The organism is Microbacterium sp. K27 (assembly GCF_004794435.1).
Lineage (GTDB): Bacteria > Actinomycetota > Actinomycetes > Actinomycetales > Microbacteriaceae > Microbacterium > Microbacterium maritypicum_A.
On record NZ_SSDK01000047.1, the window covers coordinates 113,403 to 226,225 of the forward strand.

Annotated in this window: 110 protein-coding genes (2 of these 110 cut by a window edge); 69 read left to right on the forward strand and 41 right to left on the reverse strand. The window is 68.6% G+C overall.

Going from position 1 to position 112,823, the window contains the following annotated elements; translation table 11 throughout:
* On the forward strand, positions 1-166 hold the final stretch of the coding sequence (locus DW307_RS17315) for a response regulator transcription factor (RefSeq protein WP_136025318.1). Its footprint begins 437 nt before the window's first position; the window shows 166 of its 603 coding nt (coding positions 438-603); its start codon lies off the left edge, out of view; its stop codon occupies positions 164-166.
* A 224-nt stretch (positions 167-390) separates the two neighbouring features.
* Positions 391-1,155, forward strand: a complete 765-nt coding sequence (gene erm / locus DW307_RS17320) for a 23S ribosomal RNA methyltransferase Erm (protein ID WP_136025319.1) — start codon at positions 391-393, stop codon at positions 1,153-1,155.
* A gap of 57 nt (positions 1,156-1,212) precedes the next feature.
* Here the strand turns inward: erm and DW307_RS17325 are convergent, their stop codons facing one another.
* Positions 1,213-2,025: an alpha/beta fold hydrolase gene (locus DW307_RS17325; protein WP_136025320.1), complete on the reverse strand. Its 813-nt coding sequence runs from the start codon at positions 2,023-2,025 to the stop codon at positions 1,213-1,215.
* Positions 2,026-2,176: 151 nt separating this feature from the next.
* On the opposite strand from DW307_RS17325, the gene DW307_RS17330 reads away from it, so the two are divergent.
* From DW307_RS17330 to DW307_RS17365, 8 genes are all read left to right on the forward strand, one after another.
* On the forward strand, positions 2,177-2,683 hold the full coding sequence (locus DW307_RS17330) for a methylated-DNA--[protein]-cysteine S-methyltransferase (RefSeq protein WP_021198106.1): 507 nt from the start codon (positions 2,177-2,179) through the stop codon (positions 2,681-2,683).
* A gap of 104 nt (positions 2,684-2,787) precedes the next feature.
* Positions 2,788-4,191 carry a threonine synthase gene (thrC, locus tag DW307_RS17335; RefSeq protein WP_136025321.1) on the forward strand — a complete coding sequence of 468 codons (1,404 nt, stop codon included), beginning with the start codon at positions 2,788-2,790 and terminating at the stop codon, positions 4,189-4,191.
* A 238-nt stretch (positions 4,192-4,429) separates the two neighbouring features.
* Positions 4,430-5,767: a purine-cytosine permease family protein gene (locus DW307_RS17340; protein WP_136025322.1), complete on the forward strand. Its 1,338-nt coding sequence runs from the start codon at positions 4,430-4,432 to the stop codon at positions 5,765-5,767.
* A 40-nt stretch (positions 5,768-5,807) separates the two neighbouring features.
* Entirely contained in the window at positions 5,808-7,355 is a 1,548-nt protein-coding gene (locus DW307_RS17345) for a hydantoinase/oxoprolinase N-terminal domain-containing protein (RefSeq protein ID WP_136025323.1), read from the forward strand.
* A 1-nt stretch (position 7,356) separates the two neighbouring features.
* Entirely contained in the window at positions 7,357-8,457 is a 1,101-nt protein-coding gene (locus DW307_RS17350) for a DUF917 domain-containing protein (protein ID WP_136025324.1), read from the forward strand.
* Positions 8,454-9,572: a DUF917 domain-containing protein gene (locus DW307_RS17355; RefSeq protein WP_029266004.1), complete on the forward strand. Its 1,119-nt coding sequence runs from the start codon at positions 8,454-8,456 to the stop codon at positions 9,570-9,572. Before DW307_RS17350 ends, DW307_RS17355 begins: the two co-directional genes overlap by 4 nt.
* Before the next feature lie 10 nt (positions 9,573-9,582).
* Positions 9,583-10,611, forward strand: coding sequence for an S-methyl thiohydantoin desulfurase domain-containing protein (locus DW307_RS17360; RefSeq protein WP_029259729.1), 1,029 nt, complete (start codon positions 9,583-9,585; stop codon positions 10,609-10,611).
* Positions 10,608-12,122, forward strand: coding sequence for a PucR family transcriptional regulator (locus DW307_RS17365; RefSeq protein WP_136025325.1), 1,515 nt, complete (start codon positions 10,608-10,610; stop codon positions 12,120-12,122). Before DW307_RS17360 ends, DW307_RS17365 begins: the two co-directional genes overlap by 4 nt.
* A 12-nt stretch (positions 12,123-12,134) precedes the next feature.
* Here DW307_RS17365 and DW307_RS17370 read toward each other — a convergent pair whose 3' ends face one another.
* From DW307_RS17370 to DW307_RS17385, 4 genes are all read right to left on the reverse strand, one after another.
* On the reverse strand, positions 12,135-12,548 hold the full coding sequence (locus DW307_RS17370) for a VOC family protein (protein ID WP_021198098.1): 414 nt from the start codon (positions 12,546-12,548) through the stop codon (positions 12,135-12,137).
* Between the two features lie 105 nt (positions 12,549-12,653).
* Positions 12,654-12,920 carry a glutaredoxin family protein gene (locus tag DW307_RS17375; protein ID WP_029259731.1) on the reverse strand — a complete coding sequence of 89 codons (267 nt, stop codon included), beginning with the start codon at positions 12,918-12,920 and terminating at the stop codon, positions 12,654-12,656.
* Positions 12,921-13,049: 129 nt separating this feature from the next.
* Positions 13,050-13,337, reverse strand: coding sequence for a hypothetical protein (locus DW307_RS17380; RefSeq protein ID WP_029259732.1), 288 nt, complete (start codon positions 13,335-13,337; stop codon positions 13,050-13,052).
* A 124-nt stretch (positions 13,338-13,461) separates the two neighbouring features.
* Positions 13,462-14,202, reverse strand: coding sequence for an SDR family oxidoreductase (locus DW307_RS17385; RefSeq protein WP_136025326.1), 741 nt, complete (start codon positions 14,200-14,202; stop codon positions 13,462-13,464).
* A gap of 106 nt (positions 14,203-14,308) precedes the next feature.
* Between DW307_RS17385 and DW307_RS17390 the strand changes: the two genes are divergently transcribed.
* Both DW307_RS17390 and DW307_RS17395 read left to right on the forward strand, forming a co-directional pair.
* Positions 14,309-15,658 carry a M20/M25/M40 family metallo-hydrolase gene (locus tag DW307_RS17390; RefSeq protein WP_168441061.1) on the forward strand — a complete coding sequence of 450 codons (1,350 nt, stop codon included), beginning with the start codon at positions 14,309-14,311 and terminating at the stop codon, positions 15,656-15,658.
* Positions 15,659-15,713: 55 nt separating this feature from the next.
* Positions 15,714-17,174 (forward strand): MFS transporter, encoded by a 1,461-nt coding sequence (locus tag DW307_RS17395; protein WP_136025328.1) that lies wholly within the window; start codon positions 15,714-15,716, stop codon positions 17,172-17,174.
* 3 nt (positions 17,175-17,177) lie between these two features.
* On the opposite strand, the gene DW307_RS17400 is transcribed toward DW307_RS17395, so the two are convergent.
* The 5 genes from DW307_RS17400 to DW307_RS17420 all read right to left on the reverse strand — a co-directional run bounded on the left by DW307_RS17400 (position 17,178) and on the right by DW307_RS17420 (position 21,108).
* The gene (locus DW307_RS17400) at positions 17,178-18,005 is read right to left on the reverse strand and encodes an acyl-CoA thioester hydrolase/BAAT C-terminal domain-containing protein (RefSeq protein WP_205810535.1); all 828 of its coding nucleotides are present in this window, start codon (positions 18,003-18,005) and stop codon (positions 17,178-17,180) included.
* A complete protein-coding gene (locus tag DW307_RS17405) occupies positions 18,002-18,262 on the reverse strand; it encodes a hypothetical protein (RefSeq protein ID WP_231479857.1) in 261 nt (86 codons plus the stop codon). Before DW307_RS17405 ends, DW307_RS17400 begins: the two co-directional genes overlap by 4 nt.
* A 195-nt stretch (positions 18,263-18,457) precedes the next feature.
* Positions 18,458-19,627, reverse strand: a complete 1,170-nt coding sequence (locus DW307_RS17410; RefSeq protein WP_136025329.1) for an RtcB family protein — start codon at positions 19,625-19,627, stop codon at positions 18,458-18,460.
* Positions 19,628-19,902: 275 nt separating this feature from the next.
* The gene (locus DW307_RS17415; RefSeq protein ID WP_136025330.1) at positions 19,903-20,307 is read right to left on the reverse strand and encodes a VOC family protein; all 405 of its coding nucleotides are present in this window, start codon (positions 20,305-20,307) and stop codon (positions 19,903-19,905) included.
* 33 nt (positions 20,308-20,340) lie between these two features.
* Positions 20,341-21,108 (reverse strand): siderophore-interacting protein, encoded by a 768-nt coding sequence (locus DW307_RS17420; RefSeq protein ID WP_021198087.1) that lies wholly within the window; start codon positions 21,106-21,108, stop codon positions 20,341-20,343.
* 100 nt (positions 21,109-21,208) lie between these two features.
* On the opposite strand from DW307_RS17420, the gene DW307_RS17425 reads away from it, so the two are divergent.
* Genes DW307_RS17425 through DW307_RS17440 form a run of 4 tightly spaced genes read left to right on the forward strand, consistent with a single transcriptional unit; the run spans position 21,209 to position 25,027 of the window.
* A complete protein-coding gene (locus DW307_RS17425; protein ID WP_029259750.1) occupies positions 21,209-22,204 on the forward strand; it encodes a siderophore ABC transporter substrate-binding protein in 996 nt (331 codons plus the stop codon).
* A gap of 48 nt (positions 22,205-22,252) precedes the next feature.
* The gene (locus DW307_RS17430; RefSeq protein WP_029265990.1) at positions 22,253-23,239 is read left to right on the forward strand and encodes an ABC transporter permease; all 987 of its coding nucleotides are present in this window, start codon (positions 22,253-22,255) and stop codon (positions 23,237-23,239) included.
* The gene (locus DW307_RS17435; protein ID WP_197024852.1) at positions 23,232-24,275 is read left to right on the forward strand and encodes an iron chelate uptake ABC transporter family permease subunit; all 1,044 of its coding nucleotides are present in this window, start codon (positions 23,232-23,234) and stop codon (positions 24,273-24,275) included. Before DW307_RS17430 ends, DW307_RS17435 begins: the two co-directional genes overlap by 8 nt.
* Positions 24,272-25,027, forward strand: a complete 756-nt coding sequence (locus tag DW307_RS17440; RefSeq protein ID WP_021198083.1) for an iron ABC transporter ATP-binding protein — start codon at positions 24,272-24,274, stop codon at positions 25,025-25,027. Before DW307_RS17435 ends, DW307_RS17440 begins: the two co-directional genes overlap by 4 nt.
* Before the next feature lie 14 nt (positions 25,028-25,041).
* Here DW307_RS17440 and DW307_RS17445 read toward each other — a convergent pair whose 3' ends face one another.
* Genes DW307_RS17445 through DW307_RS17455 form a run of 3 tightly spaced genes read right to left on the reverse strand, consistent with a single transcriptional unit; the run spans position 25,042 to position 26,972 of the window.
* Positions 25,042-25,239, reverse strand: coding sequence for a hypothetical protein (locus tag DW307_RS17445; RefSeq protein WP_021198082.1), 198 nt, complete (start codon positions 25,237-25,239; stop codon positions 25,042-25,044).
* Between the two features lie 22 nt (positions 25,240-25,261).
* Positions 25,262-26,221, reverse strand: coding sequence for a DNA-3-methyladenine glycosylase family protein (locus tag DW307_RS17450; protein ID WP_029265986.1), 960 nt, complete (start codon positions 26,219-26,221; stop codon positions 25,262-25,264).
* 43 nt (positions 26,222-26,264) lie between these two features.
* Entirely contained in the window at positions 26,265-26,972 is a 708-nt protein-coding gene (locus tag DW307_RS17455) for a winged helix-turn-helix domain-containing protein (RefSeq protein WP_021198080.1), read from the reverse strand.
* Between the two features lie 332 nt (positions 26,973-27,304).
* Here DW307_RS17455 and DW307_RS17460 point away from each other — a divergent pair, with 332 nt between their 5' ends.
* The 4 genes from DW307_RS17460 to DW307_RS17475 all read left to right on the forward strand — a co-directional run bounded on the left by DW307_RS17460 (position 27,305) and on the right by DW307_RS17475 (position 32,559).
* Entirely contained in the window at positions 27,305-27,613 is a 309-nt protein-coding gene (locus tag DW307_RS17460) for a GNAT family N-acetyltransferase (protein ID WP_021198079.1), read from the forward strand.
* Positions 27,614-27,665: 52 nt separating this feature from the next.
* Complete coding sequence (locus DW307_RS17465) at positions 27,666-28,148, forward strand: DIP1984 family protein (protein WP_021198078.1); 483 nt, start codon at positions 27,666-27,668, stop codon at positions 28,146-28,148.
* 256 nt (positions 28,149-28,404) lie between these two features.
* Positions 28,405-29,574 carry an exonuclease SbcCD subunit D gene (locus tag DW307_RS17470; RefSeq protein ID WP_029259753.1) on the forward strand — a complete coding sequence of 390 codons (1,170 nt, stop codon included), beginning with the start codon at positions 28,405-28,407 and terminating at the stop codon, positions 29,572-29,574.
* A complete protein-coding gene (locus tag DW307_RS17475) occupies positions 29,575-32,559 on the forward strand; it encodes an AAA family ATPase (RefSeq protein WP_136025331.1) in 2,985 nt (994 codons plus the stop codon).
* A gap of 44 nt (positions 32,560-32,603) precedes the next feature.
* On the opposite strand, the gene DW307_RS17480 is transcribed toward DW307_RS17475, so the two are convergent.
* Positions 32,604-33,161 carry a phosphorylase family protein gene (locus DW307_RS17480; protein WP_021198075.1) on the reverse strand — a complete coding sequence of 186 codons (558 nt, stop codon included), beginning with the start codon at positions 33,159-33,161 and terminating at the stop codon, positions 32,604-32,606.
* A gap of 108 nt (positions 33,162-33,269) precedes the next feature.
* On the opposite strand from DW307_RS17480, the gene nadE reads away from it, so the two are divergent.
* The 3 genes from nadE to DW307_RS17495 all read left to right on the forward strand — a co-directional run bounded on the left by nadE (position 33,270) and on the right by DW307_RS17495 (position 38,432).
* Positions 33,270-34,088: an ammonia-dependent NAD(+) synthetase gene (gene nadE, locus DW307_RS17485; RefSeq protein ID WP_029259755.1), complete on the forward strand. Its 819-nt coding sequence runs from the start codon at positions 33,270-33,272 to the stop codon at positions 34,086-34,088.
* Between the two features lie 82 nt (positions 34,089-34,170).
* Positions 34,171-37,641 carry a TM0106 family RecB-like putative nuclease gene (locus tag DW307_RS17490; RefSeq protein ID WP_136025332.1) on the forward strand — a complete coding sequence of 1,157 codons (3,471 nt, stop codon included), beginning with the start codon at positions 34,171-34,173 and terminating at the stop codon, positions 37,639-37,641.
* Positions 37,638-38,432, forward strand: coding sequence for a GNAT family N-acetyltransferase (locus tag DW307_RS17495; RefSeq protein ID WP_029265978.1), 795 nt, complete (start codon positions 37,638-37,640; stop codon positions 38,430-38,432). Before DW307_RS17490 ends, DW307_RS17495 begins: the two co-directional genes overlap by 4 nt.
* Before the next feature lie 21 nt (positions 38,433-38,453).
* Here DW307_RS17495 and upp read toward each other — a convergent pair whose 3' ends face one another.
* On the reverse strand, positions 38,454-39,086 hold the full coding sequence (upp, locus tag DW307_RS17500) for a uracil phosphoribosyltransferase (RefSeq protein ID WP_021198071.1): 633 nt from the start codon (positions 39,084-39,086) through the stop codon (positions 38,454-38,456).
* An 80-nt stretch (positions 39,087-39,166) separates the two neighbouring features.
* Here upp and tadA point away from each other — a divergent pair, with 80 nt between their 5' ends.
* Positions 39,167-39,622 carry a tRNA adenosine(34) deaminase TadA gene (gene tadA, locus DW307_RS17505; protein ID WP_021198070.1) on the forward strand — a complete coding sequence of 152 codons (456 nt, stop codon included), beginning with the start codon at positions 39,167-39,169 and terminating at the stop codon, positions 39,620-39,622.
* Positions 39,623-39,634: 12 nt separating this feature from the next.
* Here tadA and DW307_RS17510 read toward each other — a convergent pair whose 3' ends face one another.
* Positions 39,635-40,606 carry a cation diffusion facilitator family transporter gene (locus DW307_RS17510; RefSeq protein WP_021198069.1) on the reverse strand — a complete coding sequence of 324 codons (972 nt, stop codon included), beginning with the start codon at positions 40,604-40,606 and terminating at the stop codon, positions 39,635-39,637.
* A 59-nt stretch (positions 40,607-40,665) separates the two neighbouring features.
* Between DW307_RS17510 and proC the strand changes: the two genes are divergently transcribed.
* A complete protein-coding gene (gene proC, locus DW307_RS17515; protein ID WP_021198068.1) occupies positions 40,666-41,505 on the forward strand; it encodes a pyrroline-5-carboxylate reductase in 840 nt (279 codons plus the stop codon).
* Between the two features lie 3 nt (positions 41,506-41,508).
* A complete protein-coding gene (locus DW307_RS17520; protein ID WP_029259759.1) occupies positions 41,509-41,796 on the forward strand; it encodes a DUF1905 domain-containing protein in 288 nt (95 codons plus the stop codon).
* Between the two features lie 16 nt (positions 41,797-41,812).
* On the opposite strand, the gene DW307_RS17525 is transcribed toward DW307_RS17520, so the two are convergent.
* From DW307_RS17525 to DW307_RS17540, 4 genes are all read right to left on the reverse strand, one after another.
* A complete protein-coding gene (locus DW307_RS17525) occupies positions 41,813-43,339 on the reverse strand; it encodes a hypothetical protein (protein ID WP_240750750.1) in 1,527 nt (508 codons plus the stop codon).
* A 47-nt stretch (positions 43,340-43,386) separates the two neighbouring features.
* Complete coding sequence (locus tag DW307_RS17530) at positions 43,387-44,163, reverse strand: ABC transporter ATP-binding protein (RefSeq protein WP_029259761.1); 777 nt, start codon at positions 44,161-44,163, stop codon at positions 43,387-43,389.
* A 76-nt stretch (positions 44,164-44,239) separates the two neighbouring features.
* Positions 44,240-44,911, reverse strand: coding sequence for a potassium channel family protein (locus DW307_RS17535; protein ID WP_021198064.1), 672 nt, complete (start codon positions 44,909-44,911; stop codon positions 44,240-44,242).
* On the reverse strand, positions 44,904-46,334 hold the full coding sequence (locus tag DW307_RS17540) for a TrkH family potassium uptake protein (RefSeq protein ID WP_021198063.1): 1,431 nt from the start codon (positions 46,332-46,334) through the stop codon (positions 44,904-44,906). Before DW307_RS17540 ends, DW307_RS17535 begins: the two co-directional genes overlap by 8 nt.
* 106 nt (positions 46,335-46,440) lie before the next feature.
* Here DW307_RS17540 and DW307_RS17545 point away from each other — a divergent pair, with 106 nt between their 5' ends.
* Positions 46,441-46,851, forward strand: a complete 411-nt coding sequence (locus DW307_RS17545; protein WP_029259762.1) for an ArsR/SmtB family transcription factor — start codon at positions 46,441-46,443, stop codon at positions 46,849-46,851.
* 70 nt (positions 46,852-46,921) lie between these two features.
* Entirely contained in the window at positions 46,922-47,632 is a 711-nt protein-coding gene (locus tag DW307_RS17550; protein WP_136025334.1) for a DUF2071 domain-containing protein, read from the forward strand.
* Positions 47,633-47,826: 194 nt separating this feature from the next.
* On the opposite strand, the gene DW307_RS17555 is transcribed toward DW307_RS17550, so the two are convergent.
* Both DW307_RS17555 and DW307_RS17560 read right to left on the reverse strand, forming a co-directional pair.
* Positions 47,827-48,654 (reverse strand): ABC transporter permease, encoded by an 828-nt coding sequence (locus DW307_RS17555; protein ID WP_136025335.1) that lies wholly within the window; start codon positions 48,652-48,654, stop codon positions 47,827-47,829.
* The gene (locus DW307_RS17560) at positions 48,651-49,544 is read right to left on the reverse strand and encodes an ATP-binding cassette domain-containing protein (protein ID WP_205810537.1); all 894 of its coding nucleotides are present in this window, start codon (positions 49,542-49,544) and stop codon (positions 48,651-48,653) included. Before DW307_RS17560 ends, DW307_RS17555 begins: the two co-directional genes overlap by 4 nt.
* Before the next feature lie 102 nt (positions 49,545-49,646).
* Between DW307_RS17560 and DW307_RS17565 the strand changes: the two genes are divergently transcribed.
* The 9 genes from DW307_RS17565 to DW307_RS17605 all read left to right on the forward strand — a co-directional run bounded on the left by DW307_RS17565 (position 49,647) and on the right by DW307_RS17605 (position 54,683).
* Entirely contained in the window at positions 49,647-50,579 is a 933-nt protein-coding gene (locus DW307_RS17565; RefSeq protein WP_029259766.1) for a TetR/AcrR family transcriptional regulator, read from the forward strand.
* Positions 50,580-50,688: 109 nt separating this feature from the next.
* Positions 50,689-50,880, forward strand: a complete 192-nt coding sequence (locus DW307_RS17570) for a helix-turn-helix domain-containing protein (RefSeq protein ID WP_017204627.1) — start codon at positions 50,689-50,691, stop codon at positions 50,878-50,880.
* 156 nt (positions 50,881-51,036) lie between these two features.
* Positions 51,037-51,135, forward strand: coding sequence for a 30S ribosomal protein bS22 (locus tag DW307_RS17575; RefSeq protein ID WP_003792170.1), 99 nt, complete (start codon positions 51,037-51,039; stop codon positions 51,133-51,135).
* Positions 51,136-51,213: 78 nt separating this feature from the next.
* Complete coding sequence (locus DW307_RS17580) at positions 51,214-51,516, forward strand: rhodanese-like domain-containing protein (protein ID WP_021198057.1); 303 nt, start codon at positions 51,214-51,216, stop codon at positions 51,514-51,516.
* The gene (locus DW307_RS17585; RefSeq protein ID WP_021198056.1) at positions 51,513-51,809 is read left to right on the forward strand and encodes a glutaredoxin family protein; all 297 of its coding nucleotides are present in this window, start codon (positions 51,513-51,515) and stop codon (positions 51,807-51,809) included. The genes DW307_RS17580 and DW307_RS17585 overlap by 4 nt, the downstream gene beginning before the upstream one ends.
* The gene (locus DW307_RS17590; protein WP_021198055.1) at positions 51,806-52,108 is read left to right on the forward strand and encodes a Dabb family protein; all 303 of its coding nucleotides are present in this window, start codon (positions 51,806-51,808) and stop codon (positions 52,106-52,108) included. Before DW307_RS17585 ends, DW307_RS17590 begins: the two co-directional genes overlap by 4 nt.
* A 172-nt stretch (positions 52,109-52,280) precedes the next feature.
* A complete protein-coding gene (locus DW307_RS17595) occupies positions 52,281-53,099 on the forward strand; it encodes a basic amino acid ABC transporter substrate-binding protein (protein ID WP_021198054.1) in 819 nt (272 codons plus the stop codon).
* Between the two features lie 34 nt (positions 53,100-53,133).
* Positions 53,134-53,931: an amino acid ABC transporter permease gene (locus DW307_RS17600; protein WP_136025337.1), complete on the forward strand. Its 798-nt coding sequence runs from the start codon at positions 53,134-53,136 to the stop codon at positions 53,929-53,931.
* Complete coding sequence (locus DW307_RS17605) at positions 53,928-54,683, forward strand: amino acid ABC transporter ATP-binding protein (protein WP_029259770.1); 756 nt, start codon at positions 53,928-53,930, stop codon at positions 54,681-54,683. Before DW307_RS17600 ends, DW307_RS17605 begins: the two co-directional genes overlap by 4 nt.
* A gap of 99 nt (positions 54,684-54,782) precedes the next feature.
* Here the strand turns inward: DW307_RS17605 and DW307_RS17610 are convergent, their stop codons facing one another.
* The 6 genes from DW307_RS17610 to DW307_RS17635 form a co-directional block, all read right to left on the reverse strand.
* Positions 54,783-54,962: a YegP family protein gene (locus DW307_RS17610; RefSeq protein WP_017828129.1), complete on the reverse strand. Its 180-nt coding sequence runs from the start codon at positions 54,960-54,962 to the stop codon at positions 54,783-54,785.
* Between the two features lie 88 nt (positions 54,963-55,050).
* Positions 55,051-56,142: an ABC transporter ATP-binding protein gene (locus tag DW307_RS17615; RefSeq protein ID WP_136025338.1), complete on the reverse strand. Its 1,092-nt coding sequence runs from the start codon at positions 56,140-56,142 to the stop codon at positions 55,051-55,053.
* Positions 56,139-56,933, reverse strand: coding sequence for an ABC transporter permease (locus DW307_RS17620; RefSeq protein ID WP_136025370.1), 795 nt, complete (start codon positions 56,931-56,933; stop codon positions 56,139-56,141). Before DW307_RS17620 ends, DW307_RS17615 begins: the two co-directional genes overlap by 4 nt.
* Positions 56,930-57,868, reverse strand: coding sequence for an ABC transporter permease (locus DW307_RS17625; RefSeq protein WP_235045202.1), 939 nt, complete (start codon positions 57,866-57,868; stop codon positions 56,930-56,932). The genes DW307_RS17620 and DW307_RS17625 overlap by 4 nt, the downstream gene beginning before the upstream one ends.
* On the reverse strand, positions 57,865-59,004 hold the full coding sequence (locus DW307_RS17630) for an ABC transporter substrate-binding protein (RefSeq protein WP_136025339.1): 1,140 nt from the start codon (positions 59,002-59,004) through the stop codon (positions 57,865-57,867). Before DW307_RS17630 ends, DW307_RS17625 begins: the two co-directional genes overlap by 4 nt.
* A gap of 134 nt (positions 59,005-59,138) precedes the next feature.
* On the reverse strand, positions 59,139-59,654 hold the full coding sequence (locus DW307_RS17635; protein ID WP_136025340.1) for a GNAT family N-acetyltransferase: 516 nt from the start codon (positions 59,652-59,654) through the stop codon (positions 59,139-59,141).
* Positions 59,655-59,732: 78 nt separating this feature from the next.
* On the opposite strand from DW307_RS17635, the gene DW307_RS17640 reads away from it, so the two are divergent.
* Positions 59,733-60,563 (forward strand): sulfite exporter TauE/SafE family protein, encoded by an 831-nt coding sequence (locus tag DW307_RS17640; protein ID WP_136025341.1) that lies wholly within the window; start codon positions 59,733-59,735, stop codon positions 60,561-60,563.
* Between the two features lie 120 nt (positions 60,564-60,683).
* Here DW307_RS17640 and aspS read toward each other — a convergent pair whose 3' ends face one another.
* Positions 60,684-62,465 (reverse strand): aspartate--tRNA ligase, encoded by a 1,782-nt coding sequence (gene aspS / locus DW307_RS17645; protein WP_136025342.1) that lies wholly within the window; start codon positions 62,463-62,465, stop codon positions 60,684-60,686.
* A 136-nt stretch (positions 62,466-62,601) separates the two neighbouring features.
* Here aspS and DW307_RS17650 point away from each other — a divergent pair, with 136 nt between their 5' ends.
* Both DW307_RS17650 and DW307_RS17655 read left to right on the forward strand, forming a co-directional pair.
* The gene (locus DW307_RS17650; RefSeq protein WP_021198042.1) at positions 62,602-62,982 is read left to right on the forward strand and encodes a DUF5684 domain-containing protein; all 381 of its coding nucleotides are present in this window, start codon (positions 62,602-62,604) and stop codon (positions 62,980-62,982) included.
* Position 62,983: 1 nt separating this feature from the next.
* Entirely contained in the window at positions 62,984-63,613 is a 630-nt protein-coding gene (locus DW307_RS17655) for a histidine phosphatase family protein (RefSeq protein WP_136025343.1), read from the forward strand.
* Positions 63,614-63,685: 72 nt separating this feature from the next.
* Here DW307_RS17655 and DW307_RS17660 read toward each other — a convergent pair whose 3' ends face one another.
* Entirely contained in the window at positions 63,686-64,591 is a 906-nt protein-coding gene (locus DW307_RS17660; protein WP_136025344.1) for an NAD(P)/FAD-dependent oxidoreductase, read from the reverse strand.
* 57 nt (positions 64,592-64,648) lie between these two features.
* Here DW307_RS17660 and DW307_RS17665 point away from each other — a divergent pair, with 57 nt between their 5' ends.
* From DW307_RS17665 to ccsB, 5 genes are all read left to right on the forward strand, one after another.
* Positions 64,649-65,053, forward strand: a complete 405-nt coding sequence (locus DW307_RS17665; RefSeq protein WP_031206901.1) for a MerR family transcriptional regulator — start codon at positions 64,649-64,651, stop codon at positions 65,051-65,053.
* A gap of 63 nt (positions 65,054-65,116) precedes the next feature.
* Complete coding sequence (locus DW307_RS17670) at positions 65,117-65,767, forward strand: TlpA family protein disulfide reductase (RefSeq protein ID WP_021198977.1); 651 nt, start codon at positions 65,117-65,119, stop codon at positions 65,765-65,767.
* 16 nt (positions 65,768-65,783) lie between these two features.
* Positions 65,784-66,569, forward strand: coding sequence for a cytochrome c biogenesis CcdA family protein (locus DW307_RS17675; RefSeq protein WP_029265955.1), 786 nt, complete (start codon positions 65,784-65,786; stop codon positions 66,567-66,569).
* A gap of 52 nt (positions 66,570-66,621) precedes the next feature.
* A complete protein-coding gene (resB, locus tag DW307_RS17680; RefSeq protein ID WP_081859705.1) occupies positions 66,622-68,406 on the forward strand; it encodes a cytochrome c biogenesis protein ResB in 1,785 nt (594 codons plus the stop codon).
* A gap of 4 nt (positions 68,407-68,410) precedes the next feature.
* Positions 68,411-69,385 carry a c-type cytochrome biogenesis protein CcsB gene (gene ccsB, locus DW307_RS17685; RefSeq protein WP_021198980.1) on the forward strand — a complete coding sequence of 325 codons (975 nt, stop codon included), beginning with the start codon at positions 68,411-68,413 and terminating at the stop codon, positions 69,383-69,385.
* Positions 69,386-69,505: 120 nt separating this feature from the next.
* On the opposite strand, the gene DW307_RS17690 is transcribed toward ccsB, so the two are convergent.
* The 3 genes from DW307_RS17690 to DW307_RS17700 form a co-directional block, all read right to left on the reverse strand.
* Complete coding sequence (locus DW307_RS17690) at positions 69,506-70,096, reverse strand: 2'-5' RNA ligase family protein (RefSeq protein ID WP_231479854.1); 591 nt, start codon at positions 70,094-70,096, stop codon at positions 69,506-69,508.
* A 131-nt stretch (positions 70,097-70,227) separates the two neighbouring features.
* Positions 70,228-72,201, reverse strand: coding sequence for a YhgE/Pip domain-containing protein (locus DW307_RS17695; protein ID WP_136025345.1), 1,974 nt, complete (start codon positions 72,199-72,201; stop codon positions 70,228-70,230).
* Positions 72,198-74,999, reverse strand: coding sequence for an MMPL family transporter (locus DW307_RS17700; protein ID WP_136025346.1), 2,802 nt, complete (start codon positions 74,997-74,999; stop codon positions 72,198-72,200). Before DW307_RS17700 ends, DW307_RS17695 begins: the two co-directional genes overlap by 4 nt.
* A gap of 131 nt (positions 75,000-75,130) precedes the next feature.
* Here DW307_RS17700 and DW307_RS17705 point away from each other — a divergent pair, with 131 nt between their 5' ends.
* Positions 75,131-75,754 carry a TetR/AcrR family transcriptional regulator gene (locus tag DW307_RS17705; protein WP_029259786.1) on the forward strand — a complete coding sequence of 208 codons (624 nt, stop codon included), beginning with the start codon at positions 75,131-75,133 and terminating at the stop codon, positions 75,752-75,754.
* A 42-nt stretch (positions 75,755-75,796) separates the two neighbouring features.
* On the opposite strand, the gene DW307_RS17710 is transcribed toward DW307_RS17705, so the two are convergent.
* On the reverse strand, positions 75,797-76,780 hold the full coding sequence (locus DW307_RS17710) for an o-succinylbenzoate synthase (RefSeq protein WP_136025347.1): 984 nt from the start codon (positions 76,778-76,780) through the stop codon (positions 75,797-75,799).
* A 40-nt stretch (positions 76,781-76,820) separates the two neighbouring features.
* The gene (locus DW307_RS17715) at positions 76,821-77,840 is read right to left on the reverse strand and encodes a GNAT family N-acetyltransferase (protein WP_136025348.1); all 1,020 of its coding nucleotides are present in this window, start codon (positions 77,838-77,840) and stop codon (positions 76,821-76,823) included.
* A 119-nt stretch (positions 77,841-77,959) separates the two neighbouring features.
* On the opposite strand from DW307_RS17715, the gene DW307_RS17720 reads away from it, so the two are divergent.
* The 11 genes from DW307_RS17720 (at position 77,960) to DW307_RS17770 (ending at position 87,725) form a co-directional block, all read left to right on the forward strand.
* A complete protein-coding gene (locus tag DW307_RS17720; protein WP_029259789.1) occupies positions 77,960-78,292 on the forward strand; it encodes a PadR family transcriptional regulator in 333 nt (110 codons plus the stop codon).
* Position 78,293: 1 nt separating this feature from the next.
* Positions 78,294-79,298 (forward strand): permease prefix domain 1-containing protein, encoded by a 1,005-nt coding sequence (locus DW307_RS17725; protein ID WP_136025349.1) that lies wholly within the window; start codon positions 78,294-78,296, stop codon positions 79,296-79,298.
* A gap of 9 nt (positions 79,299-79,307) precedes the next feature.
* The gene (locus tag DW307_RS17730; RefSeq protein ID WP_021198989.1) at positions 79,308-80,228 is read left to right on the forward strand and encodes a 1,4-dihydroxy-2-naphthoyl-CoA synthase; all 921 of its coding nucleotides are present in this window, start codon (positions 79,308-79,310) and stop codon (positions 80,226-80,228) included.
* A gap of 28 nt (positions 80,229-80,256) precedes the next feature.
* Entirely contained in the window at positions 80,257-81,411 is a 1,155-nt protein-coding gene (locus DW307_RS17735; RefSeq protein ID WP_029259791.1) for an AMP-binding protein, read from the forward strand.
* A gap of 26 nt (positions 81,412-81,437) precedes the next feature.
* Positions 81,438-82,229, forward strand: coding sequence for a class I SAM-dependent methyltransferase (locus DW307_RS17740; protein WP_029259792.1), 792 nt, complete (start codon positions 81,438-81,440; stop codon positions 82,227-82,229).
* A 61-nt stretch (positions 82,230-82,290) separates the two neighbouring features.
* The gene (locus tag DW307_RS17745; RefSeq protein WP_136025350.1) at positions 82,291-83,469 is read left to right on the forward strand and encodes a sensor histidine kinase; all 1,179 of its coding nucleotides are present in this window, start codon (positions 82,291-82,293) and stop codon (positions 83,467-83,469) included.
* Entirely contained in the window at positions 83,466-84,101 is a 636-nt protein-coding gene (locus DW307_RS17750) for a response regulator (RefSeq protein ID WP_021198993.1), read from the forward strand. The genes DW307_RS17745 and DW307_RS17750 overlap by 4 nt, the downstream gene beginning before the upstream one ends.
* A gap of 103 nt (positions 84,102-84,204) precedes the next feature.
* Complete coding sequence (locus tag DW307_RS17755) at positions 84,205-84,966, forward strand: ABC transporter ATP-binding protein (RefSeq protein ID WP_021198994.1); 762 nt, start codon at positions 84,205-84,207, stop codon at positions 84,964-84,966.
* Complete coding sequence (locus tag DW307_RS17760; RefSeq protein WP_136025351.1) at positions 84,963-86,423, forward strand: ABC transporter permease; 1,461 nt, start codon at positions 84,963-84,965, stop codon at positions 86,421-86,423. The genes DW307_RS17755 and DW307_RS17760 overlap by 4 nt, the downstream gene beginning before the upstream one ends.
* A gap of 18 nt (positions 86,424-86,441) precedes the next feature.
* Positions 86,442-87,101: a 2-phosphosulfolactate phosphatase gene (locus DW307_RS17765; RefSeq protein ID WP_136025352.1), complete on the forward strand. Its 660-nt coding sequence runs from the start codon at positions 86,442-86,444 to the stop codon at positions 87,099-87,101.
* A gap of 138 nt (positions 87,102-87,239) precedes the next feature.
* The gene (locus DW307_RS17770; RefSeq protein WP_136025353.1) at positions 87,240-87,725 is read left to right on the forward strand and encodes a DUF3054 domain-containing protein; all 486 of its coding nucleotides are present in this window, start codon (positions 87,240-87,242) and stop codon (positions 87,723-87,725) included.
* Between the two features lie 7 nt (positions 87,726-87,732).
* Here the strand turns inward: DW307_RS17770 and DW307_RS17775 are convergent, their stop codons facing one another.
* From DW307_RS17775 to DW307_RS17790, 4 genes are all read right to left on the reverse strand, one after another.
* Positions 87,733-88,221, reverse strand: coding sequence for a SprT-like domain-containing protein (locus DW307_RS17775; protein WP_021198998.1), 489 nt, complete (start codon positions 88,219-88,221; stop codon positions 87,733-87,735).
* A 46-nt stretch (positions 88,222-88,267) separates the two neighbouring features.
* Positions 88,268-88,795 carry a hypothetical protein gene (locus DW307_RS17780; RefSeq protein ID WP_029259796.1) on the reverse strand — a complete coding sequence of 176 codons (528 nt, stop codon included), beginning with the start codon at positions 88,793-88,795 and terminating at the stop codon, positions 88,268-88,270.
* Positions 88,796-88,952: 157 nt separating this feature from the next.
* A complete protein-coding gene (locus tag DW307_RS17785; RefSeq protein WP_029265929.1) occupies positions 88,953-89,813 on the reverse strand; it encodes a spermidine synthase in 861 nt (286 codons plus the stop codon).
* A 30-nt stretch (positions 89,814-89,843) separates the two neighbouring features.
* Positions 89,844-91,109, reverse strand: a complete 1,266-nt coding sequence (locus tag DW307_RS17790) for an LCP family protein (protein ID WP_029265927.1) — start codon at positions 91,107-91,109, stop codon at positions 89,844-89,846.
* 150 nt (positions 91,110-91,259) lie between these two features.
* Here DW307_RS17790 and DW307_RS17795 point away from each other — a divergent pair, with 150 nt between their 5' ends.
* The 5 genes from DW307_RS17795 to DW307_RS17815 are packed head-to-tail and all read left to right on the forward strand — an operon-like array spanning position 91,260 to position 96,759.
* Positions 91,260-92,549: a sugar ABC transporter substrate-binding protein gene (locus tag DW307_RS17795; protein WP_029265925.1), complete on the forward strand. Its 1,290-nt coding sequence runs from the start codon at positions 91,260-91,262 to the stop codon at positions 92,547-92,549.
* 15 nt (positions 92,550-92,564) lie between these two features.
* Positions 92,565-93,539 (forward strand): carbohydrate ABC transporter permease, encoded by a 975-nt coding sequence (locus DW307_RS17800; RefSeq protein ID WP_029265923.1) that lies wholly within the window; start codon positions 92,565-92,567, stop codon positions 93,537-93,539.
* Positions 93,536-94,369: a carbohydrate ABC transporter permease gene (locus DW307_RS17805; protein ID WP_017828171.1), complete on the forward strand. Its 834-nt coding sequence runs from the start codon at positions 93,536-93,538 to the stop codon at positions 94,367-94,369. Before DW307_RS17800 ends, DW307_RS17805 begins: the two co-directional genes overlap by 4 nt.
* Positions 94,366-95,877 (forward strand): glycoside hydrolase family 3 N-terminal domain-containing protein, encoded by a 1,512-nt coding sequence (locus DW307_RS17810; protein WP_136025354.1) that lies wholly within the window; start codon positions 94,366-94,368, stop codon positions 95,875-95,877. Before DW307_RS17805 ends, DW307_RS17810 begins: the two co-directional genes overlap by 4 nt.
* 15 nt (positions 95,878-95,892) lie before the next feature.
* On the forward strand, positions 95,893-96,759 hold the full coding sequence (locus DW307_RS17815; protein WP_029259801.1) for a MurR/RpiR family transcriptional regulator: 867 nt from the start codon (positions 95,893-95,895) through the stop codon (positions 96,757-96,759).
* Between the two features lie 102 nt (positions 96,760-96,861).
* Here the strand turns inward: DW307_RS17815 and DW307_RS17820 are convergent, their stop codons facing one another.
* The gene (locus tag DW307_RS17820; RefSeq protein WP_136025355.1) at positions 96,862-97,782 is read right to left on the reverse strand and encodes a sugar kinase; all 921 of its coding nucleotides are present in this window, start codon (positions 97,780-97,782) and stop codon (positions 96,862-96,864) included.
* Between the two features lie 163 nt (positions 97,783-97,945).
* Between DW307_RS17820 and DW307_RS17825 the strand changes: the two genes are divergently transcribed.
* The 6 genes from DW307_RS17825 to rpoC all read left to right on the forward strand — a co-directional run bounded on the left by DW307_RS17825 (position 97,946) and on the right by rpoC (position 111,137).
* On the forward strand, positions 97,946-99,619 hold the full coding sequence (locus DW307_RS17825) for an ABC transporter substrate-binding protein (RefSeq protein ID WP_021199007.1): 1,674 nt from the start codon (positions 97,946-97,948) through the stop codon (positions 99,617-99,619).
* A gap of 88 nt (positions 99,620-99,707) precedes the next feature.
* Complete coding sequence (locus DW307_RS17830; RefSeq protein ID WP_017828176.1) at positions 99,708-100,712, forward strand: ABC transporter permease; 1,005 nt, start codon at positions 99,708-99,710, stop codon at positions 100,710-100,712.
* Positions 100,713-100,746: 34 nt separating this feature from the next.
* Complete coding sequence (locus DW307_RS17835) at positions 100,747-101,712, forward strand: ABC transporter permease (RefSeq protein WP_021199008.1); 966 nt, start codon at positions 100,747-100,749, stop codon at positions 101,710-101,712.
* Complete coding sequence (locus DW307_RS17840; RefSeq protein WP_029265918.1) at positions 101,709-103,433, forward strand: ABC transporter ATP-binding protein; 1,725 nt, start codon at positions 101,709-101,711, stop codon at positions 103,431-103,433. The genes DW307_RS17835 and DW307_RS17840 overlap by 4 nt, the downstream gene beginning before the upstream one ends.
* Positions 103,434-103,678: 245 nt before the next feature.
* Positions 103,679-107,182, forward strand: coding sequence for a DNA-directed RNA polymerase subunit beta (gene rpoB / locus DW307_RS17845; protein ID WP_136025356.1), 3,504 nt, complete (start codon positions 103,679-103,681; stop codon positions 107,180-107,182).
* 79 nt (positions 107,183-107,261) lie between these two features.
* On the forward strand, positions 107,262-111,137 hold the full coding sequence (gene rpoC / locus DW307_RS17850; RefSeq protein WP_021199011.1) for a DNA-directed RNA polymerase subunit beta': 3,876 nt from the start codon (positions 107,262-107,264) through the stop codon (positions 111,135-111,137).
* A gap of 212 nt (positions 111,138-111,349) precedes the next feature.
* On the opposite strand, the gene DW307_RS17855 is transcribed toward rpoC, so the two are convergent.
* Entirely contained in the window at positions 111,350-111,940 is a 591-nt protein-coding gene (locus DW307_RS17855; RefSeq protein WP_136025357.1) for a hypothetical protein, read from the reverse strand.
* 87 nt (positions 111,941-112,027) lie between these two features.
* On the opposite strand from DW307_RS17855, the gene DW307_RS17860 reads away from it, so the two are divergent.
* Positions 112,028-112,823 carry the 5' portion of a PfkB family carbohydrate kinase gene (locus tag DW307_RS17860; RefSeq protein ID WP_136025358.1) on the forward strand. 134 nt of this gene lie beyond the right edge of the window, so the window shows 796 of its 930 coding nt (coding positions 1-796); its start codon is at positions 112,028-112,030; the stop codon falls past the right edge of the window.

The following is a 112,823-nucleotide window of genomic DNA, read 5'->3' on the forward strand; positions in this document are numbered from 1 at the left end:
CGTGCTGCGTGCCGGTCGGCGTGGGGAGACGACGGGGCAGATCGCACGAGCGCTCGCTCTCGCCCCGGGGACGGTGCGCAACCACATCTCCGTCATCCTCGGAAAGCTCGCGGTCGGCACCCGTCAGCAGGCTGTTCTCGTCGCCGAGGAGCGCGGCTGGATCTGACGGCCGATATGCTGATGCGCATGGGAACGATATGCGCAGCGCCCGTGATGGGGCGCAACCTCGTGTTCCGCGACCGCCGCGCCTGACGGCGCGCTCGCTCATCGCACGCATCTGCGCGCCGTCCACCGAGATGTCATCGCACCTCGGGACGGGCAGTCCTCAGCGACGCCTCTTCGCGTCCTCCCCCCTCCGAGGTGCTCCGATTCTTCTTCTGGAGCGCACTCATGCCTCGTTCGATCCATGGTGGCCGTCACGAACTCGGCCAGAACTTCCTCACCCATCGTCCGACCCTCACCCGCATCTCCGGCCTCGTCCGCCAGACGTCCGGTTCGATCCTGGAGCTCGGCTGCGGTGACGGCGCCCTGACCCGCGCTCTCGCACAGCTGGGCAGGCCGCTCACCGCGATCGACATCGACGAGCACCGCGTGCACCGACTGCGCGCGATGCTGCCCGGCATCCGTATCGAGATCGCCGACGCCACACGTCATCCGCTCGATGCCGAGGTGGTCGTCGGCAACATCCCCTTCCACGTGACCACGCCGATCCTGCGGCGCCTGCTCTCGCGCGGTCGCTGGAACGAGGCGGTGCTGCTCACGCAGTGGGAGGTGGCGCGCAAGCGGGCAGGCGTCGGCGGTGGCACCATGATGACCGCGCAGTCGGCGCCGTGGTTCGAATTCTCCCTCGAGGGACGGGTGCCGGCGTGGGGTTTCTCGCCGCAGCCGAGTGTGGACGGTGGCCTGCTCGCGATCACCCGACGGGGTTCTCCGCTCGTCCCTGTCTCCGATCGGCGAGCGTACGAGGAGTTCGTTCGGGTGATGTTCACGGGGCGGGGAGGCAGTCTGCCCGCCGTCCTCGCGGGTGCGGCGGGGATCCCGATGCCTCGAGCACGACGCGTGGTGGCGGCTGCCGGGGTGACCGGCCGGAGCCTTCCTCGCGATCTGCGTCCGGAGCACTGGGCCGCGCTCTGGCTCCAGGTCTCGCGGGAATGACGCGCTGAGGCCGTCGAGCGCTGAAGGGGCTCGACGGCCGCGTCCGTCACGTCGTCCTCAGTGCGCGAGGACCTCGCGCAGGCGAGCCGAGAATTCCGCAGGGTGATCGACGAATCCCGTGTGGTCGCCGGGGAAACGGGTCGGCTCGATGCCGAGCTGCGCACCGAGTGCCGTCGTCGTGCGCTCGCAGAGCTGGTCGACCGACTCCTCGCCGATACCCAGGACGAGGTCGTCCGCCCGTGCCCGCAGAGTCCCGACGTCGGGCTCCCAGCGCACGCTGGCCGGCAGCTCGTGCTGGAACCAGAACTGCTCGTCCTCCTGATGCTGCGGATCGACCTCGCCGCCGAACCACTGGACGAGCATCTCCTCCGGCATCGGGATGTTCGCCTGCGCGAAGAACAGCCGCCAGGCGCCGACGCGGTCGCCCGAGAGGGCTGCTGCGGTGAGCTCGTCGGTGAGACGACGCTGCTCGACGCGGTCGGGGAGCAGCTCGAGCAGCGGGGGTTCGTGGGCGATGACCGTGGACGCGAGGTCTCCATGCGATTGCACGAGCGCCAGGCTGGTCACCGCGCCGCCGCTCGATCCGAAGACGACCGCCGGCCCGCGATCGACGTGGGAGATGAGTGCCGCGAGATCGTCGGCGCGCTGCTGGGGGCTCGAACCCCGGGAACGGTCGTGGAGGATGCTCCGCTTGGCGCCGCGCGGGTCGGATGTGAGCACCGTGTGATCGGTCGCGAGTTCGACGGCGAACGGCGCGAAGGCATCGGCGTCCATGGGGGCGCCGATCAGGACGAGGAGCGGTCCTTCACCGCGGAGTTCGTAGTGGAGACGGACGTCGGGCAGGTCGAGCGCAGCCGTGGTGGTGCTCATGTGGTGCTCCTTGTCATCGAGGTGGCGTTCCCGTGCTCTGCGGTTTCGGTAGGTCCAGGTTCGCCCCCCGATGCGTCCTGGCGCCATACCCGTCCGCAGAGTGCCGCGGACGATCGCTGTCGCTGTCGCTGTCGAGAGGTACCCTCGACGCATGCCCGCCTTCGCAACGCTCGCGACCTCGGTCGGCGTCATCGGCGTCGTCAGCGACGGTGCGGCGATCACCCGCGTCGCGTGGCGATCGACTCCGCCCGAAGGGAGCCTGGCGCCGTCGGACCCCACCTCCGATCCGCTGCTCGCCGAGGCGCTCGCCCAGCTCGCCGCGTACTTCGCGGGCACCCTGCATCGCTTCGACGTCCCCGTCGATCTCGGGGATCAGACGGTCGCGACGCGGGCGGTCCTCACGGTGCTGCACGAGACGGTCGGCCACGGTGAGACGATCACCTACGGTGGACTCGCCGCGCGCAGCGGCACAGATGTGCCGGCCCGGGGGATCGGGTCGATCATGGGGGCGAACCCCGTCCCGCTGATCGTGCCCTGCCACCGGGTCGTCGCGGGCGATGGGCTCGGCGGGTACTCGGGCGGCGATGAGGGACACGGGCTCGAGACCAAGCGCTGGCTGCTGGAACACGAGGGTGCGTTGCCGACCTCTCTGTTCTGAGCGGCTCTCTTCTGAGCGGAAGCCGCCTCTCGTGTCATCGCGTCATCGCGGACGGGAACACCCTGCGAGAATGGACGGGCCGAGTCCCGAGCCGAGGAGCCAACGTGCAGTTCATCTCCACCCGCGGCGGCATGCAGCCGCAGTCGTTCAGCGAGACGCTGTTGGAGGGCCTCGCGCCCGACGGCGGACTGGCGGTACCCGAGGCCATGCCGACCGTCGACGGCGAGACGCTCGAGCGGTGGCGCGCCCTGACCTACCCGCAACTGGCGACCGAGGTCCTCGGTCTGTTCGCGACCGACATCCCGCGCGCCGACCTGGCGCGCATGACGGATGCGGCCTACGCCGACTTCCCCGACGGCGTGGTGCCGCTGCGGGTGATCGATGACGAGCTCACCCTGGTCGGGCTCTCCGAAGGCCCGACGCTCGCGTTCAAGGACATGGCCATGCAGTTCCTCGGCCAGGTGCTCGAGTACACGCTGGAGCGCAACGACTCCGTGCTCAACATCCTCGGCGCCACTTCGGGAGACACCGGATCCGCGGCAGAGCACGCGCTGCGCGGCAAGGAGCGCGTCGCGGTGTTCATGCTGTCGCCGCAGGGACGCATGAGCGCGTTCCAGCGGGCGCAGATGTTCTCGCTCGACGATGCGAATGTGCACAACATCGCGGTCGATGGTGTCTTCGACGACTGCCAGAACCTCGTGAAGAAGCTCGCAGGAGACCTCGACTTCAAGCGCGCGCAGCACTTGGGTGCCGTGAACTCCATCAATCTGGCGCGCATCACGGCGCAGACCGTCTACTACTTCTGGGCGTGGCTGCGGGCGACGGACGCCGGTGGCTGGACCGAGCTGTCGTTCACGGTGCCCTCCGGGAACTTCGGCAACATCCTCTCTGGGTTCTTCGCGAAGCAGATGGGACTGCCGATCCGGCGCCTCGTGCTGGCGGCGAACGAGAACAACGTGCTGGACGAGTTCTTCCGCACCGGCGTCTACCGGCCGCGCAGTGCGGCCCAGACCCTCGCGACCTCGAGCCCCTCGATGGACATCTCCAAGGCGTCGAACCTCGAGCGGTTCATCTTCGAGCTGGTCGGTCGCGACCCGGCCCGCGTCGTCGGCGCCTGGGACGACCTCGAGGCGCAGGGCCACTTCGACTTCTCCGCCGAGCAGGAGCGCTTCCTGGAGGAGTTCGGCATCGTCAGCGGCACCTCGACGCACGAGGATCGACTGGCGACCATCCGCGCGGTGTACGAGACGACCGGTGAGGTCATCGACCCGCACACGGCGGACGGCGTCAAGGTCGCACGCGAGTACGTCGAGCCCGGTGTGCCGATGCTCGTGCTCGAGACGGCCAAGCCGGAGAAGTTCGCCGAGACGATCCATGAGGCCATCGGTGTGGAGCTCGGCTACGCGCCGGAGCTGCAGGAGATGCTCGACGCGCCTCAGCACGTGACCGAGATGGGTGACGGCGAGCACGCGCTCCGCGCCTTCATCGAGACCAACGCGCTGCACTGACCTTCGACCTCGACCCGCGAGGTGGTCGAGACCACGCCTCGAGCCGAGACCCACCCCTGGCGATGTCCGCAGGGGTGGGTCTCGTCGTCGGTCGTGATGTACCGGCGGCCGTGGACGGAGCGAGTGGTGTGCGATCTGCACATCCATGGGTGATTCTCGTGCGATATGCACATGTCGGCCGTGTGGGAAGCGTCGCTACTGTGGCGCACAACCCGTTCCCTCCTCCCGAAGGATCCTCATGGCACGCACGGCGCACGCAGACGACTTCGCGCTCTCCCGAGTGACTCCCGAGGCCCGCAGACCCTGGTTCGGAATCGCCGTGCAGCGATTCGGGCAGGTCTCGGCCCTCTCGCAGTTCCTCCTCGGCGCGACCCTCGGTTACAGCATGACTTTCGGCGAGGCCGTCCTCGCCTTCCTCTTCGGCTCGCTCATCCTCGAGGTGATCATGTGCGTGGTCGGCTTCATCGGCCAGCGCGAGGGCCTCAACACCGCTCTGCTCGCACGCTGGACCGGCTTCGGCGAGATCGGCGCCTCGCTGGTCGGCCTCGCGATCGGTATCAGCCTCATCGGCTGGTTCGGCATCCAGTCGGCCATCTCCGCGCAGTCACTCGACGCTCTCATGCCCGGTGCCCTGCCGGTCTGGGCCTGGAGCCTCATCTTCGGCCTCGCCGTCACCGCGATCGTGGCCTTCGGCTTCGTCGGGATGCAGTGGCTCGCGAACATCACCGTTCCGCTGTTCCTCATCCTGGTCGGCTGGTCGGTCATCACCGAGCTGAGCCGTCACGACATCGGCGAGCTGCTCACGGGACCGGCGCCCGGACCCACGATGAGCGTCTGGGCCGGAACCGGCATCGTCGCCGGTGGTCTCATCGTCGGTGCGATCATCACGGGTGACATGACCCGCTTCAACCGCTCGCGCGCCGACGTGATCAAGCAGACCGTCCTCGGCGTCTCGCTCGGCGAGTTCGTGATCGGTCTCGCCGGCGTGCTGCTCGCCCACGCGGCCGCCACGGGCGACATCGTCGCGATCGTCACCTCGTCGGTCGGTTTCATCGGTCTGTTCATCGTGCTCACCGGCACCCTGAAGATCAACGACTGGAACCTGTACTCCTCCACGTTGGGCCTGGTGAACTTCATCTCCACCGCGTTCGGCAAGAACCTGCACCGTGTCACGACGACCATCGTGCTGGGTGTCGTGGGATCGATCCTCGCCGCGGTCGGCATCCTCGGACAGTTCACCGAATTCCTGATCGTGCTGAGCGTCGCGTTCCCGCCCATCGCCGGGATCATGGTGGCCGAGTACTACATCGTGCGCCGCTGGCGCCCCGACCTCGACGCCACCCGAGACGCCGGCACCCTTCCGGCGACCGCTCCGCGCATCGTCCCCGCGACGATCGTCGTGTGGTTGGTCTCCGCGCTGGTCGGCTACTTCGTGACCTGGGGCATCCCGTCGCTGCTGAGCCTGTTCCTCTCGATGGTGCTCTACATCGTGGCCGGCAAGCTCGGCTGGGTCCGTGGCGTCGGTGTGGCGACGACACGACAGGCCACCTCGGTCGAAGCAGCAGCAGCGGCCTGAGCCGCCTGAGACAGACACCCCTCACAGGAAAGCGAGAATCATGCATATCGGCATCGACGTCGGCGGTACCAACACCGACGCAGTCCTCATGGACGGCACCCGCACGCTCGCGGGCGTGAAGCACTCGACCACCCCCGATGTCACCGGTGGCATCATCCAGGCGATCGAGGACCTGCGGGCCGGGCACGCCTTCGAGGGCGCCGACGTCGATGCCGTCATGATCGGCACGACGCACTTCATCAACGCGCTCGTGCAGGCCAGCCGCCTGGCACCGGTCGCCGCCCTCCGGCTCGGACTGCCCGCCACGCGGGCGCTGCCGCCGCTGATCGACTGGCCCGAGGTTCTGGTCGAAGCCACGCAGGCCCGCAGCTATCTCGCCCACGGCGGCTACGAGTTCGACGGCCGGCCGATCTCGCCGCTCGACCCGGACGAGATCCGGGCGCACGCGGAGGACATGAAGGCGCATGGCATCCGCTCGGTCGCGATCTCGTCGGTGTTCAGTCCGGTCAACCACGACCTCGAGGTGCGGGCGGCCGAGATCGTCGCGGAGGTGCTGGGTGCGGACGCCGCCATCTCGCTGTCCCACGAGATCGGTCGCATCGGGCTGCTGGAGCGCGAGAACGCGACCATCATCAATGCGGCGCTGCGTGAGCTCGCATCGGCGATCGTCGACGGGCTCACCTCCGCCGTGCGCGCCCAGGGCATCGAGGCGCCGATCTTCCTCAGCCAGAACGACGGCACGCTCATGGACGAGGAGTACGTGCGCCGCTACCCGGTCGCGACCTTCGCCTCCGGCCCGACCAACTCGATGCGCGGGGCTGCTGCCACGAGCGGACTCGACGACTGCGCCGTGATCGACGTGGGCGGCACCACGGCCGACATCGGTCTGCTGATCAACGGCTTCCCGCGTGAGACCGCGAACGAGGTGAAGGTCGCGGGCATCCGCACCAACTTCCGGATGCCCGACGTGCTCTCCCTCGGCATCGGGGGCGGGAGCATCGTCGACGAGGAGACCGCCGAGGTCGGTCCGGCTTCGGTCGGATACAAGCTGACCACCGAGGCTCTGGTCTTCGGCGGTTCCACCTTGACCGCCACCGACATCGCGGTCGCCGCGGGTCGCGCACAGGTGGGTGATGCGAGCAAGGTCGCTCACCTCGACCCGGCATTCGTCGAGCGGGTGCTCGCCCGCATCGCCGAACGCGTGTCCGAAGCCGTCGACCGCATGCGCACCTCGCCCGAGCCCATCGCGGTGGTCGCCGTCGGCGGGGGATCCATCCTGCTCCCCGATGAGCTGCCGCTGTTCGGCACCGTGCACCGCCCGGAGAACTATGCGGTCGCCAACGCCATCGGCGCGTCGATCGCGCAGGTCGGCGGCGAGATCGACAAGGTCTACGCGATCGAACCGGGGCGTCGCGACGAGACCATCGCCGAGGTGCGCGCCGAAGCCGTCGACAAGGCGATCGCGGCGGGCGCGAAGCCGTCGACCGTGTCGATCATCGACTTCGACGAGGTGCCGATCCCGTATCTCCCCGGCAACGCGACGCGTATCCGCGTGAAGGCCGTCGGCGACCTCGACATGGGAGCGTGACATGAGCTGGACGATCACTCCCGCGCACATCGACGGTCTCGCCCGCGGTGCTGCCGTCCTCGGCACCGGCGGGGGAGGAGACCCCTACATCGGAGCGCTGCTCGCTCGTCAGGCGCTGACCTCCGGCGACGTCACGGTCGCCGGCCTCGACGAGGTCCCCGACGACGCTCTCGTGCTGTTCGTCGCGATGATGGGAGCACCGACCGTGATGGTCGAGAAGCTCCCGAGCCTCGCCGAGGTCATCGAACCGGTCAGGGCACTCAGCGTGCACCTCGGCCGTCCGATCACCCATATCGCGTGCGCCGAGGTCGGAGGGGTCAACTCGACCATCCCGATCGCCGCCGCTGCCGCGCTCGGCCTTCCGCTGCTCGACGCCGACGGCATGGGGCGGGCGTTCCCGGAGCTGCAGATGGTGCTCCCGACGCTGTACGGCGTAACGGCATCGCCGCTCGCGTTCAGCGATGAGAAGGGCAACACCGGCGTGCTGCAGACGGTCGACAACTCGTGGACCGAGCGCATCGCCCGCGTGGCCTGTGTCGAGATGGGGTGCTCGGTCATGATCTCCGGGTTCTCGATGTCGGGATCTGCCGCGCGGGAGTCGCTCGTCTCGGGGTCGCTGTCCCGCTGCATCGAGATCGGGCGGCGTATCGCCGCCGCACGCGACGAGAAGACCGATCCGGTCGCGGCGGTCGTCGAGCTTCTCGGCGGGCGCGAGCTGTTCGACGGCAAAGTCGTCGATGTGCACCGCGCCACCACGACCGGCTTCGCGCGCGGACGTGCACGCATCGACGGCGACGGCGACGCGACGCTGACGCTGCAGTTCCAGAACGAGCATCTCGTGGCCGAGGCCGACGGGACCGTGCTCGCGACCACTCCCGATCTGATCATGGTGCTCGACGGGGAATCCGGCGAGCCGATCACGACCGAGGCCCTGCGGTACGGGCAGCGGGTGCGGGTGATCGCGGCACCCGCAGACGAGCGCTGGCACTCGGAGGCGGCGCTCGCGATGGTCGGCCCCGGCTACTTCGGGTACGACATGCCGTCGCACCGCTTCGACGGCAGCATCTCGGCAGGATTCGTCTCGACGGGAGCCGCGGCATGAGCTGGCAGCTCACCGCCGCAGACCTTCCCGATCTCGCCCGCGGTGCGACGCTGCTGGGCACCGGCGGCGGGGGCGACCCGTACATCGGCAAGATGCTGGTCGAGCGCGTGCTGGGGGAGGCGAGCATCACGATCCTCGACCCGGACGAGCTCGCCGACGACCTCTTCGTGATCCCGACGGCCCAGATGGGCGCGCCGACCGTGATGATCGAGAAGATCCCCGCCGGGACCGAGCCCACCCTCGCCCTGCGCACGCTCGAAGAGCACCTCGGGCGGAAGGCGGACGCGACGATGCCGATCGAGTGCGGGGGCATCAACTCGATGATCCCCCTCATCGTCGCGGCGGAGACCGGGCTACCCGTGGTCGACGCCGACGGCATGGGCCGTGCCTTCCCTGAGCTGTCGATGGAGACCTTCGCCGTGTACGGCGTGCACGGGTCGCCCCTCGCGCTCGCGGGAGAGCGGGGTGAGAAGGTCGTGATCGACACGGGAGACGACGACCGCCAGATGGAGTGGCTCGCCCGCGGCATCACCATCCGACTCGGCGGTGTGGGACACATCGCCGAGTACGCGATGACCGGAGCCGACGTGCGCCGGACGGCCGTTCCCCGGACGATCTCGATGGCCCTCGCGCTGGGCCGCGCCATCCGGATCGCCCGTGAGGAGCATCGCTCGCCGTTCGACGCGATCGCCGAGACCCTGGCGAGCACGCTCTACCCGCACCTGCGCGAACTCTGCGTCGGCAAGGTCGTCGACGTCGAGCGGCGCACGACCGAGGGGTTCGCCAAGGGGAGAGCCGTCATCGCGCCCCTCGGTGCCGACGAAGGCGACACCTTCGAGATCTCCTTCCAGAACGAGAACCTCATCGCCCACCGGAGCGGGACGCTGGTGGCGATCGTGCCCGACCTCATCTGCGTGGTCGATCACGAGACGGCGGAGCCCATCACGACGGAGGGCCTCCGCTACGGGCAGCGCGTGCGGGTGCTCGGCATCTCCACACCGGAGATGATGCGCACACCCGACGCGCTCGCCGCCTTCGGCCCGTCCGCGTTCGGCCTCACGGCGGAGTTCGTTCCGCTCGAGACGCTGGCCGCGGGTGAGGACGTTTCTCCCTAGGCTGGAGCGCATGATGCTGCAGCGCGACGACCTCACGGCGCTCGCCCGCGGCTATGCGCTGCTCGGCTCCGGCGGCGGCGGCTCGACGACCATGCTCGAGCTGATGCTCGCCGGTGCCGAGGGCTGGCCGATCGAGGTCTCGCCGATCTCGGCGCTCGACCCCTCCACGCCCTGTCTCGGGGTTGCCTTCGTCGGCTCGACCATGCTGCTGGAGGAGCGTCTTCCGGGGGCGGCACCGTTCACCCGGCTGCTCGACGCCGTCGAGCGGTGGATCGGTCATCCGGTCCCGGCGGTCTGTTCCCTCGAAGGCGGAGGCATGAACGGGCTGGCGCCGTTGCTGCTGGCCGGGTCGCATGTCGTGGTCGATGCGGACTGCACCGGCCGGGCCGTTCCGGGACTCGACCAGATGTCGCTGTTCGTGGATCGCGTCCCCGGCCTCGTGTTCGCCTGCGATACGGGCTTCGACGGCGTCGCGCTCGTCGAGGCGCACCGGGCGATCGATGCCGAGCGTGTCGTCCGATCGGCGATCATCCAGGCCGGCGGGGTCGGCTGCGCCGTGCTGGGCGGGTTCACGGTCGGCGATCTGCGGGAGCACGCGATCGGCGGCCACCTCGCCCATGCGCTCGACCTCGGTCGGGCTTATCTCGGCGCCGCGACCGCTCCGCTCCCGATCCTCGCCGATGCGCTCGGGGCGGAGCTTCTCGCCGAGGGGCGCATCGTCTCGGTCTCCTCGTCTGCGCACGATCCCCACGTGAACGCGGTGGAGATCAGCGGGCTCGCCGGGGCCGTGCACCGGGTGGTCAGTCGCTCCGAGACCCTCGCCGTGCTGACCGACGGCCGTCTGGTCGCATCCGCGCCGACGATCATCGTGGTCATCGATGCGATCTCGCGGGAGATCCTGGAGGTCACCGAGCTCCGACTCGCGCGGAACGTCGCGGTGCTCGCCATCCCCGCGCCGGAATGGTGGAATGCCCGACCGGATCGGCGGGCGAAAGTGTTGCCCTCGGCATACGGACTCGACGATCTGGACGCGGCGTGAACGAGAGACTGCAGTTGAGCGCGCTGCTCGCCCACGGCGAGAACGGCGGGCTTCGGAGAGTCGCGGGGCCCGAGGACGCCGCGTGGGAAGCGGTGACGGTAGGGGCGGGGGAGTCCGAGCTGAGCGCGAGCGGGCCCGATCGGCTCGCGGTCGTGACGGCGACCGCCCCGACGTCGACCTGGCAGCAGGACGCGCTGTTGCGGCGGCTGCGTGATCGCGGATACACGGGACTGGCGCTCTCGGGAGCGGCCTCGTTCGATGCCGGTGCTTTCCGCCTCGCGGATCGGATCGGTCTGTGCCTGCTCGATGTCGAACGTCCCATCCAACTCGCGAAAGCGTGCTGGATGCTGATCGAGGCGCGGGATGCGCTGACGCTCAGCCAGGTGCGCAAGGTCGCGCAGTCGTTCGAGTATGCCGCCGATGACCTGGCCGATCTGCTGGGGCACATCGCCGCGAACCTCGGTGTCGGTGCCGCGCTGATCGACTCGTCGGGAGTGCTGCAGGAGGCAGGTGCGCATCTCGACGAGCGACTGCACGCCGCGATCGGTTTCGAATCCTGGCTCGATCGGGCCGGTGTCGGCGATGCGGCGGCCGCGTCGGTGCGTGTGGACAGCCCGGGGCGCAGCGGGTTGCGGCTCGTGCTCTTCGGTCGAGGACTCGGGGAGGCACAGGTGCAGTCGCTTTCCGTCGCCGCCGAGGTGGCGATGCCGGCGGTCGCCGCACGCATCTTGATCGACGAGGTGGCGGCGGTGAACGACGTCGCCGTGTCCTCCGGGCTGCTGCGCGACTTCGTCGATCTGCATGGGACGGCCGACGCCGATGTCGAGCGGCGCATGGCCGAGCGCGGCTGGCGCACCGGTGGACATCACCTCGGCTTCCGGATGGTGGCGAGGGGACGACTCGATTCCTTCTCGCTGCTGCGGACGGTCAGTGCCGGGCTCAGCGCCATCGACGGCGATGCGCACGCGACGACGGCCGGTCGAGGACTGAGCGGGTGGCTGACCTTCCCGGAGTCGCCGGATCCTGACCGGGTGGAGCGGGCGGTCGCGTCCCTGCGGGAGCTCCATCTGAGTGCCCTGCGCGATTTCGCCGTCGCCACCGGCATCGGCTCGCTCCAGGGAGGACCGGAAGGACTCGCCGCGACTCTCGACGAGGCGGGGGATGCGGCGCGCATCGCGGCGTCGCGATCGGCGACGGGGTGGTTCGTGCGCGTCGACAGCCTCGGACTCGAGCAGCTCCTGCTCGCCTGGACCGGGAACGACACGTTCGTCCCCGCTGCGGAATCCCTGCTCGCACCGTTGCGGGAGGGAGGGGGAGAGCTGCTCACCACCCTTTCGTCGTACCTCGACCACGAATCGGGCATCGCTGCGACCGCGACGGCGCTCGGTCTGCACCGTAACACCGTGACCGTGCGGATCCGGCGTGTGCAAGAACTCCTCGGCATCGACCTGACCGACCCGGAAGCGCGCTTGGCGCTGCATCTCGCCTGTCGGGCGGTGCAGCCGCGCTGACGCGGAGTGGTCTCACTCCTCCGGGTCGCCGTGCAGCATCCACGGGATGCCGAAGCGATCGACGAGCATGCCGAAGAGGCCGCCCCACGGGGGCACGTCCAGCGGCATCGTGATCGTCGCGCCGTCGGAGAGCTTCTCCCACACGGCGCGGGTGGTGTCCTGGGAGTTGCCGCTCAGTGACACCGAGAACCCCTGCGGCTTCTCGTAGGGCATGCCGTCGGGGGAGTCGGAGGCCATGAGCACCAGACCGCCCGGAGCATCGAGTTGTGCGTGCATGACGAGGTCCTTCTGGCTCGGATCCTGCACCATGTCGGGGAACTCTCCGAAGGTGTTGATCACCAGGTCACCGCCGAGGACGCTCTGATAGAACTCCATCGCCGTGCGGGCCTCGGTGCGGAACGAGAGATACGGGTTGAGAGCGGGCATGAAGACTCCAGGAGTGTGTGAACGGTGTCATGACCGGCACCGCTGGAACTTAGTCTGCGCTCGGATCGAGAGGGTCCGCAAGAGGGATCCGGAGCGACGGCGGCCCTAGGCCGGGAGCGCCTTGACCGCGGCGGTGAGCACCTGCGGGACCGTCGGCACACCGGTGGCCCGGAAGACTTCGGTGCCGGTGGAATCGTGGATGATCACGGTCGGTGTGAACCCGATATCCAGCTTCTCGGCAGCATCCGGATCCTGTGCGACGTCGATCTCGGTCACGGTCGCGTCGGGGAGGAATCGTGCGGCCTCGGCGAGAACGGCCCGGGTCCGGGCGCAGGCGCCGCAGAACGACGATGACACCAGGGTCAGTTCCATGTGCACCTCCAGGGGGCGCCGCGCGCCACCCTGGATGCAACCGTCACCTGTTTCGTGGTGTTCCCGTGAGACGGCGGAGGTGCTCAGGCGACGGAACGCCGCACGCTCGTTCGGATCAGCCTCGAGAGGTCATCCGCGGTCGAGGCCGAAGGTGTGCTTCACGAGCGCGCGCACGTCGCGGTCGAGGCCTTCGATACGGCTCTCCACGGCGTCGATGCGAGTGTTCACCGAGACGAATCGCGCATCGACGGCCTCGAACCGCGCGACCATCTCGGTGCGGAGCCCACCGATCTCTGACCTCACGCCGCCGATCTCGGCTCGCAACACTCGGATGAACAGCGTCGAGACCACCGTGACCATTCCGAACATCAGCGCGATGACGGCACCGATCATGGTCCAGATCTGCGGCTCGGTCATCGTGATCACGCTCTCATTCTGGTCGGATGATCTCATCCTGCCAAGACCACGAACCTGGATGCGGCGAGTGGGGAGAAGCCTGTTCCGGAGCAGTATGTGGAGAGGGACTGGAGCAGGGGCACCGCTAGCGGGCGGCGAGCCATTCGGCGAAGCTCTGGCGTCCGAGATCTGCGTCAGGACCGGGGAGAGCATGCCCCGCTCTCATGCCGGCCATCTGCGGCCCCGGCACGTTGAGTCTCGGTATCCATCCGCGGAATCCCGTCCGCCGCGCGAACGCACGCACCATGTCAGACAACTGCTCTTCCCGAAGGCCGGCGAGGTCACGCACGCGTCCCTGCGGATCGGCAGTGGCGAGTGCTGCGAGACGCGCGCCCACTTCGCTCGCAGCCACGGGCTGTGTGCGGGCGTTCGGGGCGATGTGCACGGGTCCCAGCTTCGCCCGGGCGAACATCTGCTCCGCGAACTCATGGAACTGCGTGGCCCGCAGGATCGTCCACGGTACGCGCGACGCCTCGACGATCTTCTCCTGGGCGATCTTGCCGGCGTAATAGTCGTAGGGAATGCGGTCGATCCCGACGATCGACAGCAGCACGACCTGTCCGACTCCCGCATTCGACGCCGCTGAGACCAGGTTTCCGGTCGCGGCGGTGAAGAACTCGATGGCCGCGCTCGCCTTGAGCGTCTCGATGCTCGCGACGTCGACCACCGCGTCAGCGCCTGCCAGGGCGTCGTCCAGCCCCTGCCCGGTCACCAGGTCGACTCCCTGCGACCGGCTGAGGACGACCGCGTCGTGTCCCGCTGTGCGCACCGCCTCGACGGTGTGCCGTCCGACGGTCCCGGTTCCTCCTGCGACGGCGATCCTCATCCGTGTTCTCCTTCGTCTCGGTACATCTTCTCCGGAATCGACGATGCAGGCGACCGAAACGCGTGATGTCGGATCGCGCCGGAACGCGGCCCCGCTGCTGGGTACGATGGCGACTGTGACCACACCGACCGTGCGCCCGGGCATCGCCGAGCGGCTTTCGCAGATGATCCGGATACCGACGGTCTCGGCCGAGCTCGAGGAACGCGGACCTGCGCCCTTCGAGGAGTTCGTCGCGCTGATCGCGGAGCTCTACCCGTTGACGCACGAGGAGCTGGGTCTGGAACGGCACACCGACTTCGGCCTCCTGTTCCACTGGGAGGGGAACGGTGCGACCTCCGACGAGCCCGTCGTGCTGATGGCCCACTACGACGTCGTCCCGGTCGACGAGAGCGACGACTGGACCCATCCGCCGTTCGCCGGCGTGATCGCCGACGGATCGGTGTACGGCCGTGGAGCGCTGGATGACAAGGGCCCGCTGATCGTGGTCCTCGAGGCGGTCGAGAATCTGCTCGCCGACGGGTTCGTGCCGCCCCGTGATGTGTACCTCTCCTTCGGGGGCAACGAGGAGACGTACGGACGCGCCGCCGAGGAGATCGCGCGAGTGCTGCGCGAACGCGGGGTGGTCCCGTGGCTCGTGGTCGACGAGGGTGGTGCCGTGGTCGACGCGCCCCTGCCCTTCGTCCCCGGCCGTGCCGCGATGATCGGTGTCGGGGAGAAGGGCGTGATGACGCTCCGGCTGACGGCCCGCGGCGACGGCGGCCACGCCTCCGCTCCGCCGTCGTCGACCGCCGTCCGGCGCATCGCCACGGCCGTGGACCGACTCGGACCCACCACCTTCCGCCCGCGGGCGTCGAAGGCGATCCTGCGGATGCTGTCGCAGCTGGCCGGGCAGACTCCGGGCCCGGCTCGGCACCTGCTGCGGTTGCTGAGTTCTGCCCCGCTGCTCACCGCGCAGGTCTTCGCCGCCCTCGGCGGTGAACCCGCAGCTCTCGTGCGCACCACGGTCGCGCCGACGATGCAGTCGGGCGGTACTGCGGCGAACGTGCTGCCGTCTCAGGCATCCGCCACCGTCAACCTGCGCATCGCGCTCGGCGAGACGACGCAGCAGACGGTGTTCCGGGTACGTCGGCGCATCCGTGACCCGCTCGTCACGGTCGAGGTCGTCGAAGCGAGCGAGCCGTCGCCGGAGTCACCGACGGACAACGCCCAGTTCGCGCTCCTCGCCGAAGCCCTCGACGTCGCTTTCCCCGGGGTGCCCGCGGTGCCGTATGTGATGATGGCCGCCACCGATTCGCGACACTTCCACCGGTTCTCGCCGGCGGTCTACCGCTTCGCACCGCTGGACATGTCGAACGCCCAGCGTTCCTCGATCCACGGCGTCGACGAGAGCGTCGAGATCGCCGCCCTGGAGCGGGGGGAGCGATTCCACCGGGCGCTGCTCGAACGGCTAGGGTGATCTCACCCTTCCCCCGGAGTGTGCCGGGGAACCCGAAGCAGAAGCAGGAGACGCGATGACGCGCACCCGCACCCTGGGCACCCTCGCCATCGTCGTGGGCTTCCTCGCCTTCGTGGAGTTCACGAGCGGTGTGCTGCAGGGGTACTACACCCCGATGCTCACCGACATCGCGCGCCATCTGGGGATCCACGACGCCGATGTGAACTGGCTCGAGGGGGCGCAGCTGATGCTGTCGGCACTCGTGGTCCCGGCGTTCGCGAAGCTCGGTGACATGGTCGGCCACAAGCGGATGCTGCTGATCTCGACCGCTGTCACCGCCGCCGCCGCTCTGGTGCTGCCTTTCACCGACTCTTTCCCGGTGTTCCTCGCGGCGTGGGCGCTGATGGGGTTCTACGTGGTCTGGCTTCCGCTGGAGATCGCTCTGATCTGGTCGCGCTCGCGGCGCATGGAGGGGCGTTCCTCGATCACGGCGAAGGCAGCGGGCCTCCTCGTCGCGGCGCTCGAAGGAGGGGCGATCATCGGCGCGCTCGTGGGTGGCGCGCTCATCGATGTCCTGCCGCTCACCGTGGTGCTGCTGGTGCCTGCCGTGCTGATCGTGGTCTGCTTCTTCGTGATCCTGTTCGGGGTCAAGGAGTCGCCGGAGCCGACGGGCGGTCTCTTCGACACGGTCGGCCTCGTACTCATCTCCCTCGCCCTCGTCTGCTTCACCGGGGGTCTCAGTCTGCTTCGGCTGGAGGGCGGCCTGACCAACCCCTGGTCCTGGGCGGTGGTGGTGCTCGGCGTCCTGCTGGTGATCCCGTTCGTCGTGTGGGAGCTCCGCGCCGACGATCCGCTGATCGATGTGCGCATGTTCCGTTCGCCGGCGCTCGGCCCCGTCTTCCTGACCGCCGGGCTCTTCGGCGTCAGCGTGCTCGGCGCGCAGGCCCCGCTGTCGACGTTCGCGCGTACCGATCCGACGGTCTACGGCTACGGTCTCGGCACGAGCGGCTTCGCGACCTCGCTGATCATCGGCGTGTATCTGATCGCCATGATCGCGGGGGCTCTCCTGTTCCCGACCGTCGCCCGGCGGGCCACGCCGCGCCTGACGCTGATGGGTGCGTCCGTGCTGGTCGGCATCGGGTTCCTCCTCTTCCTTCCGTTCCACGACACGTACGCGCAGGTCATCACGAACATGGTCGTTGTCGGACTCGGCTCGGGAGCGCTGGTCGCCGCGCTCCCCGCCGCTGCCGCATCGGCCGCTCCGGCCACGCAGACCGGTGTCGCGACGGGGCTCACCAACTCGGTGAAGACCGTCGGCGGCGCGATCGCCTCGTGCGTGTTCGGCATCGCGCTCCTGCATGGGGTCGCGAGCACGGCAGGTGCGACCGAGGGAACGGCCGGCTCGCTCGCGGGCTACTTCACGGTGTGGATCGTCTGCGGGGTGACCGCCTTCGTGGCCGCGGTGATCCTCGTGTTCGTCCCGAAGACCGCGTTCACCGACCGATCTGTCGAGACCGAGGCGGCCTCGGCCCTCTGACGCTCAGGCGCGCAGCCCGAGTGCGTGCACGATCTGCGGCCACGCGAGGGCACCGAGTTCCGCGTCAGCCGATGGTGAGCCTCCTCGTGCCATCGTCACTCCACCGGTGGCGATCGACTCGCCGGGCAGGATCATCCGGTGCCCGGCGGGGGAGTGCGTGATCAGCCTCGTCTCCCGTCCGTTCGCTCTGCGGCGCTCGACGATCTCGGCGGCGAACCGGTCGCTCGGCCAGACACGGTCGTCGCCTCCCGCGATGAGCACGACGACGCCGCGGATGCTCTCTGAGAGGATCGTTGCGGCTGCAGTGGCGTCAGGAGCGCGATCGAGGCTCGACTGGTACAGGGTCCGGTACTCGGGCGGTTCGGTCGACGGCGACCACGACGAGTCGAACGGGACAGCCGGGAGCGGAGCCCCCTGCCAGGTCCAGTGCGATGACCAGTCCCCGTCGGCGAACCCCGCCCAGACGACGGATGACGGTGCGACCGCGACCGTCACGTCGACCGGGTGAAGGGACGCGGTGACCAGGGCAGCCTCCGCACCGAACGACGTTCCGAAGATCGCGATGCGGTCGGCATCGTGCCGCAGGAGGTCCAGCTGATCCGTGAACAGCTCGATCGGCACTTCGTGGGGTGAGGGGCGCTGACCCGCACCGCCGAACCAGCGGATGGCGCGGACCCGGGCCCCGTGCCGTGCGAACAGGTCGGCCCGTTCTGCCTCCACGCGCCCACTCGACCCCGCGAGGAGCAGGATCGCGGTGCCGTTGGGTACTTCCGGATAGGCGTCATACCGGTCGGGTGGGGCGACCGAAGCGTGGTCTCGAAGCGTCGTCATCCGTCGCGGTCGAGACCGAACGTGCGCTTCACGATCGCCTGCACGTCGCGGTCGAGCCCGTCGATGCGGGTGTTCACGGCATCGAATCGTGCGTTCATCTCGGTGCGCAGACCGCCGATCTGCCCGTTCATCTCGGTGCGCAGACCGCCGATCTCACTGCGGACGATCCGGACGAACAGGGTCGAGACGACCGTGAGCGTGCTGAACATCAGCACGGTGAACGATCCGATCATCGTCCAGATCTGCGCGTCATTCATGAATCCCACTTCCTCATCGTCGCATCGATTCGGCAAGCCTGCCAGAGCCCGGGAGCCGAAGATATCGGTCGCGCACGAGAGGGGGAGAACCCGGCCTCTGACGTGTCGGAGCAGGAGAAGACGATCCGCCCGCGGATCTCGCGGGGAAGGGGTGGAGAGGAGACCGGGCGGTGGGATCCCACCGCCCGGTCCTGCTCAGTCGCCCTTCACGTTGACGATCTGCCGCAGCGTGTGCCGGATCGACACGAGTCCGGCGGCATCCGCCATCACCTGGTCGATCGGCTTGTACGCCTGCGGAATCTCGTCGATGAAGGCATCGGTGTCACGGAACTCGATGCCCGTCATCGCCTCTCGCAGCTGGTCGTGCGTGAAGGTCCGCCGCGCCGCCGAGCGGGAGTACTCCCGTCCGGCACCGTGCGGGGAGGAGTTCAGCGACTGCGGGTCGCCGAGCCCTTCCACCACGTACGAGGCGGTCCCCATCGACCCGGGGATGAGGCCCGGTCGACCGGCGTCCGCCTGGATGGCGCCCTTCCGTGACACCCACACCTGCTTCCCGTAGTGCTTCTCCGACTCGGTGAAGTTGTGGTGGCAGTTGATGCGCTCCTGTTCGTCGACCGGGGTTCCGAGGAACTCCGACACCTGCCGGATGACGCGATCCATCATCTCCTCCCGGTTCAGCAGAGCGAAGTGCTGGGCCCACCGCAGCTCCCGGATGTAGCGGGTGAACTCCGGTGTGCCCTCGACCAGGTATGCCAGGTCGGGGTCGGGAAGGTCGATCCACCACTGCCTCGCCAGCCGCTGGGCGACGGCGATGTGGTGCCCGGCGATCTTGTTGCCGACGCCTCGCGAACCCGAGTGCAGGAACAGCCAGACCCGATCGAGCTCGTCGACCGACACCTCGATGAAGTGGTTGCCTGAACCGAGCGTGCCCAACTGCAGACGCCAGTTCCCGGCGTACTGCGCCGGGTCGAAGCCGTTCTTCTCGGCGAGCTGCTCCAGCTCGGCGATGCGCGGTTCCGCGGTGGCCACGACCTTGCGGTTGTACCGGCCGGCCGACAGGGGGATGGCGCGCTCGATCTGCTCCCGAAGGTCGGCGAGCCGACGACCGTCGACGTCGCTCCTCGTGAACGGCGTACGAACGGCGATCATCCCGCAGCCGATGTCGACGCCGACGGCGGCGGGGATGATCGCGCCGAGCGTCGGGATGACCGAGCCGACCGTCGCCCCCTTGCCGAGGTGCGCGTCCGGCATCAGTGCCAGGTGCGGGTGGATGAACGGCATGCGGGCCGTGGTGTGCGCCTGAGCGAGTGTCTTCTCGTCGATCAGGGACGCCCACGACAGCAGCCGTGCGGAGAGCCTCTCCATGATTCCTTTCCTTGTGGTGATGTTCAGCCACAGGTCAGAGGAGTCTCCAACGGAAAACGCCCCGGACCTGACGGTACGGGGCGTTGCGAGAGCGGATGCTGTCACACGGCGCGTGCCGGAGGGTACGACTCGTAGCGGTCATTGCGCTTCTGCTGAAGCGGCAACACCGCTGCCTGGGGAAGGTTCCGCTGCGCGGTCATCCGTCGTGCTCCTCGGCTGGTGTGCTGCGCCGATCGGCACAGCTTTGCCACACTAGGGCGCGACACGCCCGGGAGTCAAGTTGTCTCACGGGGCGGGTTGTGCATGAACTCGACCCGGATGCCGTCCGCGTCCTCGACGAACGCGGCGTAGTAGCGCTCCGAGTAGCGCGGGTACTCCTTGGGCTCGCGGACAGCTGTCCAGCCGGCGTCGACCGCGACCGCGTGCAGGCGGTCGACCTGCTCGCGCGTCGGTACTGCGAAGGCGATGTGCTGCCAGCCGATGCGGCCATGTTGATGCGGAGCGGAGTCCTCATCCCAGGTGTAGAGGATGATCTCGGTCTCGTCGCCGTTGTTCCATGAGATCGAATGATCGTTCGCGCCCCCGCTCTGATACCCGAGAGCGGTGAGCACGGGGTGGAACTGCGCCCGTCCGCGCTCGAGGTCGTCGACGGTGATGCCCAGATGATCCAGAAGAGCCACGGGTCGAGTCTTCCAGCAACCGCCGACGTCGTACTAGTGCGGGGCGTGGTATTCGGCTTCGCCGCGCTTCCAGTAACCCTTCACGACGGCTTTCGCGGTGTCGACGCTCCAGCGCTCGAGCAGCGCTCGGCCGGGCTTCACGATCGACTGCTCGGCGGCGATAAAGACGAACGGGTCGGCACCGATCGCGTGCTCGGCGGTCAGCCCCTCGAGGAAGGCGATGAGGGCGGAACCGGAGGGCGCCTCGCCACGATGCAGCCACTCGATGTCGACGGGCGCGTCGATGTCGACCTCTCGGCCGGGGTTCACGGTCTCGATCACGATGCGTGCGGGCGTGCCGTCGGGGATCAGTGCGGCGAAGCGACGGATCGCCGGAATAGCGGTTTCGTCGCCCACGAGGAGCCACGAGCCGGGCTCACCGGACAGAACGGCCGCTCCGCGGGGACCGCCGACACCGATCGTCGATCCGAGCGGTGCCGTCGCCGCCCACGGCGCGGCGACGCCCTGGTCACCGTGCACGGCGAACTCGACGTCGAGCCAGTCCTCGCCCCAGGCGAGCGGTGTGTATTCGCGGCTGGGTGACGCTCGGAGCTCCTCGACGGATTCGGTGGGGCCCGCGGGGAAGAACAGGCGCATGTGGTCGTCGGAGCCGGGAGAGTCGAAGCCGGCGAGATCGGAGCCCGTCAGGCGCACACGCACGAAGTCGGGGGCCAGCCACTCGCGGGCGCTCAAGGTGACGTTGCGGAAGCGCAGCTCGAGGCCGCGACGCTCGATCGAGAAACCGGATTTCGTATCGCTCATAAAGTAAGGCTAACCTAAATGTGCCGAGGGGAGTCGCCCTCCACTCTCGGCTTCCGGCGCCGCAGCGTGCGCATCGATCCCGCAGAACAGGAGTCTCTCCATGTCCGTGCCCAGAACCCTCACCGCCACGAGCGCCGCTCTCGTCGGCCTCCTCGCCCTCGCCGGCTGCACCTCCGGCGGCTCGGCGGAACCGGAGAAGACCGAACCCGCAGCAGCGACCGTCACGATCGAGGACAACACCGGCACGCACGAGATCGCGACGCCTCCCACATCCGTCGTCGCGCTCGACAACCGCACCTTCCAGACGCTTTCCGACTGGGACGTCGAGCTCTCCGCCGGGGCCGTCGCGCTCATGCCGGAGACCGTGTCGTACGTGAAGGACGACGCGATCGTCGACATCGGACTGCACAGCGAGCCCGACCTCGAAGCGGTCGTCGCCGTCGAGCCTGACCTGATCATCAGCGGCCAGCGGTTCACTCAGCACAACGCCGCGATCGCCGATCTGGTCCCCGACGCCACGATCGTCGACCTCGAGCCGCGCGAAGGTGAGCCCTTCGGAGACGAGCTCAAGCGCCAGGTCACCGTCCTCGGCGAGATCTTCGGCAAGCAGGACGAAGCCAAGAAGCTCGTGGACGACTTCGACGCCGCTGTCGAGCGCGCCAAGGCGGCGTACGACGATGCCGACACCGTCATGGCCGTGAACACCTCCGGCGGACAGATCGGCTACCTCGCCCCGACCGTCGGACGCTCGCTCGGACCGATCTACGACATGCTCGGCTTGACCCCCGCGCTCGAGGTCGACGACGCGACCGACGACCACCAGGGCGATGACATCTCGGTCGAGGCGATCGCCGCCTCGAACCCCGACTGGATCCTCGTGCTCGACCGTGACGCCGTCTTCGCGGCCGACACCCCCGACTACGTGCAGGCCGCGGAGATCCTGGAGAGCTCCGAGGCGCTCGCCGGCGTCACCGCTGTGAAGCAGAAGCAGATCGTGTACATGCCCACCGACACGTACCTGAACGAGAGCATCCAGACGTACACGACGTTCCTCGACGACCTCGCCGACGCCCTCGAGAAGAGCGCGAAGAACTGAGGTACGGCGGCGGCATCCGGACGATCCGGGTGCCGCCGCCCCATCATCATGGTCTCCACCGACATCGCTCCGCCGCCCCGCTACGCCGGGCGGCTCTTCGACGTGAAACTGCTCATCGGCGTGCTGATCGTCGTCGTCCTGCTCGCGATCTCGCTCTTCACGGGTGTGTACGACGTCACCGGCGCGGACGACGGCGCCCAGATGTTCCAGATCACCCGAGTGCCCCGCACGATCGCCCTGGTCCTCGCCGGCGCCTCGATGGCCATGGCGGGCCTCGTCATGCAGCTGCTCACCCAGAACCGCTTCGTCGAACCGACGACCACCGGCACCACCGAATGGGCCGGCCTCGGGCTCCTGATGGTCATGATCCTCGTGCCGCAGCCGTCGCTTCCCCTCCGGATGGCCGGCGCGGTGCTCGCAGCGTTCATCGGCACGATGGTGTTCTTCGCGTTCCTGCGCCGGGTGGCACTCAAGTCGTCCCTGATCGTCCCGATCGTCGGCATCATGCTCGGGGCCGTGGTCGGCGCATTGTCGACGTACCTCGCGCTGGCCACCAACTCGCTGCAGATCATCGGCGTCTGGTTCGCGGGCAGCTTCACCTCGGTGATGCGAGGTCAGTACGAGATGCTCTGGATCGTGGCTGTCATCGGGGTGATCGTCTTCATCGTCGCCGATCGGCTGACCATCGCGGGGCTCGGCGAGGAAGTGGCCACCAACGTCGGCGTGAACTACAACAGGATCATTCTGCTCGGGACGGTGCTGATCGCGGTCACCACCGGTGTCGTCACCGTCGTCGTCGGCAATCTGCCCTTCCTGGGCTTGATCGTGCCGAACATCGTCTCGATGGTGCGCGGCGACGATCTGCGCAGCAATCTTCCGTGGGTGTGCCTGCTCGGCATAGCGATCGTGACCGTGTGCGACATCATCGGACGCACGATCATCATGCCGTTCGAAGTGCCGGTGTCGCTGATCCTCGGGGTGGTCGGCGCCGTGGTGTTCGTCCTTCTCCTGCTCAGGCAGCGTCGACGTGGCTAGCGGGGGGACGGGCGACGTGGCGACCGCCGGTGCGCTCCGGTCGGCGGGCTCGTTCACGACCCCAGGTGCGCGCCGGCGTTACGCCGTGGTGCTCGGGATCCTCCTGGTCCTCGCGGCAGGGTCGGGCTTCGGTCTGCTCGCCTGGGCGAATCCGATGCCGGTCGGCTCCACCGGGTTCTGGCGGATCGCGCAGCATCGCGCCACCGACGTCACGGTGATGGCCCTCGTCGCGGTCGCTCAGGCCGTCGCCACGGTGAGCTTCCAGACCGTCACCAACAACCGCATCATCACGCCGTCGATCATGGGGTTCGAATCGCTCTATCGAGTCGTGCAGACCTCGACCGTGTACCTGTTCGGAGTGGCAGGGATCGTGGCGATCCAGGGAATCGGGCAGTTCGCGATCCAGGTCGCGATCATGGTCGGTCTCGCCGTCGCCCTCTACGGTTGGCTGTTGTCCGGACGCTACGGCAATCTGCAGATCATGCTCCTGGTGGGCATCGTGATCGGAGGCGGCCTCGGGGCGATCGCGACGTTCATGCAGCGCCTGCTCACACCCAGTGAGTTCGACGTGCTCGCCGCGCGTCTGTTCGGCAACGTGTCCAATGCCGACCCCTCGTACCTCCCGCTGGCGATCCCGCTGGTCGTCGCGGCGTCTGCGTTGCTGTGGCTCCGTTCGCGCCGGCTCAACCTCATGGCACTCGGCCCGGACGCTGCGCGCTCCCTCGGCGTCGATCATCGCCGCGAACTGTTCATCGTGCTGTTCCTCGTCGCCGTGTTGATGGCCACCTCCACCGCGCTGGTGGGACCGATGACGTTCCTCGGCTTCCTGGTGGCGACGCTCGCCTACCAGTTCGCCGACACGCACGACCATCGGCTGATCTTCCCCGTCGCGGTGCTCACGGCCTTCACGATCCTGGCCGGGGCCTACTTCGTGATGAAGAACATCTTCTACGCGCAGGGGATGGTGTCGATCCTGATCGAGCTCGTCGGCGGCACCGTGTTCCTCATCGTCATCCTCAGAAAGGGCAGACTGTGATCGCTCTCGACGGCGTCCGCCGCGAATACAGCAGCGAGGTCGCGATCGGCCCCGTCGACCTCGAGATCCCCGCCGGCGGAATCACCGCCCTGATCGGTCCGAACGGCGCGGGCAAGTCGACGCTGCTCACGATGATCGGGCGTCTGACCGGGATGGATGCCGGTGCCATCGAGATCGCGGGGCTCGACGTGGCCTCGACGAGATCGAAGGATCTGGCGAAGGTGGTGTCGATCCTCCGTCAGGAGAATCACTTCGTCACCCGCCTCACCGTTCGCCAGCTGGTCGGTTTCGGGCGCTTCCCGCACTCGAAGGGCAGGCTGAACCGGGCCGACGAGGAGATCATCAGTCAGGCGATCGACTTCCTCGACCTCGGCGCTCTGGAGGGGCGTTACCTGGACGAGCTCTCCGGCGGGCAGCGTCAGCGCGCCTATGTCGCCATGGTCCTCGCCCAGGACACCGAGTTCGTGCTGCTGGACGAGCCACTGAACAACCTCGACATGCGGCACGCCGTGCAGATGATGAAGCATCTGCGCCGGGCCGCGGAGGAACTCGGGCGCACGATCGTGATCGTGCTGCACGACATCAACTTCGCCGGGCACTACGCCGACCACATCTGCGCGATGAAAGACGGTGCGGTCGTGGAGTTCGGCTCGCCGGCGGCGATCATGACGGACGACGTGCTCACGCGGGTGTTCGACACCCCGGTGCGCGTGGTCGACGGACCGTCGGGCCCGCTCGCCGTCTACTACTGAGTCGGGGCGACCACTCAGAGCTCGATGCCGTGGTCCTCGTCGTTGACCCCGGCGTTGTTGCCGCGGCGCGACTCGTATCCGAGGAACCAGCCGAGCCACACGATGGCCGCGAGCAGGACGCCGAGCCAGACGTTCTGGAAGATCAGCCCGATCACGACGCCGACGATCAGCAGGCCGACGGTGACGAGGATGCGCAGCATGGAACGGGACATGTCACCAGCTTAGGTGCCGACATCAGCGGCGGCGATGGTCTTCGGGTGCGAGACGAGGCCCCCGGCGCGGTTCCTGCACACCACTCGCATAGATGAGGCGGACGACGCGTTGTCGCTGTCCGGCCCACGGCGCGAGGAGCTCGATCATCCCGGTGTCATCGGTGCGTGCACCCGTCAGCGCGTGGCCGACCTCATGGGCGAGGTGGTAGTCGCCGATACTGACCGCGTCCGGATCCCCGAGAGCGCGGATGCGCGTCTCCGCCGACGTCCAGACCCCCACGCCGGGAAGGCTCGTGAGCACGCGGTCTCGGTCATCTCCCGAGGCGGCGGCTCTGACGGCTCGGGAGATGCGATCTCCGCGCTCGGCCGCACGCACGATGGTGCGCGACTGGGGCGGCTCGACGCCGGCACGATGCCAGGCCCAGGACGGGATGCGATGCCACTGGTCGGGGGATGGCGCGGCGAACATCGGCCGCGGGGTGGGACCGGGAGCGGGTGCTCCGAACCGCGAGATCAGCCAGCGCCACGCGCCGAAAGCCTGCATGCCGGTCACCTTCTGCTCGATGATCGCGCACGCGAGCGCATCGAACACCTCGTCGGTACGCGTCAGACGCAGCCCCGGGTGGCGTCGTGCGGTGTCGGCGATGAGCGGGTGCAGGGAAGGATCGAAGTCGGAGGCGTCGTCGTGGGCACCGCAGAGCGCGGGCACCAGATCGAGGGCGATGCCCGATCCCGGGCCCCACGCGGTCGCGTGGACCTCGCCGCCGAGCATGCGCAGAGCGAGGGTCGTCGGTCCGAGGGGTGTGCGCAACGCGCGCCAGATGACGGTTCCGTCGATGACCATCGTCGGGTCGTTGCGACCGCGGCGGAGCATGCCGACCGTTCGGTGGAGATCGAGCTCGTGCGGCGGGCGGTAGACGGTCTCCTGAGCAGTGTCCGCGGGGGCGGCGTCCGCCGAGGCGGAGCGCGCTGTCAGGGTCATGCGCCCACCCTACGCGCAGCTGCTGACACCGGCTCCCGGCGACTCAGAAGCGGTCGGGCGAGGGGGTTCCGTGGCCGTAGCGGATGACGACGTCGGCGTGGCGGTCGAAGCGGTAGCCGATGCCGCGCACGGTGCGGACGATGTCCTCATAGCGACCCAGCTTCGCGCGCAGGCGGCGCACGTGCACGTCGATCGTGCGCTCACCGGGCGTCTCGTCGTCCTGGGCCTGCCAGAGCGCGGAGACCAGCTCGCTGCGTTCGATCGTGCGCCCCTCGCGGAGCACGAGGTACTGCAGCAGCTCGAACTCCTTGTATGTGAAGGCGGCGGACTCGCCGTCGATCAGCACGCGCTTGCGGGAGATGTCGACGGTGACGCCCGTCTCCTCGTCCGTGGTGTCCTCTTCCGCAGCGGCCTTGGTGCGCGCGATGGCACCGGGCTCCTGCAGAGCGAGACGGACCACGTCGAGGTCGCGGCCGCCCGATCCGTGCGGGGCGAGGGCGACCGTCGCGTGCGTCTCGGCTCCCGGGGCGAGCTCGGCGAGGGTGCGGCGCAGCGCGTCGACGAGAAGGGGGAGGCTGACGCCGGCTTCGGCGGCCTTGATCTCGTCCAGCCCGACGTAGAGGGCGAAGCCACGGGGTGAGCGCACGGCGGGAAGATCGGCTCCTGCGGCGGACAGGGGCGCGGCGGCTTCGTGCTGCGTGCGGATCGCGGCGGTGGTGGCGGGACGCTCGAGAAGTGCGGTGTTCGACATGATGATGAAGTCCTCAGGACGTGAGCCCGGATCGAGCGGGGCTCTGATGCGTTGCATGAATGACCGGCGGAGCCGGGAAGCGAGCAAGGGTGGATGCTCGGAGACGCTGACCTCGCAGATCGCGAGGAGTTCAGGTCAGGCGGGGTGGCTGTTCGTTCAGCGACACATTCGGCAACACATGCCAACGCGACCGGGCATCATCATCCCGGCAGTCCCGTTCGCCTCCTGGGCGGACAAAGGGCGTGCGTTGGTGGTCATGGGGGGATTATGTCCGATCGTGACGCCCCATGTCAAAACGCCCGGCGGCTCCGGGCGGGCGTAACGTGGTTCGAATGACGATCTCGCACACCGTCGGAGGCTTCATCCTGACCGACGAGAAGGACGCTTCGCGCTACACGCTCATGCGCGACGGGACGCTCGTGAGTGTTCTGGACTACCGGGACGACGGGCGCACCATCGCGCTCACCCGAGCCTTCACGATCCCGACTTTCCGGGGCAACGGCTACGCGGGAAAGGTCGTCGAGGGTGCGGTGGCCGACATCGAGGAGCGCGGTGATCGCAAGGTCGATGCCGTGTGCTGGTACGTGGCCGACTGGTTCACCGCGCACCCGGAGCACTCGGGTCTGCTGCGCTCCCGCTGACTCCCCGGTCATATGACGAACTGTTACGGTCGCTCCCTGCGAGGATGAGCTCATGAAACTCGCCGAGGCCCTCACCGCACGCGCCGACCTGCAGCGCCGCATCGAGCAGCTGCGGGCGCGTATCGTCGCGAACGCCCGCTACCAGGAAGGCGAGGAACCGGCGGAGGACGCGGCCGCGCTGATCGTCGAGGCCGATGCCGCGCTCACGCAGCTGCGCGATCTCATCCGCCGCATCAACGCCACCAACGCGCGCCTCGACCTGGGGGCGGACGGCACCATGACCGATGCGCTCGCCGCCCGTGATGTCCTGCGCCTGCGGCATTCGGTGCTGACCGATGCCGCGACCGCCGCCTCGGGGGCCAACGACCAGTTCCTCCGCCAGATGAGGTCGGAGCTGCGTCAGGTCTCCGCGCTGCCCGTCGCGCCGCTGCGCTCCCGTGCCGACGCCGTGGCTCAGGAGCTGCGCGAGCTCGACAATCGGATCCAGCAGGCGAACTGGTCGAACGACCTCGAGGAGGAGAGCGGAAGTCGGTAGTCACGACGAGGCGGGCACAACCCTCAGCCGGCGGGGCAAGCCGGCACCTGTCGGGCGGAGGGCAGCCCAGATATCGCATCGCGCAGCCCCGCACGCCGCACAGGTGAAGGTGCACACGGCATCTCGCATCACCGCGTGCCGATCATCGTGACGAGGGTGGGTCAGGGGACCTTCCGCTTCCTCCTCCGCAGGGCGTGAGAGCGGTGCTGCGGCACGCCTCGGATGAAATGTCGGAGGGGGTTCGTACGGTGTGAGTATGCGCATCCTGCACACCTCCGACTGGCACATCGGCCGGACGTTCCATGGCAACTCGACCATGGACGCCCTCGCCGAGGTGCTCGGGGCGCTCACCGCGCAGGTTCGCGAGAACGCGGTCGACGTCGTCGTCGTCGCGGGAGACGTCTTCGACTCCGCCACGCCCTCCGGAACCGCATACACCCTGCTCGGCGATGCGCTGGTGGCGCTGCATGAGACAGGGGCGCGGGTGATCGTGACCAGCGGCAACCACGATTCTGCCGCGCGCCTCGGCTTCCAGGCGCGGCTGCTCCGCGAGGGCATCCACGTGCTGACCGACCCGCTCGCGGTGGGAGCGCCTGTGACCGTCAACGATGCGCACGGGCCCGTGCACTTCTTCGGCATTCCCTACCTCGAACCCGCCATCGTGCGACAGCACTGGCCCGATGGTGACAGCTCCGGGCGCCCGTTGCGCACGCAAGCGCAGACCATGGCTCACGCGATGCACCTGGTCCGCGCCGGCATGGAACAGCACCCGGGGCGCTCGGTCGCGATCGCGCACTGCTTCGCCGCCGGTGTCGACGCCACCGCCGGGCTCGAACGCGAGGTGCGTCAGGGCGGCCTCGACGTCGTGCCGCTGAGCGTCTTCGACGGTCCTGACTACGTGGCGCTCGGCCACATCCACGGGCGTCAGCAGCTCAGCGATCGGGTGCGCTACGCGGGCGCTCCTCTGCACTACAGCTTCGGCGAGCAGCACAAGCCCCGCGGTTCCTGGCTCGTCGACATCGATGCCGAGGGTCTCTCCGGAGTCGAATGGTTGGAGCTGCCGGTGCCGCGCCGCCTCGTCACACTCACGGGCGCGCTCGACGATCTCCTGTCGACCGAACTGGTCGCAGAACACGCGGGCGACTGGGTCTGTGCCGTCTACACCGACGCCGTGCCGCAGACAGAGCCGATGCGGCGTCTTCGCGAGAGCTACCCGTACTGCGCCATGGTGCAGCACCAGCCCTCGGTCACCGCCGAGGCGGACGAGCGCTCCTATGTGCAGCGTCTGCGCACTGCGGTCACCGATGCCGACCGCATCGAGGCCTTCCTCGAGCACGTCAGGGCGGGGCACGGAGCGACGGAGGCGGAGGGCGAGCTGATCCGCGCGGTGCTCGACGAGCGAGTTCGTGCCGAGGCTCTCGTCTAGATGCGTCTTCATCGCCTGGAGGTCGAGGGGTTCGGCCCCTTCCGGTCACGTCAGATCGTCGACTTCGACGCGTTCGCCGACGACGGCATCTTCCTGATCGCCGGACGGACGGGGGCGGGCAAATCCAGCATCCTCGACGCCGTCTGCTTCGGGCTCTACGGCGGAGTGCCGCGCTACGACGGTGGCGAGAAGCGGCTGCGGAGCGACCACTGCGAGCCCGACGATCCCTCCGAGGTCGTCGTCGAATTCAGCACGCCGACCGGCCGCTTCCGGGTGACCCGGTCGCCCGAGTATCTGCGCCCGGCCAAGCGCGGGGGAGGGATGACCAAGCAGGCCTCGGCCGTCGCCCTCGACGAGTGGACGGATGTCGGGTGGATCGGTCGTGCGGCGCGGGCCGTCGATGTCGCCGGAGAGCTCGACGAGATCCTGCAGCTCAGCCGTGAGCAGTTCCTGCAGGTGATCCTGCTCGCGCAGAACCGGTTCTCGGAGTTCCTCCTCGCGGGCAGTCGAGACCGCCAGGCGCTTCTGCGCCGCCTGTTCGGCACCCAGCGGTTCGAAGATGTGCAGGCGCGGTTCGATGAGCGTCGTCGTGTGGCCGAGCACGCTCTGGGCGCCCGGCTCGCGACGGTCGAGGCCCGCGTCGAGGAGGCTGAGCGGCTGGTGTCCGCCGATGGCCTGTCAGGAGAGGGCGATGAGACCCCGCCCGAGACGGTTCGCGCCCCGTCTTCGATCGAAGATCGACTCGACGCCCTCCGACGTGCGAAGGCCCGCGCCGACTACCGCGCAGAGCGTCGAGCATCCGAGCAGGTCGACGCGGAGAAGCGGTCGGCCGCAGCCGACGAGTCTCTCGCCGTGGCGCGGGACGAGCAGCGGGCGCAGCGCGAGCGCGACCGCGCGAGGTCGGCGCTCGAACGACTCGAGGCCGAAGCGCCCCTGATCGACGATGCCCGCGCAGAGCTCGCTGCGGCCCGAGCCGCGGAGGCGCTGCGGTCGACGATCGCCGCAGTGGCGCGCGCGCATTCCGCGCTCGCTGTCGCCTCCCGAGACGAACAGGACGCCCACGCGGCGGGCGAGGCGCTCGGTCTCGACGTGGACGGCGACCTCGAGGCCTGGACGGCGGCGGCGACCAGAGAGAGCGGTGCCTGGCAACGCGCGCGAGAACTCGAGGAGAGCGCGCCGACGCTCGACGCCGAAGTCCGCGCAGCGGAGGAGGCGGTCGTGGCAGCGACCGCGCGCATCGAAGCTGCGAACGTGAGGCGTGCCGCGCTTCCCGACGAGATCGCCGCGTTGCACACGCTGCGCGACGAGACCCGTCGCCTCGCCGATCGGGGGGAAGACCTGCAGGCCGCGCAGCAGGCGGCAGAGCTACGCCTCACGGCGGCGCACGAGGTGGAACGGCTGCGAATCGCCGAGATCTCCCTCGAGCACGAGCTCTCGCAGGCCACCGCGCTGCACGCGGATACGCAGTCGGCTCTGGCGCGACTGCGTCAGCGACGAGCCGACGGCATGGCCGGAGAGCTCGCCTCGACGCTCCGCGACGAGCACCCCTGTCCGGTCTGCGGCTCGCTCGATCATCCGGCGCCGGCCACGCATTCGGATCCGGTCTCGCACGAAGACATCGCCGCCGCAGAGGGCGCGCGAGATGCCGCATCGCAGAAGGAGCGTGATCTGGCGTCGAGCTCCTCGACGTTGCGCGCCGAACTCGCCGCCGTCACCGCCCGCGCCGACGGTCGGGAGGTCGAACAGGCCGAGAGCGATTACGCCGAGGCCGCTGCGGCACTCTCGAGCAGCCGTGCCGCCGCCGAGGCGCTGAAGACGCTCGACGGTCGCATGGACGAACTCGTCGCCCGTGTCGAACTCCTCGACGCCGAGCGGGAAGACGATGCCAGGGCTCTCGCAGAACTGCGCGAACGGCATGCGCTCCTCCGCCAGCGCAGCGCGGAGGCACACGAGCTGATCGCCGAGGCGCGGGGCGGTTTCGACACGGTTGCCGCACGGATGTCCGACACCGAGGCGAAGATCGCCGCGGCGCGCGCCGTGATCCATGCCATCTCGGAGCGGGCACGCAGGGTCGAAGCTCTCGCCGAAGCCGAGGCGGAGCGCGAGGCCGCGCTCGCAGACTCCGTGTTCGATGACGTGGCGGCGGCGGAAGACGCTCTGCGCTCGGCCACAGAGCAGGAGGCGCTCGACACGCGGATCGCGCAGCATGCGGTGCAACGAGAGAAGGAACGGGCCATCCTGTTCGACCTCGAGTTGCGCACGCTGCCGGAAGAGCCGATAGACCTCGCGCCGGCCGAGCAGGCATCGGCGGACGCGCGCAGCGTCTGGACGCGCGCGGTCGACGAAGCCGCCAGAGCCGCGGGAACCGCAGAGCGGCTCGGAGGGCTGATCGACTCGGCTTCGGACGAGCAGGCTCGCACCGCCGACGATGCCGCGGAGTTCGAGGTGCTGCAGAACCTCGCCGACACGATCGCGGGGCGAGGTGCCAACACCCGCAAGATGACGCTGGAGACGTTCGTGCTGGCCGCGGAGCTCGAGGAGATCGTCGAGGCGGCCAACCGTCGACTGCACGACATGTCCGCCGGTCGGTATCAGCTGCAGCACTCCGATGCGCTCGCTGCCCGCGGGGCGGCATCCGGACTCGGCATCGTGGTCTTCGACGCCTTCACCGGGCAGACCAGGCCGCCGCAGTCGCTGTCAGGGGGCGAGACGTTCCTCACATCGCTCGCCCTCGCCCTCGGACTGGCCGAGGTCGTGACCGCGCGCGCGGGCGGCATCCGTCTCGACACGCTCTTCATCGACGAAGGATTCGGTTCCCTCGACGGCGACACGCTCGATGTCGCCATGCGAACTCTCGACGAACTACGGCAGGGGGGCCGCACCGTCGGAGTGATCAGTCACGTCGAGGCCATGCAGGAGCAGATCCCCGCCCAGCTCACGGTGCGCGCACTGCCGAACGGACCCAGCGTCATCGAGGCGCGCTGACCCGAGACCGAGGCTGACGCGAGCGCGGGAGGGCGCCCCCTTCGTCAGACGCCGTACTCGCTGCGGATGAAGTCGCGCAGCTGCACGCTGCATCGTGCGACGGCCTCGCGCCAATCCGTCAGCGCACCGTCCTCAGCCTGATCGGAGACGGCGCGGAACACGCGGATCGGCACATCGAACTGTGCGGCGACCCAGATGAAGGCGTACGTCTCCATGTCGACCAGGGCCGCCCCCGACGGACGGATCACGGCGGTGACTTCGGCGTCCTCCACGAAGTGGTCACCGGTGGCGATCAGAACACCTTCCCTTCCGGTGCTGACGCGCGCCGGAAGGGAGACGTGCTGGCCACGGACGCCGTCGAGGTCGGTCACGTCGTGCTGGAATGCGGTTCCGACCTCATGCACGGTCGCCTCGAGAGCGGGGTCGATCGCGCCCGCCGTGCCCACGACCACGATCTCGTCGTAGACCCGGGCATCGAGCGCGCGGGTGAGCGCATACGTCGCCGGCAGCTTGCCGGGGCCGGTCACGAGTCGGTCGAAGCCGTCCAGCTCTTCCGGGAAGGCGGACAGTTCGGAATCAAGGGCAGCGACGAGGAGCTTCACCGCCCCATTCTCTCAGGACTTCACTGGCAGGAACGTGCGAACGCCGCGGCGTCACCCGTGCGTAACACAGAGGGGCGATACTGATTCGAGGACAAGACGGAGGATGACATGTCGTTGCAGCAGCAGATCTCTGAAGACCTCGGCGTCCGGCCGGAGATCGACCCGGAAGCCGAGGTCGAGCGCCGGGTCGGGTTCCTCGTCGAGTACCTTCGCTCGACCGGCGCGAAGGGCTTCGTGCTCGGCATCTCCGGTGGGCAGGACTCCACGCTGGCCGGACGCCTCGCACAGCTCGCGGTCGAACGGGTGCGGTCCGAAGGAGGCGAGGCGAAGTTCCTCGCCGTGCGTCTGCCCTACCGCGTGCAGCACGACGCGGCAGACGCCGAGGCCGCCCTCGAGTTCATCGCACCCGACTCCTCGGTCGAGGTCAACATCCAGAACGGTGTCGACGGGGTCGAGGAGGACATCGAGTTCGCGGTCACGAGCGACATCAGCGACTTCAACCGCGGCAACATCAAGGCCCGCGTCCGCATGGTCACGCAGTACGCCCTCGCCGGCCACGACGGGATGCTCGTCATCGGCACCGATCACGCCGCCGAGGCCGTGACCGGCTTCTACACGAAGTTCGGCGACGGTGCGGCTGACGTCCTGCCGTTGTCGGGGCTGAGCAAACGGCAGGGGCGTTCGCTGCTGCAGTTCCTCGGTGCTCCGGACCGCCTCGCGTTCAAGGTGCCGACCGCCGACCTGCTCGACGGCCAGCCCGGCCGTGCCGACGAGGACGAGCTGGGTCTCACCTACGAGCAGATCGATGACTTCCTGGAAGGGCGCGACGTCGAGCCCGAGGTCGCCGGCCGCATCGAGGCGAGGTACCTCGCGACGCAGCACAAGCGCCATCTTCCGGTGACGCCCGACGACACCTGGTGGCGCTGACCCGCTTTCCCGGGAGGTCCACGCTTTCGCCCGTGTCGGATGCCGCGGATAGTGTCGAAGCATCCGACAGAACGGGAGCATCGTGCGGATCGACACTCAGGCGCAGCGCGTCATCTGGAGCGCGAGCGACCTCAAGGCGGCCGCGGAGTGCGAGTTCGCGTGGTGTCGGGCGATCGACGCGAAGCTCGGAAGAGTGCCGGCGGTCGAAGAGCCGGAAGACTCGACCCTGAAGCGGGCCGCCGAGTTGGGCGATGTGCACGAGCAGAACGTGCTGGCCCGCTACATCGACGACCTCGGTGACGAGAACGTCCACCGCATCGAGAAGGTCTCTTCCGTCGATGCCGATGCATTGGCGGATGCGGTCGACGAGACCATTGCCGCCCTCCGCTCGGATGCGGAGGTCGTCTTCCAGGCGGCTTTCGCGACCGAGGAGTTCGTCGGTTTCGCCGACTTCCTCCGCAAGGATCACGACGGCCGCTGGCGGGTGCAGGACTCCAAGCTCGCCCGAAAGGCCCGTGTCACGGCGCTCATGCAGCTGGCGGCATATGTCGACCAGCTCGATCGCCTCGGCATCCCGCGCTCCGGCGAGGTCGACCTCATCCTCGGCGACGGCACGCTCAGTACGCACGCCGTCGACGATCTCCTTCCGCTGTTCCAGGTGCGGCGGGCGCGACTGCGTGCCCTCATCGCCGATCGACGCATCGCCGACGGCGCGGCGGGCGCGCCGCTCGCATGGGGCGATGATCGCGGCGACCTCCAGATCGTGGCCTGTGGCCGCTGCGCCACCTGCGAGGAGCAGGTGCTCGCGCATCGCGACCTCCTGATGGTGGCGCGGATGCGTCCGGTGCAGCGAGCACGTCTGCGGGCATCCGGCATCGAGACGATCGACGAGTTGGCCGTGGCACCCGAAGCTCCCATGGGCATGAACGTCGACACGTTCGAGACTCTCCGAGCCCAGGCGCGTCTGCAGCTGCGGGCTGACGCCGAGGGAGCACCGACATTCGACGTCCACTACGCGCAGGCGATCCACACACTCCCGTTGCCCAGTCACGGCGATATCTTCTTCGACTTCGAGGGCGACCCGCTCTACACCGAACCCGCTCCCGACGGCGAGGCGCTGTGGGGGATCGACTACCTCTTCGGCTGGGTCGACAACGCGGACCAGTACTCGGCGTTGTGGGCTCATACCTTCGCCGACGAGAAGCGGGCTCTCGAGATGTTCCTCGACTTCGTCAATGCGCGCAGGCTGGCGCATCCCGGCATGCACATCTACCACTACGCGCCGTACGAGACCTCGCACCTCGTGGCGATGGCCGCGCGGCACGGCGTGCGCGAGGGCGAGGTCGATCGGCTGCTGCGCGAGGGCGTGTTCGTCGACCTCTACCCGCTCGTGCTGCGGACCGTCCGGGTCGGCTCCCGGTCGTACTCGATCAAGAAACTCGAACCGCTCTACATGGGCGATGACGTGCGCACCAGCGACGTGCAGAAGGGCGACGACTCGATCGTGCAGTACGTCGCCGCTCGTGAGCTCGCGGCGGCGGGGGAGAAAGCCGAGGCCGACGCAGTGCTGGCCGACCTCGCCGATTACAACCGCTATGACTGCGTGTCGACACGACGCCTGCGCAACTGGCTCATCGACATCGCACGCCGGAAGGGCGTGACGCCCGCGCCGCTCGATGATGCCGACGAGGTCATCTACGAGCCGTCCCCCCGTTCCGTCGCGCTGCTCGCCGATGCGGAACGCGCCGTGGAAGGCGGCGGCGACGGGCTCGTGCACCGTATCGCCGCCGCGGCCATCGACTACTTCCCCCGCGAGGCGAAGAGCTTCTGGGTGTCGCATTTCCAGCGGCTGCGAGAACCGGTGACGATGTGGGATGGCACGCGTGATGTGGTGAAGGTCGATCGCCCGTCGTCGGTCGTGCGCCGCGAGTGGAGCATCGGCGAGGGACGACGTGTGATGTCGCGTGACATCGAGATCCGCGGCGAGGTATCGCCCGGCACGACGCTCGGCCCGGGTGCGCAGCCGTTCGCGCTCTACGAGGTCCCGGCCCCCTTCGACACCGAGGTGCCTTCACGCGCCGTCCACGTGCCGCACACCGTCACGGTGGTCGAGGCGCTCGACGACGGCTACCTCGTCTCCGAGTCGGCAGTGCAGGGTCAGACCTGGGACGAGCTGCCGCTCGCTCTCACCCCGGCGGCGCCTCCGCGCGTGGTCTCACTGCAGGGAGCGATCGACGAGTGGGCCGATGCCGTGCACGCGGCCGCCCCCGGCTTCCCGCACGACGCGGCGACCGACATCCTGCGTCGAATTCCCCCGCGCACGACATCGGGCGAAGCACTGCCCCCGGCCCGCGACGATACGATCGATGCCATCGTGCGTGGTGTGCTCGACCTCGACCGCAGCTACCTGGCGGTGCAGGGCCCTCCTGGGACAGGGAAGACCTATACCGGATCGCGTGTGATCGCGCGCCTGGTGAACGAACACGGTTTCAAAGTCGGCGTCGTGGCGCAGTCGCATGCGATCATCGAGACCCTTCTCGCGCGCATCGTCGCCGACGGCGTCGCGCCGGCGCAGGTCGCGAAGGCGCCGAAAGATCCCGAGGCAGAGCCGCCGTACACCGTGATCCCGAAGAACGGCATGGCATCGTTCCTCGCCGAGCATGCGGGCGAGGGGGCCGTCGTCGGTGGCACGGCCTGGGACTTCAGCAACACCCAGCGTGTCGATCGTGCCGGCCTCGATCTTCTCGTGATCGACGAGGCGGGTCAGTTCTCGCTCGCCTCGACGATCGCCGTCGCGGCTGGGGCGAAGCGGCTGCTGCTCCTCGGCGATCCGCAACAGCTCCCGCAGGTGAGCCAGGGCGCGCATCCCGAGCCCGTCGACACCTCGGCCCTCGGCTGGGTGATGGACGGCGACCCCGTGGTGCGGCCCGAATACGGGTACTTCCTCGCACGGTCGTGGCGGATGCATCCGTTCGTGGCTGGGCCGGTGTCGAAGCTCGCCTACGCCGGACAACTCGCCTCGGCGCCGGGAACCGAGCGCCGCTCACTCGACGGAGTCGATCCGGGGCTGCACGTCGTGCCGCTGCGCCACCGCGGCAACGCGACGCAGTCACCGGAGGAAGCCGCCGAGGTCGTACGACTCGTGCGCGATCTGGTCGGGAGAACGTTCACCGACAACGACCCCGACGCCTCGACGAGGCCGCTCACGCCGTCCGACATCATCGTCGTCACGCCTTACAACGCGCAGCGTCAGCTGGTGCTCGACGCGCTTTCCGACGCCGGCTTCCCCGACGTTCCGGTGGGCACTGTCGATAACTTCCAAGGCAAGGAGGCTGTCGTCTCCATCACGTCGCTCGCCGCCTCGAGCGGACGGGACGCTCCCCGCGGACCCGAGTTCCTGCTGCTCCAGAATCGGCTCAACGTGGCGATCTCCCGCGCGCAGGTCGTCGCCTATCTTATCCACTCGCCCGCGTTGCTCGACGATCTGCCGTACACGCCGGAGGGAGTGGCTCGGCTCAGCGCCTTCGCCCGCTTGGTCGGTGCGGCGGAATGAGCGAGCCGACGCACGCGCACTCGACAGACGAGATCCTGCGCGCGGCTGCGGCCTGGGTGTGGTTCCCGCGCGACAGCGAGCACGAGCGCAGTGAGCTGCTCCTCGTGCGGGATCCGTCGAGATTCGGCGGCGGAGTCCGCGGTTCCCAGGTGAGCTCCGTCCTCGAGCCCACGGAGATCGTCGACCATGCTCTGGAGCGGACGAGAGCGTGGGGCGCGTCGAGATTCACCTTCTGGACGAACCCCTCCGACCGTCCGGACGTCGAGGAGGAGCTTCGTCGGCGGGGAGCGGAGCATATCGACACGGTGGCGGTGTTCGCTCGACCGGTCGATGGCGCCGCAGCAGTCGATGTGCCGGACGACATCACCGTCGAGGTCGTGCGCACGCTGGAGCAGGTGCGTGACGTCGACGCGGTCAACGTGCCCGTGTGGCAGCAGGAGCCCCTCGACCCGCAGGGACTGCGGGCGGAGCTCGCCGAGGTGACGACGGCGCTCGAGACTCGCGAAGGCTTCCGGATTCTCGCGCGGATCGGCGGCCGGGCGGTCAGCACCGGCGGGTGCACGATCGACGGTGGATTCGTCCGGCTCTGGGGTGCTTCGACACTGCCGGAGTACCGTGGTCGCGGCGCGTACCGCGCGGTCCTCGCCGAACGCCTCCGAGAAAGCGCAGCCTGGGGAGCGACGACGGCGCTCGTCAAGGGGCGCATCTCGACGTCGGCGCCGATCCTGGCGCGCGCCGGCTTCACCCACTTCGGCGACGAGCGCGCCTACCGCCTGACTCTCGAGGCCTGACCCCGTCGGGGCAGGTCAGCGTCAGACCGTGCCGTAGAGCCGATCGCCGGCGTCGCCGAGTCCGGGCACGATGTACCCCTTCTCGTCGAGGCGCTCGTCGAGCGCGCCGAGCACGAGGGTCACATCGCGGTCGCCCGCCATCGCCTCGATCGCGGCGACGCCCTCCGGGGTGCCGAGCAGGCAGATCGCCGTGACGTCCTTCGCACCGCGGTCGAACAGGAACTGGATCGCGGCGGCCAGCGAACCCCCGGTCGCGAGCATCGGGTCGATCGCGAAGCACTGACGGTCGCTCAGATCGTCGGGCAGACGCTCGGCGTAGGTCGTCGGCTCGAACGTGGTCTCGTCGCGCACCATGCCGAGAAAGCCGACCTCGGCGGTCGGGAGCAGCTTCACGAGGCCTTCGAGCATGCCGAGACCGGCACGCAGGATCGGCACGACGATCGGTCGCGGCTCCGAGATCTTCACGCCCGTCGTGGTGGTCACCGGGGTCGTGATCTCGATCGGGCTGACCTTCACGTTGCGTGTCGCCTCGTACGCGAGCAGCGTGACGAGCTCCTCCGTGAGCTGCCGGAAGACCGGCGACGGCGTGCGCGCATCGCGCAGTACCGAGAGCTTGTGAGTGATGAGAGGGTGGTCGGCCACGTGAACACGCATGGATACAGGGTAATGCGCCGCGCGGTCGGGCACGACATCGAAGCTCCGCCCGCGCTCGGCGGCTGTCGTAGGCTCGACGCATGACCGCTGCAGACGACCTCGCGATGCAGCGCGCCCTCGTGCTCGCCGCCGAGGCGGCCGCGGCATCCGAGATCCCCGTCGGTGCCGTCGTGATCGACGGGGGAGGGCGGATCATCGCCGAAGGGCGCAACACCCGCGAGGAGACCCACGATCCGACCGGTCACGCCGAGATCGAGGCGCTGCGGCGCGCGGCGGCGTCCGTCGGTTCCTGGAACCTCGACGGGCACACGCTCGTGGTCACCCTCGAGCCGTGCATCATGTGTGCCGGTGCCATCCTGCAGTCCCGCGTCGGCCGTGTGGTGTTCGGAGCCTGGGACGACAAGGCCGGCGCGGCCGGGTCCATGTACGACGTGCTGCGCGATCGCCGGCTGCCTTACCGGGCCGAGGTCATCGGCGGCGTCCAGGCCGACGCGGCCACAGCGGTGCTGCGTTCGTTCTTCGAGCAGCGTCGCTGAGTCGAGCCCCGCTCAGTCGGACGACTTCAGCACGAAGACGTCGGTCGAGGGCTCGGGGTCGATCGCCGGGCGGTACACGTCGGGCTCGATGTAGACGATCCGCGCCACCGGAACGGCCTCGCGGATACGGGCCTCGATCGCGTTGATGTCGTCGGCGGCCTCGCGCAGCGGCTTGTCGGCGTTCAGGGCGATCTTCGCGGCGACCATCAGTTCGTCCGGGCCGAGGTAGAGCGTCTTCATGTGGATGATCTTCTCGATCTCGTCGCCCGCGTTGATCGCGTCCACGATACGGTCGTGGTCCGCCTGCGTCGCGCCTTCACCGACCAGGAGGCTCTTCGTCTCGACGCCCAGCACGATCGCGATCAGCACCAGCAGCACACCGATCATCACGGTGCCGAGTGCATCGAACATCGGGTTGCCCGTGATGAGGGTGAGGCCGACGCCGAGAAGGGCGAACGTGAGGCCGGTCAGCGCTCCCACGTCTTCGAGCAGCACGACCGGGAGCTCAGGTGCCTTCGAACGGCGCACGAACGACACCCACGACTGGCCCTTCTCCCGCACGAGGTTGCTCTCGCGCACGGCGGTGCGCAGCGAGAAGGATTCGAGCCCGATCGCGACGACGAGCACGACGAGCGGCAGCCACCACCACGTCTTGTCGAGCTCGTGCGGATTCGTGAGCTTCTCGACGCCTTCGTAGATCGCGAAGAGGCCGCCGACCGAGAAGAGGATGATCGAGACGACGAAGGCGTAGACGTAGCGCTCTCGCCCGTACCCGAACGGGTGCGCACGGTCGGCCTCGCGTCGGGCCTTGCGCCCTCCCAGCATCAGCAGCAGCTGGTTTCCGGAGTCGGCGACGGAGTGGATCGCCTCCGCGAGCATCGAGGCAGACCCGGAGAGGGCCCAGGCGATGAACTTCGCGAGGGCGATGCCCATGTTCGCCAGGAACGCCGCGACGATGGCCTTGTTGCCTCCGGATGCACTCATGGGACGAGTCTAGAACCGCCCGCCCGAGGATGTCGGAGTGCCCGCCGTAGGATGACGACATGGCTGACTCGCTTCCTTCGCTCGCTTTCCTCGGTGCCGGCTCGATGGGTGGTGCGATCCTCCGTGGGGTGGTCGCCTCGGGTATCCCCATCGACGGCGGCATCGCCGCGACGAACCGCACCGCGGAGAAGGCGGAGGCATTCGCCGGGCTCGACGGCGTCACGAGCATCGCGCTCGCCGAGCGGCCGGACGGCAACGCCGAGGCGGTGGAGGGCGCCCGCATCGTGCTGGTCGGCGTGAAGCCGGCCATGGTGCCCGACCTGCTCCGCGAGATCGCCCCGCACCTCGCCGCCGACACGATCGTGGTGAGCGTCGCCGCCGGCGTCACGCTGCAGACCTTCGCCGACGTGCTCGGTGCGGATGCCCGCGTCATCCGCTCCATGCCCAACACCCCGTCGACCGTCCGCAAGGGGGTCACGGGAATCGCGGCAGGCGCCGCGGTCTCGGACGATGACCTGGCTCTGGTGCGTCGCCTCTTCCAGACCGTCGGAGCCGTGGTCGAGGTGCCCGAGTCGCAGATCGATGCGCTGTCGACGATCTCGGGCTCCGGTCCGGCGTACGTCTACCTGCTGATCGAGGAGTTCACGAAGGCCGCGGTGGGCATGGGGTTCGACGACGCCGACGCCCGCCTGATGGTCGAGCAGACGTTCATCGGCGCGACGGCGCTGCTCGACGCCTCGGGCGAGGACCCGACGGAACTTCGTCGTCGGGTCACCAGTCCGAAGGGGACGACCGAGCGTGCGGTCGCCGTGCTGCAGGACGCGCATCTCGAACGCACCTTCGCCGATGCCGCCGCTGCGGCTCTCGCGCGTGCCAGGGAACTCGCCGCCGGGGCGTGAGTGATGCGACTGCGGATCGAGGGCGCGATCTGGTACTGGCGCGGTCCCGCGCCCTTCCATTTCGTCACGGTGCCAGCCGCCGAGAGCGAGCTGATCCACGAGATCGCTTCCGTCGTCACGTACGGGTGGGGCATGATCCCCGCATCGGTCACTGTCGGTGAGACCACGGTGACCACCGCCCTGTGGCCGAAGGACGGCGGGTACATCGTGCCGATCAAGAAGGCGCTCCAGGACCGCGAGGGCGTCGGAGTGGGCGACGTGGTCGAGATCACCCTCGACATCGACGCCTGACGGGTTCCGGTCTCGCTCAGCTCTCGCTGGACACGTCGGCGAGCACCTCGGGCCAGCGACGATCCAGGACCCTCCCGCCGAGCACGGTTCCACCCCAGATCGTCAGTCCGCCGAACGCGATGCCGCATGCGAGGCTGACCCAGCCGAGGGCGGGGTTCCAGATCGCCGCGATCGCGAATCCGAGTGCGGGGGCACCGAGGGCGAGCGTGATCGGACCGATGATGATCATCGCGAGCAACGACTGCACTCCTCCGGACGAGCCGCGTCCGAAGGGATTCGCCTCCGGGGCGGGTGCGCGTCCGGGGAGGAAGCTCCCCACCCATGCACCGGCGCCGCCGGCGATCGCCGTCAGGCCGAGAGCGGCGCCGAGACTGCCCGGCAGCAGGTCGGGACGTCCGGCGAGGAGGCAGGTCGCCACGCACAGCACGATCGTCACCGGAACCGCGATCAGCCCGAAGCCGAGCAGGCGTCCCGCGCGGTCGGCGGCACCGCTGACCCCGGTGAGGATGTGGATGGCGACGGCATCGTTGTCGTAGGCGATCGCCATCTGCACGATTGTTCCGGCGAGCAGGGCGTTGATCGCGGGGATCAGGGTGATGGCCGGGGCGAAGCCGATCGCCTCCTCCTGCAGACCGTTCATCAGCGCGATGCCGATGAAGATCGCCGGCAGCAGCAGGAGCATCACGATGTTGACCAGTTGGCGCGGATCACGACGGAAGTAGCGCAGCGACCGTGCGGCGATCGCCCCCATCGAGTTCGCCGGCAGCACCCGGTCGAGCAGACCGCCGGAACGCACCCGTCCGCCCCCGCTGCTCTGGATCGGCGAGACGAGTCGCGCGGCCAGCAGCCGCTGCGACGCGAACCACAGCACGACCACCGTCGCGAGGGCGATCAGCAGGCGGAGCGCGGCGGTGAGGATGTCACCCTGTGCGGCCGAGGCGGACACCCCGAATACGGCACCCACCGGTGTCCAGGCGGCGATGTCGGCGATGGTGGTGAACGCCTCTCCGACGTCACCGACCCTGGTCAAGGCCCCGATCCCCAGGTTGAGGATGAGGCCGGACGAGGCGGCGAGCAGCACGCCGAGGGTCAGCACCAGGTCGCGTGTGCTGCGGCGCGCCAGCCAGCCGGCGAGGAGGCCGCTCACCACGCGGGCACCGAGCACACAGGTGACGACGGCCACCGGGATCATGATCACGGCGCTCAACAGAGCGGGCATGCTGACCGACCAGCCGAGCAGCATCAGCAGCAGGGCGACCGTGGTGCCGATACCACCGATGGTCGTGGCTCCGGCGACGACGAAACCCGGCAGCAGTGCGGGTGCGGTCACGGGCAGCAGAGCGAAGCGCTCCGGAGCGAGCGAGTCGTCGGCGCTGACCAGGATCGACCCGATCCACCACCCGAGCACGATCACCGAGCCGGTGAGCACGATGGCGGTGACGGCGCCGTCGGGCGCGGCGAAGCGCAGCGCGACGAGTCCGGCGGTGAGCCCGGCGAGGAGCCCGAGCGCCACCATGCCCGTGATGATCAAGGTGACGATCATCCAGGGATTGCGGGACAACTGATGGCGGAGCTGCCGCCAGCGCAGACTTACGAGGAGCGCAACCATGCGAGCGTCTCCGTTCCGAGGTCGTGCGCCCCCACGAGCGTGAGGAAGCGCTGCTGCAGGGAGAGGCCGGCTCGCACCTCGTCGAGCGGGCCGTGCGCGAGCAGGCGTCCCTCTGCGACGATGGCGACTCTGTCGCACATCGATTCGACGAGTTCCATCACGTGGCTGGAAAGCACGACAGTGCCGCCGCCGTCGACGAACGATCGCAGGATCTGCCGGATCGTCTCGCCCGACACCGGGTCCACGGCCTCGAGCGGCTCGTCGAGGATGAGCAGGCGCGGAGCGTGGATCAGCGCGCAGGCGAGTCCGATCTTCTTGCGCATGCCCGCGGAGTAGTCGACGACGAGCGTGTCGCGGGCGTCGGCGAGCCCGAGGGCCTCGAGCAGGTCGACGGTCCGGGAGACGACGTCCGCCTCGGCCATGCCGCGCAGGAGCCCGGTGTATCGCAGCAACTCGGCGCCGGTCAGTCGGTCGAGCATGCGGATGCCGTCGGGCAGCACGCCCATACGCGCTTTCGCCTCGGCGGGGTTCTGCCACACGTCCGCGCCGAGCACCCAGGCGGTTCCCGCATCGGGACGCAGCAGGCCCGTGGCCATCGCGAGGGTGGTGGTCTTGCCCGCCCCGTTCGGGCCGAGCAGCCCCAGCATGGATCCGGCCGGCACGTCGAGGGAGAGACTGTCGACGGCGACCTTCTGCCCGAACTGCTTGCGAAGCCCGCGAAGGGCGAGGACGGGAGGAGCCGCGGTGTGGTCGGTCATGGGTCCCATCCCATCACGACGACGCGGACCCTCACATCCGCCGCGAGGGGGAGTCGGCAGACCGGACGACGCGTCGTCAGCGGTCGAGGCCGGCGAAGCGCTCGATGTCGCTGTTGGTGCCCGAGACGATGATGAGGTCGTGGTTCGTCACGATCGTGTTCGCCTCGGCGTAGCGGAACGGCTTGCCCGGACTCTTCACCCCGACGACGGTGACCTTGTACTTGGATCGCACGCCGGACTCGTTCAGTCCGACGCCGCGGATGAACTTCGGCGGGTACATCTTGGCGAGGACGAAGTCGTCGTCGAAGCGGATGAAGTCGAGCATCCGTCCGCTCACGAGGTGCGCCACGCGCTCACCCGCTTCGCGCTCGGGGTAGATGACGTGGTTGGCGCCGACACGGGCGAGGATCTTGCCGTGCGACTGGGAGACGGCCTTGGCCCAGATCTGCGGCACCTTAAGGTCGACGAGGTTCGCGGTGATCAGCACCGACGCCTCGATCGAGGATCCGACGGCGACGACCGCGACCTGGAAGTCCTGGGCGCCGATCTGACGCAGCGCGTCGATGTTCTTCGCGTCGGCCTGCACGGTGTGCGTGACCCGGTCGGACCACTTCTGCACGAGTTCGAGGTTGTCGTCGATCGCGAGCACCTCGCGGTCGAGGCGATCGAGCTCGCCGGCGCAGGCAGCGCCGAACCTGCCGAGACCGATGACGAGGACGGGAGCGTCGCCCCGCAGGACTTCAACCAACGATCGGCCTTTCCACGGGCAGTGAGTAGTACTGCGTTCGCGATGTCGCGGCGACCGCCGCGGCGAGTGTCACTGTACCAACGCGGCCCATGAAGATGGTCGCGGCCATCACGTACGAGGCCGAATCGGGAAGTTCCGCGGTGAGCCCCGTCGACAGGCCGACCGTGCCGAACGCCGAGATCACGTCGAACAGCACGTGGCTGATATCGGCCTTGGTTATCTGGGCGATGACGATCGTCGACAGCGCGACGATCGTGGCCCCCCACGCGACGACGCTGAGGGCCACGCGCTGCACGTCGCTCGGGATGCGGCGGCCGAACGCCTCGACGGACTGACGGCCCTTGGCCTCGGACCACACGGCGATGGCGAGCACGGCGAGGGTGGTCACCTTGATGCCGCCGGCCGTCGACGCCGAGCCGCCGCCGACGAACATCAGCATGCTGGCCGCGAGCAGGGAGGACCCGTTCAGGTCGTCCATCTCGATCACGTTGAAACCGCCGGATCTGGTCATCGCCGAGAGGAAGAACGCCTGGAAGGTGGTGTCGGTGGCGTCCATGGAGCCGAAGGTCTTCGGGTTGTTGAACTCGAGGATGACGAAGACGGCCGCGCCCAGGATGAACAGGAGGATGGTCGTGACGAGGGTGAGCTTGGTGTGCAGGGACCAGCGCTTCACGTGCCAGACGTGCTTGGCGAGCGTGTAGATGACGGGGAAGCCGATGCTGCCGAGGAAGACGCCCACCATGAGGAGTGAGAGCACCAGGTAGTCGTCGGCGAACACCGCGACGCCGCCGTCGTTGGGAGCGAAGCCGGTGTTCGTGAACGCCATCGCCGCGAAGTAGGGCGCCTCCCAGAGCGCCGCGATCGGGTCGACCCCGGCCATCACGAGCGCGGGATAGAGGAGGATCGCGAGCGACGCTTCGATGATGAGCGCCGAGACGGCGACGGTGGTCAGCAGCTGGCCGACTTCGCCGAGCCGCACGGTCTGGCTCTCGTTGACCACGCCGCCGTGCGCGCGCATCGGATTCGTGTCGCCGGCGGCCATCAGCTTGGCACGCAGGCCGAGGCGCTTCGAGATCAGCATGCCCATGAGAGACGCGAGGGTGAGGACACCCAGGGCGCCGATGTTCACGCCGAGGAACACCACGACGTGTCCGAAGGGGGACCAGTAGTTGGCCATGTCGACCGTTGCGAGTCCGGTGACGCAGATGGTGGAGACAGCGGTGAAGAGGGCGTCGCTCAGCGGCGTGACCGTGCCGCTCGCGGAGGCGATCGGCAGGGAGAGGAGAACCGTGAACACGAGGATCAGCAGCGCGAAGACGACGATCGCGAAGCGCGACGGCGACGAGGTGACGAGGTGCTTGACCCATCCGGCCGCACTCTTCAGGCTCTGCCGCGGGGACGACGCCGAAACGATGCCCGACATCGCTGCCCCCTCTGGTTTCTCCTTCGGTCGCGCCGAGCGACCGCACGGCGCCTGTCGCCGAGCCTTCGTCATGGTACTCCGTGCCGGGGACGACTACCCTGAACTCATGACGGACATCTTCGACGTGATCGCAGACGGTACGAGGCGAGACATCCTCCAGCTCCTGCTGCGGCGCACGACCGAAGGGGAGGCCGGCACCAGCGTCAGCCAGATCGTCGCCGATCTGGGCATCAGCCAGCCCACCGTGTCGAAGCACCTGAAGGTGCTGCGCGACGCCGAGCTGGTCACCGTGCGCGAAGACGGTCAGCGCCGTTTCTACAGCCTCGCGGTCGAGCCGCTCGAAGTCGTGGACGACTGGCTGGTGCCGTTCCTGGTCGACGCCTACGGCGACAGCGCACCCGACATCGATTACCACGCGGTTCCCGAAAGCGCGGCGCATGCCGCCGAGGTCGTCGGACGGGCGGCCGCCTCCGCGAAGCACGTCGTCGCGAACGCGCTCAAGCGGCTCGGAGCGTGACGGTTCGAGCGACGCCGAACGACCGCATCAAAGGCTTGTAGCTATTTAGCAAAGCTGTTAAATTCTAGGCATGAACCTCCTCATGCGCACACTTCGCGGCCGTATGCGGCGCCGTCTGCTGCTGACGTATCGGGTCGATCCGTCGGTGGCCGGCGAGATGATCCCCGCCCCCTTCCGCCCGCAGCTCATCGACGGGAGCGCGGTCGGCGGGGTGTGCCTGATCGCGCTGACGGAGCTGCGTCCCGGTTGGCTGCGACCGCGGTGGGGCATCTCCACGGAGAACGCCGCGCACCGGTTCGCGGTCGAGTGGGACGAGGGCGGGACCACGCGCACGGGCGTCTACGTGATCGAGCGGCACTCCTCGGACATCGTGCCCGTCATCGGCGGGGGTCGGTTCTTCCCCGGCGTGCAGCGGCGCGCGCGGTTCGACATCGACGAGACCGACTCGCGAATCCAGGTCCGGATGCAGGCGTCCGACGCGAGCGTCTCCGCAGACATCGAGGTGTCGGAGGAATGGGAGAGCTCGCTCTTCCCGACAGTGGGCGACGCTTCACGGTTCTACCGGGCGGGCGCCACCGGCTGGTCGCCGCGACGCGACGGCAGGGGAGCGGAGGCCGTAGAGCTGTCCGCGGCGCGCTGGGCCGTGGAGGCGGGCCGCGTGAACGAGGCCAGGTCGTCGTTCTTCGACGGTCTTCCGCAGGGCGCCGCGCAGATCGACAGCGTTCTGGTGATGCGCGATCTCCCCGTCAGCTGGCGGAGACCCGCAACGACTCGCCCCTGACGACAGGGGGGCTTGTCGTCAGGGGCGAGGTGCGGGTCCCCACACCCGGGGCGGACTCGGCGGTGCCGGCACGAGCCCTGCGTCAACAGTCCCAGCGGCAGATGAGCGAAAGCCGCAGAACGCCTATGTCTCCGCTGGGATGTGGGCTCCGCGGGGATATGTCTTCGCGGGGATGCCCGCTGCCGCGGGTCCGCTCAGCGTCGCCCGGCTTTGCGGCGGAAGAGCCACGCGCCCCAGGCGACTGCGATCGCGAGGATGACGACGCACCAGCCGATCGCCCACCACGCCTCGCTCTGCACGGGAGCATCAGTGAGCAGCCCGCGGATCGTCTCCACGATGGGTGTGATCGGCTGATTCGCGGCCACCGGCTGCAACCACTCCGGCATGCTCGCCACCGGGACGAACGCACTGGACAGGTAGGGGAGGAAGAGCAGCACGAAGCCGTAGCCGTTCGCCCCTTCCGGGCTTCCTGCGGCAAGGCCGATGGCGGCGAACAGATACGTGATCGCGAGGATGTACAGCGCGATCAGGGCGGCGAGCCCCACCCACTCCGCTGCGTTCGCGCTCGGACGGAAGCCCACGAGCACTCCCACGCCGATCACGATCGCCGTGGCGATGAGGTTGCGCAGCACGCTCGCGACGACGTGCCCGGTCAGCACCGCCCCCGCTCGCAGCGGCATCGTGCGGAACCGGTCGATGATGCCGGTGCGCATGTCGTTCGCGACATACACGGCGGTGGAGGAGGCTCCGAACCCCGCGCAGGTGAGGATGATGCCGGGCACCACGTAGTCGACGTAGGCGCCGGACGGATCGATCGCTCCGCCGAACACCCACGTGAACATGAGCATGAGCATGACGGGCAGCATGATCGCCATGAGCAGCGATTCGCCGTCTCTCAGCGAGTGGCGCAGGCTGCGACCGACGAACACCGCCTCGGCGGTGAGGCCTCGCAGGCGCGGGCGCGGTGAAGGGGCGGGGAGGGCAGGTGCCGCGGAGCGAGGGGCGGCGAGGGTGATGTTCATGCGAGCTCCTTCACGGGGTGGTCGATGGGGGCGGCCGCGGTGACGGCGAGGAACACGTCGTCGAGGGTGGGGCGGCGCAGGGTCACGGTGCCGTCCTCTCCGTCTTCGTCGAGCAGGTCGAGCGCTCGCCGGAGGTCGGCGACCGTGCCATCGGTGGGGATCTGCCGGCGAAGCTCGCCGCGGCGGTCGTGGAGTTCGACGGTGTCTCTGCCGACGCGCGCCTTCAATGCGGCAGGCGTGCCGAGGGCGGCGACCCTGCCGTCGTGCAGCACGGCGATGCGGTCTGCCAGCTGATCGGCCTCCTCCAGGTACTGGGTGGTGAGGAAGACCGTCGTCCCCGCGTTCGCCAGCATGCGGATGATGTCCCACAGCCTGCGACGGCTGCGGGTGTCCAGACCCGTGGTGGGCTCGTCGAGGAACAGCACCTCCGGCGTCACCACGAAGCTCAGGGCGAGGTCGAGGCGACGTCGCATTCCGCCGGAGAACGTGCGCACCATGCGGGAGGCGGCATCCGTGAGATCGAACTGGTCGATCAGGTCGGCGGCACGTCGTCGCGCGGCTGCCCGTCCGAGCCCGGCGAGCCGCGCGAACATGACGACGTTCTCGGGCGCGCTCAGTGCATCGTCGACGGCTGCCGCCTGGCCGGTGAGGCTGATCCGTCTCCGGACCTCGATCGCCTGCGTCCCGATGTCCCAGCCGGCGACCCGCGCCGAGCCGGCGTCTGCCGCGGTGAGGGTGGTGAGGATGTTGATCGTCGTGGTCTTGCCGGCGCCGTTCGGCCCGAGCAGGGCGAAGACCTCGCCGCGGGCGACCGCGAAATCCAGTCCGTCGACGACGGTCTTGTTCCCGAAGGCCTTGCGCAGCCCCTGCACCTCGATGGCTGTCTCCATCAGGCGCTCCTTTCTGTGTATGTAGAAAACTGTGTATCACCAACGCAACTGTGTATGACCGTAACACACTGTTTAGCTAATAAACAGAAGTAGGATGAGCGCATGACTGAGACGGAGCCGCCGGAGCTGCCACGCGGGATCGCGCTGGCGTGGGGTGTCGCCGCGAACCCGCAGCGTGGTCCCAAGCGCGAGATGAGCGTCGAGAAGATCGTCGACGCCGCCGTCGAGCTGGCGGATGCCGAGGGGATCGGCGCCGTGTCGATGGCCGCGGTCGCGGCGCGGCTCGGATTCACGCCGATGTCGCTGTACCGATACGTGACGGCGAAGGACGATCTGCTGCTGCTGATGCAGGAAGAGGCGACGGGGCTGCCGCCGCAGAGCCACCTCGAGGCCGACGGCTGGCGCGGACGACTGATCGCCCTGTATGAAGAGCAGGTCAAGCTCTACCTGCGCCATCCCTGGATGCTGTCCCTGCCGATCACCGGATCGCCGATCACCCCGAACAGCTCGGCCTGGCTGGATGCCGGGCTCGCCGCTCTCGACGGCACCGCGCTGACGACGGAAGAGCGCATGGCCGTCGCGCTCGCGGTGACCGGGCATGCCCGCTGGTGCGGGATCGTGCAGGCCGGCTACACCGAGCAGTCCCGCGGCACGGGACTCACCCCCGATGAGGTGGCCGCGAACGAAGCCGCTCTCTTCGATCGGGTGATCACGGCCGAGGAGTTCCCCGCGCTCCGTCGCGCGATCGAAGACGATGTGTTCACCTCGACGGCCGATCCGTTCCGGTTCGCCGTCGAGCGGACCCTCGACGGGGTCACGGCGTACATTGCGGGCCTCGACCGCGGAGAGCTGCACGCCGAGGCGGCGGAGTGGATCGACATCGACCCGGCCGAGGTGTCCGGGGATCGTCGGCTCAAAGAGGCGCAGAAGGCGGTGCGCGAGGCTGAGAAGGCTCTGCGGGCGGCCCGCAAGATCGAGCGTCAGGCATGGCGGGAGGCCAGGGAGCGGTCGGCGAAGGTGAAGAAGTCCGGCTGAACCTGAGTTCTCGCGGTCTGTCGCACCTCACTGATCACACGAGTCACAGAGGTTTACACGCGTCCCAGCTACCACATAGAGTGTGCACATCGAGAAAGGGGTACGTGGGATGCCCGAGGTTCCTGACGTCCGATTCCTCACGGTTGCTGAGGTCGCAGAGCTCATGCGCGTGTCCAAGATGACCGTGTATCGGCTGGTCCATGCGGGGGAGTTGCCGGCCGTCCGTTTCGGGCGCAGCTATCGCGTACCCGAGTCCGCTGTGGCTGATGCGCTGCAGCGCCCGATCGCCGACGTCGGCTGACGTCGATCGCCTTCTCGTGCTCCGCCGCCGGTGGGCGGTCGATGCGTGTGACAGGCGACGCCTTCGGGTTTGCTAGACTGACCCGAGGCATTTTCCGTGCCCGTACCCGGGTGTCCGATTTCGGCGACACCCAGCCACTGACTTAGTGAGGTTTCCGTGGGTTCTGTCATCAAGAAGCGCCGCAAGCGCATGGCGAAGAAGAAGCACCGCAAGCTGCTTCGTAAGACTCGCCACCAGCGTCGCAACAAGAAGTAAGCGACCAGACACGAGCGCCTGTCTTCGGACGGGCGCTTTGTGTCTCCGGCCGCATCTCCGTCCCGCCGAGAGGATGTCATGAAGTCGATCACCGTCACCGAGCTCGCCGAGCGCACCGGTACCCCGCTCATCGATGTGCGGGAGGTGGACGAGTTCGCTGCCGGTCATGTGCCGGGGGCCGTCAACATCCCGATGTCCGAGATCGGCAACCGGCTGGAAGAGCTGCCTGCCGAGGCGTTCGACGTCATCTGCCAGGCAGGCGGGCGCTCGGCTCGTGTGGTCGAGGCTCTGGAGTCGCGCGGTTACGACGCCACGAACGTCGAGGGCGGCACCGGCGAGTGGATCGCCCAGGGCCGCGCGGTCGAGGTGCCGTCGGCGTGACCACGCTGACTCTGATCGGCAAGCCCGACTGCCATCTGTGCGACGTCGCCTCCGACGTCATCGATGCCGTCGTCGCCGAGCTGCCCGACGCCGCCGCCGAGCAGATCGAGATCGTGGAGGCGTCGATCCAGGACGATCCCGCCCTGTACGAGCTGTGGTGGGAGAAGATCCCGGTCGTGCTGATCGACGGCGAGCTGCACGCGCATTGGCGCGTCTCGCCCGACCGGCTGCGAGAGGCGCTCGAAGGCGCACTCCGTGGTGAATCCCCGACCGAACTGAAGGAAGCCCTGTGACGATCCGCCATGTCGTGACCTGGAAGCTCGCCGCCGAAGACGCCGCCGAGCGCGGTGCCCAGGCTGCCGAGGTCGCTCGCCGGCTGAACGCTCTCGACGGTGTCGTCCCGCAGCTCCTCTCCATCTCCGCCGGCGCGAACGTCGCCTATCCGGAGGCGAACTGGGACGTCACGCTCGTCGCGGACTTCCCCTCGGTCGCGGCGATCGACGAGTACCAGGTGCACCCCGCGCACGCCGAGGTCGCCGCGTACATCCGATCGGTCGTCGCCTCGCGCGTCGCCGTCGACTTCGAGGTCTGACACCGCGTCGCACCGTCCCAGGAACTCGGTTTCCACGTGTGATCGGGGCGTACTTGCAACACAAACGTAATGCGCGCGGATGCCGATGTCATTGGTCACCCGACGAGCCGCATGTTTAGATGAACTCCTACCCGTCAGCGGGCCTCCGTGCCCTCGACTCACAGGAGCCGACATGCCTCGTCGCAACCTCATCGCCGGCCTCGCCCTCGTGGCGACGGCCACCCTCGCGCTCGCCGGCTGCGCCACCGGATCATCCGACGCGGGAAGCAGTGACGCTCCCGCCGCCGACGACAAGTACGGTCTCGTCGAGGCCGGAACGCTCACCGTGTGCTCCGACGTCCCCTACCCGCCGTTCGAGGTCGAGGACCCCTCCAGCGAGACCGGCTACTCCGGCTTCGACATCGACCTGCTCAGTGCGATCGCCGAGAAGATCGACCTGAAGCTCGCCGTGCAGGACGTGGGCTTCGACGCGCTCCAGTCCGGCACCACGCTCGCCGCCGGCACGTGCGACATCGGTGCCTCTGCGATGACCATCACCGACGAGCGCAAGGCGAACATCGACTTCTCCGATCCGTACGTCGACTCGCTGCAGTCGCTCCTCGTGCGCGCCGACTCGGACATCAAGTCGATCGACGACCTCGACGGCAAGAACGTCGGCGTGCAGCAGGGCACCACCGGCGAGACCTACGCGGGCGAGAATGCTCCGGGTGCGCAGCTGGTGCAGTACCCCTCGGACGGTGAGCTGTGGCCGGCCATGCAGGCGGGTCAGATCGACGCCATCCTGCAGGACCAGCCCGTCAACTACGTGCACGAGCAGGACGACCCCGACTACAAGATCGTCGAGACGTACCCGACCGACGAGTCGTACGGCTTCGCCTTCGCCAAGGGCGAGAAGGACGAGCTGCGCGACGCGGTCAACAAGGCGCTCAAGGAGCTCCAGGACGACGGCGGATACCAGAAGATCTACGACGAGTACCTCGCGGCCAAGTGACCGGCGGGGTCGGTAGAGCGGGAGGTCCTCGACGATGGCGTTGAGGCGTACCACCAAGAGCAAGCTGTATCGCTACACGGTCTACGTGGTGCTGATCGCGATCGCCGTCTGGGCGATCGTGAGCACCGACTGGGCGAAGATCGGCCCGCTGTTCTTCAATCCTGAAGTCGCGGCGAAGATGTTCCCCGGGATCATCACGACCGCGTTGGTCAACACGCTGTGGTTCACGGCCGTTGCCTTCGCCGGGGGGCTGCTGCTCGGAGTCGTGCTGGCACTGATGAAGCTGTCGACCATCGCGCCGTTCCGGTGGATCGCGACGTGCTGGATCGAGTTGTTCCGGGGGCTCCCCGCGATCCTCACGATCTTCGGCATCGCGTTCATCCTGCCGATCGCGCTGGGCGTGCCCGGCACGAAGCTGGGCGGACCCGTCGTGCTCGGTCTCATCGGTCTCGTCCTCGTCGCCTCGGCATACATGGCCGAGACGATCCGTGCGGGCATCCAGGCCGTTCCGAAGGGCCAGACCGAGGCGGCGCGCTCCCTCGGCATGTCGCCCATGAAGACGACGTTCTGGATCATCGTGCCGCAGGGGTTCCGGATCATCATTCCTCCCCTGACCAACGAGTTCGTGCTGCTGCTGAAGGACACGTCGCTGCTCTTCGTGGCGGGTTCGTTCATCTGGTCGAAGGAGCTCACGACCTTCGCCCGCGATGCGAGCACGCAGAACGCGAACGGAACGCCGCTGATCATGGCGGCGATCCTGTACCTGATCGTGACGATCCCGCTCACGCGCTTCAGTGCGTGGCTGGAGCGACGGATGTCGAGGCAGCGATGATCACCGACCTGATTGATGTCCACGCCCCCGCGATCGACGTGCAGGGGCTCGTGAAGTCGTTCGGCGACAACGAGGTGCTCAAGGGCATCGACCTCACCGTCACCAAGGGCGAGGTCGTGTGCGTGATCGGACCCTCGGGCTCGGGCAAGTCGACGCTGCTGCGTTCGGTGAACCTGCTCGAGGAGCCGACCGGCGGCAAGGTGCTGATCGAGGGGATCGACATCACCGACCCCGACGTCGACATCGACCGCGTGCGCACCCGCATCGGCATGGTCTTCCAGAGCTTCAACCTCTTCCCGCACCTCGATGTGCTGGGCAATCTCACGATCGCCCAGCAGCGCGTGAAGAAGCGGTCGAAGAAGGAAGCCGAGCTGATCGCGCACGCCATGCTCGCCCGCGTGGGTCTGGCCGAGAAGGCCGACGCCTACCCGGGGCACCTGTCGGGAGGGCAGCAGCAGCGTGTGGCGATCGCCCGTGCACTGTGCATGAACCCCGACATGATGCTGTTCGACGAGCCCACCTCGGCGCTCGACCCCGAGCTGGTCGGCGAGGTGCTGCAGGTCATGCGATCGTTGGCCGACGAGGGGATGACGATGCTCGTCGTCACGCACGAGATGGGATTCGCACGCGAAGTCGGATCCCGCCTCATCTTCATGGACGGTGGGCACATCGTCGAGGAAGGCGACCCGCGCGAGGTTCTCGGCAACCCTCAGCATCAGCGCACGAAGGACTTCCTCTCGCGCGTCCTCTGATCCGAGATCCCGGGTCGCCGAGACCCATCGAAATCACCGAGACCCCCTGTCGCAGACGTCTGCAACAGGGGGTCTCGGCGTGGAACGTGGGTGTCGAGCTCAGTCGGCCTCGACGACCTCGGCGTCTGCGGCGTTGCGACGCACGGAGTCGATGCCGTTCAGGGCGGCGGACTTCGATGAGTAGCCTTCGCTGATCGCGATGACCTCGCCGTTGCCGGCCTTCAGACGGAACCGGTACTCGCCGGACTTGTCGGTGTACAGCTCGAACGTGCCTGCCATGAGGCGTCCTTTCTCTCTCGGATGGAGGGAACCCCGCCCCTCGGCCCTCACGCTAGCGCCCGGGGTATGTCAGGGGAAGAGCGGTGAGTCAGCCGCGCGGGTGCACGGCGACAGGCTCGGGAGCGATCGCGATGCGCACCCGATCCCCGAACGCGGGGTGGGTGCCCGGCGCATGCTGCACCCGGACGAGCTCACCGGATTCGGTGCGGACGAGCGTACGACGCATGCTGCCGAGGAAGGTGCTCTCCTCGACCAGGGCATCGGCTGCGGCGTCGGCCTCGGATGCGAAGTAGACGTTTTCCGGTCGCAGATACACGTCGACCGGCCCGTCCGCCCGTGACTGGAGAGGAAGCCGCTGCCCCCAGACCATCACATGATCGCCCTCGGCGACCCCGGCTACGACGCTGGACAGGCCGACGAAAGCCGCGACTCCGGCGGTCGAGGGCATCGTGTAGAGCTGTTCGGGGGAACCGATCTGCTCGATACGACCGTCGTTCATCACGGCGATCCGGTCGGAGACGGCCAGCGCCTCCTCCTGGTCGTGGGTGACGAACACGGTCGTGATGCCGAGGCGCAGCTGGATGCGGCGGATCTCGTCGCGCAGCTGCACGCGCACCTTCGCGTCGAGCGCGGAGAGCGGTTCGTCGAGAAGCAGCACCTTGGGCTCGGTCACCAGCGCACGGGCGAGCGCCACCCGCTGCTGCTGTCCGCCGGAGAGTTGGTGCGGAAAGCGATCGGCGAAGTCGGCGAGTCCGACCAGCGCGAGGGCATCGACGGCGCGGCGCGAGGCTTCCGCCTTCGCGATCCCGCGCCGGCGCAGGCCGAAGGCGGTGTTCTCGGCGACCCGCAGGTGCGGGAAGAGCGAGTACGACTGGAAGACCATCCCGATGTCGCGCTTGTTCGTGGGCACTCGGGAGACGTCTCCGCCGCCCAGGAGCACGGCCCCCTCGTCCGCACCCTCGAGACCGGCGAGCACACGCAGCAGCGTGGTCTTGCCGCAGCCGGAGGGGCCGAGGAGCGAGACGAACTCCCCGGGGGCGATGTCCAGGTCGACACCGTGCAGCACCCGGTTGCCGCCGTAGCTCTTGACGATGCCCTGCAGCTCGACGCGCGTTCCCTCGCCCGCCTGCGAGAGCAGCAGGTTGTCCTTGGTGCGCGGCAGCGCGTGGTCGAGGGTCATGAGCGGGCCTTTCCGGTACCGCGGGCGACGCGGCCGATGACGAGGAGCAGGAGGAAGACGAACACCAGCGCGAGCAGCGTGAAGATCGCCGGCGCATAGGGATCCTGTTTGTTCACGACGACCATGGCGGTCTGGAACACCTGGCGGTTCAGGAGCGAGGCGATCGTGAACTCGCCGAGCACCACCGCGATGGAGATGAGCGATGCGGCGAGCAGCCCCTGGCGGAGGTTCGGAGCGAGCACCCGGAGGACGACCGTCGGCCAGCTGGCGCCGAGCGACCGTGCGGCCTCGGAGAGGGTGCGCAGGTCGGCGGCATCGATCGACGCCTGGATCGAGCGGAACGCGAACGGCAGCACGGTGATCCCGTAGGCGAAGGCGAGCGTCCAGGTGCCGGTGCCGAAGGCGCGACCGATCTGCAGGTAGATGGGAGCGAGGCCGACCACGAGCACGATGGCGGGGATGGAGATGGGCAGCAGCACCGCGAACTCGAAGGCGGGCTTGAGCTTGGGGAAGCGCAGGTTCACCAGGATCATGGTGGGGGCGAGCAGGAGCAGCACGATGGCCACCGTGACGACGGCCAGGATCAGGGAGTTGCCCAGACCCGCCCAGATCGGCCTCAGGGTAGCGGCTGCCGCGGGGTCGAACAGCGCGATCCAGCGGGCGAACGACAGCCCGCCCTCGGGGTCGCGCAGCGTGAAGAGGAACGTCGACACCAGGGGAACGGCGAAGAACGCACCGACGAGGATGCCGATGACCCCGCGGGTCGCGAGGGAGGGACCGAGCCGGTTCACGACTGCCACCGGGCCGCGCGTCGTTGCACGAGGGAGTACAGGGCCATGACGATCCCGACGATCACGATCATGCCGAGCGCGAGGGCGCCGGCGAGGTTCTCGCGGCCGAGGACCGTCTCGCTCGTGAGGGCAGTGCGAATCTGCAGCGGCACGATCTGCGCTCCCTGACTGGCGAGGGCGGCGGCGGTGGCGTACGACGAGAACGAGTTCGCGAACAGCAGCAGCAGGCTGGCGAGGAACGACGGCGCGAGCACCGGGATGCCGATGCGCAGCCAGAAGCTCGCGCGGGTGCCGCCGAGCGTGAGGTTGGCCTCGGCCCACTGCGGCTTGAGTGCGGCGAGGGCGGGCATGAAGGTGATGACCATGAGCGGGATCTGGAAGTAGAAGTAGGGAAGGACGAGACCGGGCAGCTCGTACAGCCAGGTGCCGTTCTCGAAGATGTTGATGCCGAACGAGTCCTTCAGGAAGACCGTGACGACACCCTGGATGCCGATGGTCGCGATGAAGGCGAACGCCAGCATGACACCGCCGAACTGGGCGAGCACACCGGCCGCGGCGTCCACAGCCGAGCGCGTTCGGCCTTCGGGGTCCATGCCGAGCAGGGCGTAGCAGACGAGCGCACCGACGAGCGCACCCACCACGGCGGTGAGCAGCGAGAGCCCGGCGGAGTTCGCGAAGGTGTTCAGCACGACGGGATCGGCGAGGGCCGACATGTTCGACCAGGTGAAGGAGCCGTCCTTCGTGAAGAAGCCGGAGCCGATCGACAGGATCGTCGGCACCGCCAGGAAGAGCACGACGTATGCGGCGAACGGAACGAGCCCGAGCCAGGCGAAGGACGGAGCGGACCGCCGGGCCCTCGCGTGCGGCGAGGACCCGGCGGAGGTGGTGGGGGCGGATGCCGCGGCGTCCGCCCCCGTTGCGGTGAGGGTGGTCACTGGACCGCCGAGGCCCACTTCTCGCCGAGCAGCGTGCCGGCGTTCGTCGACTGCTCCTCGGTCGGGACGACCGTCTCCGCCGGTGCCTCGGGGAGTGCCGCAGCGAGGTCGGCGTCGATCGTGCCGGCGTCGGTCATGGCCTCCATGCGCACCGGACGGGCGCCGCCCTTCAGCCAGAGGTTCTGCACCTCGTCGCTGTAGAGGAACTCCTGCCACAGGCGGGCAGCAGCCGGGTGCGGGGCGTCGGCGTTGATGGCCTGGTTGTAGTACCCGGCGTAACCGGTGCCGTCGAACACGACGACCTTCCAGTCCTTGTTGTCGGCCGTGTGCGAGGCGTTCAGGTAGTCCCAGTCGAACACGACGGGGGTCTCGCCGCTCGCGATCGTCGCGGTGGTCACGTCGACCTTGAGCAGGTTTCCGGCCTTCTGCAGCTCGGAGAAGAAGTCGATGCCCGGCTGGAAGTCGTCGAGCGTGCCGTCGGACTGCACGGTGGCGAGGCCGACGGCGGCGAAGGCCGCACCGGCCTGGGTCGGGTCGCCGTTGATCGCGACGGCGCCCTTGTAGTCGGCCGAGAGCAGGTCGGAGAGTTCGGCCGGAGCGTCGAACTTCGACGAGTCGTAGCCGATCGACATGTACCCGCCGTAGTCGCCGACGAAGAGGCCGGTGGGCTCCTTCAGCTCCTCGGGGATGTCATCCCACGTCTGCACCTTGTACGGCGCGAAGACGTCGGTGTTCTGCAGGGCGACCGTGAGGCCGATGTCGAACACGTCGGGCGCGGTGTCGAGTCCCTCGTTCGTCTTCGCGGCCTGGATCTCCTCGGCGCTCGAGACGTCGGGGGAGGCCTCGTTGATGGTGATCTCGGGGTACTTCTCGGCGAACAGGTCGAGGATCTCGCCGTAGTTCGCCCAGTCGCGGGGGAGCGCGATGACGTTGAGCGAGCCTTCGGCCTTGGCTGCAGCCTCGAGGTCGGCGAAGGTGCCGAAGTCGGTGACAGAGGTCGCGGCGGAGGCGTCGACGTCGGAGCTGCCTCCGCCGGTCGCGTCAGCTGCGCCGGAGCAGGCCGTGAGTGCGAGTGCGGCCGTGGTGGCCAGGGCGATGCCGGCGCCGATGCGCGCGCGGCGGGTGAAGCGAGCCATGAGTGTCCTCTCGGTGTCCGGCGCTGTGAGCCGGTTTCGGGTTGCGAGAGGACACTATGAGGCGCAGGTTGCCGCCCGTCGCGGGTCTGGTGAACGGACGGTGGCGAGCCGGTGGCCGAACAGGGCCGCGGAGCTCAGCCCTGCGGCACGCTGTACTTGAAGCCGCGGTGCGAGCCGACGTAGCCGAGCCGCTCGTAGAAGCGGTGCGCGTCGGTGCGGGCGGCATCGGAGGTGAGCTGCACCATCGTCGCGCCGACCGCGGGAGCCGCGGATTCGCCCACCCAGCGCATCACGGCGGAGCCGATGCCCGACGAGCGCAGACTGCTCTGCACGCGCACGGCCTCGACGAGCAGCCGCCGCGCGCCGCGGCGCGCCATCCCGGGGATCGAGGTGAGCTGCAGCGTGCCGACGATCGTGCCGTCGAGCTCGACCACGAGCAGATCGTTCGACGGCTCTGCCAGGATCTCGACGAGCCCGCGTGCGTACGCGGGACCATCCTCGTCGGACGCCACATCGCCGCGGGCCGCGCTGATCGGGTCGTCGGCGAGCAGTGTGATCACGGCATCCGTGTCGTCGACCGTCGCACGGCGCAGGAGCGCGGTTCCGATACGCGATTCGAGCGGCTGGGGCAGCGGGAGGGCGTCGAGCATGCCTCCAGTCTGCCAGCGCCCGCGTCCGGTGCGAGCGCGGATGCGGGGGTCGTGCCGACTCTCTGGAATCATGGCGAGGTGGATATCGGCGCCGTGCTCGGACTCGAGCAGCTCACGTGGGGGGTGCTGCTGCTCGTGGTGATCGCCGCGTTCTGCGCCGGCTGGATCGACGCGGTCGTCGGCGGGGGAGGGCTGCTGCAGCTTCCGGCGCTGCTGCTGATCCCCGGCATCTCCCCGGTGCAGGCGCTCGCCACCAACAAGCTCGCCTCGGTGTTCGGCACCGCGACCAGCAGTGTGACCTACTACCGACGAGCCAGACCCGACCTGCGCACTGCCGTGCCGATGGCGATCATCGCGTTGATCGGGTCCTTCGGCGGAGCAGCCGTCGCGACGGTGCTGCCGCCGGCCGCGTTCAAGCCGATCATCGTGATCGCGCTGCTCGCGGTGGCACTGTTCACCGCGTTCCGTCCGCAGATGGGCGCCGCGACCCAGTTGCGGTTCCACGGCCACAAGCACCACATCATGGCGGGTGCCGCGGGGCTCGGCATCGGCTTCTACGACGGCATGATCGGACCGGGGACCGGGACCTTCCTCGTGATCACCCTGGTCGCGCTGCTCGGCTACGACTTCCTGCAGGCGAGCGCCAAGGCCAAGATCGTCAACCTCGCGACGAACGCGGGGGCGCTCATGCTGTTCATCCCTCACGGCGCCGTGCTGTGGCTGCTCGGTGGCATCCTCGCGGTCGCGAACGTCGCCGGCAGCTACCTCGGCTCGCGGATGGCGATCTCGCGCGGGACCACCTTCATCCGCGTGGTCTTCCTCGTCGTCGTGGTCGCACTGATCGCGAAGCTCGGCGTCGACGTGTGGAACGAGAACATCGTTCCCGCGTTCGCGGCGCTCTCGTCCTAGGCTCGAGATGCTCTGCGGCGCGCGGCCTGGGGGATCAGGCAGAAACGCCGGATCAGGCAGGTTCTTCGCAGAACCGCCTGATCCGGCGTGTGTGCCTGAGCTCGCGCGAGGCGGTGGGCGTCAGGCCTCGTCGTCCTCGGGCTCGTAGTCGACACCGGCCTCGGCGCGCTGCGCGTCGGTGATCGGTGCCGGGGCGGAGGTCAGCGGGTCGAAGCCGTTGCCCGACTTCGGGAACGCGATGACCTCGCGGATCGACTCGGTCTTGGTCAGGTGCTGCAGCACGCGGTCCATGCCGAGTGCGATCCCGCCGTGGGGCGGTGCGCCGAACTTGAACGCGTCGAGCAGGAAGCCGAACTGCTCGTCGGCCTGCTCGTCGCTGATGCCCATGACCTCGAACACACGCTTCTGCACGTCTTCGCGGTGGATGCGGATCGAGCCGCCACCGAGCTCGGAGCCGTTGCAGACGATGTCGTAGGCGTAGGCGAGAGCGGAGCCGGGGTCGGTGTCGAACGTGTCCTGGAACTCGGGCTTCGGGCCGGTGAACGCGTGGTGCACGGCCGTCCAGGCACCCGCGCCGACGGCGACGTCGCCGGAGGCCACGGCGTCGGCTGCCGGCTCGAACATCGGAGCATCGACGACCCAGGTGAACGCGAACTCGTCGGGGTTCAGGTAACCGAGCCGGCGGCCGATCTCGACGCGCGCGGCGCCGAGCAGCGCACGGCTCTCCTTGGTCGAACCGGCGGCGAAGAAGACGCAGTCTCCGGCTTCGGCGCCGACGAGCTCGGCGAGCCCGGCCTGCTCGGCCTCGGACAGGTTCTTCGCGGCGGGGCCACCGAGCGTGCCGTCCTCGTTGAACAGGACGTAGGCGAGGCCGCGTGCGCCGCGCTGCTTGGCCCAGTCCTGCCAGGCGTCGAGCTGCTTGCGCGGCTGCGAGGCGCCGCCGGGCATACGCACCGCACCGACGTACTCGGCCTGGAAGACGCGGAACGGGGTGTTCTGGAAGTACTCGGTCGCGTCGACGAGCTCGAGGCCGAAGCGCAGGTCGGGCTTGTCGGAGCCGTACTTGGCCATGGCGTCGGCGTAGGTCATGCGCGGCAGGGGCGTGGCCACCTCGACGCCGATCGTCGCCCACATCGCCACGATGAGCGACTCCATGAGGGTGATCACGTCTTCCTGGTCGACGAAGCTCATCTCGATGTCGAGCTGCGTGAACTCCGGCTGCCGGTCGGCGCGGAAGTCCTCGTCGCGGTAGCAGCGCGCGATCTGGAAGTACTTCTCGACGCCGCCGACCATCAACAGCTGCTTGAACAGCTGGGGGGACTGCGGCAGGGCGTACCAGCTGCCGGGGCTCAGACGAGCGGGCACCAGGAAGTCACGGGCGCCCTCAGGCGTCGAGCGGGTGAGGGTCGGGGTCTCGACCTCGGTGAAGTCGTCGGCGTGCAGCACGTCGCGGATCGCCTTGTACACGTTCGAGCGCAGACGCAGAGCAGCGGCCGGGGCCGGGCGGCGCAGGTCGAGGTAGCGGTACTTGAGGCGGGCTTCCTCGCCCACGGTCTCGGTCTCGGCGAGGGCCGTGGAGACCTGGAAGGGCAGAGGCGCGGACTCGTTCAGCACCTCGACGTCGGTCGCGATGAGCTCGACCTCGCCCGTGGGCAGGTTCGGGTTCGCGTTGCCCTCGGGGCGCAGAGAGACCTCGCCGGTCACCTTCAGCACGAACTCGTTGCGCAGCGGGTGGGCGATCTCCTCGTCGCGGATGACGACCTGGGCGATGCCGGAGGCGTCCCGCAGATCGATGAAAGCGACTCCTCCGTGGTCACGACGGCGATCGACCCAACCCGAGAGGGTGACGGTCTGACCGATGTGCTCGGCTCGCAGAGAGCCTGCCGAGTGGGTGCGAAGCACGGAGTATTCCTTCTGATCTGGGAAATGGGGAACCCGCCCATTCTACGGGGGCGGTCGGGAGGTCTTCGGCCCGGTCACCCGCCCCCGGGCCGGCATATCAGTAGGATCGCCACGACACAGCTCTTACACAGAAAGGGTGCACGTGGACAACAACGGCATCTCCGATCTCTACGCATCGATCTTCTCCGGTACCACGGGCCTGATCGCGCTCGTCTTCTACATCCTCGTCGCCATCGGGCTGTGGAAGGTCTTCACGAAGGCCGGATACCCCGGCATCCTCGCGATCATCCCGATCGTGAACCTCGTCTTCCTGGTGAAGATCGCCGGATTGTCCGGCTGGTTCGCACTGCTCTACCTCATCCCGATCGCGAACCTGATCCTCGCGATCATCGTCGCGTTCAAGCTCGGCGAGCGCTTCAACAAGGGCGGGGTCTTCTCGTTCTTCCTGCTGTTCCTCTTCCCGTACATCGGGTACCTGATCCTCGGCTTCGGGGATTCGCGCTACAGCAAGGCGTGAGATGACGGCGTCCCGGTTGCACCTCGTCCGACACGGCGAGGTGCACAATCCGGCCCGCGTGCTCTACGGTCGTCTTCCCGACTACCACCTGAGCGACGCGGGCCGGGGGATGGCCGCAGCGGCCGCCGACCATGTGGCGGCGCTCGACCGTCCCGTCTCCGCGCTCTACGCATCGCCGCTCGAACGCGCGCAGGAGTCGGCAGAGCCGTTCGCCGAGCGCTTCGACCTCGTGCCGGAGATCGACATCCGTCTGATCGAGCCGACGAACGTGTTCGAGGGGACGCAGATGCGTCGCTCGCTGATGAATCCCATGAACTGGTGGCACCTGCGGCAGCCTTCGCTGCCCAGCTGGGGCGAGCCCTACTCGTCCATCGCGGAGCGGATGCTCGGTGTCATGGACGAAGCCTGGGACGCGGCGCCCGACGGCGACGTCGTGATGGTGTCGCACCAGGCGCCGATCTGGATCACCCACCTCCGCGTCGCGGGGCTTCCGCTCCGGCACGATCCGCGCACCCGACGCTGCGCCCTGTCGAGCGTCACCTCGTTCGAGCGCGTCGGCGACGTCTGGCGCGAGGTCGCGTACGCCGAGCCTGCGGCGACCGGCGGCGCCGTCGATGTCGGGGCCGTCTGATCCCCGTCCTCGAATCGCGCGAAGGGCGCCGTCCTGATGACGGACGGCGCCCTTCGCGCGATTCGAGCGCGGTCAGTGCTCAGCGGCCAGCAGCGACTGGATGATGCCGACCGCCGCGAGCTGACCGGCAGCCGCGGCCAGCAGCACTGAGGCCATGGGCCCGGGAAGGGTCGCGCGGTGCGCGAGGTCGCCTGCAGCGAAGACGCCGGGGCGCGAGGTGCGTCCGAACTCGTCGATCTCGATGCACCCGGAGTCGAGCATTCCCAGTCCGAGCTGGGCGGCGAACGGCGACCGCTGGCGCATCTCCCCGGCGGAGATGAAGACGCCGTCGACGACGCTCTCGTCGGTGTCCGTGTGAACGCGGACACCTCCGTCGACCTTCTCGACGGAGGTGACCGGCGTGCGGCGCACCTGCGCGCCTTTCGCCTCGAGAGTTCGGATCTCGTCGTCTGCGAACTCCTCCCCGACGGGTGCGACGGTGATGTTCCCGGCGATCCGACCCAACAGGCCGATGAGGTGCTCGGCCCGAGGTGCGGCGCCGATGATGGCGATGTCCCTGCCGGCATGCTCGTGTCCGTCGCAGAACGGGCAGCTGAAGGCGAATGTGCCCCACAGGTCGTGCAGCCCCGGGACATCGGGAAGATCGTCGGCGACGCCCGTGGCGAGGACGACCCGACGGCCCTCCGCGACGATGCCGTCGGACACGCCCACGACGAACGCGCCCTCGACGCCCGAGACGCTCGTCGCCGCCGCGTCGCGGATCTCCACGTCGTCGTACTCCGCGAGCTCGGCGCGGGCGGTCGCGCGCAGCTCCGACGGTGGCATCCCGTCCGCGCCGATCATGTTGTGCATGTGCAGGACGGTGCCGTTGCGGTACTCGCCCGAATCCAGGAGCAGAGTCGAGCGGTGCATCCGTCCGAGGGTCAGGGCGGCCTGGAGTCCTGCCGGTCCTGCGCCGATCACGATGGCGTCGTACATGGGGGTCCTTCCGGTGGCGGGGTTGCTTTCCCCGTCAGTCTGTGACTTCATGTCAACATGAAGTCAAGCGATGCGCACCCCTGGTCCGTCGGCGACGTGGCCGAGCGCTTCGAGCTGCCGACGAACGTGCTGCGGCACTGGGAGTCGGTGGGGCTGCTCACTCCTCCGCGCGACTCCTCAGGGCGGCGGCGCTACGGCGAGGACGAGGTCGTGCGCATCGCCGTGATCCAGCGCAGCAAGGCAGCGGGGATGAGCCTCGAACAGATCGCGGTGCTGCTCGACGACGGGAGCGCCGGGCGGCACCAGGTGTTGCAGCAGCACCTGGACGACATCGATCGCCGTATGGAGGAGATGCGTCGATCGCGCGAGATGACCGAGCACGCGATGGGCTGCCGCGCGCACGACATCGCCACCTGCCCGCGTTTCCGCGCGGGTGTGGACGACGTCCTGGCGCGCTTCTGATGGGCCTCCGAAGGGTGCTCGTTTCCGGCTCGCGCATAGGAAGCTCTGCGTAAACTCGGAGTCGTGCCAAGCGAATCGACGGTCCGTCCGATCCGCAGCGGCCGCTCCTCCCGCACACGGCGCTCGCGCCGTGCGGTCGGTGCCGCGCTCGCTGCGGTGCTCGCCATCGGTCTGAGCGCCTGCGCTCCCGATCCGGTCAGTGAATCGTTCCTGAACGGCGAGAACACCGGTTATGTCGCCGCCGACGGGGCGATCGTCGAGATCCCGGTCTCCGAGCGCGGTGAACCCGTCGTCTTCAGCGGAGTGACCGAGAAGGGCGAGGAGTTCGACAGCGCCGACATCGCCGGACAGGTCGCTGTCGTCAACTTCTGGTACGCCGGCTGCGCGCCGTGCCGCCTCGAAGCAGCCGATCTGGAAGGTGTCTGGCAGGACTTCCGCGATCAGGACGTCGCGTTCATCGGCATCAACACCCGTGACCAGGCGGACACGGCAGTGGCCTTCGCGAACGAGTACGGTGTCACGTACCCGAGCCTGATCGACGTCGACACCGCCCAGGCCAAGCTCGCCTTCGCGAAGGAGACGCCGATCGCCGCGACGCCGACGACCCTCGTGCTCGACAAGCAGGGCCGGGTCGCCGCGCGCATCATCGGCCCGATCGACGGCAAGTCGATCCTCTCCACGCTCGTCAAGGACGCCCTCGCGGAGACGTCGTGACCACCCGGCGAACGTCGTGAATCCCGAAGCGATCATCGGATCCGGGGCCCTCTGGATCGCGATCCCGGTGGCGATGCTCGCGGGACTCGTCTCGTTCCTCTCCCCGTGCGTGCTCCCGCTCGTCCCCGGCTACCTCGGCTTCCTCGGCGGTGCCGTCGCGCCTCGGTCGACCGCTGCTGCCGGTGCGGAAGGCGGGACGAAGACGCAGACCACCGAAACCGCGACGAGGGGGCGGCTCGTCGGGGGCGTGCTGCTGTTCATCCTCGGGTTCACGATCGTCTTCATCCTCTACACCGTGCTCGGCGGAACGGCCGGGGTCTTCCTGCTGCAGTGGGGCGACCTCATCACCCGCATCCTGGGCGTGGTCATCATCGCGATGGGCCTCGTGTTCCTCGGCCTCTTCGGCTTCGCGCAGAAGGAGTTCCGCTTCCACGTCGACTCCAAGGCGGGGATCGTCGGTGCGCCGCTCCTCGGGGTGGCGCTCGGGATCGGCTGGGCACCGTGCATGGGGCCGACGCTCGCGGCCATCCTCGCCCTCTCCTTCAACGCCGGCGATCCGGTGCGCGCAGGTTTCCTCGGCCTGGCCTATTCGCTGGGCCTCGGGATCCCGTTCCTGCTCGTCGCCCTCGGCTTCGGCTGGGCGACGAAAGCGGTCGGCTTCCTCCGCCGCCACGTCCGGGTCGTCAACATCGTCGGCGGCGTGATGCTGATCCTGCTGGGCATCCTGATGGTGACCGGCCTCTGGACCGACATCATGTCGCGCCTGACGGCGGTGATCGGAAGTGTCATCCTCCCGCTCTGATCGCTCCACGACGTCCACCAGCTCCGACAAGAACCCCCGCACTGAGAAGGCCATGACCAAGAACAAGGGTGCCGCGAACAGCGACTCCAGCGATCCGCTCCGCCCGTCCGACCACGTCGACGGCGACGACTCGATCACCCAGCCGCGGCTGGGGTTCGTCGGCTGGCTGCGCTGGGGCTGGCGTCAGCTGACCTCGATGCGCACGGCGCTCATCCTGCTGCTCGTGCTCGCGATCGCCGCGATCCCGGGCTCGATCTTCCCGCAGCGGATGGCCGACCCGAACGGCGTCACGCAGTGGGAGCGCGACAACCCCGACCTCTTCCCGGTGCTCGACGGGCTGAAGCTGTTCGATGTGTACCTGTCGCCGTGGTTCTCGGCGATCTACCTGCTGCTGTTCGCTTCGCTCGTCGGGTGTGTGATCCCGCGCATCAAGCACCACGCCAAGGCACTGCGCGCGCGTCCGCCGCGCACTCCCGCTCGACTGCAGCGACTCGAGGACTACCGTGCGATCACGCGCGATCCGTCCGCGGACTCGGGCACCAGGACCGGTGACGCCGAAGCGGAGGCGGCCGCGTCCATCGACGTCGCGACGAAACAGCTGAAGGCCCTCGGTTACCGGGTGGAGCGCTACGACCGCGGACGCACGTTCTCGGTCTCCGCCGAGCGCGGCTACTGGCGCGAGACCGGCAACCTGATCTTCCACCTCGCGCTCGTGGGCGTGCTGGTCACGGTCGGCATCGGCGGCGGCTTCTCGTACACCGGTCAGCGCGTGCTGGTGGAGGGGGAGACGTTCGCCAACACGCTCCTCGACTACGACTCGATGAACCGCGGTCGCTTCGTGGGTGACGATGCGTTCGCCCCGTACTCGATGCGCCTCGACTCGTTCGATGTGACGTATCAGCCGTTCGGCGAGCCCGGCTCCGGACAGGCCGGCGACTTCTCCGCCAACGTCACGGTGCAGGAGAACGGGGAGGAGCGCACGGGGTCCGTCAAGGTCAACGAGCCGCTCGGGGTGGCCGACGACGACGTCTTCCTGCTCGGCAACGGCTACGCGCCGACCGTGACCGTGCGCGACCCCGAAGGCAACGTGGTGTTCACGAACAGCACCCCGTTCCTCCCGCAGGACAACAACATGACCTCGCTGGGCGTGCTCAAGGTGCCGGACGGGCTGGCCGAGCAGGTCGGCCTGGTCGGATTCTTCTACCCGACGACGGGTGTGCTCGAGAGCGGCGCGTTCTTCTCCGCGTACGGCGACCTCACGAACCCGACGCTCACGCTAGACGTGTACACGGGCGACCTCGGCATCAACGAGGGCGTGCCGCGCTCGGTCTACGTGCTCGACACCACCGGGATGACAAAGCTCACCGGCCGCACCACCGACGTGAAGTCGATCGAGCTGGCCCCCGGACAGACCGCGCAGCTGCCCAACGGCCTCGGCTCGGTGACCTTCGAGGACGAGTCGCCGGCCGGCGCGACGGATGCCTCTGAGTCGGTGAAGCGTTTCGCCTCGCTGCAGATCCACCGCGACGAGTCCGGAGTGTGGGTGCTCGGCTTCGCGCTGCTCGCCCTCGGCGGCCTCATGATCGCGCTGTTCGTTCCGCGCCGACGCGTGTGGGTCAAGGCCACGGCGCACGATGGCGAGATCGCCCTCGAGTACGCGGCCCTCGCGCGAGGGGAAGACCCGACGCTCGCGGCAGCCGTGGAAGACCTCGTCGCCGGTCACGCCCGACTGCTCGATGCGGCCGGGGGCACCACGGCGCGCCCACCGATCGATGATCCCGCGGACGAGTCCGCCGAGCCGGAAGCCCCGGCAACCGACACCCGGAAAGTAGACTGACACCATGCTCGAGCTCAACGTGATCTCGCCGGTCCTGCTCTGGACGGCGATCGCGATCTACGCGGCGGCCTTCGTGGCGTACGCCTTCGATCTCGCGCGGCGCTCGCAGGCGACGGCCGATGCGCAGAACGTGCGCGAGTCTGTGCTCGTCGGGGCCGGTGGCGGCAGCATCACCGCATCCACCGGCGCTCCCGTGGCAGACGCCGCTCCGCAGCGATACGTGATGGCCCGGATCGGCACCTCCCTGACCGTGCTCGGTTTCCTCTTCCACCTCGCCGCCGCGGTCACCCGTGGCATCGCGGCAGGCCGGGTGCCGTGGGCCAACCTGTACGAGTTCGCGATGATGGGCACGCTGCTCATCATCGCGGTGTACCTCGTCGTGCTCACTCGCATCGACCTGCGCTTCCTCGGTACCTTCATCACCGGCCTCGTCGTGGTGCTGCTCGGCCTCGGTGCGACGAACTTCTACGTCGATGTCTCGCCGCTGATGGACCCGCTGAAGAGCGTGTGGCTCGTCATCCACGTGTTCGTGGCCTCGGTCGCGACGGCGTTCTTCGCCCTCGCATTCGCACTGTCGGTGATCCAGCTGATGCAGTCGCGACGTGAGCGACTTCTCGGCGAAGGCGCGAAGAAGACCGGGCCCGGCTTCCTCCGTACCTTCCCGAACGCCGTGCGCCTGGAGAGCCTGGCGTACATGTTCACCATCATCGGCTTCATCCTCTGGACCTTCACGCTCATCGCGGGGTCCATCTGGGCCTACTACGCCTGGAGCCGTTTCTGGGGCTTCGACGTCAAGGAGACCTGGACCTTCGTGATCTGGGTCATCTACGCCGGATACATCCACGCCCGTGCGACGCGCGGCTGGCGCGGCAACCCCTCGGCCTGGCTGGCGATCGTCGGGTTCTCCGCTGTGATCTTCAACTTCACGATCGTGAACGTCTTCTTCAAGGGCCTGCACGCCTACTCCGGCCTGAGCTGAGTCTGCCTCCGGCTGCGAAAACGGAGACCTCCCGGCTTCGTCCCGGCGCGTCTGAACAAGACACGTGGGGCGGGGTGCGGGAGGTCTCTGTTTTGGCCGAGGGGCGAGCTGGGCCGAGGGTCAGCCGCCGAGAGGGAGGACCTCGGCGTACTCGATGCCGTCTTCGTACCAGACCAGCTCTGCTTCGGCGATGACCTCGGTGGGCGCGGGTGAGAGCGGGCGGACCTCGGCTTTCACGAACCGCGACCAGTCGGCCGCGTCGAGGGTCTTGCCGTAGAGCACCGACAGGTGGAACGTCCAGTCGGCCAGCGGGAGTTCGCCGAGGCGGCGGTAGTCCGTGGCGTCCAGCGCGGCAGTCAGGGTCGAGTATGCCGAGATGAGCGAGGCGCTCCGGGCGAGGCGCACGATCAGGATCTGCCAGGGCAGGGGGAACTCGTCGACGGCCTCGGCGCTCACCTCGATCGGTTCTTGCTGTGCCGCCCAGGTGCGGATCAGCGCGGCGAGTTCCTCGCGCCGCTCGGGCTCAAAGAACCCCCGGAGCGTGACGTGTCCGGTGTGCGGACGCCGCGCCGGGATACCGAGGCGATCGAGCGCGGTCTCCTGGATCTTCCGATAGACCTCGGCGACCGCACCGGAGGGCCGGAGCACGAGGTACTGCTGCCCCTCGAGGCTCGCGAGTTGGTCGGGGGTGTCCATGAACGGTCGACGCATGTCAGGATCCTAGGTCGCGGGCGACGCGTGCCGAAACGGAGACGGTCACAGGCGCGGCCCGGCGCGTCATGCATCGACGCGCCGGGCCGGGCACTGGTGGTCTCCGTTTTGGCAGGGAGGTGCGGACGACGTCAGGCCGTGGCGAGGACCGCCTTGGCCGAGGTCGTGCGTCGCAGCGTCACCGCGAGCGTCGTGGCCACGAGCGACAGCACGCCCCAGACAACGAGTGCCGCGACCGCGGAACCGCTCGGCGTGATCAGCCCCGCGAAGGCCGGAGCCGTCGGGAGGGCGGCTCCGATGCCAGCCAGCCAGTCCGGCACGGTCGAGATCAGGCCGGTCGCGACCGCGAGCACTCCGACGAGGGCGGAGATCCAGCGCCCGACGCCGCCGAACAGGGCGACGAGGGCCTGGTTCACGGCGGCGAACACCACACCGGCGAGCACGGCCGTGCCCGCGAACGCCCACCAGGTGCCGGCGTCATAGCTCGCCACGATCTGCACGATCAGCGACACCAGGAGGCCCTGAGCCGCACCGACCAGCGCGGCCGGGGCGAAGGCCCGCAGCGCGAGAGTAGCGGATGACCGGCGCGAGGTGAGGGTGCGAGCGGTGTGCGCGCGCATCACCACGAACGACGCGAGACCGCCGAACCAGAGCACGACCGCCGCGAGCAGCGGGATCGCCGTCGGGCCGAAGATGGTGTTCATCGACGAGTTCGACGACACCGGGTCGGCGATCACCGAGGCGAGCGACTTCGACTCGGTGTCGCTGAACGAGGGCAGGGAATCGGATGCCGTGCGCAGCCCGCCTGCGAGGTCACCTGTGCCGGTCGCCAGGGTGTCGAGCCCGGTGGTCAGTTCGGTGGCTCCGTCGGCGAGGGCGGTCGCTCCGCCGGAGAGCTGGGTCGCGCCGGAGGCGAGGCCGCGGGCGCCGGTGGCCGACGCTCCGATGCCCTGGTCGGCGAGCTGGGTGAGGCCGCCTGCGAGCTGGGTGGCGCCTGCTCCGGCCTGCGACATGCTGGAGGCCAGCGTCGTGAACGTACCGGGGAGGGCGGCGACGCCATTCGCGACCTCGGGCGCGTTGAGGATGCCGGATGCCGTGCCGGCATCCGTCGCGACGGAGCCGGCCTGCGTTGCGAGGGAGGTGTAGAGCGCGCACTCGGCCTGGTCCGCGACGGGCGGTGTGCAGGCGGCCTGCGCCATTCCGCCCAGCTGCTGGGCGAGAGCGACCGAGTCGTCTGCGGCGGAGCGTGCGGATGCCGAGGCGCTCTGGATCCCGCCGACGAGCTGCTGAACCCCGGCGACGCTTCCTTGCAGCTGCGCGCCGCCATCGGTCAGTCCGGCCCCGATCGCACCCGCGCCGGCCGCAGCCTCGCGCGTCTTGCCCGCGATCGTGTCGAGCCCGGAGGCGAGCGACGATGCCCCCGTCCCGAGCTCACCCGCACCGGAGGCCAGCTTCGTGGCGCCTTCGGGGATCGCTGCCGCTCCGGTGGCGGCATCGCGCGCGCCGTTCGCGAGCTTCACGGCGCCGTCTGCCGCCTCGCCGATCTGGTCGCCGATGGTGGTGAAGCCGACGAGGATGTTCTCGGTCGTCGCCTCGGAGAGCATCGTGCCCATGGTCGAGGCGGCGACGTCCGCGATCTGCCCGGTGATGAGGTCGTCGGCGACGAGTCCGTCCTCCGGGGTCGTGACGGTGATGGTGGCCTGCTCGGCCTTTCCTCCGCCGTCGGAGATCGCGGTGCCGGCGGAGGTGGCAGCGGACGAGAAGTCCTCGGGGATGGTGATGACGGCCTGGTAGGAGCCGTCGGCGAGACCGTCGGCGGCGTCGTCCTTGTTCGAGATCACCCACGTGAGGTTCGAATCGAGGTCGTCCGACCCCTCCACTAGACCCGAAGCGAGCTGGCGTCCGAGGGGAGTCATCTGACCGTCGATGGTCACGGGCTCGTCGAGGTTGACGATGGCCGCGGTCATCGAGTCCAGGCGTTCGGTCGGGTTCTGCAGCGCAGCGACGAGGATGCCGCCCACCGCAGCCGGCAGCAGCAGCACGCCGAGGATGGTCAGCCAGGTGATGGGCTTGCGGGAGCGCGCGCGCTCGATGGGGAGGGTCATGCGGTCACCTCGGTGGAATCTGCGGTACTCCGGCGAGGAGCACGCGTGTCGAGAGTCTGGGGGTCGGGCCATCCGGCCTCGGCGAGGACGGCACGTGCCGAGTCGGCATCGGAGGCGGTGGCGAACACCGCGAGCGTGCGGGAGGCCGCGGCATCGCGCAGCATGGCCGTCGCCTGGTCACGCTGGCCACCTGTCAGGCGGTCGAGTCCGTCGATCACGACGATCTGCGACTTCCCACGGAGCGCTTCGGAGAGGTCGCCGAGTGCGGCATCCGCGTCGTCGACCAGCACGCAGCCGACGTGCGCGCGCACCCAGGCCGCACGACCGGGGAGCAGGTGTCCCGCGACGCGGAGCTTCCCGTCCGTCGGCACGAGGCGTCCGGCGACCGTGAGGGCCAGGGCCCGACGAGTCCGCAGATCCCCGCCCGTCGCGATGACCGCACCGCCCTCGGCGATGCGCATCGACAGGCCCTCGACGAGCGGCGCATCTGCGCTGATCTCGAGGTCGTCGGCCGCGACGACCGATCCGTCGCCGGGCCAGGCGGCCAGGTGGCGTTCGCGTTCGACCGCCTCGCCTTCGACGTCGACGCGGGGGAGGATCTTCTCCAGCCAGCGCGGGAGCTCCCAGGCACGCTCGCCCAGGATCGCCATGAGGGCGGGGATCAGCGTCATGCGCACCAGGAAGGCGTCGAATGCGATACCGGCGGCGAGGCCGAGTGCGATCGGTTTGAGCGACGAGTCGCCCTCGGGGACGAACGCGACGAAGACCGCGAACATGATGAGCCCGGCCGCGGTGACGACCTTCGCCGAGCCGGTGAAGCCGCTGCGCACGGCCCGGAGCGCGGCGGCCCGCCGGGTGGCACGGTTCGGGCTCGTCGCGTCCTTGTCATGCACGAAGTCCTCGCGCATGCGGGAGACCAGGAACACCTGGTAGTCCATCGCGAGACCGAACAGCACGCCCATCAGGATGATCGGCATGAAGCTGATGATCGGCCCGACCTTGGCGACGTGCAGCAGATCGGCGAACCAGCCCCACTCGAACACCGCGCCCACCACGCCGAAGGCGGCGACGATCGACAGCAGGTAGCCGACGGCGGCAGTGATCGGCACCCAGAGCGAGCGGAACACGATGGTCAGCAGGATCAGCGAGAGGCCGATCACGAAGATGCCGAAGGGCAAGAGCGCGTTCCCGAGCTGGTCGGAGATGTCGATGCCGACGGCCGTGAACCCGGTGACCTTGAGGTCGATGCCGAACTCGTCGAGCCATTCGTCGTGATGGCTGCGCAGCTCGCGCACGAGATCGGCGGTCGCCGGGTCGTCGGGGGCGGTCTCCGGGATGATCTGCACGATACCGGTGTCGGCCGTCTCGTTCGGCGTCGCGAGGGCGACCTCCTTGACGCCGGGGACCTTCGCCACGGCGTCGCCGAGATCTTCCATCAGGGTGAGCGGATCGGTGGAGGTGACGATCGTGCCGGTGAGGATCAGCGGACCGTTGAACCCGGGGCCGAACTGCTCCCCGACGAGGTCGTAGTTCTGGCGGGCCTCGGAGTCCTTCGGGAGCACACCGGCATTCGGCAGCGCGAGGTCGAGGCTCAGCGCGGGAACGGCCACGATCCCGAGTCCCAGGACGACGGCGAGAGAAACCAGCACGGGGTGCTTCATGACGCCGCCGACCCAGCGGGCGCTGCCCTTCACCGGGGCGACGACGTCCTTCGGCTCCTCCGACGCGTCGGAGGCGGTGCTCTTCTTCGCCTTCGACGCCTTGACCTTCTTCGGGCGGCCGACGACCCTGCCCTTCATGAAGCCGAGCAGAGCCGGGGTGAGGGTCACGGCGATCGCCACGGCGACGGCGACCGCGGCGGAGGCGGCGATGCCCATCGTGGTCAGGAACGGGATACCCGCGAAGCCGAGGCCGATCAGCGCGATGAGCACAGTGACGCCCGCGAACACGACAGCGGAGCCTGCGGTTCCGACGGCGCGCGAGGCGGACTCCTCCGGGTCCACGCCCGCGCGCACCTGATCCTGATGTCGAGCCATGATGAACAGCGCGTAGTCGATGCCGACCGCGAGCCCGAGCATGAGCGCCAGCAGCGGGGTGGTCGAGGAGACGGTCGCGAAGGCGGTCGCGGTGAAGATGCCGGCCATCGAGATGCCGACGCCGAGGATCGCGGTGAGCAGGGGGAGGCCCGCCACCACGAACGAGCGGAACGTGACGATCAGCACGAGCAGGGCGATGAGCAGTCCGACTGCCTCGGTGAGCGTGACGCCGGGGATGGAGATCGCGAAGAGGTCGCCGCCGAGCGAGGTCTGCGAGCCCGCGGGGAGCTCGGCGTCGAGGTCGCTCACGACCGAACGCAGCGCATCCTTCGTCTCGTCCGAGACGTCGGTGGACTCGCCGTCGAACTGCACGCGCACGATGGCGGCGGTGTCGTCGTCGTTGATCATGCCCTTGACCATCTCGTCGTACGGCGAGGTGGCCGCGAGAACACCGTCGAGGTCGCTCAGCTCGTCGACCGCGCCCTCGATGTCGTCCCGGTACTCGTCATCCGTGATCTTGTCGCCGTCGGCCGCGACCACGATGAACTGCGCGTTCGTGCCGCTCACCTGCGGGAACGAGCGGGAGAGCTGCTCGAGCCCCGCCTGCGACTCCGTCCCGGGGATGGAGAACGTGTTGTCGGTTCCCGCGCCCAGCACGAGCGCTCCGGCGCCGGCGAGGCCGAGCGCGAGCAGCCAGGACACGAGGACCCGCCACGGGTGCCGGAAGGACCAGCGTCCGAGTGAGGACAAAAGTGTGGACACGCGTTCCTCCGAGGGGTGCGGGGTGGATACACAGGTGTATCCAATACATAGATGTATCGTAAGGTGACCCGCCCGGCCAAGCCTGTGTGCGGGGTGTGAATCATGCGAGAGTGAAGGGTCAGGAGGTTTCGATGTCGACACCCGCAACCCGCAGCCGCGAGAACACGCGAGCCCGCCTGCTCGAGGCGGCGGCGCAGGTCTTCGCCGAAGTCGGGCTCGATGGAGCGTCGGTGGAGGCCGTCTGCGAGCGTGCCGGGTTCACCCGCGGTGCGTTCTACTCGAACTTCGAGTCCAAGGACGAGCTGTTCCTCATGCTCGCCGCCAGCGTCTCCGAGGTGCGCGTGAACGCGGTGCGCACCCGCGTCGAGGAGCTGACGGCCGCCGGTGCCCTGGTCGAGGGGTGCGATCCGATCGACCTCGTGCAGCAGATCATGGAGCTCGGCGGAGACGACCGTCTCGGTGTCATGCTGCTCAGCGAGATCCGTATCCGTGCACTGCGCGACGCGAAGTTCGGCGAGGCCTACCTCGCGCAGGAGCGCGAGATGGTCTCGAGCATCGCGCAGATCGTCGACGACATCGTCACCGCCGGCCTGCTGCGCCTTCGCCTTCCGGCCGAGACGGCTGCCCGCATGCTCATGATCATCTGGGAGGGCATGACCGTGCGCGGCGCCATGGCGGGCCAGGATGACGCCCAGCTGCGGCACTCCGGTGGCGAAGAGCTCGGTCGTCTGGTGCAGCTGCTCATCGAGCAGTAGTCCGCAAGTTCGCCGGGGTGGAGGTGGAGAGGTCCACCCTGCTCAGTGCGCGCTGCTCGAGAGCTCGTAGTGGCAGCGGGCGAGTCGGGCGAACCACCACTCGCGACGCTCGTCCGACGCGGCGAGACGGTTGAGGGACTCGGCATCGGGCGTCACGTGGCCGACCGGGATCGTGCCGTCGACGGGACGCAGGTCCGCCACGTCGTCGAGGAAGAGCGACGCCGTGCCGAGCCCGCAGTCGTAGTCGAGCGACGGGAGCGCGGCAGCGAGTGCGGCCCCCTGTGACAGGCCGACCGCCGTGTCCAGCGCACTGGAGACCACGACGGGCAACCCCGCGGCGGTGACGATCTGCAGGGCGTGGGTGATGCCGCCCAGCGGCTGGGCCTTGATCACGAGCAGATCCGCGGCGCCGGCACGTGCGACCGCGAGCGGGTCGGTCGACTTGCGCACGCTCTCGTCGGCCGCCACCGGGATGCCCATGTACTTCACGCGCCGGCGCAGTTCCGCCAGCTCCGGCACCGTCGCGCACGGCTGTTCCACGTATTCCAGGTCGTACTCGCCGAGCGCGTGCACTGCGTGCTCGGCCTCGTCGACGTTCCACGCGCCGTTCGCGTCGACGCGGACGCGTCCCTCCGGCCCCATGACCTCCCGCACGGCGCGCACTCGCGCCACGTCGTCGGCCAGGGTCTGGCCCGGTTCGGCGACCTTGACCTTGGCTGTGCGGCATCCGGGGAACCGTGCCAGCAGCTCGGGCACGCGCTCCGGATCGATCGCCGGCACCGTGGCGTTCACGCCGACTCGGTTGCGCAGCGGCTCCGGCTGCGCACGCCACGCATAGTCGATCGCGGCGGCGAGCCACGTCGCCGCCTCCGCATCCTCGTACTCCACGAATGGGGAGAACTCCGCCCACCCTTCCGGCCCCTCGAAGAGCAGGGCCTCCCGCACGTCCACGCCACGGAAGCGGCTGTGCATCGGGAGGGCGACGACCCTGGCCGAGTCGAGCAGGTCTGCGAGTGGCGGGATCATGTGCCCATTCTGTCCCCGCGGAGTCTCTGAGCGCCGCACGTCAGGCCAGGTGTTTCTGCAACTCGCCCATCCGTTCGGTGGGGGCGAACCCGAGCAGGGTGTTGACGGCGAGCATGTGGGCATTCGACTCGGCGTTGTAGGTGTAGACCGCCCGTGCCTGCGGCGCCGCGTGCTGCAGCAGGCGGAGATTGGCGATCTTCACCGCGGTGCCGAGGCGGTGGCCGCGATCCGAGCCACGTACGAGTGTTCCCCACTGGTAGGCGTTGCCGTCGTCCCCCGACACGACCAGCTGCGTGTAGGCGACCGCCTCGCCCCGCGGGTCGAGGGCGATCGTGCCGATCGACAGGCGGTTCTGCCGGACGAGGAGGTCCTCGTGCTCGCGGATGCTCTCCACATCGGGCTTCGCGGGTTCGATGTCGAGATCGCCGCTGGGCGCCTCGGTGTCGATCGAGGCATCGAGGATCGCCCAGCCTTCGACGACATCATCCGGTACCGGCCCGACCCAGCTGCGGATCGTGTAGCCCTGGATCGCGGCGGCGATGTCGGCATCGATGCCGTCGAGCACCGTCGGCGCGACGGGGAGTGTGAGCCTGTTCTGCACATCGCCGAGCGCGAGCGCGTAGCCGTGTCGACGAGCGAACTCCCGGCCAGGGTCGCCGGAGCCGTCGGAGCCGAGCTCGTACCGCCACGAGGTGTCGCCCTGCGCGGTGGTGCGTCCGGCGGCCGCGGCTTCGCTTTCGAGGAAGGCGAGGGCGGCGGACCCGACTCCGCGCCGTCGGTGCGCGAGGGGCACATCGATGTCGAGGTAGGCGACGTGCGTGTTGTCCTTCAGTGGGAGGGTGAGGCTCGCGGCACCCACGACGAGGCCGTCGTCGTGCAGCAGGAAGGCGCGCCGCTCGTTGACCCGTGACTCCTGCTGCAGCTCGCTGCGGGTCTCCTCCCGGGACCAGACGGGGATGTCGTCCCCGCGGTCTGCGCGCTCGGCGGACGCATAGGCGTCCCACCAGGCATCCACCGCAGCGGCGTCGAACGGGTCGATGCGCGTGATCTCGAGCGTCATGTCTCCACGGTACTTTCCCGCCTCGACACTTTCCCGTCTCGATGCTCTCCTGTCTCGCCTTGGATCGCGCATAAATGTGTGATTGACAATGGTGTGTGACGCACAGTAATGTGATCGTCATGAACGAGACGCTCGACACGCACCTGCAGGAACTGCGGCGCGGCACCGTGGTGCTCGCCTGCCTGCAGCTGCTGCGCACGCCGGGGTACGGCTATTCGCTGCTCGAGCAGCTCGAGCAGCGCGGCTTCGCTACCGACGCGAACACCCTCTATCCGCTGCTCCGCCGCCTGGAGAAGCAGGAGTACCTCACGAGCGAGTGGAACACCGACGAGGCGCGGCCCCGCAAGTTCTACCGCACCTCCGACGCCGGCATCCGCCTCGCCGACACCCTCACCGACGAATGGCGATCACTCACCACCGCGATCGCGTCCCTCACCGCAGAGGAGAACTGACATGACCACGACGTTCACACTCACCGAGCGCTACATCAGCGCGACGATCCGCAGTCTGCGCCCCGACGCCCAAGCCGACGTCCGCGCTGAGCTCGAGGCCTCCATCGCCGACGCGATCGAGGCCAGGGTCGAGCAGGGGGAGGCACCGGAGTCGGCAGAGCGCGCAGTGCTCACCGAACTCGGCGACCCGGGAATCCTGGCCGCAGGCTACGCGGATCGCCCGCTCTACCTCATCGGGCCGCGCTTCTACTTGACCTGGTGGCGGCTGCTCAAGCTGCTGCTGATCATCGTGCCCGTCTGCGTTCTGGGCGGCGTCGCGCTGGGACAGACCATCTCCAACGCCCCCGTCGGGGAGATCATCTCGACCTCGATCCTCGCGACCGGTGGTGCGATCCTGCACATCTGCTTCTGGACCACGCTCGTGTTCGTCATCCTCGAGCGCTCGAACAGCACGACCGCGATCGAGAAGTGGGATCTGGATCAGCTGCCGGAGCCGACAGAGAAGGGAGTGGGGCGGAGTGAGCTGATCGCCTCGCTCGTCTTCCTCGGCATCGCGATCGGTGCTCTCCTCTGGGATCGCTTCCGTGGTTTCGTCCACGTCGACGGCGGGGCGTTGCCGATCTTGAATCCGCAGTTGTGGCCGTGGGGGATCGGCGTCCTGTTACTGCTCATCGTCGCGGAGGCGGTGTTCGCCGTCGTCCTCTACCGCAGGGGACGCTGGAGCACCGGACTGGCCGTGGTGAACACGGTGCTCGCCGTCGCGTTCCTCGCCTGGGTTCTCGTGCTGCTGCTGACCGGTGACCTGGTGAATCCGGAGTTCCTCGCGCAGATCACCGCAGCAGGCGGGGAGGAGTTCGCGTCAGGGCAGGCGGAGTCGGCCGACGAAGGCGGGGTGTTCCGCATCCTCGCCGTCCTGTTGGGGTTCGGCATCGCGGTGGGCGTCGGTTGGGACATCGTCGACGGCTGGATGAAGACCTGGCGGGCGCGGCGTGGGCGCGAGGAATAGGCTGGATACGTGACCACCGCATTCGTCTCCGATCTGTTCGACCCGGCCGAATGGGTGCTCGCGCCCGGGGCGGAGGACTACACCGACATCACCGCTCACGTCTCGCGAGACGGCGGTGTCGCACGCATCGCGTTCAACCGGCCGGAGGTGCGCAACGCCTTCCGTCCGCACACCGTCGACGAGCTCTATCGCGCACTCGACATCGCCCGGCAGGATGCGCGCATCGGCGCGGTGCTGCTCACGGGAAACGGACCGAGCCCGAAGGACGGCGGCTGGGCGTTCTGCTCCGGCGGCGACCAGCGCATCCGCGGTCGTGACGGGTACAAGTACTCCGACGCGGAGACGGCGATCGTCGACGGGGCGAGCCGCGCAGCGGTCGGCCGCCTGCACATCCTCGAAGTGCAGCGCCTCATCCGCTTCATGCCCAAGGTCGTCATCGCGGTGGTGCCGGGATGGGCTGCCGGTGGCGGACATTCCCTGCACGTGGTGTGCGATCTCACCATCGCCTCGGCCGAAGAGGCGCGCTTCAAGCAGACCGATGCGGATGTCGGCAGCTTCGACGCCGGCTACGGCTCGGCGTACATGGCCCGCCAGACCGGTCAGAAGTTCGCCCGTGAGGTGTTCTTCCTCGCCGAGGAGTACTCGGCGCAGCGTGCCTACGAGATGGGCGCCGTGAACCGGGTGGTGCCGCATGCCGAGCTCGAGCGCGAGGCGCTGAAGATGGCGCGCACCGTACTCACGAAATCTCCCACGGCGATCCGCATGTTGAAGTTCGCCTTCAACGCGGTCGACGACGGATTGGTCGGCCAGCAGGTCTTCGCGGGGGAGGCCACCCGCCTCGCCTACGGCACCGACGAAGCCGTCGAGGGCCGCGACTCGTTCCTCGAGAAGCGCGACCCGGACTGGTCGTCCTTCCCCTGGCACTACTGACCAGGGCAGCCCAGAGTCGGAGACGCGCATGACCGCCCTGATCCCCACGGATGCCGAAGATCCGGTTCGCCTGCGAGATGCCCTGCAGCGCGCGCTCGACGGCGGTCCGGCGCTGGGGCTCGGGATGGTGGCCGGCGCCCCGGAGGACGTGGCGGACGGCCTCGCCGCCGTGATCGCGACCTCGGGGTCGAGTGGGGTGCCGAAGCGGGTCGCGCTCAGCGGGGAGGCCCTGCGGGCGAGCGCCGAGGCCACGGCCGCGCGGATCGGGAGCGGTCGCTGGCTGCTCGCCCTTCCCGCCGGCTACGTGGCGGGACTGCAGGTGCTGGTGCGCTCGATCATCGCGGACACGCAGCCCGCGCGGATCGAGGGCCGCTTCTCGCCGACATCGTTCGCCGAGGCGACCCTCGAGATGCTGCGGCTGTCGCCAGGGGCCGGGGTCCCGGACCTGTTCACGTCGCTCGTTCCTGCGCAGGTCGCGACTCTGCTCGATGCCGCGGACGACACCGCCGTCCGTGCCGCATTGACGGCCTACCGGGCGATCCTGGTGGGCGGGCAATTGCTCCCCGAACCGTTGCGCGAGCGTGCCGCCGATCTGGGGGTGCGTCTGGTGCGCACCTACGGTTCGACCGAGACCAGCGGCGGCTGCGTCTACGACGGCGTTCCTCTCGACACGGTCGGCGTGCGCACGGTCGACGGCGAGCTGCGTATCGCGGGCCCCATGCTCGCCGAGGGATACCTCGGTGACGGATCGCTGACCGCGCGCACGTTCGTGCGCGACGAGCACGGCATCCGCTGGTACCGGACCGGGGATCTCGGTCTCGTCGAAGACGGTGTTGTCCGGGTGCACGGCCGTGCCGACAACGTGATCGTGTCCGGAGGGATCAACATCTCGCTCGATCGTGTCGAGCGGGTCGTCCGCCGGATCGCGGGTCTGCACGAGGCGGTGGTGGTCGGCGTGGAGGACGAGCGCTGGGGCGAGGCGTCCGTGATCGTCGCGGCCCGGGGCGAGGTGCTGCGTCGCAGCGAGTCGGAGCAGCTCGAGCAGGCGCGCGACGCGGTCGAGGACGAACTCGGCAAGCATGCCCGACCGGGCCGTCTGATCATGGTGGACGAGATCGAGGTGCTGTCCTCCGGCAAACCCGACCGCGAGGCCATCCGCCGCATGGTCGCGCAGCTGCACTGAGGGCGGGCTCTGCCAGACTGAACCGCATGGCCTCGTACACGCATGGACATCACGAATCCGTCCTCCGCTCGCACAACGTGCGCGACATCGCGAACTCGGCCGCGTACCTCCGCCCCCACCTCACGTCCACGACCCGCCTTCTCGATGTCGGCGCGGGCCCCGGCAGCATCACGGTCGACTTCGCCGGCATCGTCGCGCACGTGACCGCGACCGAGATCGACGAGGATGCGCTGTCGCTCTCCCAGGGACTCGCGGCCGACCGGGGCCTGACGAACCTCGACTTCTCTGTCGAGGACGTGCACGCACTGGGCTTCGCCGACGACTCCTTCGACGTCGTGCACGCGCATCAGGTGCTGCAGCACGTCGGCGACCCGGTGCAGGCATTTCGGGAGATGCGCCGCGTCACTGTTCCCGGCGGGATCGTCGCCGCGCGCGATGCCGACTACGCGGGCTTCCTCTGGTTCCCCGTGCTGCCCGAGCTCGACCGCTGGCTGGCGCTGTACCGTGCGGCCGCACGAGCCAACGGCGGCGAGCCGGACGCCGGTCGCCGTCTGCTGTCCTGGGCGCGGGCCGCAGGCTTCGCCGATATCACCGCGACGGCCTCCACGTGGTGCTACTCGTCACCCGCCGAGCGTGCCTGGTGGGGTGGGATGTGGGCCGACCGCATCCTCGAATCCGCCCTCGCGCGGCAGCTCGTCGACAGCGACATGGCCACGCGCGCCGATCTGCAGGAGATCAGCGATGCGTGGAGGCGCTGGGCCGACGACGGCGACGGCTGGTATCTGGTGCCGCACGGCGAGATCCTCGCCCGCGCCTGACGGACGCGGATACATCCCGCGACGGATGCCGGCGCGAGGGCCCCTCGCGTAGCGTGGGGGAGTGATCCGCCCGCTGTCCCGCACCGCGCTGATCCTCGACATCGTCGGGGCGGCGCTGCTCTTCCTCGTGCTCGTGCCGATGTCGCTGGTGTTCTACGGGCCCGGAACGGGGAACACCGCGATCGGGGGAGCAGCGGTCGCTGGCATTGTCATCGCGAGCGTCCTGATGTCGGGCGGCGTCGCCATCGGCCGGCTCGCCCCCGGGTGGGCGCTCGTTGCCGCATGGGCCGGCGCCGTGCTGCAGATGCTCTCCGGGTTCGGACCGTTGCCGATCGACATCGCGATCCTGCTCGTGCTGTACGCCACCTCCGCCTGGGGCACACGCCGCGTGCTCTGGTGGGGATTCGGTTCGGCGCTGTTCGGCGGCCTGGTCGCTGCCGTGTTCATGGTCATCGTCAACGGCGTCGCCTTCGGCACGGGCAGCGGGTGGGAGAAGGTCAGCGCGGGCACACTGCTGCTCGTCGTCTCCGTCATGGCGCTCGGGTTCGCCTGGGTGTGCGGGCTGCTGTGGCGCGTCGTCCTGCGCGCTCGCCGCACCCGGTCGGCCCAGCTGCAGGCGGAGTCGCTCGCCGCGGAGGAGCAGGAGCGGGTGCGGATCGCGCGCGACATGCACGATGTGGTCGCCCACTCGCTCGCGGTGGTGATCGCGCAGGCCGACGGGGCCAGGTACGCGGCCGCGGTGAAGCCCGAACTCGCGACCGAGGCGCTCGGCACCATCGCCCAGACGGCGCGTGGCGCCTTGAGCGACGTGCGGATGCTGCTCACACAGCTGCGGCACCGGCAGGGCGACGGCCCGCAGCCCACGCTCGCCGACCTCGAAGCGCTGTTCTCGCAGGTGCGGCAGGCCGGAATCGAACCGCGGGTCACCGTCGACCCGATGCCGCCGGGGGAGCCGCCGGCGGCCATCCAGCTCGCGGTCTACCGCATCCTGCAGGAAGCGCTCACGAACGCGATCCGGCATGGGGACGGCGCGGTCGACGTGCACCTCGCCTGGCTCGCGGACCGCGTCGACGTCGATGTGCGCAACACCGTCACGGGGGAAGCGACGGTGTCTCCCGGCGGGCACGGTGTCATCGGCATGCGCGAGCGTGCGCAGCTCGTCGGCGGTAGTCTGCAAGCCGAGCGCCGAGGGGCACAGTTCGTCGTCCACGCCACGCTCCCGATCGGAGTCTCCGAATGATCAGAGTCGTGCTCGTCGACGACCAGGCGCTCTTCCGTGCCGGGATCCGCATGCTCGTCGCCTCCCAGCCCGACCTCGAAGTCGTCGGAGAAGCCGGCGACGGCAAGGAGGCGCTCGAGGTCGTCCGCACGACCCGGCCCGACGTGGTGCTGATGGACATCCGGATGCCGGTCATGGACGGGCTCACGGCGACCGCCGAGATCCTGGCACGCCCGGAACCGCCGCGCGTCGTCATGCTCACGACGTTCGACCTCGACGAAGCGGCGGCACGGGCCATCCGGCAGGGCGCGAGCGGCTTCCTCCTCAAGGATGCCGATCCGGAGTTCCTGCTCGCCGCGATCCGCACGGTGCACTCGGGCTCGAGCGTGATCGCCGCCGCCGCGACACGCGACCTGTTCGAGCACTTCGCCGAAGCACCCAAGCCCGTGCCGCCGCAGTACGCCGACCTCACGGACCGCGAGCGGGAGATCTTCGCGCTCGCCGCCCGGGGGCTCTCGAACGCCGAGATCGCCGGCCGGGAGTACCTGAGCGAGGCGACCGTGAAGACCCACATCAGCCGCATCCTCAGCAAGCTCGCGCTGCGCGACCGCGTACAGCTGGTGGTCTTCGCGTTCGAGCACGGCCTCGCCTGAACGCCGTTCCGCGGGCGGAGTCCGCGGATCATCCTTGCGATGTATGCGGAAGGGTCCCCGGGGGCGATGACCGGCGAGGTACCGCGGAAATAGCGTCGGATGCATGGAGATCACGACCACCGACCTGGGGCTCGCCGCCCGCGTCCAGCACCTGAAGAAGACCTACGGCTCCGGTGAGGGCACCGTCCATGCGCTGGACGACGTCAGCGTCGGCATCCGCCGGGGACAGTTCACCGCCATCATGGGGCCATCGGGCTCCGGCAAGTCCACCCTGATGCACATCATGGCGGGGCTCGACAGCCCCACCGAGGGACGGGCGTGGATCGGTGACACCGAGATCACGGGGCTCGGAGACATCGATCTCACGATTCTGCGTCGTCGCCGGGTCGGCTTCATCTTCCAGGCCTTCAACCTCGTGCCGACGCTCGACGCTCTCGGCAACATCATGCTGCCGTTCGAGCTCGACGGTCGTCGTCCGAGCGCGATCGAGAGGGCGCGCATCGACGGACTGATCGAGACGCTCGGGCTCGGCTCGCGTCTCTCTCACCGCCCGCATCAGCTGTCCGGCGGGCAGCAGCAGCGTGTGGCGATCGCCCGAGCCCTGGCCACGGCACCGGATCTGGTGTTCGCGGACGAGCCCACGGGCAACCTCGACTCGAAGACCGGACGCGAGGTGCTGCGTCTGCTCGCCACCGCGAGCCGTGAGCACGGCCAGTCCATCGCGATGGTCACGCACGACGCGATCGCGGCGAGCCACGCCGACCGCGTGCTCTACCTCGGTGACGGACGCATCGTCGCCGACCACCCGCGTCAGACCGCAGAAGAGATCTCGGCCTACATGCTCGCCGCCGAGGTGGCAGCATGACCGCCGTCGCCACGGTCGTCCCCGAGACCCGCGCGACCGGTCCTCGACTGGCCTGGCTGCGAGACCGGGGGATGGGCGCGAGCGTCCTGGTCGCCGCGCTGTCCGCCGCGTTCGGAGTGCTCCTGGTCGAGATCACGGCCTACATCGGCGCCGTGCTGCAGGCCGATCCCTTCATCGGCGACAGCGGGACGCTCGCGTTCGTGGTCGCACTGCTGTCGGTGCTGCTGACCGTGGTGGCGATGTACGTCGCCGCGATCGTCACCGCGAACACCTTCTCGACGATCATCGCCGGACGCACCCGTCAGATCGCGCTCATGCGTCTGATCGGGGCGACCGCGCGCTCGCAGCGGGCCGAGGTCGGCACGCAGGGGCTCGTCGTCGGGCTGCTCGGGGCGGCGATCGGCATGCTCGCGGGTCTCGTGCTCGCGGTCGTCGGGGTGCAGGTCGGCGGGCAGCTGATCGCCAACGCCCCGACCGACTTCTCCCTCGTGCAGCCATTCGTGGCGCTGCCGGCGATCGGCGTGGCCCTCACGACCTGGGCGGCGGCATGGGCTGGTTCCCGCCGTGTGCTGTCGGTGACGCCTCTGCAGGCGCTCGGCGGGTCTGTCGAGCGCACGCACGACGACGTCTCCGGCACGCCGGGTCGGCACATCGGCGCCTGGGTGCTGTTGATCGCCGGTGCCGCGCTCCTCGTGGGTGGTGTGCTCGTCGGTCTCGTCACACCGCTCGGGGTCGTCGTCGCCTTCTTCGGCGGTGTGCTCTCGTTCACGGGCCTGGCTCTCGGATCCGTGCTGTTCATGCCCCCGGTCCTGCGACTGGTGGGGCGGATGTTCGGATCGAGCGCGACGGCTCGTCTCGCGGCCGAGAATGCGCTGCGCTACCCGGAACGCTCGTCGAGGATGGCGATCGGCGTGGTCATGGGCGTGACCTTGGTGACGATGTTCGCCGTGGCCCTCGAGTCGGCCAAGCGGCTGATGATGAGTCAGACCACCGGAGAGGTTCCTGCGGCGTTCTTCGCCCCGATGGACGCCTTCGCGGCGGTGATGATGGTGCTGGTCGCCGTCTCGGCCGTGATCGCGGCGGTCGGGCTCGTGAACCTGCTCACTATCGGCGTGGTGCAGCGTCGTCGCGAACTGGGGCTGCTGCGCTCGATCGGGCTGTCCAATCGCCAGGTGCGACGGATGGTGCTGCTCGAGGCGACCCACATCACGGTCGCCGCGACGCTGACGGGACTCGTGCTGGGCGTGGCATACGGCTGGATCGCCGCGCAGTCGCTGCTCGGATCGGTGCCGACCCTGCCGGACTTCGTTCCCGCGGGACTCATCGCTCCGCAGATCCCGTGGATCCCCGTCGCCATCATCGTCGTCGCGACGGCGGTGCTGACGCTGGTGGCGGCGGCGACGCCCACCCGACTGGCGACCAGGGTGGCCCCGGTCGAGGCGCTCGCGGCGGACTGACGCCTCTAGGCTTGTCGGATGCCGTCGCCGTTCGATCAGTCCACCTACCAGGTCCGCCTCGACTGGGGCACCGCGGGTCTCGCCCGCCTCGCCGATGCCGACGTCGTCGTGGTCGTCGATGTGCTGCGGTTCTCCTCCACGGTCATCGATGCCACGGCGTCCGGCTCTGCGGTCGCGCTCGCGGACGCGGAGGGGTGGTCGCGGAACGGGGCGGCCGTCGTCGCTGCGGCTCCCTCCGAGGCGACGGTGCTCGTCGGCGGCATCCGCAACGCGGCGGCCGTCGCACGGGCCGTGCAGACCATCCAGGAGCGACGGCAGGCACGCACCTCTGTCGCGGTGATCGCGGCCGGCGAGCTGGATGAGGCGGGTGCGCTGCGGTTCGCCGTCGAGGATCAGCTCGGGGCCGGTGCGATCGTCTCGGCGCTCTCGGATCGGGGTATCGACCACACGGCTCCGGACGCCGCGGTCGCCGCCGAGGGCTTCCACGCCCTGCGCGGCGCGGTGCGGCACATGATCGGTGCGAGCGGATCCGGCCGTGAGCTCGCCGCCGGCGTCGTCGCGACCGCCCGCATCGAAGCATCGGGTCTGATTCCGACCTCCGTGGTGGATGCCGCCGTCCTCGATGCGGTCGACGTCGTCCCGGTGCTCCACGAGGGATCGTTCGTCCGCTTCGACTGATGCGCATGCCCACCCCGTTTGGAGGATTTCTCCCCGACGGGCGGACGCGCGGCCGCAGGACATCCTCCCGACACGGAGATCTCCGCCGGTTACCGCGGGGCAGGCACCGGCACGGCCGCGGGCACGTAGGGTCGTGGCATGAGGTACCTTCCCGCTGTCGTCGTCGATGTCGTGCTCGTGCTGATCTTCGCCGCGATCGGTCGCGCGTCCCACGATGAGAACCCTGCGGGGTTCCTGCTCACGGCATGGCCGTTCCTGATCGCTCTGCTCGTGGGCCATCTCCTCGCCGCGCTGCTGCCCGGCCGTCCCCGTCGTCCCTGGTCGCTGCCATGGGGTGCAGTGGTGTGGGCCGTCACGGTCGCGGGTGGGATGCTCATCCGTGTGCTCAGCGGCGACACGGCGGAGCTGCCGTTCATCATCGTGGCGACGCTCGTGCTCGGGGCGTTCCTGGTCGGTTGGCGCGCGATCGCAGCCCTGCTGCGTCGTCGGCGCAGCGCTGCCGATGTGACCGTGGAATCCGGCGCGGGGGTCGATTCCGGCGCAGTGGTCGATTCCGGCGCGGCCGTCGAACCCGGCGCAGCACTGACGACCGATGCGGAGAGCCGCGACGACCCGAAGGGCTGAGCCGCGGTCAGCGCGGCATCTGCGCGGCGAGGCGCACGTCGGTCGAGATCTCCCGTCGGGTCCAGGCGAAGAGATGGCGGGAGTCGAATGTGCGCGAGCACCGGGCGCACGATGTCGGTCTCGTCGGGCGGCGGTGCCGGTAGGTGACGTGACCTGCGGGGCAGCTGCCCACCCAGGGGGCGAGCTCCTCGGCCGTCTCACCGTGGTGGGTCGTTCCCCCGACGTAGCCGAGATCACGGGCGACGCGCTTCCACGCGGGACCATGCGCAGCGGCGTGACCGGCGAGGGCGTGCGCGACCTCATGCAGCAGCACCTGATGGATGTCGTCGTCTTCGAAGCGTGCGGCGAGATAGCGGGACACGGTGATGCGCTTCTTCGTGTAGTCGCACTGCCCGGCCCGCCGCTTGGCGTTGTCGAAGCCGAACGACCAGCTGTCGTCGAGGTGCAGCGTGATCAGTGCTTCGCCCCAGACGCGCACACGGTCGAGTTCCGCCATGCGATCAGGCTAAGCCATGCCGCCGACATCGCGGTGGCACGAAGACTCAGCCCGCGATGAGCTGCGGCGGGCGGCGCCGCTCAACAGCCTCGATGGCCAGGAGCGCCGTCTCGAGCTCGCTGTCCTCCGCACCCGACTCGCGCCGGAGGAACAGCGACTGCTTGAAGCTCTCCCTGGCGGTCTCGTAGTCGCCTGCGTCGTAGGCGTTCTTGCCGTGGTGCTGGTACGCGAACGCGGCGATCGACAGCCAGCGCTGCCCCTCCGCCTCGGTCGCGCAGGTCGAGAGCTCCTGTTCGGCTGCGGCGTGCGCGCCCCGATACTGCAGGATCGTGGCGTGCAGCACGCGGGCGCGCAGAACGTCCTTCCGGGTGCCGGCCATGCGCGCCTGACGCACCGTCTCATCGGCCAGCGCGAGCGCCTCGTCGAGGCGGTCGAGCACTTTCAGCAGCCACACGCGCTCCAGCAGAGCGGGCAGGCTGCGCTGCGAATCGATCTCCGCGAGTCGTGCCTCGCACTCGTCGAGATCGACCTTCTCGCGGAGGGTGTCCTGGTCGTATCCCCGGATCAAACTCATTGCTCTCCTTCCGCAGCGTCCCCCACCAGTCTGCCTTCCGGTGACGGGGTCGTCGGGGCGGCGCGCCCTGGTCTCCGCATCCTCTCTGCGACACACGGCGCCCCGGCGCTGCTGTCACCGATCGTGCCTCTCCTCGGACGCCGGAGACGCTCGTGGCTCAGCGCAGGAAGAGCGAGGCGTCGGGCCGCGGGGAGGCGATGGCGTCGGCGTCGGTCACGATCCGTGCCCCGTGGAAGAAGGCGTCGGCCTCGGCACCCTGCGCGATCTTCGCGGGGTGGGGACCGGCGGCCAGGATGCGCGGCAGCCATTCCGTCGGCAGGGGAGCGGCCGAGGCTGCGACGACGAGGTTGCCGAACCGCCGGCCCTTGAGCACCTGTGTGTCGGCGAGGATGCCGATCTCGGGGAGCACGTGTGCGATGGTCGCGGCCTGTCGGCGGGCGAAGGCGAGACCGGGGCCGTCGGCGACGTTGACGAGAAGCACGCCGCCGGGCGCCAGCAGCTCCGCGAGCTCACGGTAGAACTCGACGCTGGTGAGGTGGGCGGGCGTCTGGGCTCCCGAGTAGACGTCGGAGACGACGAGGTCGCAGCTGGCCTGTAGGCCGCTCGGCAGCTTCGCCACGCCCTCGCGGGCATCGCCGATCCTGATCCGGATCGCCGCCCCTTTCGGCAGAGGAAGATGTTCCCGCACCAGCTGGGCGAGGGGGGCCTCGAGCTCGATCACCTGCTGGCGCGAACCGGCACGCGTGCTCTCGATGTAGCGCGGGATCGTCAGCGCACCGGCGCCGAGATGCACGGCGGTCAGCGGGCCGGGCGGCAGCTGGTCGATCACCGCCCCCATGCGCACGATGTACTCGAAGTGCAGGTGCGTCGGGTCGTCCAGATCGACGTGCGACTGCGGCGTGCCGTCGACGATCAGCTCGAAGCCGCTCGTGAACTCCGACGGGATGATGCTGGCGATGCCGCCGTGATCCAACCGGACCTGGGGATGCTCGGTGTCGCGCGATCTCGTCCGGCCCATGGGCACGAGCCTACGCGCTGGCGGTGCGGCTCAGCGCTGCTTTCCGTTCGCGCACGTCTCCTGTTCCGCCGTCTGTCCGGAGATCGCCGAGTCGAGCGTCGCGCGCGGTGCCGGGGCGTCGGTCGCCGGAGCGTCGGTGGCGGGAGTCTCCGTCACAGGAGGTTCGGCGCCCGGTGCGGGCTCCACGAGCTCGACGCCTCCGTTGTTGCTGACGTCCCCGGTGAGCTGCACGGGCTGCCCGGCCTTCAACGCGTCCCAGATGCTGGCCGCGGCGTCCCGGTTCGGGACGACGCGGTCGGAGTCGTCGGGGTCGGTGAACACCGGATACTGCAGGAAGACGAATTCGGAGAACGGCACGTCCTTGACCGAGAGGGCGAGCTGTGCGAGTCGGACGGGGTTGCCCAACTCGTCGCTGGGGTCGATGTTGTCGACGATCGTGTCAGCGAGCCCGAGCACCTTCCCCGGGTCGGAGAGCACCTCGTCGCTCATGATCTTCTTCACCAGGCGCGACATGTACTGCTGCTGGTTCGACACGCGCGCCATGTCGCTCTCGTCGCCGACGCCGTGCCGGGTGCGGATGAACTGCAGGGCTTCGTAACCCGAGACGGTGCGCAGTCCCGGTTCCCAGTCGAGGGCCGTGTGCCGGTCGCGGATGCCATCGCCACCGATGCACACCTCCACACCGCCGATCGCATCGGTCACCTCCATCACGCCGTCGAAGTCGATCTTCGCGGCGAAGGGGATCTCGATGCCGGTGAGCTCGGTGACGCTCTTCGCCACACACGACATCCCGGCGTTCTGATAGATCGAGTTGATCTGCGACTTGCTCGTCTCCGAGGCGACTGATCCGTCTTCTCTGGTGCACTCGGGGGTGGGGATCATGAGGTCGCGGGGGAGCGAGACGACCGTGACGTTGCGGGGCTCCGCCGACACGTGCACCAGCAGGTTCACGTCGTTGAGGATCCCCCCGTCGGCTTCGGAACAGCGCTCGCCCAGCAGGCCGGTCGACACCTCACCGCATTCGTCCGTGCCGATGATGAGCATGCTGAACTCGCCGGGGTACGCGCTGATCGAGGGCGGCTCGACCTCGGGCGCCCCTTCCAGGGTGACGGCGCCCTCATTAAAGCGGTTGAAGTAGTCGGTCACGACGAAGGCAGCGACCGCGATCGCGGAGACGAGCACGATGCCCAGGGTGATGCCGGCGATCTTCAGGATTCCTCTGGCGGGCCGGCGGGAGGGGAGCGTCGCGTGGCGGGCGACCGTCGAACGGTCCTTGTCAGGGGTGCGGCGAACCATCCGGGGAGCCTACCGGGAGAAGCTGATGTTACGGCCGCATGACGATTGTGAGAGGAACTTGCAGGTAATTAGTTAGTCGTGGATACTTTTTCCTAACCCCCGGTGAGTACCCGATGCTTGCCAGGACTTTTCAAAGAGGAGATCCCCGCAATGCACAAGCGCATTCTCTCGGCCGTGGCGCTCGGCGCCGTGGCCACGCTCGCTCTCGCCGGTTGCGCCGGCGGCAGCGACACCGGCTCCACCGACGGCAAGGGTCAGGAACTCACCGTCTGGATCATGAAGGGCACGAACCCCGATGCCTCCGCCTTCTACGACAAGGTGTCCGACGCCTTCGAGAAGGAGACCGGCGCGACGGTCAAGATCGAGGAGATCCAGTGGGCTGACGCCCACGACCGCTTCGTGACCTCCATCGCCGGCGACACGACCCCCGACATCGCCGAGACCGGCACCACCTGGACCGCCGAGTTCGCCGACGCCGGTGCGCTCGAGCCGCTCGACGAGTACGTCGATGCCGAGAAGGGCCTCCGCGACGACCTCGTCGAGGGCCTCGAGGTCGCCGGCACCTACGACGGCGAGCTGTACGGCATGCCGTGGTACGCGGGCGTCCGCTCGCTCGTCTACCGCGCCGACGTGTTCGAGGAGCTCGGACTCGAGGCCCCGAAGACGTGGGACGACATCGTGGCTGCGGGCGACGCCATCAAGGCCGCCAAGCCCGACATGCTGCCCTTCCCGGTCCCGGGCGACGCCGAGTTCCAGGTCTACCCCTGGGTCTGGGGCGCCGGCGGCGAGATCGCCACGAAGGACGGCAAGACCTGGACCAGCGAGCTGGACAGCACGGAGTCGCAGGCGGGCATCGAGTTCTACACGGGCCTGGCCACCGAGCACGGCTTCTCCTCCGCGGGTGCGACCACCTGGAAGGAGACCGACCTCCGTGACGCGTTCACCCAGGGCAACGTCGCCATGATGCTCTCGGGCTCGTGGACGCCGAAGTCGCTCGTCGAGGCGAACCCCGACCTCGAGGGCAAGATCGGCGCGGCCGTCATCCCGGGCGAAGACGGTGGCATCGCTCCGTCCGTGCTCGGCGGATCGCACCTCTCGGTCTTCAACACGACCAAGAACGCCGACCTGGCGTGGGAGTTCGTCAAGCTCATGACCACCGGCGAGTTCGCCGAGCAGTGGTCGGACGAGACCGGGTACTTCCCGGGTGTGCAGTCCGCGATGGAAGAGGCCCTGGCCTCGACCGACCCGCTGGTCGCACCGTTCGCCGAGCAGATGGTCGACGGCGGAGCATCCGTCCCGGTCACCCCGAACTTCGGTGCCGTGCAGGCGAAGAAGACGACCAACTCCATGATCCAGGCCATCCTCAGCGGACAGAAGGACGTCGCGACCGCGACGAAGGACGCCGCCGCCGAGATGACCGAACTCCTCAACCAGAAGTAAGGAAGCATCCCTTCCATGTCGATGGTGCAAGCGCCACTGCCGGCCACGAAGGCGGAGTCCACCTCCGCCTCCGTGGCCGGCGGCCGGAAGCGACGCGGTCTCTCGATCGTCGCGGCCCGCCCCTGGCTCCTTCTCGCGCCCGGGCTGGCCATCCTCGCGGTGCTCATGCTCTGGCCGCTCGTCCAGGTGTTCATCTACTCGCTGCAGGACTACGGTCTGCGCGAGATCAACACCGGTGAGAACAACTGGATCGGTCTCGACAACTACGTCGAGGCGCTCACCAACCCGACCCTCTGGACGGTGGTGCTGCCCAACACCGTCGGGTTCGCCGCCGTGGCCGTGTTCGTCACGGTCGCCGTCGGCACGCTCGTGGCGCTCCTGCTCGCACGCCTCGGCACCACCTGGCGCGTCATCGTCTCCAGCTGCATCATGGTCGCCTGGGCGATGCCCGCCGTGACCGGAACCTATGTCTGGACTTTCATCTTCGATGCCGACCGCGGCATCTTCAACTCGGTGCTGCGTGACCTCGGTCTCATGGACGACCCGGTGAACTGGTTCACCAACCAGTGGTCGTTCTACGCCATCGTGCTCCTCAACGTGGTGCACCACGGCTTCCCGTTCGTCGCCATCACGGTGCTGGCCGGCCTGCTCGGTGTCTCGAAGGAGATGCTCGAGGCCGCCGCTCTCGACGGTGCCGGCGCCTGGCGTCGATTCTGGAAGATCATCTTCCCCACGCTCAAGCCCGTCTTCTCGGTCGTGATCATCCTGTCGACCATCTGGGACTTCAAGGTCTTCGCGCAGGTGTACCTGATGCCCGGCGGTGGGGGTGGCAACCGTCAGGTGCTCAACCTCGGCGTCTGGTCGTATGTGGAGTCCTTCGGCCAGAACCGCTACGGCTTCGGTGCGGCCCTCGCCGTGCTGCTCACGCTGGTGCTGATCGGCATCACGATCGTCTACATCCGCTCCCTCATGAAGGAGGACGAGCTGTGAACCCGCGTCCGAGGCTCCGCTCCCGCATCGGAATCGGAATCGCGGTCGCCGCGGTCCTGATTTTCACGCTGTTCCCCGTCTACTGGATGGTCTCCAGCGCGTTCGACGGCAAGGCCTCCAGTGGTGGGCAGTCGCTGCTCCCGCAGGAGTTCACCTGGGACAACTTCGCCTTCGTGCTCACCGACGGCGGATTCGGCACCTACCTGCGCAACTCGGCCATCGTGGCGCTCGTCACGGTCCTCGTGAGCGCCCTCGTGTGCCTCCTCGCGGCCGTCGCGGTGGCGCGATTCAAGTTCAAGTTCCGCACCACGATCCTGATGATGATCCTGATCGTGCAGATGGTGCCGCTCGAGGCGCTCGTCATCCCGCTGTTCCTGCAGGTGAAGAGCCTCGGCCTGCTCAACAGCATCCTCGGCCTGATGGTCGTCTACGTCGCGCTGTCGCTCGCGTTCGGCATCTGGATGCTCCGCGGCTTCGTCGCCGCCGTTCCGGTCGAGCTCGAAGAGGCCGCATACATCGACGGCGCGAGCTGGTGGCGCATGTTCCGCTCGGTGCTGCTGCCGCTGGTCATGCCCGGCCTCGTGGCGACCAGTATCTTCAGCTTCATCACCGCCTGGAACGAGTTCATCTTCGCGATGACGATCCTGGGGGCTCAGACCGACCAGTACACGGTCTCGATCGGTCTGAAGTCGTTCTTCGGTCTGCACTCCAACGATTGGGGCAGCATCATGGCCGCGTCGACCATCATCACCGTCCCGGTCATGATCTTCTTCGTGCTGGTGCAGCGCAAGCTCGCCTCCGGCATGGTGGCGGGAGCGGTGAAGGGATGACCGACGACCTGGAACGCCTCGCGAACGGCGTGCTGTGGCCGGGATTCTTCGGCACCGAAGCCCCTGGGTGGCTGCGCGAGGAACTGCGTGACGGGCTGGCCGGAGTCGTGTACTTCGGGCAGAACGTCGGCGAGGGGCTTCCCGCTCTCAGCGCCGCGATCCTCGACGCAAACCCCGACGCCCTGATCGGCATCGACGAGGAGGGCGGCAGCGTCACCCGGCTCGAGTCCGCCACCGGCTCGACGGTTCCGGGCGCCGCCCAGCTCGGTCTGCTCGACGACCTCGTCGCGTCGGAGAAGACCGGCGCCGAACTCGCGCGTCGGGTGCGTGCGGTCGGTGCCAACGTGGTGCTCGGTCCGGTCGCCGACGTCAACACCGACCCCCGCAACCCGGTCATCGGTGTTCGCGCGTTCGGTGACGACGAGGCGCTCGTTTCGCGACACGTCGTCGCGACGATCGACGGCATCCAGGACGGCGCGGTCGCCGCCTGCGTCAAGCACTTCCCCGGCCACGGCGACACCCATATGGACTCGCACCACTCGCTCCCCGAGATCACGCTCGATCTCGAGGAATTCGAGCGCGTGCACCTCGAGCCGTTCCGCGCTGCGGTCGATGCCGGTGTCGACGCGGTCATGACCGCGCACATCGTGGTTCCGGCGTGGGGAGAGCAGCCCGCCACCCTCAACCCGCGTGTGCTCGGCATGCTGCGCGACTGGGGCTACGACGGCGTCATCATCACGGACGCCCTCGACATGGCCGCGATCCGTGAGACGGTCGGACTCGGTGGGGGAGCAGCCCAGGCGCTCGCTGCCGGAGCCGACCTCCTCTGCATCGGGAACCCGACGAATCCGGGTGATGCCGCTCTTCCCGACCAGGACGAGCAGGACTTCCGCGCCGCCAGAGACGGGATCGTCGCCGCGCTGCGAGACGGTTCGCTCTCGCGGGCGCGTGTCGAGGAGGCGGCAGCCAGGGTCGCATCCCTCGCCGCCAGGCTCCGCGTCGCTGCGGAGCAGACGCACGAGCAGATCGAGGCCTTCGACGCGGCGGAGATCGTGCGCCGCGTGGTGACCGTCTCCGGCGACGCCCCGCAGGCGACGTCGGAGCTCGCCGTCATCGACGCACGTCGACGCTCGACGCTCGCCGTCGACAGCGCGGGGTCGTACGTCGCGAGTGCGCTGGCCGGAGATGGTCTGCGGGTGCGCCTCGACGTGGCATCCGCCCCGGTCTCCGAACAGGACCGCGTGATCGACGAGGTCTCCGCAGCCGCAGGCACGACGGTGCTGCTGATCGATCGTCCCGACACGGACGCCGCGCAGCGTGCACTCGTCGAGCGCGCCGCTGTGCGTGATCCTCGTGCTGTCGTCGTCAACGTCGGCCTCCCCACGGCGAATCCGCTGCCGCTGCCGACGATCGAGGTCGCCGCAGCCAGTAGGCTCGGTGCGCAGACGGCGCGTGAAGCACTCCTGGGACGGTTCCCGGTGCAGCAGAGGATGACCAGCGCCGGCTGAGACGGGATTCCCTCCATGGACGACGACGTTCTCGCTCGGGTGCGGCGCTCACTTCCCAAGGTGAGCGCCGCCGAAGCGCGCGTCGCGGAGACGATCCTGGGAGACCCGACACTCGTCGTCGACCTGGCGATCAACGATCTCGCCCAGCTCTGCCACACGTCGCTGTCGACGGTCGCCCGGTACGCCCAGGCGCTCGGATACAGCGGGTACCGGGAGCTCAGGGTCGCGGTCGCCCGCGCGGTCACCCTGGAACAGGCGCAGCAGGCCCGGTTCGGTCTGGACACCACGGCGATCGATCCCGACGACGGTCCAGCGGCGATCGCCGCCAAGCTCGCTGCGCAGGAGATCGACGCCATAGAGAAGACCGCCTTGGCGCTCGACCCTCTCGCCCTCGATCGGGTCGCCCGCGCCGTGGTCGACGCGCGGCACATCGACCTCTTCGGTCAGGCGGCGTCGTCGCTGACGGCGCAGGACCTGCAGTTGAAGCTGTCACGTATCGGATGCTCCGTGTCGCACTCGGCGGACCCGCATCTCGCGGTCACGACGGCTTCGCTGCGGACTGCCGACGATGTGGCGATCGCGTTCTCCCACGGCGGAGAGACCGCGGAGACGCTGCGTGCCCTCGAAGTCGCGCGCGATGCCGGCGCCCTCACCGTGGCGGTCACCAGCGCACCGGACTCGCCGCTGGCGCTCGCAGCGGATGTCGTGCTGCTCACGCACGCGCACGAATCGCCGTTCCGGATGGCCGCGATGTCGAGCCGTATCGCTCAGCTCGCGCTCGTCGACGTGCTGTTCGTGCGTGTCGTGCAGCACCGCGGCGAACCGGTTGCGGTCTCGCTTCAGCGGACCCACGACGCCGTTCCCACACGACGCCGCACCTGATGATCGGTATCCGCCTCGTCGGGCGGAGGCCGCTGCGTGAGGCGGAGTTGTGGGCGTAGCTGTTCCTCCCCGCGGGGATCTCTCCGTCCGCGGCGACGCGCCTCAGTCCACGTGATCGCGCGTGCTCACCAGGGCACGCGTCGCGATGCGGTGCCCTCGGGCGACGCTCCCCGCCAGCGACAGGCCGGTGAGGATCCCGGCGAGGAAGCCGGCCGCGAAGGCATCTCCGGCCCCGATGGTCTCCACCACGGGTGCGTCCAGCGCGTCGCTCTCGGCGGTCTCCGTGCGGTCGAACGCCACGGCCCCGCTCGAATCGGTGACGAGCAGATACCGCGGCTCAGGGAAGAGCGCACGCAGCTGCTGCGGATCGCTCGTCCCGAACACGGCTTCCGCGTCGGGCCTGGTGCAGAACACGACGTCGGCCCGGCGTGCGAAGTCGGAGACGATCCTCCTGCCCTCCGCCTCGCGGCCGCGCCAGAGCGCCGGGCGCCAGTTCAGGTCGAAGCTGAGCAGCCGGTCGGATTGTCGATCCGCGAACAGGGCCTCCTGGGCCGCGAGCGCCGAGGCAGAGAGCGCCGGCGTGATGCCCGAGGTGTGCACGAGTGCGGCATCGGCGAGGAGGGCGGATGCCGCCGGTGTGGTCAGCGTCTGCGGTGAGAGGGCTGCGGCGGCGGAGCCGGCACGGTAATAATGCATGGTGCCGTCGACCGCTCCGTCGTCACGGGCCGAGAGTTCTTTCACGTAGAGGCCGGTGGGCGCGTCGCCGTCGACTTCGACCGCGGAGGCGTCGACGTCATGGGCGTGCAGCTCGGCGAGGAGGAAGCGTCCGAATCCGTCGTCGCCCACACGGGAGAGGACCGAGGTGCGGATGCCCGCCGAGGCCAGGGCGATCGCGGTGTTCCACTCGGCGCCCGCGAGGGAGCGGTGGAAGGTCCGGCAGTCCTCGAGCGGACCGGCATTGGCGGCGACGAGGGCGACCATGCCCTCGCCGAAGCAGACGGCGAGCGGGGTGGTGTCTGGCACGATCTGGACACTACCGGATCGGTGCGGGCTGCGCTGATATCGGATTGCAACATGGATGCGTTTGGCATCTGAGGATCTGCTGGGTACCGTCGAGTCATCACCGTCCCCGAGGCGAAGAAGCCTCGGGACGCGCAACGAAGCGCCCGACAGGGAAGGTCACACAATGCACCAATCAGTCAAGCGTCGGCGAGGACTCATCGCCGTAACCGGAGCCACGATCGCTGCGCTCGCCCTCGCGGGCTGCGTCGCCAGCGAGCGTGGTGACGAAGGGTCTGAAGGTTCCGGCGACGTCGACGGCACGTTCGTCTTCGCCGCTTCCTCCGACCCGGCGAGTCTCGACCCCGCCTTCGCGCAGGATGGCGAGAGCTTCCGCGTCTCGCGTCAGATCTTCGAAGGTCTCGTCGGCACCGAGCCCGGTACCGCCGACCCGGCACCGCTCCTCGCCGAGTCGTGGGAGTCGTCCGAGGACGGCATGTCCCATACCTTCGAGCTGAAGAAAGACGTCACGTTCCAGGACGGCACGCCGTTCAACGCCGAGGCCGTCTGCGTGAACTTCGACCGCTGGTTCAACTGGACGGGGCTCGCCGCGTCCGAGGCCTTCGGCTACTACTACAACAAGCTCTTCAAGGGGTACGCCTCGAACGCGGCGGACGCCGTGTACAAGTCCTGCACCCCCGACGGCGAGAACTCGGTCACGATCGAGCTGAACAAGCCGTTCGCCGGCTTCGTCGCCTCGCTCTCGCTGCCGGCCTTCGCCATGCAGAGCCCCTCGGCGATGCAGGAGTTCGGCGCGGATGAGGTCAGCGGCTCCGCCGAGGCCCCGCAGCTCTCCGAGTACGCGATGGGTCACCCCGTCGGCACCGGGCCCTACGCCTTCGAGGAATGGGCACCGGGCGAGCAGGTCACGCTCAAGTCCTATGACGGGTACTGGGGAGACAAGGGACAGGTCGACGAGATCATCTTCCGCACGATCGACGACCCGACCGCTCGCCGCCAGGCGCTCGAGTCCGGATCGATCGACGGCTACGACCTGGTCGGCCCCGCCGATACCAAGGCGCTCGAGGACGACGGCTTCACCATGGTGTCGCGTCCGCCGTTCACGATCCTCTACCTCGCCTTCAACCAGGCGGTCCCGGAGCTGCAGGACCCGAAGGTCCGTGAGGCCCTCTCGTACGCGGTCGACAAGGATGCGCTGATCAGCCAGGTGCTGCCGGAGGGCACGCAGAAGGCGATCGAGTTCGTGCCCGAGGTCGTCAACGGATACAACCCCGATGTCACGACCTACGACTACGACCCCGAGAAGGCCAAGTCGCTGCTGGCCGAGGCGGGCTACACCGAGGCGAACCCGTTGAAGCTCACCTTCAACTACCCGGTCAACGTCTCGCGTCCCTACATGCCGGACCCCGAGCAGATCTTCACGGTGCTGTCGTCGCAGCTCTCCGAGGTCGGCGTCGAGACCACCCCGGTCTCGGAGGAGTGGGTCGAGTACCTCGACCGCACCACCGGCACCTCGGACCACGGCATCCACCTGCTCGGCTGGACCGGCGACTACAACGACACCGACAACTTCGTCGGCGTCTTCTTCGGCCAGCAGAGCTCCGAGTGGGGCTTCGACAACCCCGAGCTGTTCCAGAAGTTGAACGAGGCGCGCGGCGTCTCCAACCTCGAGGACCAGACGGCGCTCTACGAGGAGATCAACGAGATGGTCGCCCAGTTCATCCCGGGCGTCCCGCTCGCGCACCCGGCGCCGACCCTGGCGTTCGACCCGCGCGTGAAGAGCTATCCCGCCAGCCCGGTGAACGACGAGGTCTTCACGGACATCGTCCTCACCAAGTAGGCCTGACCACCTGATACGACGCTCTCCCGGTCCCGCGCATTCGGCGGGACCGGGGGAACGGCGTACCTTCTGATCGACGGAGATCTTCGTGCTGCGCACCATCGGCAGGCGACTGCTGTTCCTCATCCCCACCCTGTTCGGGCTCAGCATCCTGCTGTTCGCCTGGGTCAGGGCCCTCCCCGGCGGCCCCGCGGTCGCCCTGCTCGGCGAGAAGGCCACACCCGAGGCCGTCGCGAGAGTCAACGAGCTCTACGGCTTCGACAAGCCCCTCATCGAGCAGTACTTCATCTGGATCGGACGCCTCCTGCAGGGAGACTTCGGCACCTCCATCCAGACCAACCGACCGGTGACGGAGGAGTTCCTCCGCCGGTTCCCCGCGACGCTGGAGCTGAGCGTCATGGCGCTTATCTTCGCGGTGGGCATCGGCATCCCGCTGGGGTACTGGGCCGCCCGCCGCCACGGGAAGTTCACCGACCACGCGTCGGTGGTGCTGAGCCTGATCGGCATCACCATCCCGGTGTTCTTCCTCGCGTTCATCCTGAAGTACGTCTTCGCGGTCCAGCTGGGATGGCTGCCGTCGGACGGGCGCCAGAATCCACGAATAGACGCGACCCATCCCACCGGGTTCTATGTGTGGGACGGCATCATCACCGGCGAGTTCGATGCCGCATGGGATGCGATCCTGCACCTGATCCTCCCGGCACTCGCGCTCGGTACCATCCCGCTCGCGATCATCGTCCGCATCACCAGGGCCAGCGTCCTGGAAGTGCAGAACGCCGACTACGTGCGCACCGGCCGCGCGAAGGGTGTCGGATCGCCGACGTTGCGGAACCGCTTCATCCTGCGCAACGCCATGCTCCCGGTGATCACCACGATCGGCCTGCAGACCGGGCTCCTGATCTCGGGGGCGGTGCTCACCGAGACGGTGTTCGCCTTCCCCGGAATCGGCTCGTTCCTGGCGAGAGCGATCTTCACCAGGGACTTCCCGGTCCTCCAGGGTTTCATCATCTTCATCGCGATCGCGTACGCGCTGATCAACCTGGCGGTCGATGTCTCCTACAGCTTCATCGACCCGAGAGTGAGGGTGCAGTGATGTCCCTCCCCATCGTCCGAAAGGAGGCGGTCGCATGACCATCGCGCTCCCGCCCGCCCAGGGCCCCTCCGCGGAGAGCGGCGGCAGCATCGACACCGTCGCCATCGCCCAGGCCGATCTGAAGAACGGCTCCGGCGGCTTCTGGCGGGACGTGTTCCGCCGCCTCCGCCGAAACCCGACGGCATGGATCGGCGCGGCCATCGTCGTGGCGTTCCTGCTCATCGCCGCGCTCGCGCCCCTGATCGCTCCCTACCCGGAGACGGCGCTGCCGGGTGCGAAGTACATCACGCCGACCTACATCCCGGGACCGGGGGAGCTGCCGCAGTTCCCGCTGGGCCTCGACCGCTTCGGCGGCGACGTGCTGTCCAAGCTCATCTGGGGCGCGCAGGCGTCTCTCATGATCGGCGTCATCTCCACGGCCATGGGCCTGGTCGGCGGCATGATCCTCGGCCTGCTCGCCGGCACGTTCGGCGGCTGGGTCGACACGCTCATCATGCGCATCGTCGACATCATCCTCTCGGTGCCGAACCTGCTGCTGGCGGTGTCGATCGCCGCGATCCTCGGGCAGACCCCGTTCGCCATCATGATCGCGATCGGGGCCTCCCAGGTGCCGATCTTCGCCCGGCTGCTGCGCGCCTCCATGCTGCAGCAGCGCTCCAGCGACTACGTGCTCTCGGCGCAGACGCTCGGTCTGGGTCGCGGCAAGATCACCATGTCGCACGTGCTGCCGAACGCGATCGGACCCGTGATCGTTCAGGGCACCCTGACGCTCGCCACCGCGGTCATCGATGCGGCGGCGCTGTCGTTCCTCGGCCTCGGCGGCGGACGGCCCGAGACGGCGGAGTGGGGGCGCATGCTCACCTACGCGCAGGCCGAGCTCGCCATCGCGCCCTGGCTCGCCTTCCTCCCCGGTATCTGCATCGCCGTCACGGCGCTCGGCTTCACCCTGCTGGGTGAAGCGCTGCGCGAGGCGATGGACCCCCGGACGAGGGCGCGATGAACGCGCGGGACGACGGTGCCGTGAGCGCCGCGAAGGAGAAGCAGATGTCGACCGAACCGTTGCTGTCGGTCCAGGGACTGGCCGTGGACTTCGCCACCATGGACGGCGTCGTGCACGCCGTCGAAGGCGTCGACCTCGAGATCCGTCCCGGCGAGACCGTCGCGATCGTGGGGGAGTCCGGCTCGGGCAAGTCCACCACCGCGATGGCCATCATCGGACTGCTCGCCGGGGGAGGCCGGATCGCGTCCGGCAGCATCCGGCTCGACGGCAAGGAGATCTCGCGGTCACCCGAGCACGAACTGCGCACGATCCGCGGTCGTGACATCGGTCTCGTGCCGCAGGACCCGATGTCGAACCTGAACCCGGTGGCGAAGATCGGCACGCAGGTGGCGGAGACGCTGCTCGCGCATGGCCTCGCCACCCGACAGAACGTGCAGGCGAAGGTGGTCGAGGCGCTGACCGCCGCGGGCCTTCCCGATCCGGCGCGGCGGGCGAAGCAGTACCCGCACGAGTTCTCCGGCGGCATGCGCCAGCGTGCGCTCATCGCGATCGGTCTGGCGTGCAAGCCGCGACTGCTGATCGCCGACGAGCCCACCAGCGCGCTCGACGTCACGGTGCAGCAGACGATCCTCGATCAGATCGGGCAGATGACGCGCGAGCTGGGCACGGCGGTGCTGCTCATCACGCACGACCTGGGCCTCGCCGCCGAGCGTGCGGAGCGGGTGATCGTGATGCACCGCGGCAAGGTGGTGGAGCAGGGCGATGCGCGCCAGATCCTGGAGGACCCGCAGCATCCGTACACGCAGTCGCTCGTGAAGGCGGCCCCGTCCGTCGCGGCGGCACGCCTGCGGCCCGAGGCCTTCCGGACCCGGGAACGGGCGGCCGATGCCGATGCTGTCGCCGATGCCGATGCCGTCGTTGAGGCGGCCCCCGCGGACAACATCGTCGAGATCGAGAACCTCACCAAGGTGTACCCGGTGCGGGGCCGCGGCGAGGATTTCGTGGCCGTCGACGACGTGTCGCTGGTGATCCCGCGCGGGGAGACGGTCGCGATCGTGGGCGAGTCCGGTTCCGGCAAGACCACGACCGCGCGGATGCTGCTGAAGGTGATCGAGCCGACGAGCGGGCTGATCCGCTACGAGGGCAAGGACATCGCGTCGCTGAGCCGGGCGGAGACGAAGGAGTTCCGGCAGCAGGTGCAGCCGATCTTCCAGGATCCCTACTCGAGCCTGAACCCGATGTTCACGATCGAGCGCCTGATCGCCGAGCCGCTGGAGTTCTACAAGCGCGGGAGCGGCGCCGATCGGCGCAAGCGCGTGCGGCAGCTGCTCGACGACGTGGCCCTGCCGCAGTCGATGCTGCGGCGGTATCCGTCCGAGCTGTCCGGCGGCCAGCGACAGCGTGTCGCGATCGCACGGGCTCTCGCCCTCTCGCCGGATCTGATCGTCTGCGACGAGCCGGTGTCGGCGCTGGACGTGCTGGTGCAGGACCAGATCCTGAAGCTGCTCGGCGACCTGCAGCGGGAGTACGGACTGAGCTACCTGTTCATCTCCCACGACCTCGCGGTGGTGCGGCTGATCAGCGACTACGTGTGCGTCATGAAGGACGGCAGGCTCGTGGAGGCGGCGACGTCGGAGGAGATCTTCACGAATCCCCGTGACCCGTACACGCGGCGTCTGCTGGCGTCGATCCCCGGCAACGAGCTGGGCATCGCGTCCTGAGATCACCTCCTCCGATCGCCGGACCGCATGTGTTCCGGTCCGGCGATCGGAGACTCATACCGCAGCTTCCGAGATTGGTCAAGGACTGCGCTTGCCATGTCGCATAATCGTGCGTATAGTTAGTAGTTGCGCTCGTTTCTCCCTGCCCTCATATGGTGGTCGGCATCTGTCGAGTTCCCGGGCGCACACTCCACCTGACGACAAAGGAATCGAGAAGCCCTGCGGGGCTCACGGAGGTTATTCCCTTGGCTGCTGCTCGCAACGCATCCACATCCACCACCACCAAGAACGGACGCGGAGCTTCCCGTCTTTCGTTCGCCAAGATCTCCGACACGCTGACGGTCCCTGACCTTCTCGCCCTGCAGACCGAGTCCTTCGGTTGGCTGGTCGGCAACGACGCCTGGAAGGCGCGCGTGGCCGAGGCCAAGAAGCAGGGTCGCACCGACGTCAACGAGAACAGCGGTCTGGGCGAGATCTTCGAGGAGATCTCTCCGATCGAGGACCTCGGCGAGACGATGCAGCTGTCGTTCACGAACCCCTACCTCGAGCCGGAGAAGTACTCGATCGAGGAGTGCAAGGAGCGTGGCAAGACCTACGCCGCTCCGCTGTACGTCGAGGCCGAGTTCATGAACCACCTCACGGGTGAGATCAAGACCCAGACGGTCTTCATGGGCGATTTCCCGCTGCAGACCGACAAGGGCACGTTCATCATCAACGGCTCCGAGCGCGTCGTCGTGTCGCAGCTCGTGCGTTCGCCGGGTGTCTACTTCGACAAGACCCCCGACAAGACGTCCGACAAGGACATCGTGTCGGCGCGCGTCATCCCGAGCCGTGGTGCATGGCTCGAATTCGAGATCGACAAGCGCGACCAGGTGGGCGTGCGCGTCGACCGCAAGCGCAAGCAGTCGGTCACCGTCTTCCTCAAGGCACTGGGCATGACCAGCGAGGAGATCCTCGCCGAGTTCGCCGGCTACACCTCGATCGAGGAGACGCTCGCGAAGGACACGATCGTCACCAAGGAAGATGCGCTCCGCGACATCTACCGCAAGCTCCGTCCGGGCGAGCAGGTCGCCGCCGAGGCCGCCCGCGCGCTCCTGGACAACTTCTACTTCAACCCGAAGCGCTACGACCTGGCCAAGGTCGGTCGTTACAAGATCAACCACAAGCTGGGCCTGGACCAGCCGCTGACCTCCTCGGTGCTGACCGTCGAGGACATCGTGGCCACGATCAAGTACCTGGTGCGCCTGCACGCCGGCACCGAGGAGACCTTCACGGGCATCCGCGGCGGCAAGAAGGCCGAGATCCGTCTCGCGACCGACGACATCGACAACTTCGGCAACCGTCGCATCCGCGCGGTCGGCGAGCTGATCCAGAACCAGGTCCGCACCGGTCTGTCCCGCATGGAGCGCGTCGTCCGCGAGCGCATGACCACGCAGGACATCGAGGCGATCACCCCGCAGACCCTGATCAACGTGCGCCCCGTCGTCGCCGCGATCAAGGAGTTCTTCGGAACGTCGCAGCTGTCGCAGTTCATGGACCAGAACAACCCGCTCGCCGGTCTGACGAACAAGCGTCGTCTCTCCGCGCTGGGCCCGGGTGGTCTCTCCCGTGACCGCGCCGGCGTCGAGGTCCGTGACGTCCACCCCTCGCACTACGGCCGCATGTGCCCGATCGAGACGCCTGAAGGCCCGAACATCGGTCTGATCGGTGCTCTCGCGACCTTCGCGCGCATCAACTCGTTCGGTTTCATCGAGACCCCGTACCGCAAGGTCGAGGGTGGCATCGTCACCGAGCACATCGACTACCTCACGGCTTCCGAAGAGGTCGACTTCAACATCGCGCAGGCCAACGCCCCGCTCGATGCCAAGGGTCGCTTCATCGAGAGCCACGTGCTGGCGCGCCCCAAGGGCGGCAGCGGCGAGGTCGACATGTTCCTCCCGGAGGACATCGGCTACATCGACGTCTCCCCGCGCCAGATGGTGTCGGTCGCGACCTCGCTCGTGCCGTTCCTCGAGCACGACGACGCACAGCGCGCCCTCATGGGTGCCAACATGCAGCGTCAGGCTGTGCCGCTGCTGCGCAGCGACTCGCCGCTCGTCGGAACCGGTATGGAGGGCTACACGGCCATCGACGCCGGTGACGTGCTCACCGCCGACAAGGCCGGTGTCGTCTCCGAGGTCTCCGCAGACCGCGTCGTCGTCATGCTCGACGAGGGCGGGACGCAGGAGTACCACCTCCGCAAGTTCGACCGCTCCAACCAGGGCACGTCGTACAACCAGAAGGTCGTCGTCAACGCCGGTGAGCGCGTCGAGGTCGGAGAGGTCATCGCCGATGGCCCCGCCACCGAGAACGGCGAGCTGGCCCTCGGAAAGAACCTCCTCGTCGCGTTCATGACGTGGGAGGGTTACAACTTCGAGGACGCGATCATCCTGAGCCAGGACCTGGTGAAGGACGACACCCTCTCCTCGATCCACATCGAGGAGTACGAGGTCGATGCCCGCGACACCAAGCTCGGCAAGGAGGAGATCACCCGTGACCTCCCCAACGTCAGCCCGGAGCTGCTGAAGGACCTCGACGAGCGCGGCATCATCCGCATCGGCGCCGAGGTCCGCCCCGGCGACATCCTCGTGGGCAAGGTCACGCCGAAGGGTGAGACCGAGCTGTCGGCCGAGGAGCGTCTGCTCCGCGCGATCTTCAACGAGAAGAGCCGCGAGGTCCGCGACACGTCCCTGAAGGTGCCTCACGGCGAGCAGGGCACGATCATCGCGGTCAAGGAGTTCAACGCCGAGGACGGCGACGACGAGCTCGGCTCGGGGGTCAACCGCCGCGTCGTGGTCTACATCGCCCAGAAGCGCAAGATCACCGAGGGTGACAAGCTCGCCGGCCGTCACGGCAACAAGGGTGTCATCGCGAAGATCCTCCCGATCGAGGACATGCCGTTCATGGCGGACGGCACCCCGGTCGACATCGTCCTGAACCCGCTCGGCATCCCCGGTCGAATGAACTTCGGCCAGGTCCTCGAGACCCACCTCGGGTGGATCGCGAAGCAGGGCTGGAAGGTCGAAGGCACTCCGGAGTGGGCAGCCCGTCTGCCGGAGCAGGCATTCGAGGCCGCTCCCGGCACGAAGGTCGCCACCCCGGTGTTCGACGGTGCGAGCGAGGAGGAGATCGCCGGTCTCCTCGACGCGACCATCCCGACGCGCGACGGTGTCCGTCTGATCGACTCCAGCGGAAAGGCCCAGATGTTCGACGGCCGCTCCGGCGAGCCGTTCCCGGCCCCGATCTCGGTCGGCTACATGTACATCCTGAAGCTGCACCACCTGGTCGACGACAAGATCCACGCACGTTCCACGGGTCCGTACTCGATGATCACCCAGCAGCCGCTCGGTGGTAAGGCGCAGTTCGGTGGACAGCGCTTCGGTGAGATGGAGGTGTGGGCCCTCGAGGCCTACGGCGCCGCATACGCGCTCCAGGAGCTCCTCACGATCAAGTCCGACGACATCCTCGGCCGCGTCAAGGTGTACGAGGCGATCGTCAAGGGCGAGAACATCCAGGAGCCCGGCATCCCCGAGTCCTTCAAGGTGCTCATGAAGGAGATGCAGTCGCTCTGCCTGAACGTCGAGGTCCTCTCGGCCGACGGCACGCTGGTGAACCTCCGCGACACCGACGATGAGGCGTTCCGCGCCGCAGAAGAGCTCGGTATCAACATCTCCAGCCGCTTCGAGGCCGCCTCGATCGACGAGATCTAATCCTTCGGGGGCCCGGGACACGCGTTCCGGGCCCACCGAAGCAGACTTCTCAAAAAGAATTTCCGACACAGGAGAACTAGTGCTCGAGTCCACAACTTTCGATGAGCTTCGCATCGGCCTGGCGACCGCAGACCACATCCGCGCGTGGTCCTACGGCGAGGTCAAGAAGCCCGAAACCATCAACTACCGCACCCTGAAGCCGGAGAAGGATGGTCTCTTCGGAGAGCAGATCTTCGGCCCGTCCCGCGACTGGGAGTGCGCCTGCGGCAAGTACAAGCGCGTCCGCTTCAAGGGCATCGTCTGCGAGCGCTGCGGCGTGGAGGTCACCAAGAGCTCCGTCCGTCGTGAGCGCATGGGTCACATCGAGCTCGCCGCTCCCGTCACCCACATCTGGTACTTCAAGGGCGTGCCCTCGCGTCTGGGCTACCTGCTCGACATGGCGCCGAAGGACCTCGAGAAGGTCATCTACTTCGCCGCCTACATGGTCATCTCGGTCGACGAGGAAGCTCGTCACCGCGACCTGGGCACGCAGGAGAACAACATCCGCCTCGAGCTGAAGACGCTCGGCGACCGCCGCGATGCCAAGATCGCGGAGCGCCTGGCCAAGCTGGAGGAGGAGCTCGCTGCCCTCGAGGCAGAGGGTGCCAAGGCCGACGCCAAGAAGAAGGTCAAGGACGCCGCCGAGAAGGAGATGTCGCTCATCCGCAAGGGTGCCGACGAGGCGATCCTGAAGCTGGAGCGCGTGTGGGAGGACTTCCGCACCCTCGAGGTCGGTGCTCTGCGCCCGGAGGACGACGTCTTCCACGAGCTGCAGGACCGCTTCGGCCAGTACTTCGAGGCCTACATGGGCGCCGAGTCGATCCAGCGTCGCCTCGCGGCGTTCGACCTCGTCGCCGAGGCGGAGAACCTGCGTCTGCAGATCTCCGAGGGCAAGGGCCAGCGCAAGATCCGTGCGATCAAGCGCCTCAAGGTCGTCAGCTCGTTCCTCGAGACCGGCATGAGCCCGGCCGCGATGGTCCTCGACGTCGTCCCGGTGATCCCGCCGGAGCTGCGCCCGATGGTCCAGCTCGACGGTGGCCGCTTCGCGACCTCCGACCTGAACGACCTGTACCGCCGTGTGATCAACCGCAACAACCGTCTTCGTCGTCTGATCGACCTCGGTGCCCCCGAGATCATCGTCAACAACGAGAAGCGCATGCTGCAGGAGGCCGTCGACGCACTGTTCGACAACGGTCGCCGTGGTCGTCCCGTCACCGGTACCGGCAACCGTGCCCTGAAGTCCCTCAGCGACATGCTGAAGGGTAAGCAGGGCCGTTTCCGCCAGAACCTGCTCGGAAAGCGTGTCGACTACTCGGGCCGTTCGGTCATCATCGTCGGCCCGCAGCTGAAGCTGCACCAGTGCGGTCTGCCCAAGCAGATGGCTCTGGAGCTCTTCAAGCCGTTCGTGATCAAGCGCCTGATCGACCTCGGTCACTCGCAGAACATCAAGGCGGCCAAGCGCGCCGTCGAGCGCACCCGTCCTGAGGTCTGGGACGTGCTCGAGGAGATCATCCGCGAGCGTCCGGTGCTGCTCAACCGTGCACCCACCCTGCACCGTCTGGGCATCCAGGCGTTCGAGCCTCAGCTCGTCGAGGGCAAGGCCATCCAGCTGCACCCGCTCGTCTGCGCGGCGTTCAACGCCGACTTCGACGGCGACCAGATGGCTGTCCACCTGCCGCTGTCGGTCGAGGCTCAGGCCGAGGCCCGCGTGCTGATGCTCGCGTCGAACAACATCCTGAAGCCGTCTGACGGCCGTCCGGTCACCCTGCCTTCGCAGGACATGATCATCGGTCTGCACCACCTGACCACGGTCAAGGAGGGCGCAGCCGGTGAGGGCCGTGCGTTCGGTTCCGTGGGCGAGGCGATCCTGGCCAAGGACGAGGGTTCCCTCGACCTGCAGGCGAAGATCCGCATCCGCATCCCCGGTCTGACCTTCCTCGAGGGCGAAGCTCCCGAGGGCTACGAGCGTCACGGTCTCGTCGACGCCTCGCTGGGTCAGGCGATCTTCAACGACACGCTGCCCAAGGGCTACCCGTTCGTCCGCGAGCAGGCCGACAAGAACAAGCTGTCGCAGATCGTCAACAAGCTGGCCGAGGAGTACCCCAAGGTCGAGACGGCTGCCTCGCTGGACCGCATCAAGGACGCCGGTTTCTACTGGGCAACGCGCTCCGGTGTGACCGTCGCCCTCAGCGACATCCTCACCCCGCCGAACAAGGCGGAGATCGTCGCCGGCTACGAGAAGCAGGCCGCGAAGGTCCAGTCGCAGTACGAGAAGGGTCTGACGACCGACTCCGAGCGTCGCCAGGAGCTCATCAAGATCTGGACCGAGGCCACCGACGAGGTCCAGGCCGCCATGAAGGCGAACTTCCCCGAGGACAACACCATCAACCGCATGGTGTCGTCGGGTGCTCGTGGTAACTGGCTGCAGATCCGGAACATCGCCGGTATGCGTGGTCTGGTGAACAACCCCAAGGGTGAGATCATCCCGCGTCCGATCATCTCCTCGTACCGCGAGGGTCTGTCGGTTGCGGAGTACTTCATCGCGACGCACGGTACCCGCAAGGGTCTGGCCGACACCGCTCTGCGTACCGCCGACTCGGGTTACCTGACCCGTCGTCTGGTCGACGTCTCGCAGGACGTCATCATCCGCGAAGAGGACTGCGGCACGTCGAAGGGCCTCGAGCTCCCGATCGCCGCACCGAACTCGCAGGGTGAGCTCGTGCGCGACGCGAACGTCGAGAACTCGGTGTTCGCTCGTACACTGGCCTCCGATGTCGTGAGCGAGTCGGGCGAGGTTCTCGCCTCGGCCGGTGACGACGTGGGTGACGTGCTGATCGACAAGCTCGTCGGGCTCGGTGTCGAGAGCATCAAGGTGCGCTCGGTCCTGACCTGCGACTCCGCCGTCGGTGTCTGCGCGCAGTGCTACGGCCGTTCGCTCGCGACCGGCAAGACCGTCGACATCGGCGAGGCCGTCGGCATCATCGCGGCCCAGTCGATCGGTGAGCCCGGTACCCAGCTGACGATGCGTACCTTCCACACGGGTGGTTCGGCATCGGCGGATGACATCACGCAGGGTCTTCCCCGTGTGCAGGAGCTCTTCGAGGCGCGTACCCCCAAGGGCGCGTCGCCGATCGCCGAGGCCGATGGCCGCATCGCGATCGACGAGACCGACAAGGGCAAGAAGGTCATCCTCACGCCCGACAGCGGTGACGAGCCGGTCATCTACCCGGTGCTGAAGCGCGCGACGCTTCTCGTCGAGGACGGGCAGCACGTCACGGTCGGTCAGCCGATCCTGGTGGGCACGCTCGACCCCAAGGAGATCATGCGTGTCATGGGTGCTCGCGAGGTGCAGCGTTACCTCGTCGGCGGCGTCCAGGGCGTGTACCGCTCGCAGGGTGTGCCGATCCACGACAAGCACATCGAGGTCATCGTCCGTCAGATGCTCCGCAAGGTCACCGTCGTCGATCACGCCGACACGACCCTGCTCCCGGGTGAGATGGTCGACCTCAAGCGCTACCAGTCGATCAACCGCGAGGCTGTGGCAGAGGGCAAGCGTCCCGCGTCCGGCCGTCCGGAGCTGATGGGTATCACGAAGGCGTCGCTCGCGACCGAATCGTGGCTGTCGGCCGCCTCCTTCCAGGAGACGACCCGCGTGCTCACCGAGGCTGCGATGCAGGGCAAGCGCGACCCGCTGGTCGGTCTCAAGGAGAACGTCATCATCGGTAAGCTCATCCCCGCCGGAACCGGTCTCTCGAAGTACCGCGACGTCACCGTCGAGGCCACCGAGGAAGCCAAGAGCGAGCGCTACCCGAACCGGATCTTCGCATCCGACGGTGCGTACGCCGACGGTGACTTCGGCTACGTCGACTTCGACGCGTTCTCGACGGACGACATCACCCCCGGTACTTACAACTGATCGAGGCGAGAGCCGCAGTACTGAGTACTGAGTGACGCAGAAGGCCCCAGGCGACTCGCCTGGGGCCTTCTGCGTGCCCGGCGGTGTGCGATGTGGCGCGAGTGCACGGGAAGCTGCCGAGCGCACGGGTGACGTGTGTCGCCGAGCCGTGCACTCGTCGAGAAGCCGTGCAGTCGGCGGAAGATCCTGACACGCGCGGAGCGCGTTGGACGTCAGCCGAAGATGTGCTCCACGATGCTCGAGGTGTAACCGGTCGGCGCGAGGTTCGTGTAGCGCGTGTCGATGAGCACATCATCACGCCAGAACAGCGTGCGGCCGTCGGTCACGGGGTACTGCTCGTTCGGCCAGGTCTTCTCGCAGCGCGTGCCGCCGTCCGGCGTGAAACAGGAGAAGCCCTCGTCGTCGGCGAGCGCATTGAGCTTGTCGAGCGCGGGCCCGCGGTTCATCCGCGAGATCGTCGTCGTGAGTCGCGTGGTGTCTGCACGCGGGTCCGCCCAATTGCAGGTGAGGGCACCGTCAGCGCCCACTCCCGAAGGCCCGAAGGCGGCGTCGTTGAGAGGGATGTCGCCGAGTTCGGCCAGCACGGCTTCCGACAAGATCGCACGACAGTCGGTCGGCAGGGCGACGGGAGCGGTCATCGGAGTGGGGGTGGGCGACGGGCTGCTGGTCTCCTCACTGCCTGCCGTGTGGCCTTCCGTGGGGCTGGGCGAAGGGTCCCCGCCATCGCCTACCTGCGGGGTGCACGCCGTCAGAACGACGAGGAGGAGGAAAGCGGCGGCAGCGCCGGCGACTCGGGGCTTCATGTCCACACCGTACTGCTCGTCGGCGGCGCGACGGGAGTGGAACGCGGTGCAGCCCGTCGGTGCACGGCGCCACGATAGTGTCGGCGGGTGAGCAATCAAACTTCTTCCGCCGGTTCCGTTGTCGTGATCGGCGATGCCTTGATCGATGAGATCCGCGACGATTCCGGCGTCCGCGAGCTCGTGGGCGGTGCGGCACTCAACGTCGCCGTCGGACTGCGGCGGCTGGGAGTCGAGACGACGCTGATCGCCATGCTCGGGGAGGACGAGGCAGGCGCGCACATCCGCGAGTACCTGTCCGACCACGGTGTGCGCCTGATAGGGAGTGAGGCCCCCCTCGGCTCGTCCCGCGCGATCGTGCAGCGGGCGGCCGACGGCGAACCGCAGTATGTCTTCAACGAGGCCGCCCAGAGACGCAGCATCCGATACTCCGACGACGCTCGTCAGGCGATCGCCGACGCCGGGCTCGTCGCGATCAGCTGCTTCCCCTTCGATGAGCCGGCGGAGGTCGACGCACTGCGCGATGCCCTGGGAGACGCACGCGTCGCGATCGATCCCAACCCGCGCGCCGGGATGCTCAGCGACCGGGAGGAGTTCGTCCGCGGATTCGAACAGCTCGTGGCTTCGGCTGCCATCGTCAAGGTCGGTGCGGATGATGCGGCGATCCTCTACGACGGTGACCTCGACGCGCTGCGCGCGCGCCTGCGGGACCTCGGTGCTGCGGCCGTCCTCGCGACCGCGGGTGCCGACGGCGCCACGATCGACGCGGATGCCGGCATCGTCTCCGCCCCCATCGCGCAGCTTCCCGGCGCGGTGATCGACACCGTCGGCGCGGGGGATGCGACTCTCGCCGCCGTCGCAGAGGGCCTGGTCACAGCGTCTCCGT

Excerpts from the sequence above, each read along its gene's own strand:
- tadA (WP_021198070.1), top strand. The coding sequence starts at position 39,167 with ATGACCGCTGCAGACGACCTCGCGATGCAGCGCGCCCTCGTGCTCGCC.
- DW307_RS17510 (WP_021198069.1), bottom strand. The coding sequence starts at position 40,606 with ATGAGTGCATCCGGAGGCAACAAGGCCATCGTCGCGGCGTTCCTGGCG.
- DW307_RS17325 (WP_136025320.1), bottom strand. The coding sequence starts at position 2,025 with ATGAGCACCACCACGGCTGCGCTCGACCTGCCCGACGTCCGTCTCCAC.
- DW307_RS17785 (WP_029265929.1), bottom strand. The coding sequence starts at position 89,813 with ATGGGCCGGACGAGATCGCGCGACACCGAGCATCCCCAGGTCCGGTTG.
- DW307_RS17555 (WP_136025335.1), bottom strand. The coding sequence starts at position 48,654 with ATGAACATCACCCTCGCCGCCCCTCGCTCCGCGGCACCTGCCCTCCCC.
- DW307_RS17790 (WP_029265927.1), bottom strand. The coding sequence starts at position 91,109 with ATGGTTCGCCGCACCCCTGACAAGGACCGTTCGACGGTCGCCCGCCAC.
- ccsB (WP_021198980.1), top strand. The coding sequence starts at position 68,411 with ATGCTCGAGCTCAACGTGATCTCGCCGGTCCTGCTCTGGACGGCGATC.
- proC (WP_021198068.1), top strand. The coding sequence starts at position 40,666 with ATGGCTGACTCGCTTCCTTCGCTCGCTTTCCTCGGTGCCGGCTCGATG.
- DW307_RS17855 (WP_136025357.1), bottom strand. The coding sequence starts at position 111,940 with ATGAAGCCCCGAGTCGCCGGCGCTGCCGCCGCTTTCCTCCTCCTCGTC.
- DW307_RS17410 (WP_136025329.1), bottom strand. The coding sequence starts at position 19,627 with ATGGAGAGGCTCTCCGCACGGCTGCTGTCGTGGGCGTCCCTGATCGAC.
- DW307_RS17825 (WP_021199007.1), top strand. The coding sequence starts at position 97,946 with ATGCACCAATCAGTCAAGCGTCGGCGAGGACTCATCGCCGTAACCGGA.
- DW307_RS17755 (WP_021198994.1), top strand. The coding sequence starts at position 84,205 with ATGGAGATCACGACCACCGACCTGGGGCTCGCCGCCCGCGTCCAGCAC.
- DW307_RS17580 (WP_021198057.1), top strand. The coding sequence starts at position 51,214 with ATGAAGTCGATCACCGTCACCGAGCTCGCCGAGCGCACCGGTACCCCG.
- DW307_RS17695 (WP_136025345.1), bottom strand. The coding sequence starts at position 72,201 with ATGACCCTCCCCATCGAGCGCGCGCGCTCCCGCAAGCCCATCACCTGG.
- DW307_RS17565 (WP_029259766.1), top strand. The coding sequence starts at position 49,647 with ATGACTGAGACGGAGCCGCCGGAGCTGCCACGCGGGATCGCGCTGGCG.
- DW307_RS17525 (WP_240750750.1), bottom strand. The coding sequence starts at position 43,339 with ATGATCGTCACCTTGATCATCACGGGCATGGTGGCGCTCGGGCTCCTC.
- DW307_RS17635 (WP_136025340.1), bottom strand. The coding sequence starts at position 59,654 with ATGCTCGACGCCCTCCCGCTGCCCCAGCCGCTCGAATCGCGTATCGGA.
- DW307_RS17760 (WP_136025351.1), top strand. The coding sequence starts at position 84,963 with ATGACCGCCGTCGCCACGGTCGTCCCCGAGACCCGCGCGACCGGTCCT.
- DW307_RS17330 (WP_021198106.1), top strand. The coding sequence starts at position 2,177 with ATGCCCGCCTTCGCAACGCTCGCGACCTCGGTCGGCGTCATCGGCGTC.
- DW307_RS17735 (WP_029259791.1), top strand. The coding sequence starts at position 80,257 with ATGACCGCCCTGATCCCCACGGATGCCGAAGATCCGGTTCGCCTGCGA.
- DW307_RS17600 (WP_136025337.1), top strand. The coding sequence starts at position 53,134 with ATGGCGTTGAGGCGTACCACCAAGAGCAAGCTGTATCGCTACACGGTC.
- DW307_RS17775 (WP_021198998.1), bottom strand. The coding sequence starts at position 88,221 with ATGGCGGAACTCGACCGTGTGCGCGTCTGGGGCGAAGCACTGATCACG.
- DW307_RS17380 (WP_029259732.1), bottom strand. The coding sequence starts at position 13,337 with ATGACCGAGCCGCAGATCTGGACCATGATCGGTGCCGTCATCGCGCTG.
- DW307_RS17715 (WP_136025348.1), bottom strand. The coding sequence starts at position 77,840 with ATGACGCTCGAGATCACGCGCATCGACCCGTTCGACGCCGCTGCGGTG.
- DW307_RS17545 (WP_029259762.1), top strand. The coding sequence starts at position 46,441 with ATGACGGACATCTTCGACGTGATCGCAGACGGTACGAGGCGAGACATC.
- DW307_RS17740 (WP_029259792.1), top strand. The coding sequence starts at position 81,438 with ATGGCCTCGTACACGCATGGACATCACGAATCCGTCCTCCGCTCGCAC.
- DW307_RS17450 (WP_029265986.1), bottom strand. The coding sequence starts at position 26,221 with ATGACCCTGACAGCGCGCTCCGCCTCGGCGGACGCCGCCCCCGCGGAC.
- DW307_RS17655 (WP_136025343.1), top strand. The coding sequence starts at position 62,984 with ATGACGGCGTCCCGGTTGCACCTCGTCCGACACGGCGAGGTGCACAAT.
- DW307_RS17420 (WP_021198087.1), bottom strand. The coding sequence starts at position 21,108 with ATGAGCGATACGAAATCCGGTTTCTCGATCGAGCGTCGCGGCCTCGAG.
- DW307_RS17770 (WP_136025353.1), top strand. The coding sequence starts at position 87,240 with ATGAGGTACCTTCCCGCTGTCGTCGTCGATGTCGTGCTCGTGCTGATC.
- DW307_RS17750 (WP_021198993.1), top strand. The coding sequence starts at position 83,466 with ATGATCAGAGTCGTGCTCGTCGACGACCAGGCGCTCTTCCGTGCCGGG.
- DW307_RS17370 (WP_021198098.1), bottom strand. The coding sequence starts at position 12,548 with ATGCCCGCTCTCAACCCGTATCTCTCGTTCCGCACCGAGGCCCGCACG.
- DW307_RS17605 (WP_029259770.1), top strand. The coding sequence starts at position 53,928 with ATGATCACCGACCTGATTGATGTCCACGCCCCCGCGATCGACGTGCAG.
- DW307_RS17765 (WP_136025352.1), top strand. The coding sequence starts at position 86,442 with ATGCCGTCGCCGTTCGATCAGTCCACCTACCAGGTCCGCCTCGACTGG.
- DW307_RS17725 (WP_136025349.1), top strand. The coding sequence starts at position 78,294 with ATGACCACGACGTTCACACTCACCGAGCGCTACATCAGCGCGACGATC.
- DW307_RS17385 (WP_136025326.1), bottom strand. The coding sequence starts at position 14,202 with ATGAGGATCGCCGTCGCAGGAGGAACCGGGACCGTCGGACGGCACACC.
- DW307_RS17660 (WP_136025344.1), bottom strand. The coding sequence starts at position 64,591 with ATGTACGACGCCATCGTGATCGGCGCAGGACCGGCAGGACTCCAGGCC.
- DW307_RS17520 (WP_029259759.1), top strand. The coding sequence starts at position 41,509 with ATGCGACTGCGGATCGAGGGCGCGATCTGGTACTGGCGCGGTCCCGCG.
- DW307_RS17570 (WP_017204627.1), top strand. The coding sequence starts at position 50,689 with ATGCCCGAGGTTCCTGACGTCCGATTCCTCACGGTTGCTGAGGTCGCA.
- DW307_RS17375 (WP_029259731.1), bottom strand. The coding sequence starts at position 12,920 with ATGGAACTGACCCTGGTGTCATCGTCGTTCTGCGGCGCCTGCGCCCGG.
- DW307_RS17405 (WP_231479857.1), bottom strand. The coding sequence starts at position 18,262 with ATGAATGACGCGCAGATCTGGACGATGATCGGATCGTTCACCGTGCTG.
- DW307_RS17780 (WP_029259796.1), bottom strand. The coding sequence starts at position 88,795 with ATGAGTTTGATCCGGGGATACGACCAGGACACCCTCCGCGAGAAGGTC.
- DW307_RS17595 (WP_021198054.1), top strand. The coding sequence starts at position 52,281 with ATGCCTCGTCGCAACCTCATCGCCGGCCTCGCCCTCGTGGCGACGGCC.
- DW307_RS17395 (WP_136025328.1), top strand. The coding sequence starts at position 15,714 with ATGACGCGCACCCGCACCCTGGGCACCCTCGCCATCGTCGTGGGCTTC.
- DW307_RS17495 (WP_029265978.1), top strand. The coding sequence starts at position 37,638 with ATGAGCGAGCCGACGCACGCGCACTCGACAGACGAGATCCTGCGCGCG.
- DW307_RS17615 (WP_136025338.1), bottom strand. The coding sequence starts at position 56,142 with ATGACCCTCGACCACGCGCTGCCGCGCACCAAGGACAACCTGCTGCTC.
- DW307_RS17630 (WP_136025339.1), bottom strand. The coding sequence starts at position 59,004 with ATGGCTCGCTTCACCCGCCGCGCGCGCATCGGCGCCGGCATCGCCCTG.
- resB (WP_081859705.1), top strand. The coding sequence starts at position 66,622 with ATGACCAAGAACAAGGGTGCCGCGAACAGCGACTCCAGCGATCCGCTC.
- DW307_RS17430 (WP_029265990.1), top strand. The coding sequence starts at position 22,253 with ATGGTCTCCACCGACATCGCTCCGCCGCCCCGCTACGCCGGGCGGCTC.
- DW307_RS17455 (WP_021198080.1), bottom strand. The coding sequence starts at position 26,972 with ATGTCGAACACCGCACTTCTCGAGCGTCCCGCCACCACCGCCGCGATC.
- DW307_RS17465 (WP_021198078.1), top strand. The coding sequence starts at position 27,666 with ATGAAACTCGCCGAGGCCCTCACCGCACGCGCCGACCTGCAGCGCCGC.
- DW307_RS17665 (WP_031206901.1), top strand. The coding sequence starts at position 64,649 with ATGAAGTCAAGCGATGCGCACCCCTGGTCCGTCGGCGACGTGGCCGAG.
- DW307_RS17345 (WP_136025323.1), top strand. The coding sequence starts at position 5,808 with ATGCATATCGGCATCGACGTCGGCGGTACCAACACCGACGCAGTCCTC.
- DW307_RS17425 (WP_029259750.1), top strand. The coding sequence starts at position 21,209 with ATGTCCGTGCCCAGAACCCTCACCGCCACGAGCGCCGCTCTCGTCGGC.
- DW307_RS17795 (WP_029265925.1), top strand. The coding sequence starts at position 91,260 with ATGCACAAGCGCATTCTCTCGGCCGTGGCGCTCGGCGCCGTGGCCACG.
- DW307_RS17540 (WP_021198063.1), bottom strand. The coding sequence starts at position 46,334 with ATGTCGGGCATCGTTTCGGCGTCGTCCCCGCGGCAGAGCCTGAAGAGT.
- DW307_RS17360 (WP_029259729.1), top strand. The coding sequence starts at position 9,583 with ATGATGCTGCAGCGCGACGACCTCACGGCGCTCGCCCGCGGCTATGCG.
- DW307_RS17475 (WP_136025331.1), top strand. The coding sequence starts at position 29,575 with ATGCGTCTTCATCGCCTGGAGGTCGAGGGGTTCGGCCCCTTCCGGTCA.
- DW307_RS17840 (WP_029265918.1), top strand. The coding sequence starts at position 101,709 with ATGAACGCGCGGGACGACGGTGCCGTGAGCGCCGCGAAGGAGAAGCAG.
- DW307_RS17355 (WP_029266004.1), top strand. The coding sequence starts at position 8,454 with ATGAGCTGGCAGCTCACCGCCGCAGACCTTCCCGATCTCGCCCGCGGT.
- DW307_RS17350 (WP_136025324.1), top strand. The coding sequence starts at position 7,357 with ATGAGCTGGACGATCACTCCCGCGCACATCGACGGTCTCGCCCGCGGT.
- nadE (WP_029259755.1), top strand. The coding sequence starts at position 33,270 with ATGTCGTTGCAGCAGCAGATCTCTGAAGACCTCGGCGTCCGGCCGGAG.
- DW307_RS17445 (WP_021198082.1), bottom strand. The coding sequence starts at position 25,239 with ATGTCCCGTTCCATGCTGCGCATCCTCGTCACCGTCGGCCTGCTGATC.
- DW307_RS17705 (WP_029259786.1), top strand. The coding sequence starts at position 75,131 with ATGTCGACACCCGCAACCCGCAGCCGCGAGAACACGCGAGCCCGCCTG.
- DW307_RS17400 (WP_205810535.1), bottom strand. The coding sequence starts at position 18,005 with ATGACGACGCTTCGAGACCACGCTTCGGTCGCCCCACCCGACCGGTAT.
- DW307_RS17530 (WP_029259761.1), bottom strand. The coding sequence starts at position 44,163 with ATGACCGACCACACCGCGGCTCCTCCCGTCCTCGCCCTTCGCGGGCTT.
- DW307_RS17470 (WP_029259753.1), top strand. The coding sequence starts at position 28,405 with ATGCGCATCCTGCACACCTCCGACTGGCACATCGGCCGGACGTTCCAT.
- DW307_RS17610 (WP_017828129.1), bottom strand. The coding sequence starts at position 54,962 with ATGGCAGGCACGTTCGAGCTGTACACCGACAAGTCCGGCGAGTACCGG.
- DW307_RS17800 (WP_029265923.1), top strand. The coding sequence starts at position 92,565 with ATGTCGATGGTGCAAGCGCCACTGCCGGCCACGAAGGCGGAGTCCACC.
- DW307_RS17835 (WP_021199008.1), top strand. The coding sequence starts at position 100,747 with ATGACCATCGCGCTCCCGCCCGCCCAGGGCCCCTCCGCGGAGAGCGGC.
- DW307_RS17390 (WP_168441061.1), top strand. The coding sequence starts at position 14,309 with ATGGCGACTGTGACCACACCGACCGTGCGCCCGGGCATCGCCGAGCGG.
- DW307_RS17550 (WP_136025334.1), top strand. The coding sequence starts at position 46,922 with ATGAACCTCCTCATGCGCACACTTCGCGGCCGTATGCGGCGCCGTCTG.
- erm (WP_136025319.1), top strand. The coding sequence starts at position 391 with ATGCCTCGTTCGATCCATGGTGGCCGTCACGAACTCGGCCAGAACTTC.
- upp (WP_021198071.1), bottom strand. The coding sequence starts at position 39,086 with ATGCGTGTTCACGTGGCCGACCACCCTCTCATCACTCACAAGCTCTCG.
- DW307_RS17340 (WP_136025322.1), top strand. The coding sequence starts at position 4,430 with ATGGCACGCACGGCGCACGCAGACGACTTCGCGCTCTCCCGAGTGACT.
- DW307_RS17710 (WP_136025347.1), bottom strand. The coding sequence starts at position 76,780 with ATGATCCCGCCACTCGCAGACCTGCTCGACTCGGCCAGGGTCGTCGCC.
- DW307_RS17810 (WP_136025354.1), top strand. The coding sequence starts at position 94,366 with ATGACCGACGACCTGGAACGCCTCGCGAACGGCGTGCTGTGGCCGGGA.
- DW307_RS17720 (WP_029259789.1), top strand. The coding sequence starts at position 77,960 with ATGAACGAGACGCTCGACACGCACCTGCAGGAACTGCGGCGCGGCACC.
- DW307_RS17690 (WP_231479854.1), bottom strand. The coding sequence starts at position 70,096 with ATGCGTCGACCGTTCATGGACACCCCCGACCAACTCGCGAGCCTCGAG.
- DW307_RS17460 (WP_021198079.1), top strand. The coding sequence starts at position 27,305 with ATGACGATCTCGCACACCGTCGGAGGCTTCATCCTGACCGACGAGAAG.
- DW307_RS17815 (WP_029259801.1), top strand. The coding sequence starts at position 95,893 with ATGGACGACGACGTTCTCGCTCGGGTGCGGCGCTCACTTCCCAAGGTG.
- DW307_RS17560 (WP_205810537.1), bottom strand. The coding sequence starts at position 49,544 with ATGGAGACAGCCATCGAGGTGCAGGGGCTGCGCAAGGCCTTCGGGAAC.